Raw genomic sequence first — 115,343 nt, forward strand, 5'->3', positions numbered from 1 at the left:
CAATGCATTTTCTATAGATAGTTCAAACATGAACCTGTACACAAAATAGGTTTTTAAACCAAATAGAAAAGAGGCAATAACGAATAACGGTATTCGCGGCTTGTTCCATTGCATCAAAAGTTCCTCCTCCATCCAGTGCATTCATAAATATTACATATGATTTACTTGGGCATTATTTCTCTTTAATAAATTCCACGTATCATAGTTATTAAACTGGTTCCTTGTATATGACGAAAAAACCCCCAAAAAAGTTTCATGTTTTTTCTCAATAGATTTACTCATCTATTTTACTTGAAGCCTTTCAAAAATGAAACCCACATGAAAAGGAAAAGAAGCCCAATTATGGCTTCTTTTCCTTAAAGGTTTTCTTTAACTAAATACGCACCGCCAATTACTCCAGCATCATTCCCCAGTTCAGCAATTTCAAAGGTGCAAGCTTTAATTGTACGAGGTAACGCATACAATTGAAATGTTTCCTTAAGGGGAGTTAGCAATTGAGCTCCTGCTTTTGAAACTCCCCCGCCGATTATGATCTTATTTGGATTCACGGCAATCGCCAAATTAGCAATCGCTAATCCAAGTGTATCCGTAACAGAGTCAAGGACTTTATTGGCTGCAGAGTCATGAGCTGCTGCCGCCTGGAATACATCCTTTGCCGTCAGGTCTTTCGCTTTATTTAAGGAGGAGTCCGGGGAAGCTGCCAACACTTCTTTGGCCTTCCTAACGATCGCAGTAGCTGAAGCCTCTGTCTCAAGACATCCAGATTTCCCACAGTTACAAGGAGCACCTCCATGAGGGATGACAGTCATATGCCCAATTTCAGCAGCCATGCCATTAGCTCCGCTTATAATTTGACCATTAGCAATGATACCTCCTCCAACACCAGTCCCGAGTGTTACAGCGATCACATTCTCAGCTCCATTACCTGCGCCGAGCCAGTTTTCACCAAGGGCAGCTAAATTAGCATCGTTGTCTACCCATACAGAGTATCCCGAAAGCTCGGACAACTCGTTTCCGAAATCATAATCTTCCCAGCCAATATTCACAGCGACATAGATAAAGCCCGTTTTTGTATTTATGAATCCTGGAGCCCCGACTCCAATCCCCAGAATGTTCGACTTATGTATGTTCAACTCAGAACGAGCTGCTTCTATTGCTTCATTTATATCGCTTGCAATATATTTTCCTCGTTCATTTTTATTAGTGGGTATTTCCCACTTTTTAATAATTTCACCTTCAGTTGAAAGCACAGCAAGTTTTATCGTTGTGCCCCCAATGTCAACCCCAAAACAATACTTGTCATTGCTCATTTACTTGCCTCTCCTTTATGGTCATCCTGCATTTTAGCGATTTCAGTCCGAAGTAACAAAATCGCCATTTTATAATCTTCCCCTGTAATACACTGCGATTGATTTAACTCCTTTATTTCTTGTTCCATTAGCTGGAGTTCCGCCAAGCGGTCCCCTACATAAATAATTGTCCCGAACTGTTTTAAAAATTGCTGAATATTATAAATTGTTCTCATTATTATCACCTATTTCATTATATCAGTGAAGTATAGGAATGAAAATGCAAAACCACCTCTTATGTGCTGAAACGAGTCTTTTGCCTGAAGACTTTCATGGTGCCTTACGGTCTCCTCCACTACTGTAGGATCCAAGGCTGACCCTTTACTTAATTCATATAGTTTCTATTTTCCTGCATGTAAATTCCTTCATTCACATAAGTTTTATACAACCCATTATTAACTCACTAATGGTCCAAGGTAGACTGATTGAGCTATCCGGGAGACTTTCTAAATGATTATCCGATAGCAGTTATTGGACAAGTCATGCTTATAACCATGTGAATACTAACTTATTTTTTCAATAAAGGAGATGCTTGATATGAAACACATATGGATGTTTGCCTTTATAGGATTTTTAGCCATTGTATTCTCTTATTTATTCATGAGCTCTGAAGACATGGCAGTTATTCAATACTTTCCCATTGATGAATCCCATTACTTCACTGAGGCTCAGACCACTATTACGACTTCCAATGATGAAAAAAACGATCAAATTAGCTGGAATATATCTTCCTCCAGTAATGAACCGATGTATTTACGCCAGGATGTTTCACTATTATATGTAAATGGACGATTGAAAGGCGTGGTGAATAAATGGAAAGAAAACGCTCAGCACCTTGAAAAAGAATCAACTCTTCAAAGTGAAGATAGTAAAAAGTATGAAGCGATTTCCTTTCACCATGGCGAAATTCATGAAGATAACGGGGAGATAAAAAGCATACAAGCCACCTCAAACGATACTTTATACCTTATTGATTCCCCACATTCTAAAGAAGAATCTTTTCAAGAGCCGCAAACAAACGAAGAAAAAGAATGGGCAAAAAACTTGGACCATGCGATTCAACAGCAGTTAGAAGCTCAATGGGACGAGCTTCTAAGTTATTATCAAATTCCGCGAGATAAATATATACACGTTCCTTTAACAGGCCTTACTGACTATAGTGAGGAACATCCCTTCCCAGGTACGACGGCAGCAAACTTTGACCGAATCCTTGGTCAACTTTGGGAAGGGTTATACAAGAACTATGTGATCGGGATTGAGGATTCTGAAACAAAGCATCCCATCCAAAGCTATATCCCCCTTCTTCTACTAGATAAAAACGGCAAGCATTTAATCGTTCTTTACGAGGATGATGCGGGGAACAAGCATCAACTCATCCAATACTATTGATCAAAACTTTCTTTCAAATTTTGAAACTGTTCCTGCTCAGGCTTTAGTCGTGCTGCTTTGTCTGCATGTGTTTCAGCCTTTTCTGGCTTCCCTGCCTGTCGATACAGCAGAGCTAAATTAAAATGTGCTTCAGCAAACTCAGGGTCTAGCTCAGTGACTAGGACTAGATCTTCGATCGCTTTGGCGTACTGTTCGGTTTTTGTGTAGGCATAGGACCTATTAAAGAGTAATTCAGCCTGATAATCACCCGGGTTACTAAGGGCATCTGTTGTCATCCTTATCACTTCTCGATAATTTTGCTCCTCAATTAAGTTTTGCGAGAGTTGAACTTGAATGAGGGCATAAGATCGATCATCCACCTTTTGAATCCCAAAAAAGAGCATCAGTCCAATCGAGACCGTATAAATTGTAGCGGACACAGTTTGAAGGAACCATTGTTTCTTTTTAGGAAGATTGCATATAGCAGAAGCGATAAACCCGCCTATGAAACCTCCCATGTGGGCACCGTTATCAACTTGAGGGACGAGCAGGCCAAAAGCAAGGTTTATTCCGATCACAATAAATAAGTTATAACCCATTGTTCGAAGAAACAACTTTTTGTAATGTACACCGAAATATAACAAGGCGCCGAACAAGCCAAAAATAGCTCCGGAAGCGCCTGCAGCAACCTGTGGATTTAGCATAAAGCTGGCTATTCCGCCGAAAATACCAGCCATAAAATAGATCCATGTAAACCGAAGAGTTCCATAAATTCGTTCTACAGCTGTACCCAGGTAGTATAACGCCAACATATTCATGAGCAGATGAAGAGTCCCAATATGAAGAAACATCGAACTGAGAATACGCCACCATTCGCCGCTGACAATTGCCGGATTATACTTGGCTCCATATTCAATCAGCGTGACAATGGATGTAGAGCTGCCTTTAAACTCTATAAATAAGTACATCAATACGTTTAAAACCAGTAACACGTAAGTCAGCAAAGGTTTTCCAAAAGTGAAGATGTCCTGTGTTTCACGCTTTCTTTTGCGTTGTCTTCCTTCCATAAAGTGTTTCAAGTAATGTACTTGAGTCTCTGCTTCATGTTCACTTAATTCTAGTGACCAATTAGGAGGAGTCATTCCTAACCCATCGTATAAATTATGAATGCCTTCTCGTTTATGATCATCATCTAAATAAACAATATTGGTGTTAGAATTAAGAGAAAGTTGGTCTTTGTTAATATTCTCCCATTCGTCAACCGGAGGGTATTGAGATATGTAGAGACAATGAACCACAATCTTCTTATTGCGGAACAAACGCCGGTTTTGCTTGATTTGTAAATGAATGTTTTCCAAGTCGCGAACTAATTGGTTACGCCAATCAAATTGAGCATGGTAAAGCCGGAAAACATGTGTTTTTCCCTTTATATCTTTTTCAAGCCATATTTCACTATTATTATTTACATGTAATACATCGAAATCTTGATTATCGATAAGATCCTGTGCGATCTTCCATAAAAAGTATTCCTGTTTAATATACAAATTTTCTCCCCTCCTTGCTAACTCTTATCATAGCACGTAGTATTAGTATGAAGCGAAGCACTTGTTCCATGAATGATATTATAAACAAAAAATCGGACTGTCAGTTGATCTGACAGTCCGATTTATTTAAACATGTTAGAAAGAACTTTCCTTCTTACGTACGGCATACTCATAGTTTGCTGAATAAGCCAGTGTCTTAAATAAGGCACAGTTGACAACACATCAAATGCCTTATAACGGTAACGATAAAGCAATGTTCCCAAAGAGAACACAATAACTATCCATGTCAATACGCGAGTCATTTCCACTCACCTCATTTTCATTTACAATTATTGTGCTCCATATGAGGTGGCATTATTCCTGAGTAATACTGAAATTCTCACTAAATCGTCAACCATTGCTCTTCAGTTATAATATGTTGAACTGGAATATCAAATCCCTCGGAAGGCAGTTCTCTTGTTACTTGTTTCTCAGATACAAGCGATACCGTCACACCGTTATAATCAGCAAGGAATCGGTCGTAGAACCCACCTCCAAAGCCAATTCGATAACCTTTCCGATCAAAGATTAATCCCGGTACGACCAACAGGTCAATCTCTTTCTTCCTAACAGCTTCTGTTTTAGCAGGAGATGGTTCCTGTAAACCGTAATAAACAACTTCCAATTGTTCATAACTCTGTAAATCATAAAATGTTAGAATATTTAATTCTGGATTACATTTAGGCACGACGACTCTCTTGCCTTGCTCCCACGCCTTCTCAATGATCGGCTGCGTGGACCATTCATGAGAAAGTGAAACCGTCACGGCTATAACTTCAGCCGATTTCCACAATAACGATTGAAACAATTGATTATGTATCACATTTTCTATATTCGTTTTTTCAGCTTCGGAATAAGACCTCAGCAGGGACTTTCCTTTAGTTCGCCATTTACTTTTATCCATTTGTTCCCCTTTCTATGGTACAAAAAAACAGCAGGAAGAATTCCTGCTGTTTATTTTGTTTCACGATGAAGCGTATATTTACCTAGTCGCGGGCTGTATTTATTTAGCTCCAGACGCTCAGGATTGGTACGCTTATTTTTTGTAGTAATATAATTACGGTCACCAGTTTCAGTGCAAGCAAGTGTAATGTTTACACGCATGATTTATCCCTCCAAACATGATTCAATTCAATTCTATGCTAATAATCAGACCTTATAATAATATCAAATGTTTATACAGCTTTCAAGTGCATATTTCTTGTTAATCTATGATACATCATAGATATCCTTGTCATTCTATGGTATAAATAAAAGAGTTAGGAGTGAAGAGAATGATCCCAAGTATCATTACACTTGCTTCTGTGGCCCTAATATTATTTATTGTGTCATTTTTCATGAATGACCGGCTTCGGGACGTTGAAGATCAAGTGGAACAACTGTCTTTACAGTACATGCAAGAGAGTTATCAAATGAAGAAAAAGCTGAATGTTCTGGAGGAAGAGTTACTTTCCAGTGATTTAACGGAAGAGATTCTGAAGCAGTCTTACTCTAATAAACAGAGTCCTCCCTTAATTGCTAACATTCAAAATTTGCACCAATCAGGATATTCTACAGCAGAGATTGCTAAAAAAACTAATCTGAACGAATATGACGTACATTCCATTATCCTCCAATTCAAAAATGAGGGTCTCTCCAAATGAAACAGTCCGTGCGATCATTTTCAATTGGATTAATGGCTGCAACTCTTATTTTAAGTATTTTTTATTGGATGGAACCTAAGGAAATGACAGGAAAGGCACAACAGCTTTCCGAAGATGATATGATCACCGAACTTGAGAGCGATGGATACCATATTCTCACTGACTCACAGCTCGAAGATGAAAAAAAACAGCCTGGAGCAGTGCCGAAAACCACTGTAGAAACAGAAACTTCGGAAGAACCACCTGCAAAAGTTACTTTTGCGATAGAGTCTGGCATGAGTTCAACTGAAATAAGTCACATGCTTGCTGATGCAGAATTAATTGATGATGTGGAAGGCTTTGACGAATATATGCGCCAGCAAGAACTCAGTCGATACATACAAATTGGTGAATATGAAGTTCCAAGGGGAATGACAATAGAACAAACTGCTGATATTATTACCTCAAAATAAAAGGCTGTCTCCGAGGAGACAGCCTTTAGTTCTATCATTGGTTACAGGCCCTTTCTAATTTAAGCCGTATGTTCTTCCTTTTACTAAATAGAAAACACTTTCGCCAATATTAGTAATATGATCCGCAAATCTCTCAATATAACGAGCCGTGTATGCCATTTGCATAATGTGCTGGATTTGTTCTGGATTAACTGCTGTAAGTTCAAGCAGCTCCCGAACAATTTTTCCATAAAGGGCATCGACCTCATCATCCATTTCAGCAAGCTTCTGTGCGAGTGAAATGTCTTCGTGCTCGAACGCTTTGATAGCCAAGTCCACCATATCCATTGCCAGAACAGCCATCTCTCGCAGGTCAGGATTGATCTCGATCCCGTGATTACTCCCTAAATGTATTGTAGCTTTAGCCACATTTGTAGAATGATCAGCCATTCTTTCCAGATCAGATGAAATTTTGATAGCGACAATTAATCGTCGCAAGTCTGTCGCTACAGGTTGTTGCTTAGCAATGGTTAAGATGGCTTCTTCGTTAATTTGCTCCTCTTTAGCATCTATAAAGGCATCGTCTTCCATAATCTGTCTAGCTTTATCGACATCCCCCTGATAAAGCACATGGATAGCTGTATCCAGCGATTCCTTAACATCAAGGGAAAGCTGTTTAAGTTGGTCTTTTATGCTTAATAATTCCTCGTCAAATTGAGCACGAATCGGCATTCAAACCCCTGCCTTTCTTGTAGTTTTTTAACCAAAACGACCTGTAATATAGTCTTCCGTCCGCTTATCACTTGGATTCTGAAACAATTCATCCGTTTCAGCAAATTCGATTAACTCACCGTTTAGGAAAAAGGCTGTTTTATCTGAAATACGTGCTGCTTGCTGCATATTGTGGGTTACAATAACAATACTGTACTTTTTCTTAAGTTCTTGTACTAGCTCTTCTACTTTTAAAGTCGAAATCGGATCCAGCGCTGAAGTTGGCTCATCCATTAAAATCACATCGGGCTCTACTGCTAAAGCACGAGCAATACAAACACGCTGTTGCTGCCCGCCTGACAAGCCATAGGCATTTTCGTCCAAACGATCTTTCAGCTCATCCCAGATCGCAGCATCTCTTAAGCTCTTCTCCACAATTTCATCAAGTATTGCTTTTTTCTTAATCCCATGCACTCGTGGTCCATAGGCCACGTTGTCATAAACGGATTTCGGAAATGGGTTAGGTTTTTGAAAGACCATCCCAACCTTTGCACGTAACTCTTCTACATGAAATTTATCCTCATAGATATTCTTATCACGATATTTAATCGTTCCTGAAGTTTTGACAATAGGAATCATTTCCACCATTCGATTCAAGGCCTTTAAATATGTCGATTTACCACAGCCGGAAGGGCCAATAATAGCTGTAACCCTTTTTTCCGGAATTGCCATATTGATCTTATATAACGCCTGATCAGACCCGTACCACAAGTTTAAGTCTGATACTTGAAAGACTTCGCTCTCTTCCACAGCTGTTTTCTTTTGATGGTCCTCCTTCGTTCGGCTTTCGATGTTTGTAGTAGTTTTCATGTCTTTTCTTTCATCCAATTTAACTGTCATTTGAAACCCTCCACATCAAAATTTATAGGCGTTTCTGAAATTTATTTCTAATACCTACTGCAATAGCGTTCATCATCAATAACACAACGAGCAAAACGATAATCCCAGCTGCTGCCACATACTGCCACTCTTCCTGTGGTCTGCCTGTCCAGTTGTATATTTGAATCGGCATGACCGTGTACTTTGAAAGTAAGGAATCTGGTAACGTATAAATAGCCGTGGCAGCGCCAACGATAATTAAAGGAGCTGTTTCCCCTATTGCTCTGGAAAGTGCGATAATCGTACCTGTTAGCATACCGGGAAGAGCAGCAGGAAGAATAATCCGCGCAATGGTTTGCCACTTCGATGCTCCCATACCATAAGATGCTTCTCTCAATTCGTTTGGTACTGAACGGACAGCCTCTTGTGAAGCCACTACGATAACGGGTAAGATCAATAAGGCCATCGTCAACCCGCCTGCCAATAATCGGTAACCAATACTGAACATATAAACGAAAAATGTTAAGCCTAACAAACCAAATACAATGGAAGGAACCCCAGCTAAATTTTGAATATTTGCCCTTATAAATTCGGTGAATTTATTTTTAGGCGCATATTCTTCTAGATAAATCGCTGTAGCCACTCCAATGGTGACGGCAATAGCAGCTACAATTACCATTAACATAATTGATCCAACTAGTCCTGCCCATATCCCTGCCTCTTCAGGGAACGGAGCTGGGAAACTAGTAATGTAATCCCAGCTCAAGTATCCAATCCCTTGATTCAAGACTCTATAGAGAAGTAAGGCTAGAAAAATCAGTCCAATTAATGTAGCTGCGAAGAATCCCGTTTTCATTATGGCATTAAGCCACAATCTTCTCTTTACCTTTCGATTTATCGGCCGCTCCTTGTGCTCAAGCATTAGTATTCCTCCCTATACTTACGTGAAATATATTGTGATAACAAGTTCATTAATAGAGTGAAAACAAACAGTGTTATCCCGACAGCATATAAACTGTAGTAAATCGTTGATCCGTAAGTTGTATCCCCAGTAGCTGCCTGTACAATAAAAGCTGTCATGGACTGGATCGACTCTGTCGGATTAAACGTAAGGTTAGGTGTTGCTCCAGCGGCAATCGTAACAATCATCGTTTCACCAATTGCACGGGAAACAGCTAAAACTATCGAGGAAATAATGCCGGAAAGCGCTGCAGGAAGAACGACCTTTGTGACTACCTCAAACCTAGTAGAACCTACACCATAGGCTCCTTCCCGTAAACTATTTGGCACAGAGTTCATAGCATCTTCTGATAAAGACGCTACCATTGGAACGATCATGATTCCGACAACAATTCCTGCACTTAGAGCGTTAAAGATACCCAAGCCCGGAATGAATGATTGAAGAATAGGTGTTACGAAAGTCAGAGCGAAAAAACCATAAACGACTGTAGGAATTCCCGCTAACACTTCTAAAATCGGTTTAATGGTTCTTCTAACACGATCACTGGCATATTCACTCAAGAAAATAGCCGCCATCAAGCCTATTGGCACGGCCACAATTGTAGCAATAACTGTGATCAATAAGGTGCCTCCAATTAAAGGTGCCACCCCAAACTCGCCTGTCCATGGAGACCAGTTGGTACCCGTATAGAACTGAACGATATTGACCTCAGAAAAAAAACCAATTGATTCTCTTACTAACGTAAACAGAATCCCGACCGTTGTTAGGATACTTACACATGCACATAAGAATAAAAAGACGGGAATGACTTTCTCAAACCTGCTTGCAAAACTTTTTCTCTGTCTTTTCTGTTCAATTAATTGCTGAACATTTAGCTCTGTTCCCTCAGACTGCAAAAGTTTATCCATCGGTAAACTCCTTTCATCCATAACCGGAGGTGAGACGATTATGTTTCGCCTCACCTCAACTGAAAATTTTCTGTTCTATCTACTTTTCAGAAGCCCACTTCTTCACTTGTTCAAGCTGTTCCTTGTAACGTTCCTCTGGAAGAGCAACATATCCTACCTGTTTAGCTGCTTCACCCGCATTCTTAAGGGTGAATGTAACGAAATCAAGTACCTGTGGCTTCGTCTTAAGAGACTCTACATTTACGTACGTGTAAAGAGGACGAGACAGTGGGGTGTACTTTCCACTCTGAATGGTTTCATTCGTTGGTTTAACAGGGTCTCCTTCTCCATTATCAATACCTAAAGCTTTAAGTTTGTCTTTATTTTCTGCATAGTATGCGTAACCGAAAAATCCAATCGCATACGGATCATTAGCGATTCCGCGAACGAGCACATTATCATCTTCGGATAATGTCGTATTCTCGCCTTCCTTCAACGGCTGTTCTTCTAGGATAACTTCGTTAAAATAATCAAATGTACCTGAATCATGCCCAGGGCTAAAGATTTTAATTGTTTTATCAGGCCATTCCGGATTAATATCTGACCACTTTGTAGCCTCGGAAGACTCTAAGAAAATTTTCCTTAATTGCTCTAGTGTAAGGTTTTTCACAAAATCATTCTGTTGACTAACAACTACCGTAATACCATCTTTAGCTATCTCAAGAGGTTCTAGTTTGATACCATTTTCCTCCGCTATTGCTTGTTCTTCTGGTTTAATCTCTCGTGAAGCATTAGTTAAATCAACTTCACCCCGAGTAGCCTTTTTGAATCCTCCACCGGTTCCTGAAGCGTTAACGGTTGGTGACGTTTCAGGATGCTCCTTTTGGTATTGATACGTTAATGCTTCCATAATAGGAAAGACTGTAGAAGACCCGTCGATTGTAATCGGTCCAGATACTGATGATCCCTCACCGGAACTACTTTCACCATTTGCACTTTCCTCAGATCCACATGCTGCCAGCACGCCGATGACTAAAACAAATGCTGCTAACAATGCTGCTTGTTTAATTCTTTTCATTTCTTCTCCCCCTAGTAGTTCTGAAATGATACGGAGCCAGCTTAGCCAGCTCTCACTTTGTATACTAGAACTAAAAATTTAAGAAGAGATGAAATAGATGTTAAGGTTTTGTAAATAAGTGAAGAAAATTGTATAAAAAAATGATGCACAAAATGTGCATCATTCTTCATTCTTTTCTTGTGAAAGAAGGTTTTTATCTATTCCCTCTTCAGCCCGCTGTTCTTTTATTTCAAAATAGGCATCTAAAATCCTTCGTCCAATTTTATAGTTGATCGGAGTGTTCGCTTCATTACCAACATATGGAACTATAACAGAAAACGCTACTTCCGGGTCATTGTAAGGAGCATAACCTACCAGAGCTAAGTTTTCTGTATTTACAACCTTCGTATCTTCTCCCCCATTAATGGGAATATATTTTGCCGTTTCGGCAGTTCCGGATTTACCGGCTGCATTGTAATCAACGTTGCGAAAATGATTATAAGCTGTTCCACCAGGAAGAAATACTTCTCTAAACCCCCGCTGGACCCGTTCAATATTTTCCTCGTTCATTTCGAGCGTATTTAATACTGTAGGATCGTATTCTTTATAAATTTCCCCTAAACCTTCTCCGACACGGCTAGGGTTGTGTATTTCACTGACTAATCTTGGCTTTAAGCGTTTGCCGCCATTTGCGATCGTTGACACGTACTGGTTAAGCTGCATAGCTGTATAGGTGCTATACTGTCCGATTGCAAAGTCAAGAATGTTACCAGGACCGGGATTATCACCTTTAAATCCTGTCGCTTCAAACGGAAGGTCTATTCCTGTTTCTACACCCAATCCAAATTGCTGGAAATTATACAAGAATCGCTGAAACGTATCGTCCTGCAAGTCTAATGGGGCATTTCTCTCATAGTGAGCGCCACCCATCCAAATCGCAATGAAAAACATATATACGTTGGAAGACTCTTTTAAAGCAGATAAATAGTTTACTGGTCCAAGTGTAGAATATGAGCTCTTCTCGTCTGTTCCCTTAATTTTTAATGGACGGTCATAAACGGTTGTGGAAGGTGAAATAACACCTTCGTTAAAACCAGTCAGCACCGTCGCTCCTTTGACGGTTGATCCGGGAGCGTAAGCATTATAGACAGCCATATGTGACCAATCCGATACCAATTCTTCACCAGCTTCACGGTCATGGTTGTAATGCTGGCCGGAAATGGCGAGAACTTCTCCTGTCATCGGGTCAGACATGACAACAATGGCATTTTCTAAGTATCGATTTTCGTATGGAGCCTGTTGAACAGCTGAAATCAGCTCTTCTTTTACGATCTGATCTACTTTACGCTGCAGCTCCATATCAATAGTCAACACAAGATCTTTCCCGCGGGATCCCTGTCTGACTACTTTGGAATCAACAATATTATTACTGCTGTCAGTGGTATATTGTACCTTTTCTTTTACGCCGCGAAGCACTTCTTCATATTGTTGTTCAAGACCACTGACTCCTACTCGGTCATTTCGACTATAATCCAGTGACATGTAGTATTCTAACCGTTCGCGAGGGACTCCTTGTTCACGACTGGTGATGTCCCCTACATAATTTTTAAATGTATTGCCAAAAGGGTATTCTCTTTCCCAATCAGAAGTCACATTAATGCCCGGTAATTCTGACAGGTGCTCTGCCACTGTCGAATATTCTTTTTGAGAAATATTTTCATTTTTTATAACATGAGGAGCTAAAGCATAAGCCTTATCCAATTCCTTTTTGATTGCAATGATTTCTTTCGTTTGATCATCGTAAGAGTTCACTTCTTCTTCTTTTATACTATCTAACTGAAGTTGATACACTTCTCCGTTATCAAGACCTTTTGCCTCTTCTTCCGTTACTCGCTTTCGCACCTCTTCTTCATTTTCCAGAAAAAAGTACTCTTTTAAATCGCGCGTAGTCAATACGTCCTCAAATTCCATATCCATGTATTTTGCCAGCTTTTTCGCAAGCTTTAGCTTGTCTTCAGGTTGAACGCCTTTCGGTGGTGTATATGTAATCGAATAGAGCGGTTCATTTACAACAATTGGCCGTCCAAAACGGTCATACATTTCTCCCCTGGGTACTGGAATCGTAGTCGTTGTGTTTTCCGTGCGGTTAACTTTTTCTTGTGCTGCTTCTCCCGTTAGTATTTGAACAACTCCAAGCTGCAGTATTAAAGTAGCAAATAATAAGAAAACAACAAAAAAGATAATATTTAAACGGAAAGGGACGTGTGATTTTTTCTTTTTCTTCCCCATATTTCTTTTCCTCTCCCCTTACTAACAAAGTTCCATATTATAGTATATCACTTATACCTGCACCAGAATAGTCGAAGCACGGAAGAAAAAGTTTCATTCCTGGACAAATTTCATTTTTTTCAAGTTGATATCTTTAATAAAGAAATAGACGAGTAAATGGCCGGCACCTACAATTAACAGAATGTATGGTATTCCAGTTTCCGGGGGAATGATCATAATGGCCAGTAAAAAAGTAAGAATCGATAAAACCCGTCCTCCATCCAGGAATATTTCTCTTACCACGATGTATTCGATCCGCATTTCCCCTGCGTTCCAGGACTTCCCAATAACATCGTAAGTCAAAGAAACATACGGAACGTAAAAAAACGGAAAAAAAATACCAGCAATAGCGCCATAAAGAAGCAGGAGTCCGAGACTGTCACTAATGATTAGCAAAAACACAGAAAGCGACAAGGCTAACCCTGCATAAAATATTGCCTTTTTTCTGTATCTCGGCCTTACCCATTTACCTACTAAAAAGAAAAACAAAAATGAAAATCCCGAGTAAACCAAGTTAAAGACACCGAGCGAAAATTCACTTTTTGTCAAAAGGAAAATCCAAATGGATACAGCAAATAAGAACGTGCCTTCTCGAAAACCCTGGGATACATGTGCTTGTAAAATGCGGTTCCAACTATCATTATTTTTTCTTTCATCCATGATTCTTCTGAATGAAAAGTTTCCCTTCGCCTTTCGCCTCGATAATCCAAAACTTACCATAACCGCAACGATGAACAAGGTAAACGAAATACCAAAAATCACTGTGTATCCGGTAAAGTTATCTAACCTTGAGATAACAAATCCAGCAAAAAGCGGCCCTGTCATCCCTCCAAATGATTGAAGTATCCCTAGAAATCCATTAAAGAAATCTCTGGTGTCCGGCTCTGTGATTTCGAACGTCAATACGTTAAAGGCTAACCAATAAAATCCATAACCTACGCCAAGTAGTGAGCCCAGAAACAAATTATACGACGCGGCATGTTCCCCTATTATTAAAACCATTAGGAAAAATAAAGAGAGAACGGTTACTCCCGCTCTCAAAACGATGACTCGATCTATCCGTTTTGTCCATTTTCCAGCCACAATAAAAGTTAAAGGCTGCATAATATATATGCACAAATTATATAGCGCAATCTCAGAATAACTGTTCGATTGTTTCCACAAGTATATATTAACAAACGTACTCGATAGGAAAATCCCAAGAGAATACAGACCACCAATTAACAATAAAAGGATTAGATCCCTTGATACATTCTCTTGGTTCAGCCAAGTCTTCAGCATTCTCATCATAGTCGTATATCTCCTTTACATTCTGCTCTTAGTGTTGGCAGAACAGAAGCAGATATACAAAAAAAGAGCGTCACGGAAATTACCGTAACGCTCTTTTTTGAAGTTGAATTATTTAGCTGCTTCGTAACGCTTCGCTACTTCATCCCAGTTTACTACGTTCCAGAATGCTGCAACATAGTCAGGACGACGGTTTTGATAATTCAGGTAGTAAGCATGCTCCCAAACATCAAGACCAAGGATTGGAGTTTTACCTTCCATGATTGGAGAATCCTGGTTAAGTGTATCAATGACCTCAAGCTCGCCATTATTTACAACAAGCCAAGCCCAACCTGAACCAAAACGGCCTTTTGCGGTTGCTTCAAATTTCTCTTTAAACTCGTCAAAGCTACCGAAAGTATCGTTAATCTTCGTAGCAACTTCACCAGTTGGCTCACCGCCGCCATTTGGTGAAAGAACAGTCCAGAACAAGCTATGATTCGCGTGTCCACCACCATTGCGACGAACGGCAGTACGAATATCTTCTGGTACAGCAGAAAGATTATTCGCTAGAAGCTCATTCAATGATTTGTCTTGAAGAGATGTATTTCCTTCAAGCGCAGCATTTAGCTTAGTCACATAGGTGTTATGGTGTTTCGTATGGTGGATGTTCATTGTCTCCTTGTCGATTGTTGGTTCCAATGCATCGTATGCATACGGTAATTCTGGTAGTTCAAATTTAGCCATGATTAAACTCCTCCTTTTATAATATGTACAACTGATTAGTTCAAATGAACCTCTCTATTGTACAATACCAAACGGTTTTTTTTGTTGCAAATTTTTAGCATATTAAAATTTGCATCCGATACTACTAATACCCCGCACCAATCATTCGCAAACATACTAATACATTATTATGCTTAAATTTGCAGCTAACTTTAGAAAGAAGACACAAAAAAACAAGCAATTCGTATTGCTTGTTGAAAGTTCAAATGGTGGCTCGGGACGGAATCGAACCGCCGACACACGGATTTTCAGTCCGTTGCTCTACCGACTGAGCTACCGAGCCGCTATATCATACTTTTTGGTTGCGGGGGCAGGATTTGAACCTGCGACCTCCGGGTTATGAGCCCGACGAGCTACCAGACTGCTCTACCCCGCGACAATGTGGATGAACCGTTAATCCGGCTCCCATAATATTTTTAGTAAGACTGCTCCTCACGTTGCAAGTAACTCCGGTGAAGCTTACGCTCGTCGCAAGACCTACAAGGGATGTTTTAGCAAGAAGCTATTCGGTCTTGCTATACCCCGCGACAGTGTGGATGAACCTGTTATTAGATTCCCATTAAATCAATAGTAGAATGGCGGAGGAGGAGGGATTCGAACCCCCGCGGGCCGTGAAGCCCCTGTCGGTTTTCAAGACCGATCCCTTCAGCCAAACTTGGGTACTCCTCCGTGATTTTATGGTGGACCCTGCAGGACTCGAACCTGCGACCGATCGGTTATGAGCCGATAGCTCTAACCAGCTGAGCTAAGGGTCCAACATGGGGCGGTTGATGGGGATCGAACCCACGAGTGCCGGAACCACAATCCGGTGCGTTAACCACTTCGCCACAACCGCCATAATTAAAAGGAATTGTATGTATGAAATTAACTCAATGTTCACTGAATAATGATTAATATTCAGTATCATCTAAACGATCAGACCGAGTTATTAGTAGCGGCGGAGGGGATCGAACCCCCGACCTCACGGGTATGAACCGTACGCTCTAGCCAGCTGAGCTACACCGCCATATTGATCGCTACAATGAAGCGACGCATATTAATATACCATGTTTAAAAACAATCTGTCAACAAAAACTTCAGCATTTATGTACGAGTTAATTTCGCGACAAAAATAATATAGCATGCCCTGACCGAGCTTTCAATACCTTTTTACAAAATTATTATTAAAAAACAGAAGGACAGTGTTCAAAACATGCCCTTCTGTTTGGCTTGCATTATAAGCTTTCTTTCTCTCCTAGAACTTCTTCTGCAATATTTACCGCATGGTCCCCAATCCGTTCAAGGTTGCTCAGCATATCCACGAAAACAATTCCGGCTTGTCCAGAACATACCCCTTCATTCATACGAATAATGTGTTTTTTACGGAAGCTGCGTTCCATACGATCCAACTCATTTTCTTTCTGTACGACGGCCAAAGCTTCTTCCCTGTCCATATTTTCTAGTGACTTGGTCGCTTGTTGGACCGTCATTAGTGTTAAATCAAGCATATCATTCAAATCTTTTAATGCCTGTTCAGTTAAATCTATTTTATTTGAGTTCTTATAATCGATTAATTCGATAATGTTTTCGAAATGGTCCCCAATCCGTTCTATATCTCTTACGGAGTCCATCAAAGCCGAATGCTTATGACTATCCTCATCTGTTAATGAAGCTTGCGAAAGAGAAACCAAATAGTCGGTTATCTTCCTGTCTAAGTTATTGATTGCTTCCTCAATTTGCATAGCCATTTCTGAGTGCTTTTTCTGTTTATTATTTAAATACAAACTGGTTTCTTCTAAACCCTTGTAAGCATACTCCCCCATGCGGATGACTTCTTCCTTAGCTTGGTCTAAAGCCAGGGATGGAGATTGTTCAATAAAAATTGGGTCTAGGTGCTGCGGTTTAAATTCGATTGTTGAATCGTCACCTGGGATAAGGCGAGTAACAATCCATGCTAAAACAGCTATAAACGGGAATTGTACAATAGTATTTAAAATATTAAATGATCCGTGGGCGAATGCAATGGTCATTTCAGGTTCTAAGTTCAGCGCCCCCCTCAGCCAGTCGACATAGGCTGTATAAGGTACTAAGAGAATCAAGGCTACCGTGGTACCGACTACATTAAAAATAACATGGACAAATGCTGCTCTTCTGGCCGCTACACTGGCACCGATAGCAGCAAGTACTGCTGTTATGGTAGTTCCGATGTTATCTCCGAACAGTACAGGCAAAGCAGCTTGCAAGCTGATCAAACCTTCCCCAAACAGTCCTTGCAAAATACCGATGGTTGCACTGGAGCTTTGTACAATAACTGTGAATAATGTTCCAATAACTACTCCGAGGATCGGGTTGTGACTCATACTAACTGTAAGTTCCTGAAAGGCTTCTAGTGAACGAAGTGGTTTCATACCTCCACTCATTAGTTCAAGACCGAAGAAAAGTGAACCTAGTCCAAATATAGTTTGTCCAAGATAAGTAACTCGCTTATTTTTGAAGAAGAATATTAAAAATGCACCAACAGCTAGAATGGGCAAACCATATGCTTTAATGTCGACACCAATAATAAATGCTGTCATCGTAGTTCCGATGTTGGCCCCCATGATAACACCAATCGCTTGTCGCAACGACATAAACCCTGCGTTTACAAGCCCAACAGTCAGCACTGTTGTCGTGGAACTACTCTGGACTAATGCTGTTACTAAAGCACCCGAAAGAACTCCTAAAAAAGGGTTCCTTGTGAAACGGTCAAGCAGGTCACGCAAACGGTCGCCTGCTACCTTTTGCAGACCATCTCCCATATATTTAATACCAAAAAGGAATATACCTAGACCACCAATGAATTGAAATATCATTTGCTGAACATTGATATCCACTTTCCTCCACCCTTTCTCATCCAATAATTTTACATATTTTTATCTTTATAAACACCTTTCTCATTATTGCCGATCATGATTTAGTTTGTAAAGGCAATCTTGAAATCTTAACATTAAATTTACATTCCTTTTTTATAGTTTAGTTTTACTTGCATATATGGTGGATTGTCGATTACTATAGAAACGGAAAATAAAGGGGATATAATCATGAGTAAAACGCAACAGTTAATCAAAAGTTTCTACCATTTCAAAATGCTCGCAGCCTTCCGCATCCAGCCAGTAGGTAAAGCCATCAGCTACCTCTTTTATTTAAGTTTGGTTGTCCTTATTCCTGTACTTACCAGTTCAGTCTATACATATTTAAGTGGTCAAGATACATTAAACGGTACAATAAGCCGGGGAATTTCAAGCGGTATATTTGTGGTCATCTTCCTGCCGTTCATTTTTTTCTTAATTGCTCTCAGTCTATTTGTACTCGTATCGATCATCGCAGCGTTAGCAATTCCTTACATACAAATTAGAGGCTTACGCGCTGACTACAAACAGTTATGGAACATTTCCGCATTTGCCATTACCGCCCCCACTTTGGTCCTTGTTACTGTGGAATCTTTCATATGGTCTGGTTCCATGCTGATTTATTTATATTTACTTTTTTCACTGTCTTATGTTCTATACACACTTAGCTTTCTCCCTAAACGACCTAAATAACCCCTTTGCAATAATTTGCAAAGGGGTTTTAAATGTAAATCACTATTCATTATGTTTCTTCACGAGAATCTTCGTACCATCGACAGCCATTACCTTGACTTGTTCATTTTTATAAATCCATTTTCCATTTGATAAGGCACTGTATTCTTCTTCACCAATTTTTATCGTACCTGATGGTCTCATATCAGTTAATGCTTTGCCAGTAAGACCGACTAAGCCCGCATACGATTCTTTCATTGAATTATATCCCATTTCTGCAGATAATTGATCAACGAGCGTAATTTTCGTCCACATATCACGCCTTTTAAAGACTTTAAGAAATAACAGCGAAGCTGCTCCTCCAATTAGTACTCCAATCACACTATACATCCCGGCTATCCAATTGGGAGCCGTGAGACTTACAGCAATAATCATTGCTGCTACGCCTATTGTAGCGAGCGTGCCGTCATTCACGACTTTTCCATCTATTATAATTAAGACTAATCCAAACAAATAAACAACCATCATCAGCACAAACATGTCAAAGGTTAAATAAGAAGAAAAGTATATGGTTATAAAACCTAATCCAAGCAAACCCAATAGCCCGCGCATATTTACTAGCAATTCACCGATTAGAAACATTGTTCCAAATAACGTAATCAGTAACACAATCCAATTATAAGAAAGTAAGTCCATCTAGTTCACACCCTTTCGCCTTCACTTCAAGATAATATATATACGATTCATGTTTAGAAAATGTTTCATGTTTATCGATCGATTTTAAAACTATGTAAACCATGATATAATCTGTTAAGCTGTTCACACAAGAAAAGTACTGACACAAAATATTTACATTCAAATTGTCTTTATTCAAGGGGCATGACTTCTCATTTGCAAGAATACCCCTTATAATTAAGGATGGTTATAAAGTAAAACCTTGTTTCATATATAAAGGAGCGATTCTATATGGCAATAACTCACAGAAAAGATACCCGCCCTGTAAAGGTGGGCGATCTCACGATTGGTGGAGCAGATCAAGTTGTGATTCAATCCATGACGACAACTAAAACACATGATGTAGAAGCTACTGTGGCAGAAATTAAACGTCTCGAAGAAGCAGGCTGTCAAGTTGTCCGGGTAGCATGTCCTGATGATCGTGCAGCAGATGCCATTCCTGAAATAAAAAAACGTATTAACATTCCTCTTGTTGTAGATATTCATTTCGATTATAAAAAAGCGTTAAAGGCTATCGAAGGTGGAGCTGACAAGATTCGAATAAATCCGGGTAATATCGGTAAAAGAGAAAAAGTTGAAGCAGTCGTGGAAGCTGCCAAAGCTAAAGGAATTCCAATTCGTATTGGAGTGAACGCTGGGTCATTAGAACGACATATTTTAGAAAAATACGGTTACCCTACTGCTGAAGGCATGGTGGAAAGCGCCCTGCATCACATTAAAATCCTTGAAGACCTTGATTTCCATGATATTATCGTCTCACTTAAAGCTTCTGATGTTAAGTTAGCTATTGAAGCATACGAAAAAGCGGCCGAAGCTATTTCCTACCCTCTTCATTTGGGGATTACTGAATCTGGTACGCTGTTTGCCGGTACGGTCAAAAGTGCAGCAGGGCTTGGAGCTATTCTAAGTAAAGGGATTGGAAGCACACTAAGAATAAGCTTGAGCGCTGACCCAGTCGAGGAAGTAAAAGTAGCCCGTGAACTTCTTAAATCCTTTGGGCTCGCATCAAATGCGGCAACATTAATTTCTTGTCCTACATGCGGACGGATTGAGATCGACTTAATTGCGATTGCTAATGAAGTCGAAGAATATATTCAAACGATCAAAGCTCCAATTAAAGTAGCTGTTCTCGGCTGTGCTGTGAATGGTCCGGGCGAAGCTCGTGAAGCCGATATAGGTATAGCAGGTGCAAGAGGTGAAGGGCTTCTGTTCAGACACGGGGAAATTATTCGTAAAGTTCCAGAAGAAATCATGGTAGATGAACTGAAAAAAGAAGTGGATAAACTTGCTGAAGAACATTATGAAAAAGAACGCTTAGAAAAGGAAAAACAAAACGCATAACTGCAGAAAAAGGTGGACCGATAAACGGTCCACCTTTCAGGCTGTCGAGAAAGTCTCGACAGCCTGATTTTTTCTGATTTCTTTTATTTTTCACCGCTCTCATTTGTTATCCTATTGATAAGAATCTATTTAGGCGGTGATCTTTTGTTTCAGTCAAGAAAAGAACGACAAAATGAAATGGAAATCGTAACGATTGAAGAGCTTGTCCCGGAAAATCACTTACTCCGTAAGATTGACCAATACATAGATTTCTCCTTTATCCCCGAAAAAGTACGTCCCTTCTATTCTGAAGATAATGGTCGTCCATCTCTGGATCCCCTTGTATTATTCAAAATGATGTTCATCGGTTATTTTTATGGCATACGTTCCGAACGTGAGTTAGAACGACAAATTCAGACCAATGTGGCTTACCGGTGGTTCTTGGGGTTGAACCTAACGGACGCTGTCCCTCATCATTCGACGATCAGCTGGAATCGCAGAACACGTTTTAAAGAGACCGATATCTTTCAAGAGGTCTTTGATGAAATCGTGCTTCAGGCCATGAACCACCGCATGGTGGCAGGGCGTGTGCTTTTCACAGATTCGACTCATTTGAAAGCGAACGCCAATAAGAAAAAGTTCTCCAAACAAGAAGTTCACGTAGAAACAGCTGACTATATCGAAGAGTTGAATGAAGCTGTCCTTGAGGATCGGGTGGATCACGGAAAAAAGCCCCTCAAAGAAAACCAAAGAAGTTAAAATCAGTGATACCGATCCGGAAAGTGGATATTTGTATCGGGAAAATAAGCCGGAAGGGTTCTTTTATCTCGATCATCGTACGACGGACCTGAAGTACAACATCATCACGGATGTCCATGTCACACCAGGGAACATTCATGATTCCAAGCCTTATTTACAACGTTTAGACCGTCAAATCGAACGATTCGGATTTGATGTTGAAGCTGTTGGTTTAGATGCCGGATACTTGACCAATCCCATTTGCCACGGCCTCGCTCAAAGAGATGTATTTGGAGTTATTGCCCACCGTCGATTTCAAAAGAGGAAAGGATTTCTAGCTAAATGGAAATACAAATATGATGAAGATCGTGATATGTATGTTTGCCCACAAGGTGAAGAACTGACGTATGCCACCACAGATCGTGATGGATATCGCCATTACAAATCTGACCCTGCCCGGTGCAAGGAATGTCCTCTTCTCGCTCAGTGCACCCAAAATCAAAAGCATCAGAAAACGATCACACGCCATGTGTGGGAAGACGACAAAGAGCAGGTTCGGTTGAACCGCCTTTCCAATGAAGGAAAGTGGATCTACCGTATGAGAAAAGAGAAAGTCGAGCGTAGCTTCGCAGATTCAAAAGAACTGCATGGGCTGCGTTATTGCCGCTTGCGTGGAAAAGAGAAAGTGAAGGAACAGGCGCTGATGACGGCTGCCTGTCAGAACATGAAAAAGATTGTCCTCCATCTAGCCAGGGTGCGCTAGGCGAAGGAGAGTCTTTTTCTATCTTAAAGAAATTCCAAGGAGCGAGGCCCCTTCCACTCCTGCGGAAGAACGAGTGAGCCGAGATCGCCGAGCGTGGGTTTCGCGAGGAAGCTCGGGCGCTCGTCCGCGGAAAGGGAAGGGGCTTTCGCTCCTGGCGGCAAGAAAAAAAGCTTGTAGAAAAACACGGGGTTTCTCTACAAGCTGAAAGGTGGACCGATAAACGGTCCACCTTTTTTGCTATGCTAAAATATATTGGCTGCCGAGGCGAAGAATAAGGAGAACAATATTGATACAGCACTAATGATAAGTGCCATATTTCCAAGTGTATCTGCACCTTGACGTTTACCAATAATACCGAAGACGATCCCCACTATCCCTAATAAAAGGGGAGCAAAGAAAAAGGAAAGGATAGCTGCGGATAACCCTATCCATGCCATACCTGTATTCACTTCATCCTGCATTGTGGTCTCACGCTCATCAGAGTTCATTGCCTGATTCATCGGCATTGCTTCTTCAGCAAACTCTTCCTCGTAGCTGTCTCCGTATACTGGATCATTAGATCTTTCTTCAGCATCGCTTACTTGCTCTAATTGATCTTCAGTTTCCGGAGTTTCCTCCGTATTATGATTCCCTACCCTTTCTTTGGGTTCATTCATGAGATCACCCTCACTTTCTAATTGGAGAATCAAGTATAGTATGTGGAGGGATCTCCCTTTTTAATGAAGGAAGTTGATGGGAATTAATGATGTACATAAATCATTTAAAATGGACTGATTTTTGGAACAATTGCCTTCTCCTATCATACGTTGTATGGAATAAGGAAACGGAGGAGTATCGATATATGAAACATGTGGCACAACAGATTGTGATGCAGAAATTAAGGCAATTAACTGTTGAGGATATTCTTCACTACAGCCAAAAATATCATATTAAGGTAACTCAAAATGAAGCCAAACAGATTGTTGCCGCTCTTAAGAAAAACCAGGAAAACCCTTTCGATCCTGAGGGCAGAAAACGTATGCTGAAAAATTTAGCAGCCATCACTTCTACTGAAACTGCAAAATCAGTTCAACACATACTCATTAAACTTGCTAAGGAACACGGCGTTGAACATTGGCTTCAATAAAGAAGAGAGTGCCTTAATGCACTCTCCTTCAAATTATTACTGCATAATTTTATCCTTTAATTCTACATCATAATTTCCCGCTTTCAGCATATCAATTTCAAAACGATAAGGAGGCTTTTTATTTTTCTTATCCTCTCCTACATATGGTGTTTCCAAAATTTTCGGGACATCTTTAAAACTCGGATGATGGACGACATAATGCAGGGCTTCAAAACCGATATGCCCAAAACCAATATTCTCATGACGGTCTTTTCTTGCTCCTTGAATGTTTTTGCTATCGTTCACATGAACAACCTTGATACGATCCACTCCGATAATCCGGTCGAATTCATTGAGGACACCGTCAAAATCCTCTACAACATTATAGCCAGCATCATGAATATGACAAGTGTCCATGCAAACAGACAGCTTTTCATTTAACGTCACACCTTCGATAATTTCTGCAAGCTCTTCGAAGCTGCGTCCGCATTCTGATCCCTTTCCTGCCATTGTTTCTAAAGCGATCTGCACCTTCTGATCTTTGTGCAGTACTTCATTCAATCCTTCAATAATTTTGGGAATCCCTTTGTCGGCTCCCTGCCCTACATGTGATCCAGGATGCAATACAATTTGCTTAGCCCCTAATGCTTCTGTTCGGTCAATTTCATTCTTTAAAAAGTCTACCCCTAGTTGAAAGGTTTCAGGCTTTGTCGTATTACCAATATTTATAATGTATGGCGCGTGAACTACAAATTCATCGATACCATTTGCTTTCATATGTTCAGTTCCGGCCTCAATATTTAATTCTTCAATTGGACGCCTTCTCGTATTCTGGGGTGCTCCGGTATAGATCATAAATGTAGATGAACCATATGACTTAGCTTCCTCACTCGCACCTAACAGCATTTTCTTCCCTTTCATGGAAACATGTGAACCAATCTTTACCATATTTTCCCCTCCTCTAACTATTTCCGCTTCCCTCGATAACTGTCTCTTTTTAATTTTTTCGTATTTTGGTCTACTTTACGTTTCATTTTCTTTTTATATCCAGGCTTCACTTTTTTCGGTTTTCTAACCATCTGTTTGGCTTGTTTTTCAATATCTGATTCTCTGCGAGTTCGTTTTTGCCGTTCTTTATAGGAATGGGTTTCTTTCCATTCTCCGTTCGTCACTTCATAATAAGTAAACGTAAGACCGCGCTTCTCTAATTTCTCAATCAATGGAAAATCATCCTGTGAATAGAGGTTGATGGCTGTACCTTCCATTCCGGCTCTTGCTGTTCGGCCCACTCGGTGTATATAAAATTCTTCTTCCTTAGGCATTTGTGCGTTTATGACATGGCTGACTCCCTGAATATCAATTCCTCTTGAAGCAAGGTCAGTAGCTACAATATATTGGTATTTCAGCCCCTGGATATCTTTCAGCATACGCTTTCGCTCTCTTGGGGACAATCCACCGTGAATGATTCCAGTTTCCAACCCCCGATCTAATAATTTATTGGCCAGCTCATCAGCGTGAGCTTTCCCATTAGTAAAAATAATCGCTAAATACGGTTGAATGCTTTTCGTAATATTCATAATCACATCAGCAGGCTCTTTATGCCGCAATGCAACTAACCGATGCTCCATCGATTCAGGAGAAGGTTTATGATCTTTAATTTGAATATGAGTCGGATTTGTAAGGTACTTTTTCAAAAATGGCTGAAGGCGTTCTGGTATAGTAGCCGAAAACACTAACATCTGGAGATCTTCATTCATACGAACAAGAATTTGGTCTACCTCTTCGATGAATCCTAGATCAAGCATTAAGTCTGCCTCATCTAGTACAAAGGCATTGGCTTGGTACAAATCGAGAGCTTCCTCCTTGACCATATCTAAAATGCGGCCTGGTGTCCCTACAACAATGTGAGGCGGGTTGGATGCCAATTTTTCCATCATTTTTTGTTTGTCTGTACCGCCAATCACAAGCTTCGCTTTCCAAACTTCCTTTTTACCAGCAAACTGAATTGCTTTTCTTACTTCTTCATAAATCTGTGTAGCTAATTCTCTGGTTGGCGCCGTTACCACAAACTGCACATGGTTGACATCGTCGTTCAACTGATTGAACAATGGCAATAAGTAGGCATGGGTTTTTCCAGATCCTGTATGTGACTGCCCGATCAGACTTTCTCCACGTAACGCCGCCGGGACGACTTCTTTCTGTATGGGTGTCGGCTCGTTAAAGCCTAACTGTTCTATAATTTGATCTACATTATTATTAATTGCGTATTGTTTAAACGAATGATTGCGCATTCCTTAACTCCTTTTAAATAAATTGTTCCCTTACTATTATAACCTGAGACTAAAGAGAATTGCACGAGGATGTAAACATTCTTTGTCATCTGTGCCATTACCATTTATAATAAAGAGTGGAGACGAGAAATAGTTTGGCTTATAGAGGAGGACTTATCAAATGGAAGTCATAAAGATCGCACCTCGCGGTTATTGCTACGGAGTGGTAGATGCTATGGTCATTGCTCAAAATGCTGCCAAAGACCCCAATTTGCCACGTCCTATATATATTCTAGGTATGATTGTGCACAACTCACATGTAACAAATGCATTTGAAAATGAAGGAATTATAACAGTCGACGGGAAAGATCGTCTTGGGCTGCTGGAGGACATTAACGAAGGTACAGTCATCTTCACGGCTCATGGCGTTTCCCCGGAAGTAAAAGAGCGAGCGAAAGCAAAAGGACTGACAACTCTTGACGCCACGTGTCCAGATGTTACGAATACTCATAATTTAATTCGTGACAGAGTGGCAGAGGGCTACGAAATCGTGTATGTAGGTAAAAAAGGCCACCCTGAACCAGAAGGTGCGATGGGAGTTGCGCCAGGCAAAGTTCATCTCGTTCAAACAGAAGATGATGTGGAAGACCTGCACCTAGACCACGATAAGCTTCTCATTACTAACCAGACAACGATGAGTCAATGGGATGTTTATGACGTAATGGAAAAGGTCCGGGAGAAATATCCTCATGTCGAGAAACATCAAGAGATTTGTATGGCTACCCAGGTACGTCAGGAGGCTGTATCCGAGCAGGCTAAAGACGCTGATTTAACCCTTGTGGTCGGTGATCCAATTAGTAATAATTCAAATCGGCTGGCTCAGGTCTCTCAAGAAGTTGCTGGTACACCAGCCTACCGAATCGCTGATATATCCGATTTAAAATTGGAGTGGCTCGAAGGTGTACAAAAAGTAGCCGTAACTGCCGGTGCGTCTACTCCCACACCGATTACAAAAGAAGTCATTAAGTTCATTGAACAATACGACTCCACGAAAGAGGATGAATGGAACCTTGAATCAAAAGTAGAACAGAAAAAAATTCTTCCTCGGGTAAAAGCTAAAAAGAAGTAACACAAAATGCCACCGCGAACGGTGGCATTTTACCTTTAATATTGGCTCTTTTATTGGAGATTGATGTTCATCGAGCACAATAAGGTTAGTTATCCATTACATAAAGCGGAACGGTTCTGTAAGAGAACTTGATACCACAAATGTAACCTCAGATCCGCACTGCTCTTGCAAAAGCTGCTGCAGCCTTGGTGTTACCACTTTTTCTACATGATGACCTGGATCAATTAACGCGAGACCCATTTGCTCTGCATCCTGTGCTAAATGAAAGGAAAGATCCCCTGTAATATACACATCCGCACCTGCCTTCTTGGCGTCATCGATATACTTCTCTCCACTTCCTCCTAGGATAGCGACTGTCTTAACTAATCGATCAGGATCACCTACATACCGTAAAGCCGGGATATCGTACTGTCGTTTTACCTGATTACATAAGTCCTCCAGGGTAATCTCGTTTGAGAGATTTCCTACTCTCCCTACTCCCCTCTTCTCACCTTCATTAAGTACTGAATAAAGATCATATGCAGCTTCCTCATAAGGATGTGCATGGTTCATAGCGTCTAGCACAGAAGATAGTTTGGACTTTGGAATAATGGTCTCCATACGATATTCATCAACTTTTTCTAACTCTCCTCGCTGTCCGATAAAAGGGTTAGTACCATCAAGCGGCATAAACGTTCCTTGACCTGCTGACTGGAAAGTACAATGACTATATGCACCTATATGACCTGCACCAGCTTCACTTATGGCATTTCGGAGTGTATCTGCATAGTCTTTAGGTACAAACACAGCAAGCTTCACTAACTCATCCTGTCCAGTTTCTATCATTGGCACTAGATTCTCAAGCCCTAAAAGATCTGCCATCACATCATTTACTCCTCCAGCTGCCACATCTAAATTCGTGTGAGCTGCATAAACAGCTATATCATGCTGGATCAGCTTGCTAATGACCCTGCCTTTCGGTGTGTCCGTATTGATTTGCTTTAAAGAAACAAACAATAACGGATGATGAGCAATAATTAAATCTACATTCTTTTCAACGGCCTCATCTACCACACTTTCCAACACATCCAGCGTGATCATCACATTGCTTACGGGCTTATTTATCGACCCAACCTGAAGCCCTACATTGTCCCAGTCAAACGCATAGTGTTTCGGTGAGACCTTTTCCAGCTGCTGAACAACATCCTTTGCCTGAATTGTGTATGTCATGGTTCAAGCGCCTCCTTTATCCACTCCAATTCTTTTTGGAATTGTTTCATTTTCAATTGATCAGGTTGTTTAGAGCCGCTCATCTGCTGTAATATTTTTTCTTTCTTATTTTTTTCCTGCTGCCATTTCTTTTTAAACACTGAATTGTTTTCCTTTACTAGAAAAGGTCCAAGCCACATTTGTTTTTGCAGAATCTCATCGTCATAATTTTTTCCCGGCTCTCCTGTTTCAGCCACTAATACTTCGTAAATATGGCCATTCTCTTCAAGAATGGCTTCTTGAACTAAACAAAATTGATTATCGTAAAACCATTTACGGACCGTGCGTGCATCAATGTTTGGCTGGGCAATAATTCTGGATACTCGACCTAATTTATCTTTCCCTTGTTCTAAAATATCCCGGATAAGCGGCCCTCCCATACCTGCAATGACAATTTGCTGTACTTCATCTGCTTCTAAAACCTTTAAGCCATCTCCCAGCCTGACATCTATCCGATCAGTTAACTCATGTGAACAGACTTCTTGGACAGCGCTTTGATAAGGGCCTTTATTCACCTCTCCTGCTACAGCCCTGGCATTATCATCATGAAGACAAACAAAACAAGGAAGATAGGCGTGATCTGAGCCTATATCGGCGAACCACGCTCCTTCAGGCAAGTATTCTGCCACCTTTGCCAGACGGGCGGATAGTTGTGTTACCTTCATAAATCACTTTCCTTTCAAAAAAGAAAAGCTTTCTGGAAGGAACAGAAAGCTTTTCTCATCGGTTTATTTTTTTTCGGCCAACCATTGGGCTAGCTTCGCTGCTTGCTCTCCCGTATAAAGACCGGCAGGCATTTGGGAGCCCTTACCATTTATAATGATGTCCTGAATTTCTTCTGCAGAGTAACGGCTTCCAACTTGTTGCAGATTTGGTCCGATTCCTCCACTTAAGTCACCACCATGGCAGCTGGCACATTTAGCCTGAAACATTTCTTCCGGACTAGCATCCGCCGTCTGCTCTTGTCCCCCGCCTTCTTCTTCATTCTGAATTGCTTCTTTTTGGTTTACACCTATCCCTGAAATAACAATCATAGCCAAAATTCCTAAAACAGCAATAATTGCAAAAGGAATCACAGGGTTTCTTTTCATAACTTGCATCCTCCTTATGTATTCCTCTTTTAGTGTAACAACTATCTTACAGACTATACTTATTTTACTTGAAAACCTCCATTTAGAAAAGGGAAAACGTATGAAAACTTATAAAACAATGATAAAACTTTGAAAGAAATACTAATGACCTGCAGCTTTTATCTAATAGAGCAAAATAATTATATATAGGAATGAGCATCAAACAAATGTCGACAAAAGCCCTGTTTGCAATATGAAGCTCAATTCAGTAAAATAAATGACAAGATATGATTGGAGTTACAACCACTTTAGTGATGGACTCCATAGGATGATCTACTGTGTGCTCACCCTGTATGAAGTGTAAAAAAAGAGGGACCCACCTACTAAATGGTTTTTAGCAAGGGACCCTCGTGATATGGATCTCATTCTATTCCATAAAATCTTTCAAACGTTTGCTTCTGCTAGGATGTCTGAGCTTACGAAGAGCTTTCGCTTCAATTTGACGAATTCGCTCTCTTGTTACGCCAAATACTTTCCCAACTTCCTCAAGAGTACGAGTGCGTCCATCATCTAGGCCGAAACGAAGGCGAAGTACATTCTCTTCACGATCAGTCAGGGTATCCAATACATCTTCTAGCTGTTCTTTCAACAATTCATAAGCAGCATGGTCAGATGGGGAAGTAGCTTCCTGATCTTCAATGAAATCACCAAGATGTGAATCGTCCTCTTCTCCAATAGGAGTTTCAAGAGAGACTGGTTCTTGAGCAATTTTTAAGATTTCACGGACCTTATCAGGAGTAAGTTCCATGTCCTGAGCAATTTCTTCTGGAGTGGGTTCACGTCCTAGGTCCTGCAGTAATTGCCGCTGAACACGAATTAACTTATTAATCGTTTCAACCATGTGAACGGGAATTCGAATTGTACGCGCCTGATCTGCTATAGCACGGGTGATAGCTTGTCTTATCCACCATGTAGCATACGTACTAAATTTGTATCCCTTACGGTAATCAAACTTCTCTACCGCTTTAATTAGACCCATATTTCCTTCCTGGATCAAATCTAAAAAGAGCATTCCTCGACCAACATACCTTTTTGCGATGCTGACAACTAAACGTAAGTTCGCTTCTGCAAGATCGCGCTTCGCTTCTTCGTCATCGTTTTCGATGCGTTGAGCCAAACTTATTTCGTCCTTGGCCGATAAAAGGTTAACTCTTCCTATTTCTTTCAGGTACATCCGAACAGGATCGTTTATTTTAACACCTGGAGGCACGCTTAAATCGTTTAAATTAAATTCTTCTTCTTTATTCAGCTGCTGCATGCTAGGATCTTGTTCCGAATCACCGATTACCTCTACACCCTGCTCATTCAAGTGCTCGTAATACTCATCCATTTGATCTGAGTCTAATTCAAAGCTCGAAAGTTTCTCTGCCACTTCCTCATAGGCTAGAACCCCTCGTTTTTTACCCATTTCAAGCAATTGCTCCTTTGCTTGCTCCAGGGTCAATTCAGTTTCATTTTCTTTAGAACGTGATGGCTGTTGTTGCTTATCCGCCATAAGTCCCCCTCCTTCCAACTATCCAAAACCAGTTTAGTGAGTGTTTTTCAACTCTTGTTTTCGTCTCAAGATTTTCATGGCAATTTCTGCTGCTTTTATCGGCTCATTGTGCTGTTCAGCCCGTTTAAGCTCAGCCTCTAAGCTCTTAATATCGACCCGATCACTGTTTTCTAATCGAATCCGATGAATATAGTCATCAATTTCCTTATCCGACACTTCCTCCTCAGCCAATGGTGACATAGCTAAGTGTATAACAAGGTTCCTCAAAGATGGATCTTCAATCCGTTCAACAAAATGACTAATATCTGATTCATGACCGTCTTCATAATATGCGTAAAGATGCGTAACAATGACCTGATGCTCGGTAATATTAAACGAACCACCTAATTCTTCTTGAACTTTATCAGCAATAAAAGGGTTTTTCAACATATATGCTATCAGCTTTCTTTCAGCATTATGAAAGGCAGGAAGCAGTTTATGGTGCACGCTTTTTGAGCTTGTAGAATTAGTATGTCGCCTCTTATCCATGCTATCCAGTTTAGGATGCTGCAGTCTTAGCTGCTCCACTTCTTCCTTTAAGGTACTCATGGACATTTGAAATTCTTCAGCTATTTCGTTCAGATAATGTTCCCTTTCGATGGCCCGGTCCAGCTGTGCGACCTCTTGTAATACCCTTTCGATAAAAGTGATCCGATCTCCTTCTAATTGCAGATTAAAGCCCCGTCTTAAATAGTGGATCATAAAAGATGTATATGGATCACTAGCATCTAATATTTCACGCCTGAAACGCTCGCCGCCAAATTTTTTAATAAATTCATCCGGATCCATTCCATTCGGAACTCGCGCTACATTCGTTTCACAACCAGCTTTTTTAAGCAACTTTGCCGCTTTAACAGCGGCCTCTATTCCTGCATCATCACCGTCATAGCAAATAATAACCTTGTCGGCGTAACGCTTTATTAGCTGGGCTTGAGTATCTGAGACTGATGTTCCCATGGTGGCAATCCCATTTTGAATGCCTGCTTGATCGGCGGATATAACATCAGCATACCCCTCAAATAAAATGATTTGGTTTTGTTTTCTGATGGATCCCCGCGCCAAATCAAAATTATATAGAAGGCGGCCCTTTCTAAACAAGTCTGTTTCTGGACTATTTAAATACTTAGGCTCCTGAGATCCAGTCGCCCTTCCTGCGAAAGCTACGGTTTTCCCGAGATGATTGCGGAGAGGAAACATAATTCTACCTCTGAAGCGATCAAAATATCCGCCTTGTTCATTAGTATTCAATAAACCAGCCTTTACCATTTGCTGCGGATGAAAACCTTTCTTCTCTAAAAAGGTTACAACAAAATCATTCGAACTTGGAGAGTACCCTAGCTGATGTCGATTTATTGTGTCTTCCGTAAAGCCGCGCTGCAGTAAATACTCGTATGCTTCTTGTCCTTCTTTCGAATTTCGTAATAGATGATGATAGAGCTTAGTCAACCAGGCATGTGCATCTAAGCTGCTTTGAGATTCCGGGTCATGATCTGGCTGTTGAGTTTCAATGAATTGCTCTGGCAAGGGGTGGCCAGTCTGATCAGCTACCTTTTTTACTGCCTGAAGGAAAGTATATCCTTCCATTTCCATTAGAAAAGAATAGACGTTCCCACCCTTTCCACATCCAAAACAATGAAAGATTTGTTTATCAGCGGATACGGAAAAGGAAGGAGTATTCTCACCGTGAAAAGGGCATAATCCGAAGTAGTTTCTACCCTGCTTCTTTAATTGAACATGTTCGCCCACAACGTCCACAATATCTACAGCTTTCCGAATTTCATCTACTTTTTCCTCTGGAATGTGTCCGGCCATTTTTATCACCAAATTACAAAGATTATTACTACGTACCCCAATGCTTCATCGTTGCTGCCTGAATTATTGAGCCATGATCTCGTCTGCATTGCCCTCTCCTATTAGTGTACCTCTAGGAGTAATGACATAAACCTGAGCATCTACCCAAGCTTGTTGTCTTTGTTTTAGCATAATTCAATAATTCTACAATAAACCAAAGAATCCTTCCCATTTCTTAATGTTTTATTTTTCTGAAAGTAATTAAGACTTCTATCATTTTTTCACAAAAATCCATTATAATACATTGGAGCATAAAAATCTATAATTTTATTACTAATTTTTTCACAAAAATGAGCCTAGCTCTAGTTTTTTATGTTTTGTTCCCAACAAAAGCCGCGCTGCTAAAAGCGCGACCTCTTAATTCTGTTGCAATTATTTTAAATAATCTTCTCTTAGTTTATTGACAATAACATTAGCTGTTTCTTCAACCGCCTTGTGTGAAACATCAATTACATGACAGCCGATCTTTTCCACCACAGTATTAAAGTGCTCTATTTCCTGATGGATACGGTTCATATTCGCATAACTTGCCTGCTCACCTAATCCGAGTGATTTCAGTCGTTCTTTACGAATATCATTTAATTTCTCAGGGCTAATCTTAAGTCCAATACATTTATTTGGGTTCACTCTAAATAATTCATCTGGCGGATCTACCTCTGGGACAATTGGAACGTTCGCTACCTTCAGCCGTTTATGAGCTAGATACTGAGATAGGGGAGTCTTCGATGTCCTCGAGACTCCGATCAGAATTATATCCGCTTTTGAGATCCCTCTAGCATCCCTGCCGTCATCGTACTTAACAGCGAATTCAATCGCTTCCACACGCTTAAAGTAATCTTCATCCAATTTATGAACGAGTCCTGGTTCGAGTCTTGGTTCGGTATTAAGGAAACGCTGCATAGCATCCATCATGGGTCCCATTATGTCAATGCATTCAATATTCTCCTGTCTGGCTTTCGCTAAAAGATGCTGTCTGAATTCTGGTGCTACCAAAGTAAAGCCTATCAATGCCTCATGCTCTTTTGCCTGGGCTATTGTTTCATTGATGGTTCCTTTATCCTCTACGTAAGGTATTCTCTGGACATCAAAAGGACCATCATCAAATTGGCTGAGTGCGGCCTTTACAACTAACTCAGCCGTTTCTCCTACAGAATCAGATAGGATATAAATACATGGTTTCTTCATCAGTCATCCCTCATTTCATAGGAGTTGCTCATAGGTGTTGATCTCTTGCAAGCTCCACTAAAGCTTTAGTAATACTGGTTTTCGTTAAACGTCCTACTACCTCTAATCCCTGACCATTAGGTTTTACAACAGGTAATCCATCGATCTGCTTTTCAATTAGCTTTTGAGCGGCATCTAATAGCAAGTCGTCCTTTTCACAAATAGATATGTTAGGCATTCTCGTCATAATAATATGAACGGGAATAGATGTTAAATCCTGGTTTCCAATACTGGCCCGTAATAAGTCTTTCCTCGAAAGCACTCCTACGAGCAAGGATTGTTCCTTAGTAACGAATAATGTCCCTACGTCCTCCAGAAACATAGTGCAAATCGCATCGTAAACGGAAACATCCTCTTCCACCACGATGGGAAGCCCTTGATATTCATGTACTTTAAACTTTTTCAGCTTTTCAGTTAAAAGCTCTGAGCCGGTTTTCCCCGTAAAAAAGTAGCCTACCCGAGGACGAGCATCCAAAAACCCTGCCATTGTTAAAATGGCTAAGTCTGGCCGTAATGTGGCTCTAGTCAAGCTTAATTGATCCGCTATATTCTCACCTGTAATCGGTCCGTTTTCTTTTACAATTTGGATAATTTGTTCTTGTCGGTTGGATAGATCCATTCCTTCACCACCCTAATCACTAACTGTGACATACTAATTACCATTATAGCACATTATTAGCAACTTGAAGGCTGTTAAAACTGCTGTTTCCATTGGATCGCATTAAAATCTGCAAAGGACATAATGTCATTAGAAATTAAACTTAACAATCCCAATCGGTTTTGTTTCACCTTTTCATCCTCTGCCATTACCATCGTATTGTCGAAAAATGAGTGGATCGGTTCAGTAAGCTCAGTTAACTTATGCAACGCCTTGTCTGGTTTTTCGTCTGCAAGCAATTGCTGATAATCATCATGCACTTGCTGATAAGTCGCATAAAGATCGGTTTCTGATTTATTTTCAAATAAATTTGGATTTACTTCCATAGATACAGCTTTCTCCGCAAGGTTTAATACTCGGCCCAAGGCTTCCTGAGTGGGCTTAAACCCTGAGTCCTGTCGCTTTTCAGCAAGTATCTTAGCCTTTTCCACCATTACAGGATAAATGTGTATCCCGTGAGCTAGTACAGCTTCAACGACATCTGGTTCAATTCCTTCATCTTTCAACAAGTATGAGGCACGAACAGTAAAGAACTCCTGAACATCTTGCTTGACTTCTACTCTGTTTCGTTCAGAAAGTTGTTTTCTATCATAAAGTTCATAAACGATATCAAGCAATTGCTCTAAAGAGATCGACCAATTGTTTTGATTTAGAATCTGTAATATGCCAAGTGCCTGTCTTCTTAACCCATATGGATCTTGGGAACCAGTTGGAATATTCCCGATTGAAATAGAACCGATAATGGTATCCAGCTTATCAGCTACGCTGACTACTGAACCAATCATGGTTTCAGGAAGTTCTCCCCCTGCATGTATTGGCATGTAATGTTCTCTAATGGCTGCTGCAACGTCTTCATCCTCGCCAAACAGACGCGCATACTTCTCGCCCATAATACCTTGAAGTTCAGAAAATTCATCAACCATATGTGTAACCAAGTCAAACTTGCAAAGTTCCGCTGCTCGCATGGCTTTTGCCGTTTCTGATTCAGAGAATTCAAGCATAGCACTTATTTCAGCAGTTATTGCTTTGACGCGGTCCACTTTATCAGCAAGTGTTCCCAACTCCTCCTGATACACCATCTTTTGTAACTTTGCTGCTTTCTGTTCAAGCGACCCTTTTTGATCCTCTCTATAGAAAAACTGAGCATCAGCAAGTCTTGCTTTTAATACTTTTTCATTTCCACGTGACACTGTATCTAAATGTTCACCATTTCCATTTCGAACCGCTACAAAATATGGCTGAAGGCTACCATTATCAGCTCTGACAGGAAAGTAGCGCTGATGTTCCTTCATTGATGTGATGAGGACTTCCTCGGGTACTTCTAAAAATTCTTCACTAAACGCTCCACTGAATACGGTAGGGTATTCAACAAGGTGAGTTACTTCATTCAGCAGCTCCTCGTCCTTCATAATCAGCCAGTTTTCTGTTTCTTCCAGCTTAGATAACTGTTCCACAATAAGCTGCTTACGCTTATTTTGATCAGCAATTACGTACTCTCGTTCCATGACAGATTCATAGTCATCAGCTTTCGAAACGACTGCACTTTCGCTTCCTAAAAATCGATGACCATACGTATGTTTAGCAGTTGACACTTTACCAATTTGAAAAGGAATGACGGCATCCCCATATAAAGCAACGATCCAGCGAATAGGCCGGATGAAACGAAGGTCAGAGTTTCCCCATCTCATGTTTTTGGGAAAATTTAATCCTAACAGCACTTCTCTAAATTCTGCTAATAACTTGAAGGAAGACTCACCTTGAGTAAACTTATTAATATGAACATATTCCGTCCCATTAATTTCCTTGAAATAAATGTCATCAACTGTCTTTCCCTGACCTTTTGAAAACCCAATAGCAGCTTTTGACCAGTTGCCCTCCTCATCTTGAGCAATCTTTTTTGCAGGACCTTTCACTTCTTCATCCATATCAGTCTGCTGCTCAGCCACATCGGAAATTTTAACAGCAAGACGTCTTGGCGTCGCAAAACTTTGAATTGATCCGTAGGGTATGCGATTTTCGTTAAACCAGTCTTCTGTACGAGCAGTAAGCTGTTTTAGAGCGTCATCAATAAACCTGGCTGGCATTTCTTCGAGTCCGAGCTCAAATAACACTGTCTTATTCATGACTTTCCCCCTCCTTTAACATTGGAAATCCAAGCCTTTCTCTTTCTTCGACATAGGTTTTAGCAATTTTCCGAGCCAAGTTCCTTACCCGTGAAATATATCCTGTTCGCTCAGTAACTGATATAACACCCTTCGCATCTAACAAGTTAAAGGTGTGAGAGCATTTTAAAACATAGTCGTACGCTGGAAACACGAGACCTGCTTCCATAATACGTTTAGCCTCTTTCTCATAAATAGAAAAGAGTTCAAACAACATTTCATCATTAGATTGCTCAAATGTATAAACTGAATGTTCATATTCAGGCTGAGTGTAGATGTCCCCCACAGTCACGCCATCTGTCCATTCTAATTCAAATACATTCTCTTTATCCTGAATATAGGAAGCTAAACGCTCAATTCCATATGTGATTTCAGCAGAGACGGGCCGTGCTTCTAAACCGCCAATTTGCTGGAAATATGTAAATTGAGTAATTTCCATTCCGTCTAACCATACCTCCCATCCAAGTCCTGCAGCCCCTAAAGTCGGGTTCTCCCAGTTATCCTCCACAAAACGTATATCATGTTTTGCTGGATCTATCCCCAATGCAATCAACGAATCTAAGTATAGCTCCTGAATGTGATCAGGTGAGGGCTTCATAATGACTTGAAATTGGTGATGCTGATAGAGACGATTAGGATTTTGGCCATATCTGCCATCCGCTGGTCTTCTAGACGGTTCAACATAGGCTACATTCCAAGGTTCCGGGCCCAGGCTTCTAAGTAATGTCATAGGCGACATTGTTCCAGCTCCTTTTTCAGTATCATATGCTTGCATTAGCAAACAACCCTGGCTGGACCAATGATTTTGCAAAGTTTGGATCATCGTTTGAATATTCAAATTCATTAACCTCCTCTTTCATAGTTCATAACTTTAGAAAACTTCTCGTTACCTAAAACTGAACATAAAAAACCCCGTCCCTATGCCTTACGACATAGGGACGGGGTTTCCGCGGTTCCACCCTACTTGCTTGCCGTTTCTTCAAAAACAGCAAGCCGCTTTGTAACGACCATGCTCCAGACTGCCTTCACCGAATTACACAACCTGACTTTCACCACCACAGGCTCGCTTATACTGTGTAAAGATCGATTACTACTTTCCTTCATAGCATCAATTTATTAGTAATGAAATCATACTGAATCTTGAATCGTTTGTCAATCATCATTCCTTAAAGAGATCCAACTGTTTAAGAAACTTTCGTGACTTTAGAAAGTAACCTCCATAGCGATCATAATATTCGTCTAAAAGCTGACGGAGTGTTTTCTTATTCTCTTCTTTCAGAGAAATTTCCCCTAACCTTTTTACGTCCATATGTAGAAATAAACGCAACAATCGTGATAGAGGCTCCGTTAAACGATAAGCCTCCGGATCAATGTGCCAGCAGCGGCCGCATAATAAGCCGCCTTCCATTATAGAAAACGCATAAGGGCTTTGCTCCTTTCCACAATTCATGCAACCGTCAACTCTTGGAGCAAAGCCTGCTTTTCTATACAATTTCATCTCATACATCATGGAAAGAATCTCCGGATCTTTCCCATCGGCCATCCACATCAGAGATTGTAATAACTGCTCAAATATAAAGGGATCAGGCCGTTTCTCTTCCATAAGCTTATCGGTTAGTTCAGCCATGTAGGAGGCATATCCTGTCAAGATAATATCTTCACGTATTGATCGAAGTGAAGCCATAACTTCCCCTTGACTTAATGAGCCTAACCCAGAACCAACGTAGAGTAAATATTGACCGTGAATAAACGGTTGTGTGACCGAGGCCATTCGGCTTTTGGGCTTTTTAGCTCCTCGAGCCATGACCCCGATCTTTCCCTTTTCTCTCGTCAACAAGGTGACTATTTTGTGTGTTTCCCCATAATTCCTCGTTCGTATCACAATACCTTCCACATTTTCTAACAAAGCATTCACCTGCTTTAGTTACTGCCCGGATCTTCCTCACCCTGTTCTGTCATTGCTGAAACTAATGGCTCTTCTGACGATGCATTGTTTATTTCCAGTTCCTTCATCAACAAATAGGTTTCTATGTTTCCTGTCTGTCTAAATACATTCCAAGACATGTTATGCACAAGAAACACCGCCTTTCATAGTATCGTTAAAAAAGAAATGTCATGACATACTTAGGTTGCTTCATATGAGAAAAACGATAAGGCTTAATTTTTTCCATATTTAATATTCGTCTTCATTATAACCGAAATCACTTAGCTGCACTTGGCGGTTCCGCCAATCTTTTTGAACTTTCACCCAAAGTTCTAAATAAACGCGACTTCCTAATAAAGCCTCAATATCTTTCCGTGCCCGCTTACCAACTTCTTTCAGCATACTGCCTTGTTTACCAATGATAATCCCCTTTTGTGATTTACGCTCGACGATGATTGCTGCTTGTACGTACACAGCATTTGTATCCTTTCTTGGCTCTATGCCCTCGATGACTACAGCAATTGAATGCGGAATTTCCTCCCGCGTCAAGTGCAATACCTTTTCTCTTATAAACTCACTGATAATAAAACGCTCCGGATGATCGGTTATTTGATCTTCTGGATAGAACTGGGGTCCTTCCGGCAAGTGGGCTTTAACCACTTGCAGTAAATGGTTAACATTATTACCTTCTAAGGCAGAAATTGGCACAATTTCTTCAAACTCAAATTTCTCTCGATATTGGTCAATGAGTGGCAGAAGCTGGTCAGGATGAACCTGATCAATTTTATTAATGACCAGAAAGACAGGCTTGTCTACCCGTTCAAGACGATCCAGGATAAACTGATCGCCACGTCCATATCCCTCTTCAGCATTGATCATAAACATAACGGCGTCCACTTCATTTAACGTATTTTCCGCTACATTGACCATGTAATCTCCCAGTTTGTGTTTCGGCTTATGGATACCAGGTGTATCAATGAAAATCACCTGAGCATCTTTCTCCGTCAAAACACCGGAAATTTTATTTCTTGTTGTTTGCGGCTTATCGCTCATGATAGCAATTTTTTCGCCAATAACATGATTCATAAAGGTTGACTTTCCGACATTCGGGCGGCCCACAATGGCTACAAAGCCGGATTTAAATTGTTCTTCCATAAACTTTCCTCCATCAAACATTGCTTGATTTATAAGATCATCATGAGTTTAGGCAAAAATATACATATTCCCACGAGTACTGATCCTACAGCTGTTATCAACACCGCAGCAGCGGCCATATCTTTAATAATTCCTGCTAATGGATGCTGTTCTGGCGCCAAATAATCCAATACACGTTCAATACTCGAATTAATAACTTCCATAGTTAATACTAAAACAACTATAGTTATTAGAACAGCCCATTCAGTCCATGAGATCCCAAGGTAAACGGCTAGGAAACAAGCAAGGCTGGCAACTAGAAGATGAATACGGAAATTCCTCTCCGTTAAAAAGACTTCTTTAAGCCCATTTAATGCAAACCGCAGCCCGATCAACTTGCTTCGTTTACGATCTCTTGAGTCCATACTCATGTAGAATTTCCTCTTGACGGGAGAACATTGTCTTTTCATCTTCGTTCTCCATGTGATCATACCCAAGGAGGTGCAAAAATCCATGAAGAGCCAGAAAACCTAACTCTCTTTCAAATGAATGGCCAAATTCCTCGGACTGTTCTTTTGCTTTATCCACCGAAATAACAATGTCACCTAGAATAGCAGGTATTTCACTCGACTGGACTTCCACTTCCCCTTCACCTAATTCTTGCATAGCAAAAGAAATAACATCTGTAGACTGGTCCTTTTGTCTGTAATTCCGATTTAATTCCCGAATGTAGTTGTTATCCACGAATGAAATGGATACTTCAGATTGAGGTGTAACCTGTTCTTTTGCCGCAGCGAACTCAATCAATCTTTGAATTAAATCTACAAATGCTTCATCAACTGAATCGGTCTCATCTTGAAAATCAATCTGTATCATTATTTAGCCTCCTTTATGATTGAATGCTGATCAGGATACTGAATCCTGGAATGAAATATCCCCTGCAACGTTTCACAAATTGCATTTTCTATTGTTTTTAACTCTTTGAACGACAAACTGCATTCATCAAATTGTCCATCCAGTAAGCGATCCTCCACTATGGCATGAACAATTCTTTTGATTTCTTCTGTAGTCGGGTGGTCCAGGGATCGGACCGCCGCTTCTACAGAGTCACAAATACAGACAATAGCGGCTTCTTTAGTTTGTGGTTTAGGACCAGGATACCTGAAACTCATTTCACTTGCGAATTCGTCCTCTTCTTTCGCCTGAAAATAGAAATACTTCAGTAAAGTTGTTCCGTGATGCTGTTTAGCAATATCAATAATTTCTTTCGGAAGTTTTTCTTTTTTTAATAGTTCTGCCCCATCATAAGGATGGTTAATGATAATCGTAGCACTTTGTTCTGGTTTTAGAAAATCGTGCGGGTTTTTCATGCCCATTTGATTTTCGATAAAATAGTGCGGATTTAGCGTTTTTCCGAGATCATGATAATAAGCACCGACTCGTGCCAGCAACCCACGCGCTCCGATCGCCTCACAAGCTGACTCACTTAAATTAGCTACCATTATACTGTGATGATAAGTCCCAGGCGCTTCCGTCAAAATTTTGCGTAACAATTTGTGGTTAGGGTTTGACAAGGTCAACAGTTTGCTATCAGTTAAGATCCCTAAACCAGAATCAATAAAGGGCAGCAGGCCATACGTTAATATTACGGATAATAGAGCTCCAGCTACACCATAGCCAGCATATAAAAATAAATCGTACCATGAATACTTTTCAAAAGAAATGAATACAACAAATAATACGGTTAAACTATTCATGACAGCTGCCCCCGCACCCGCTTTTACGATCGACTGCCTTTTCTTAGTATGGACGAGCAGAAAAATAGCTGCAAATTGAGACAGCACAACATATATCGCCACATGAGCATTTAACACACCAGCTACATCACCGTTGAAAAGCAGACTCGCCATCATACCATAAACGATGGACATAGCAATAGCAACACGTTCATTACATAGAAGTTTTAACAATATTGACCCTGTTGCTGCAGGAAGTATGTAATAGAAAGGCTGATTTATCATAGTAAACGAACTAAAAACCTTCATGAGACCAATCATAAGAACAGAAACAAACAGCATCACCACTATATGTCGCATCGAATAGCGTTTTGTTTGCAGCAATTGGATAGCCTGATGAAAGAAAATCGTTACGATCAATAAAGAAAAAATTGCCAGCCCTATCCTCACCCCTTTTACATTTTATGTAAACCACACATATGAAATAAGACCCGCATGACGGGCCTTATGACTGATTGTGCTCGTAGGCATCAATGATTCTTTGAACTAGAGGATGCCTCACCACATCTGTTTGATCCAAGTGGATAAACTCAGATCCTTTCACACTTCCGAGTTTCTGCTCAGCAACCTTTAATCCAGACGTAACCCCTTTCGGAAGGTCTACCTGGGTAATATCACCGGTTATAATCATTTTTGACCCAAAACCAAGACGAGTCAGAAACATTTTCATTTGTTCAGGTGTTGTATTTTGGGCTTCATCTAAGATAGCAAAAGCATCGTCGAGAGTCCGCCCCCTCATGTATGCCAGAGGAGCAATCTCTATCGTTCCTCTGTCGATTAATCTTGCGGTATGCTCTGCGCCAAATACATCATGCAAAGAATCATAAAGCGGCCGTAAATAGGGGTCAACTTTTTCCTTTAAATCGCCTGGAAGGAATCCCAGGCTTTCTCCCGCTTCAACCGCCGGCCGGGTGAGAATAATTCGTTTTACATCACCATTTTTCAGTGCATTGACTGCCATCACAACAGCGAGGTAGGTTTTACCCGTACCTGCGGGCCCAATCCCGAAGACAAGATCATGATTTTTAATCGCTGACACATATTTTCGTTGTCCGAGGGTTTTTACTCGCACAGACTTTCCTTTTGAATTCTTCGTAATTTCGTCCTCAAAAAGGGCTTCAAACTGATTGATCTTTCCTTTTTTCGCAAGCTCTACCGCGTATACAATATCGCGTTCTGTTATGGATAACCCTTTGCGGATAATGGCTAGTACAGCCAGTAAAATATCTTCTACCAATCGAACATGCTCGGCTTCCCCTGAAACATTAACTCGTTCACCTCGAGATATGATCGAGACGTTCAATTGTTCTTCAATTTGCTTTAAATGTCTATCTTCTGTACCGAATAGAGCCAAAGCTTCTGTTGGATTATTCAGTTGAATATCGATCGTTTTTAAGTTTCCTTGCATACTCAATCTCCTTGGGTTACATACTTGGTCACTGCAATGTTCTCGTGTACTTTGAATAAAAGGATTAATTTTACTTTACCATTCTCCTCACGCTCGTGCAAAACTTTTTCGCCGATGACCTTTGCCTCTTCATCGAGCTTCTGCTTTAAGTCTCTTTTGGCTGCCACGATTCCCTGTTTAACACGATCATTTTCTGGTTGAACATCTTCTTGGGCATACATATCTTTGACTTCCAAACGGATTGGCAACTCCCAACCAAACAAGTCCCACTTCTTTTGAGAGGTTTCCACTCTTACATTTTCCTCATCCGTATTCCACCATCCCCATATTGGAATATTTATTGAGCCTATCCCAACGGAATACGCTGAAGACTTTTCTCCATCTGTAAGTTGCAATTGCTGATCTTCAGGAACTTGAATTTCCGCTCGGTACCATGTTTCAGCGATGACTTCCCCTTCAGCCTCAATATACTTGCCGCTATCTTCTTCAGATTCATCCTTGGCCGCTTCACTTGTTCCCTCTTTTAATTTACCTGTAGCCAGCACTGTCCCCTTTTTAACAAACTGATTAACGGAGACTAAGGGTCTGCCTTTGGTGATAAACATTTTTTTTATTATGCCCTTTTTTGATGCTACTAAATCAGCTGGTCTTGTCGTTTCATCAGGATCCTGCCTCGTTTTCATAACCCCATAAAGCTGGTAGCTCGTCCCTTTCTTCTTCACACCAATCCAAAGCAAATCAGGAACATCTTCCAGGAGAAGTCGTTGTACCTCATTAGGATCTTTCATCCCGATAGTCAATTTCCCTTCTGTTACCCCATAGGATTCAAGCTGACTTTCGACGGTCGCTTCAAGCTCAGGCGGCAAACCTTTAATCTGGACAGACCATAATGTATTGGCAAGTAAAAACAAGGCACCGATCCCACAAAGAAAGGCAGCGAGTACTGCTTTTTTAGCAAGGAGCCGATGGATGAGAAATGGAATACCATGACGAGCAATGATATGAATTTTACAGCGGTATTTTTTACGAAGCCTGCGATAAATCACCCAGTCTTTAAGTCGTATAGTCATGTGTACTTCTTTGTCGGACACCTGCTTAACGTTTGTAATATAAGCTCCTTCTCTAGTACATGCTTGAAGGAATGCTTCAATTAATACCCCCTTAACCCTTACCGTAACTAGTCCATATAAAAAGTCTAATTGGTTCCTCGCCATTACTTCCCTCCTTTCTTCGGATCTGGATAAAATTCTATGGAATCAAGCGTACCTTCGAGGAGTAACTCCTCTTTCAACATCATTTTAATTCGTAAGCTTTTCCCTTTTATGGAGAGGTGTCCATCACGATACTTTAAGCGCACTTCACGGTCTGAGAAAAGCAGTAGTCCCGTATGATTTTCTATGTAGGCATGGATCGACCCAATCGTAGTTATGCGAGGAAGATCAAGCATAACGTCAGAAGGTAAATCGAAATAACGGCCGACCCATGTACGAATTTGCTGCTGCCATTTCACCATTCGATTTCCTCCTTTCTCTTATACATACGAAAAACGCACGAATTGTATCACTACAATTCGTGCGTTTTTTTATCTTTTTCTGGGATTTGAACGATGTGGCTTGTAAGCTCTGGGCGCACCAAGTATTTCTGACATTATGATACCATCAGCCAATTTTTGTTTATTCCATTGCCTGGAATAACGAATTGCGTTTTTTCTTTCCTTACCATATTCGACTTGTATCCCATTTGGTTCATAGATTGACCCAGATTCAGTTTGAGTAGAAGAAATTGAACCCTGGCCCCGATTCTTCTGATATTCCAGTAATTCTTCTTGACGTTTTTGTTTTTCATCGTAGTAGTCTCTGGTACGTTCCTGGCTGTTCGGCAGATGTCCACCTGTTCCCTCAAGTGTCTTCGCCGCTGGCTTAGGTGATGCTGAAGGTTCGCTTGGCGTAGTGGGTGAAGACACAGGAGAACCCTGGCCTTCCTTGTTTTTATTTAAACCAGTGAAAAAGCTTATGATCCCCCCAACCACAGCCGCCACGACGAGAAAATTACTAAATATTAATTCAAGAATATTTTCCATATCCATTCTCCTTTATAAGATTAGGAAAATTATTGTTCCTCATTATCCTGATCAGACATGTCACCTAAGGTTTGTCTCATATCTGTATCAGCATTTATGTTTTGATAATTCATGTAATCCATAACTCCCATTTTACCTGAACGCAGGGCTTCTGCCAGCGCCTGAGGTACTTCTGCTTCTGATTCAACCACCTTAGCCTGCATCTCCTGCACACGTGCCCGCATCTCTTGTTCTTGGGCAATAGCCATTGCACGACGCTCTTCAGCTTTCGCCTGAGCAATATTTTTGTCTGCTTCAGCTTGATCTGTCTGCAAAATGGCGCCAATGTTTTTACCAATATCGATATCAGCGATATCAATTGATAAAATTTCAAATGCTGTTCCCGCGTCCAATCCCTTTCCTAATACATTTTGTGAAATCCTGTCCGGGTTTTCCAGAACTTTATTATGGTTTTCACTCGAACCTATGGTAGACACGATCCCTTCACCAACTCGAGCGATAACGGTATCCTCTCCAGCACCACCTACTAGACGATCGATATTAGCACGAACCGTAATACGCGCTTTGGCTTTGACTTCAATCCCATCAATAGCTACCCCGGCGATAAATGGAGTTTCAATCACTTTTGGATTAACGCTCATTTGAACAGCTTCCAGCACATCTCGGCCTGCAAGGTCTATGGCTGCGCAGCGCTCGAAGCTGAGTTCTATATTCGCACGTTGAGCAGCAATCAAAGCATTTACCACTCTGTCAACATTACCACCTGCTAGATAGTGACTTTCTAATTGGTTCGTGTCTACATTAACCCCTGCTTTGTGCGCTTTAATCATCGGATTAATGACTCGGGATGGAATAACTCTCCTTAACCGCATACCCACTAATGTAAAAATACTAACCTTTACTCCTGCAGCCAGTGCACTGATCCATAACATCACGGGTATGAATGTGAATAGCACGGCTATAACAATAATGATAATTCCAATGATAATGATTGGCATAAGTTCTTGTAAGCTCATTTATTACTCCCCTTTTACAATTTTAATTTTCTTGACGAACAACAATTCTGGCACCTTCTATTTTCACAATTTTAACCTGCTGATTAGCAGCAATGAAACTTCCTTCTGACACCACATCCATACGCTCCTCATCAATGATAGCGGTGCCGGAAGGCCTTAAAGGAGTAATTGTCTCTCCCTTCAGCCCAATCAGTTCAAGACGGTTCACAGTTGAAACATACCCTTTTTCAGCCGAGGTGGAATCATTAAGAATAACGTGCCGGAAAAAACCTCGCTCAAAGCCGATCGTTTTAATAAGTATGATCGATACTCCGATTGTTAAAAGCAGTGCAATTCCGATGCTCATCGCCATATGACCTAAATCTGCAGATGACATCATAAGCGACGCTACAACAGCTGCTATCCCTGCTATTCCAGCTATGCCTCCAGGCAGAAATAGTTCAGCTACAATCAAGCCGACTCCTAAGATCAGCAAGACAATAGCTTCATACCCTGCTAGCCCGGCAACGACATGCCCATAAAAGAAAAGCACTAAGGACAATGCTCCCATGATCCCAGGAATGCCAAAACCAGGAGAGTATAACTCAACAACAAGACCAATACTGGCAATTGATAATAAAATAGGTATAACAACCGGATGAGTAAGAAAGCGCGCAAAATTTTCAGCCAGGGTCGGGCTCGTTTCAACTACCTTGGCATCGCTCATGCCGATTTCATGAAGGAGCTGAGTCCGATCCTTCACAATCCCTTCTGCATAACCGACTTCCACGGCATCCTCAGGGCCTAGTGTCAAAAATTCTCCTTTAGCTGCTCCATACTCAGGAAGATTCACACTGCTATCTGCCATAGCCCTAGCATATAAAGGGTCACGACCGTTTGCCTCGGCAGCCGAAACCATTGCAGAAATCCACGCTGACTGTGCTTTCTTATCAGCTGCCGTTCCATCTGAATTAATGACACCTGAGGCACCTACCGTAGCTTGGGGCTTCATATAAATTTGATCAGCACTAAGGGCAATATACGATCCTGCCGAATATGCCCGACTGGCCACAAAGGCCGTATTTGAAATATCTAAGCCGGCAAGCAGCTCGCCAATGTCTCCAGCAGCGTCCACCCTTCCTCCAGGTGTATCAATTTCAAATATGATATGATCTGCTCCTTTTTCAATGGCTTCATTTGTTGTACGTTCTAGGAAAGAAACCATGCCGCTTTCAACTGTATTTTCGACTGGGATCACATAAACCAGCTGGCCTTCTCCTTCAGCTTTCACATGATCACTAATAAAACACAGGATAAGGAGCATGCTCACCATCACTAGAGATCGATTAACCCACTTCAAACAATTCACCTCCTTGCGCTGGCACACTGCTTATTAATTATACGGGATACCTATGTAATAAGTTTCAAAAAATACAAAAGGTCCCTCTTTTTATTAAGAGAGACCTTTATCTTTTAAGATAATTGCTTTAGTACGAGTTTATTCACCTTTGAGCCTTCTGTTTTACCTTTTACCTTTGGCATCACAGCACTCATGACTTTCCCCATGTCGCTCTTAGATGAAGCCCCTACTTCTTCAATTGTTTCTTGAACGATTTGTTCAAGTTCTTCTTCTGTAAGCTGTTTCGGCATGTATACTTGTAAAATCTCAATTTCTTCATTAAGTCCTTCTACAAGATCTTCGCGTCCAGCTTCTTTAAACTCTTGGAGGGAATCTTTCCTCTGTTTCACCTCGCGAGATAAAACAGTCAGTTCTTCTTCTTCTGATAGATCTTCACCCAGTTTAATAGCCTCGTTTTGCATCGAAGCTTTAACCATACGAATGACTCCAAGGGTCTTCTTATCCCTTGCTTTCATCGCGGCCTTCATGTCCTGGTTTAGACGTTCTAGAATTGACATCTACTTAACACCCTCTTTTAATCACTTGCGCTTTCTAGCGGCCTCAGACTTTTTCTTACGGCGTACGCTAGGCTTATCGTAATATTCACGCTTACGATATTCTGATAATGCACCGCTTTTCGATACATCGCGCTTGAAGCGACGAAGAGCATCTTCAAGAGACTCGTTTTTACGGACGCGAGTTGTTTTTGACATGCTATTTCCCTCCCTCCAAAGCAAAAAAACTGTTTCTATAAAGTGTAGAGAACTCCCACACCTTCGACAATTATATTATATAGGTCATGTATGGTCAACTTTTTTATTGATCATATGTGTTGAAATCTCTTGGAACTTAGGTAATCCGTCGATTTCAAATCGTCGATTTCTCAAAGCAGAGCGGAATTTTTAACTTGTTACAACCTAAAAGTAATTTTTTTATATTTCCTGACTCATAATAGCAGGTCCTGTCTTTTCATGAAGTATTTCGCCTTCAGCTTTTAATAAAAAAAGCTGGTTGCTTGATCGCAACCAGCTTTCCCACTCTAATAATCAGATGTTCCTGTACCTCCGTTGACGATGGCGATGCCTGCGCTTGCTCCAATACGAGTTGCTCCTGCTTCAATGACAGCTCGTGCTCCTTCGTAATCACGTACTCCGCCAGAAGCTTTTACACCTAAGTCTGGACCGACAGTTTTACGCATTAGGCTAACATCTTCAACCGTTGCGCCACCGCCTGAGAATCCTGTTGAAGTTTTAACAAAATCCGCTCCGCCATCTTTAGTTAACTGTGAAGCTGTGACTTTTTCCTCATCATTCAGCAGGGAAGTCTCAATAATAACCTTTACTAAGGCCTTACCTTTGGCTTCATTTACAACGGCTTCAATATCAGCCTGTACAGCTTTCGTATTTCCTGATTTTAGTTCGCCAACATTGATCACCATATCCACTTCTGTAGCACCATTCTTAATAGCCTGGCGTGTTTCAAACACTTTTGTCTCTGTCGTTGTCGCCCCTAAAGGGAAACCAATAACTGTACATACTCTTACGTCTGTACCCTCTAGTAATTGTGAACTATATTCCACCCAGCAAGGATTTACACAAACCGACATAAAACCATGTTCTTTTGCTTCATGGCAAATCTCGGTAATCTTATCTTTGGAAGTATCTGGTTTAAGTTGTGTATGATCAATCATTTTTGCTAAATTTTGTCCCATAGAAAATCATCCCTTCTTTTAGTTGTCCGTACATCTACCTTATAATAGCATGTCACTTTGAAAAAAGCGAGCAGCATGAAAGGGCTTTTATAAAATGTCCATTATTGTTCTTCTAGTTGATAGGATAAACTGGATAGAAAATATAGCGGAGCGGTTTCCATTCGCAGTATTCTCGGTCCTAATCGTACCGGATAGAAGTCTGCTGACAAGAGTTGATCTGCTTCTTCAGATGTAAATCCACCCTCTGGGCCAAATACAACAATCACACTTTGTCCACTGGTTACTCGCTGTAACTGTTCTGCCAATGAGTGATGGTCTCCAGATCGTGCCTCTTTTTCATAAGCGATCAGTTTTATGTCGTACTTATGGCTCTTTTTGATCAACTCTGTTATAGTCATAACACTTAATATTTCAGGAATCCTGGACCGTTCAGACTGTTCGCTCGCTTCTTTGGCTATTTTTTCAAGCCTGGAAATCTTCTTCTTCGCTTTTTTTTCATCCCACTTTGCAACCGATCGCTCTGCTTCAAATGGAATAAAATCGTAAGCACCGAGTTCCGTGCCTTTTTGAACGACCTGTTCAAGTTTATCCCCTTTTCCAAGACTTTGAACGATTGTAACTTTCACAGGTAGTTCTTTATGTTCCGCAAGCCACTCCCTGACAATGCCGGTCACTTTCTCGCCTGCTTTGATCATATCGATCTCACACAGAGCCGGGCCATGATCAGGATGAACACAGATAAAAGTATCTCCTTCCTGCATTCTCATGACTCTTGTCATATGGTGGACATCATTACCTGTAATGGCAACGCCGTCACCTTCCCAATTGGTTCGATCTATAAAATAACGCTGCATCGTCCATCACCTTATATTCGGCTTTTTAGCAATAATAGAAATCCAATCTTCCATTCTGTTTGTCTCAACTACCTCAAACCCTGCCTCCTGAAGCCGATTCTTTACCATGTCCTTCTTTCCCTCAATAATTCCTGAAGTGATAAAATAACCATTTGGCTGCAGCAGACGGTAGGCCTCATCTACAAATTGGACAATAATTTCCGCGAGTATATTCGATACAATTAAGGCTGGTTCAATAGTAACACCTTGTAAAAGATTATTTTTAGTCGACGTTACCTGATGTGCCACTTGATTTAATTCAGCGTTATTCATTGTACTTTTCACGGCCACTTCATCGAGATCGAATGCATGGACATGGTCAGCACCTAGCAATACAGAAGCTACGCTCAGCACCCCTGAGCCTGACCCTACATCGAGAACAATATCACCTTTCTCTAGATACTGTTCAAGAGCTTGCAAGCTCAAGACTGTGGTAGGATGCGTCCCTGTTCCGAATGCCATCCCAGGATCCATTTCGATAATCAACTCATCACTTTGTACAGGTGTATAGTCTTCCCATGTCGGGATAATTGTAATCCTTTCAGAGATCTTTACTGGTTTATAATATTTCTTCCAGGCTGTAGCCCAGTCTTCTTCATGAATTTCGGTATGGGTCACATCGTTAAGTCCCACGTCAATGTCAAACATCTTTAAATTATTTACCGTTTGTTTAATCGCATCAACCGTTTCGGATAAAAAGCTATTGACTGGCAGATAGGCCTTAACATAGACTCCTTCCTCAGGATAATCTTCTGGATTCAGTTCATAGACTTCACCAAGTCCCGTCTCCTGTTGATTCATGTCCTGGGGGTCTTCTATCACCACACCGCTTGCGCCTGATTCATGCAAGATATTCGAAACGGGTTCAATTGCTTCGTTGGTGGTATGAATACAAACTTCCGACCATTTCATATTGATCAACTCACTTTTTTTGGATTATGTACAAAAAGAGTGCCAGGAACTTTGGCACAGGTAGTATTCACAAGCTACCGATTTATCCACGTCCAGACACTCTTTCATTAACATTCTCATTCACCTTTAAATGCACGTTTCATTCGTTCGAAAAAGTTGCCATGCTGTTCTTCCGTTACTTCATTACCACTAATTTCACTAAATTCTCTAATCAGCTCACGCTGACGTTCTGTCAGATTCTTTGGTGTAATGACACGCATCTTGACATGCTGGTCCCCATGTCCGCGGCCATGGACATTTGGAGAACCTTTATCTTTCAAACGGAAGGTCTTTCCTGTTTGAGTTCCAGCCGGTACCTTAAGTTTAACTTTCCCATGAACAGTCGGCACTTCTATTTCATCACCTAGGGCAGCTTGGGCAAACGTTAACGGGATTTCACAAAAGATATGGTCCTGTTCGCGCTCAAAAAATTCATGCTGCTGCACACGAATCACGACAAACAGATCTCCAGCAGGCCCGCCGTTCACCCCGGCTTCCCCTTTGCCAGGCACACGAATTTGCTGTCCCTCATCAATACCTGCAGGAATATCGATGTGTATTTTGTTTCGTTTCGTTACACGGCCATCTCCACCACAAGTATTACATTTATCTTTAACAATTTGTCCGCTGCCTTGACAATGATGACACACTCTCCGGTTTACAACGCGGCCAAATGGCGTGTTTTGCTCTTGATTAATTTGTCCGCTTCCCTGACAATGAGAACAAGTTTCAGGAGAAGTACCAGGCTTAGCACCCGACCCCTCACATGTGTCACACGTTTCCTCGACAGGAATCTCAACATCTGTACTCTTTCCAAAGATGGCTTCCTCGAACTGAAGCGTCATAGAATATTGGAGGTCGGCCCCTTTGCGTGGAGCGTTAGGGTCACGACGACGTCCCCCTCCGCCGAAGAACATATCGAAAATATCGCCGAAGCCGCCGAAGTCTTCACCGCCGCCTCCGAAACCGCCAAAACCTTGACCTTGCGGACCAGCATGACCAAATTGATCATATTGTGTACGTTTTTGTTGGTCACTCAAAGTTTCATATGCCTCTTTGGCTTCTTTAAATTTATCAGATGCATTTTCTTCCTCACTGACATCTGGGTGATATTTACGTGCTAGTTTACGATAGGCCTTCTTAATTTCCTGTTGAGAAGCATCCTTCGATACACCTAGCACTTCATAATAATCACGTTTACTCACTTGTTGATCACTCTCCCAGGCGCTATTACATAAGATTTATATTAACATTCTCGTTCAGTTTTAAGCAAATCGCTCATTATTAAGTCATACGTGAAAAAAGTCAAAGTCAAGAAGATCCTGACTTTGACTTTTTCTTTCAAGCTGCTTACTTTTTATTTTCGTCTTCGTTTACTTCTTCGTAGTCAGCGTCAACTACATCTTCTTCAGCATCTGACTGTTCACCCTGAGCAGCTTCTGCTTGCTGCTGTGCTTGTTCATAAAGCTTAACAGATAAGTTTTGAACCTGCTCTTGCAGTGCTTCTTTTTTCTCTTTAATTTGATCAAGATCTTCGCCTTCGAGAGCTGTTTGAAGCTCTTCTTTAGCTGTTTCGGCATTTTGCTTTTCTTCATCGCTTACTTTATCTTCAAGATCCTTGATCGTTTTGTCTGTCGTGAAAATAAGCTGATCTGCTTCGTTACGAAGTTCAATCGCTTCACGTTTCTTCTTATCTTCCTCCGCATTTTCTTCAGCCTGACGTACCATCTCTTCTACTTCTTCATCAGAGAGACCAGAAGAAGATTTGATTGTGATGGATTGTTCTTTGTTCGTACCCATATCTTTGGCACGTACATTAACAATACCGTTTGCATCAATATCGAAGCTTACTTCGATTTGAGGAACACCACGCGGCGCTGGCGGAATATCAGTCAGCTGGAAGCGTCCAAGTGTTTTGTTGTCCTGAGCCATTTCGCGTTCACCTTGCAGGACATGGATATCAACAGCTGTTTGATTGTCAGCCGCAGTTGAGAATACCTGAGAATGACTAGTAGGAATAGTTGTGTTACGTTCAATTAGTTTTGTTGTAACAGATCCCATTGTTTCAATACCTAGTGACAGTGGTGTTACATCAAGAAGAACTACATCTTTAACGTCTCCTTGCAGTACTCCACCTTGAATAGATGCACCAAGTGCTACAACTTCATCCGGGTTAACCCCTTTGGAAGGTTCTTTACCTACTTCTTTCTTAATCGCCTCTTGTACAGCTGGGATACGAGTGGAACCACCGACAAGAATTACTTTATGAATATCGCTTGAGCTCATGCCAGCATCTTTCATTGCCTGGCGAGTTGGCTTCATGGAACGTTCAATTAGACCAGAAGCAAGTTCTTCGAATTTTGCACGAGTTAAGTTCATTTCTAAGTGTAGCGGTCCAGCTTCGCCAGCTGTGATAAATGGCAGTGAAATTTGTGTTTGAGCTACACCGGAAAGATCTTTTTTAGCTTTTTCAGCAGCATCTTTCAGGCGCTGTTTAGCCATTTTGTCTTGTGAAAGGTCAATTCCATTCTCTTTCTTGAACTCTGCTACCATGTGGTCCATAATCACTTCGTCAAAGTCATCCCCACCAAGGCGGTTGTCACCGGCTGTAGCTACAACTTCAAATGTACCTTCACCAATGTCAAGGATAGATACGTCAAACGTACCGCCGCCAAGGTCATAAACTAAAATTGTTTGATCCTGGTCTTCTTTATCAATTCCGTACGCAAGTGCAGCTGCTGTAGGCTCATTGATAATACGTTCTACTTCAAGACCGGCAATTGTACCAGCATCTTTCGTGGCTTGACGCTCTGCGTCATTGAAATATGCAGGAACAGTTACTACAGCTTTCTCTACTGTTTCACCAAGGTAGTCTTCAGCATAACCTTTAATGTACTGAAGAATAGCAGCAGAGATTTCTTGTGGAGTGTATTCTTTACCTTCCACTTCAACTTTGTAATCAGTACCCATATGACGTTTAACAGAAAGAATTGTATTTGGGTTGGTGATTGCCTGACGCTTAGCTACTTCACCTACCTGACGTTCACCATTTTTAAATGCAACAGCAGATGGCGTTGTGCGGTTTCCTTCCGGGTTAGGGATTACTTTCGCTTCCCCACCTTCCATTACTGCCACACAAGAGTTTGTAGTACCTAAGTCAATACCAATAATTTTACCCATAGTAGTGTATCCTCCTCTAACAAATTATCTTAACAATTTATTGATTTACTTTTACCATAGCCGGGCGGATAACCCGATCGTTTAAACGATAGCCTTTTTGCAGTTGCTCTACAACCACATTGGACTCAAAGTTGTCGTCCTCAACTTGCATCACTGCTTGATGTAAATTTGGGTCAAACTCTTCCCCTTGAGCCGGTATTTCTTCCACACCTTCTTTTTCAAGAGCTGCTTGAAATTGGTCGTACACCATTTTCATGCCACTCGCAAAGTTCTGGGCTGCATCCCCAGTCACTTCAACTTGCAAAGCTCTTTCAAAGTTATCGAGGACCGGGATTAGCTCTTCAACGATTGATTGAGATCTATACTTTCTGTCCGCTTCCCTTTCTTTTAAAGTTCGGCGGCGAAAATTATCATAATCAGCCTGAAGCCTGAGCAAACGGTTCTGAGCTTCCTCTTTCTCTTGCTTAATCTGAGCCAGCTCATCAGAAGATTCCTCAGTCTCTGACTGTTCCCCATCAAATTTAACTGCTTCTTCATCAGTTTCTGGTTCAATAATTTCTTGTTCTTGCTGATCTTTCTCTTCCACGACTTCCACCTCCTTGGTTCTTATTCACCGTTATTGACTATAACATGAAAAAATATCCGAGGAAAAGCAAAGGCGGCTATATTTTATCCTTTGTGCTGTCAGACAAATGACCGCCATTGCCAGTCCTAAAAAAGCAACAGACAAAAAGAAGCGATGGGAGACTTTCATCCCATCATCCATACATAACATAAAGGTAGATCAGTACCACCCTTTAAAAGTTTCTGTCATATGCTTGGATAAAACACTTAACAATGAAATCACCCGATTGTACTCCATACGTGTTGGACCAAGCAAAGCAATCGTCCCTACCTGCTCATTTCCAAGAGTATAGCTTGCCGTGATCAGGCTGCAGTTTTGCATAGCATCAAAAGGATTCTCATGCCCAATGCGTACATGAAGACCCTGGTCGCCTGATCTCAACAAATCTGCCATTTCATTTTCCTGCTCGATTGTAGCAAAGAGCGAACGTACTTTCTCAAGGTCCTTAAACTCAGGCTGTGTGAGTATATTGGTTTTTCCTCCAATATAAAGCTTAGCTGGCTGTTCATCCATCAATGCAGCTTGCATATACCTGAATGCCTGCTCATCCATATGCTCCTTGACTAACTCTCGAACTTCAAGTTGGAGTTTCTCATGCAAATGAACTAATGGAACATCGCGCAAACGATCATTTAAGATATTGACCATTTTCTCAAGCTGAGCTGGTTTCATTTCAACAGGAACATTGAAAGCTCTGTGTTCCACATGACCTGTATTCGTCACTAAAATTGCAATCGCAGACTGTTCATTTAGCGGTACAATCTGCAGCTGCTTCAACTTTGTTTCGAATACTTCGGGACCGAGAATGATCGACGTATAATTAGTCATATCCGATAAGATCCCGGCAGATTTCTGCACGACTCGTTCGAATTCCATCATACGGTCCTTAAATGCTTCTCTGATCGTTTTTACCTCTCTATTAGACAATCGCAATGGAGATAAAAGGTGATCGACATAAAAGCGATAACCTTTCTCTGATGGAACCCGTCCCGATGAGGAATGGGTTTTTTCAAGGTAACCCATTTCCTCAAGGTCTGCCATTTCATTACGTATGGTGGCTGAACTATAGGTTACAGCATCTTTTTTTGAAATTGACCGCGAGCCAACCGGCTGAGCAGTCAGGATGAAATCATCAATAATCACTTGCAAGATTAATAATTGTCTATCAGTTAACATCGATGATCACCTCTGTTAGCACTCGAATTAAGTGAGTGCTAAATCTAATAATAAATTATCAAAAGGGTGTTGAGATGTCAACGAATTTCCTTTGATTTTTCACGAATCCAGCAAAAATTCTTGAAATACCTCATTTCCTAGAATTTTCCCTTTATCTGTTAACCAAAGGAAGCCATCACCCTCTGCCAAGAGTCCGCGCTGTTTTAATGCAGGTACGGCACCTTTAAATACGTCATCAACAGTGCGTGAGTATTTAGCCTCAAAACGTTCTAAAGAAACACCGCTTACTTTACGTAAACCTAGGAACATCTCTTCTTCCATTTGCTCTTTCAGTCCTACCGGCTCTTCATGAAGAATAGGGCGGCCATTTGCCATCGCTTGTTTCACGTATGCCGGTAAAGGACGGATGTTTATTGTACGTTTGCCAGGGATATAGCCATGAGATCCGGCTCCAATGCCGTAGTAATGCTCATTATTCCAGTATGTCAAATTATGCTTACTCTCAAAACCGGGCTTAGCAAAATTACTGATTTCATACTGCTCAATCCCTTGATTCGCAAGCTTCCTTTGCAGCAACTCATACATTTCTGCCTCATCATCTTCAGGAGGTTTTACGAGTGTTCCTTTCTTATACCTTTGATAAAAAACTGTCTTAGGTTCAATTTGAAGCGAATAAGAAGAATAATGCGGAAGTCCGAATTGGAGAGCCTCGTCAATTGTTTCTTCAAATGCCCCCACTGTTTGTCCCGGTAAGGCATACATCAAATCAATACTAATATTCGTAAGGCCTGCTTGTATGAGACGGTCAACATTTGTGTACACATCTTTGACTCGATGTACCCTGCCGATTTTTTCAAGCATGTCATCATCAAAAACCTGAACGCCTAACGAAATTCGGTTAACGCCGAAAGCTTTAAGAAGCTTCACTTTCTCGAGGTCCAAATCTCCAGGATTAGCTTCGAACGTGTATTCTTCACACGCTGGAATGTCAAAGTGCTCATCAATCATTCTCAACAGCTTTTCCAACTGATTGAGAGTAACCACGGTTGGTGTTCCTCCACCAACAAAAATTGTCCTCACTTTGGCTTTCTCTTCAGGGATGTATGTGTGTATCTCCTGGTAAAGGGCGTCTAAGTACTCATCTGCTAATCGTTCATTATAGAAGAACTTCGTAAAATCACAATAATGACAGATCTGTTGGCAAAAAGGAATGTGAATATATGCTGAGGAGATTGTCATGGTGTTCCACCTTTCATAAGGAAAACCGCAAGAAGTGGTCTCCTGCGGTCTTTACCTGCTCTTATTAATCATCATTAATTTCTAATACAGACATAAATGCTTCCTGCGGTACTTCTACAGAACCGACCATCTTCATACGTTTTTTCCCTTCTTTTTGTTTTTCAAGAAGTTTACGTTTACGAGAGATGTCACCGCCATAACATTTGGATAATACATTTTTTCTCATCGCTTTAATTGTAGTACGGGCAACAATTTTATTGCCGATAGCTGCCTGAACAGGCACTTCAAATTGTTGACGCGGAATGAGTTTTTTTAACTTTTCAGCAATAATTTTACCACGTTCATAGGCAAAGTCACGGTGAACGATGAAAGAAAGAGCATCGATGGTATCACCATTTAGCAAGATATCCATTTTTACAAGGTTGGACGTTCGGTAACCAATCAACTCATAATCAAATGAAGCATAACCTTTCGTCTGTGATTTTAACGAATCAAAGAAATCATACACAATTTCAGACAATGGTATTTCGTAGACCACATTCACCCGATTATCATCCAGATATTGCATGTCCATAAAATTCCCGCGTTTACGCTGGCAAATTTCCATTACAGGCCCTACATAATCATTGGGCACCATTATGGTTGCTTTAACATACGGTTCCTGAACATCTTCAAGCTTTTGATTATCGGGCATCATAGACGGATTATCTACTTCGGTTTCTTCTCCATCCGTTAAGGTGACTTTGTAGATTACACTTGGAGCTGTCGTAATCAGGTCAATTTTGTATTCACGCTCAATCCGTTCCTGAATAATCTCCATGTGAAGCATTCCCAAAAACCCACAACGGAAGCCGAATCCCAGGGCTTGGGAGGTTTCTGCTTCATATTGAAGTGATGAATCGTTTAACTCCAAGCGCTCAAGCGCGTCTCTTAAATCATTATAATTGTTAGCATCCACAGGGTACAGCCCGCAGAACACCATCGGGTTCATTTTCTTATAACCCGGCAGTGGAGATTCTGCTGGTCGATCAGCTAAAGTAATCGTATCCCCTACTCGGGAATCACCAATATTTTTTATAGATGCTGTTAAATAGCCTACATCACCTACGTGAAGTTCATTTAAGGATGTTGGTGTCGGTCTGAAAACACCGACTTCATTTACTTCAAATTCTTTCCCTGTTGCCATCATCCTGATTTTATCTCCAACTTTCACAGAACCCTCACGTACACAAGTGTAGGCCACCACTCCGCGATACGAGTCGTACAGCGAGTCAAAAATAAGGGCTTTAAGAGGATCTTTTCCATTTCCTTCGGGGGCAGGAATATCCGTCACAATTCGCTCTAGAATTTCATCTATCCCTACTCCTTCTTTAGCAGATGCTAATATGGCATCTGAAGCATCGATACCGATCACGTCTTCGATTTCCTGCTTAATTCTTTCTGGATCAGCACCTGGGAGATCGATTTTATTAATAACCGGGATAATCTCCAAGTCATTCTCCAAAGCCAAATATACGTTTGCTAATGTCTGGGCTTCAATTCCCTGAGCAGCATCAACAACTAATATGGCTCCTTCACATGCAGCGAGGCTGCGGGACACTTCGTATGTAAAATCGACATGTCCAGGGGTATCTATTAAATGAAACGTATAATCCTGCTGATCATTGGATGTATAGTTCAATTGAACAGCATTAAGCTTTATAGTTATGCCCCGTTCACGTTCAAGATCCATTGCATCTAAAAATTGTTCTTTCATTTCTCTTTGTGTTAAAGCTCTTGTTTTTTCAAGAATCCGGTCAGCCAATGTCGATTTCCCATGGTCAATATGGGCAATAATCGAGAAGTTACGGACTCTTTCCTGTCTAGATTGACTTGTCAACTTCATCACTCCTACTAATTTCACACGCAGTCAACTAGCCTGATTATAGCAATAGGCGAACGAATATTCAATCCAAATCAGGTGGTTCGTCGTTCATCTGTGTATAATGATTACTTCTAGTTAGACACTTTCTAATATTGATTTCTCTAATGTAATGATAAAGAACCGCCCGGAGAGGCGGCTCTTTGTCAGGTTTTCACAAAATCTGCCATAAACATGAGAACAAGCTCAACTCCCGCTCCGACCCCTTCTCCTATCCCTAACGCTACATTCACTATAAATGGAGCCTCTTCCTGATCCATTTCAGGGGTGCATGATTTTTCATGCTGTAAAGTTGTTTCTGAATGAGAAGCTGGATTAGAAACTGATTGACTCGTTCCAAACAGAGCGCCGGCTGCGAATAATAACATACAAAGCAGTAAAATCGTTAGCCACTTCATATAGTTCCTCCCCTGATTATGAATCTGATGATACTTTTTCTGCTTGCTGCCAGTAGTAGTCACTAAACACTTCTGCCATTGCATCTGCTGTCCGGTAAGCCTCATCCAAACTGTTATGTTTCCCTCCAAATTCAATTAACAATGCTTTATCTGATAAATCCTGGTTATATACACCGTTTACGCCGCTTCCTTTCTTAGTAATAACACCACGGCTAAGTGTTGGATACTGCTTTTTAATTTTTTTGTGAAGTTCTGTTGCGACCTTTAAATTATCCTCGTAATCTGGGTGTTCTGCTCCGACTACGAAAATGACCTTAGCATAAGTTTCTCCATCAATTGTAGTTGTCGTTACATCTCTCGGCATACTATCCCGGTGAAGATCAAATGTGTATTTGATCTCCTTAGTTGAAGCCAAAGCTGCTTCTACAATGTTTCTTGAAGCACTATAATAGCCAATTCCTTGCTCACCCGCCGCTTTCATAATGTCTGTTTGGTTCACTTTTGTACCAATTCCATTAGCTTCAAGCCCCTTTGCGAGCCGCTCTCCTACTTTCGTAATGTTAACTTCGTCGTGGTAAGCCTCTTTCGTACCTTCAGGCAAATGTGGTAAAAAGGATTCTCGATTGTGGGAGGAGTAAATATACACGACATTGCGCTCTCCCGTACTTGGTTTATTCTCTTTTTTCGGAGGTGGGTCAGCCTTCTCTTCTTGTTCAGGTTCCACAGCATCTCTATCCCGTAGAACGACATCGGGCGGTGGTGTTGATTCGACCGGCAAGTTTGTGTAATTCGTTCCTTCCCCAGCAATAACAATTTCACTATTGTAGGACGACAATCCTGGTATTTCACGCCCCAGCAGACTTCGCGGATCTTTCGGGGTTACGCTCGTCAACATTTGAAACGATAAATGCGAAAGACTTGGCAAGTCTGCCCCCTGCGGATGAGCATTGGCATAAATTTTATTTTCCATTTCAAATAAGTACAAGAAGGCACTGCCTTCTAACTGTGTAGTAAAGTTTTGAATGGTTTCTGAATAAAGCCGATACGTCGTCTTGGCTCCAGTAAGAATACCGATCCCGATAAATAATAGCAACAAAATGGCTAACGATAGAACAAGCCACTTAGACCAGCGTTTTATGTAGTTTCGACCTATTTTTGGATATTTTTTGATCGGTGACATCGCTCTGATCCTCTCCCTATTTTAAACTCTAGTAAATGGTATGTTAGAGAGAGGAATCATAGAACGAAATCTCTAATGAATATTAAAATTTAGTATAAGATTGGGCATCGCCGTCTTCTATTACCGGATGTAAAGCACCATTTATCCCAGCAGAGACCACATGGGCCATATCTTCAACAAATGAATCGACTTCTTTTGGAGTGACCATTAAATTGTGCCCGAGCGGCGTTAAAACTTCTTTAATAAGCTGTCTTTTTTCCGATTCTTTCAAGGTTCCAAGCATTCCTAGGACTACCTGACTCTGCTCTTCACTTGGAAGATCATCTTCTGTCAGCTGTTTTCTTTTTTCAAAAGGATTGAGGGCAGGAGATAAAGCGTTAGATGGACGATCCTTCTCTCTCCATTCTCTGCCAAAGTGTTTAAGCACATAATCTATTGCATCGTTCGTAATCGTAACAGCATCGACGACAGTTGGAACCCCAATGGAAAAAACCGGGATACCATATGTTTCCTTACTGATTTCCTTGCGTTTATTACCTACCCCAGACCCTGGATGGATCCCTGTATCAGATAACTGAATCGTTGCATTAAGCCGATTGATAGAGCGAGAAGCGAGCGCATCGATCGCAATAACAAAATCAGGATTCGTTTCATGTATAATTCCATGAATCATATCACTCGTCTCAATGCCTGTTATTCCCATGACTCCAGGGGTTACTGCCGATACATTGCGGTATCCTTCTGCCACTGTTTCAGGCTGCAGTTCAAACAAATGACTGGTCACGACCAATTCATCTATTGCGAAAGGACCAATGGCATCAGGTGTTACTCGGTGATTGCCTAAACCGACAACCAAGCAGCGGTCTGTATCTTTAATATCATTGTCAGCTAACAGTTTTTTTATTTGTTTAGATAAACAAGTGGATACTTCCACCTGCATCTTTGTGTCCTGCTTACGAATAGCCTGTGATTCGATCGTAATATAATTCCCTGCCTTTTTGCCGATCCTTTCTGCACCTTCGGGATCTACTTGGACAAGCGTCAGCTTAATATCATCAAGTTGTTCTTCTGTAACATCTACACCATCATGACCTTTTTGTGCAGGGTCAGATTCCACATTCATTTCATGGGCCTCTAAAGCCAGGTCAGTTCGTACTGAAAATCGTTCTTCTATAGCCATTTTCACGACCTCCTTTTGCCCATTTTCCCCTATATAAATGGATACTATGCAAATCATCCGTTAGAAATCTATTGAAAACAAGGACTTGCTTTGGTAAAATGTCTCTTGTTCGATATGAATGAGTTTTATGTTTTTACCTGGGAGGTGAAACCATGCCTAATATTAAATCAGCTAAAAAACGCGTACGTGTAAATGATGATGCCCGTTCATTAAATGCAGCATTCAAATCTGACATGCGTACAGCGATTAAACGTGTTGAGAAGCTTGTAGAAAGCAATGATACGGATAATGCTAAACAAGCTCTTACGACAGCCGTTAAGAAAATTGACAAGGCGGTCCAACGCGGTGCCCTTCATAAAAACAATGGTAACCGTAAAAAATCTCGTCTGTCCAAATTAGTTAACGCTAGCTAATCGTCTAAACGTTTTTTATGACCAACATGCGATCCTGGATTCAGGATCGTTTTTATTTTTGAGATTTGACCGAATAAAAGCCTTCAGGTTTTCTCCTGAAGGCTTTCCTTATACCATTTCGTGGTTTTTAATATTTATGAGTTGATATAATAACATTTCAAACGCCAGCTCTTTATCCATTTGCCCCTGTTTCATGATGTAATCTGTCTCTGCAAGCTGCTGAATTATTTCATTCAGCTCCTCGTTGGTAAAAGCTCTCTCCCTTTTTAAAGCCATTTTTATCACAAATGGATGGGCCTTCACATAGCCTTTCATTTGATTTTGGGCATAACCCTTTTGCTTCAGCGTTTTCACTTGACTAATAATTCTAAATTGAGAAGCCAATAATGCGATCAAAGCAATCGGTTCTTCATTAGCTTTTACTAAATCTTTATAAAGTCTGATGGCCCTTCCCAAATTTTTCTCCATTACTGCATCAACTAATTTAAGACCTGATGCTTCTGCACTGTGAGACAGTAAATTCTCCGCAAGTTCCCGACTGACTACCCCGCCTTTTTCTACATGCAATGCCAGCTTTTCAATCTCCTTGCGCAGGGCCATCAGGTTTGTCCCTATTTCCTGCGCGAAAAGTTCAAAAACTGATTCGGGGATTGTAATTTGCAAGTCCTTTGCTATTTGTTGTATCCACTTGTCCATATCCCATTCTCTTATGGGCTGGCATGAGAGTACCTCACCATTTTTTTTAAACTGTTTGAATATTTTTTTACGCTCATCCAATTTTTCGTAAGGAGCGATTAATATCAGAACTGAATAATCTGCAGGGTTGTTTATGTACTGTAGCAATGCTTCTACATTATGATCAAAAGGAAGTTTGTCTGGCTTCGCTTTAAGAAAAGTTGGATGGAAGGCGATGACCACCTTATTATCCCCTAAAAAAGGAAATGTTTCAGCATCCGTGACTACATCTTCTACTGGGGTTTCTTCTAAATCATATTGTGAAATATTAAAGTCGCGGTCTTTTTGACTTAATGTCTGCTCGATAATTTTTTGTTTATGTTCTTGTATCAGGTAGCTTTCCGTTCCATATAATAAGTAAATCTGTTTAGGCATGATCTCTAATCCCTTCCCACCTAGAAAAGGGGTGCAGCGGCGACCCCAATTGGGTATATTCGTGTATTAATTTTATTGCTCATTTTCAATTCTGTCAAAAACACCGCCGCACCATCTATATGAACGTCACCACCACAGCCCCGGATGCTGTGACAGTAAACGATATTGTTCCCCTCATGTGTATAGTGTGACCGCTAAGGGCAGAATTATCGGTGACAAGTCTTGCTAGAAGAGGCAGAGGATTGTTAGAAAAGGGATATTTATTTTCCTTTTCTAAGAATGTGGATTTTTTAGAGACTTTCGCTTATAATAAAAAATGATATAGGAGGGGTAACAATGAACGAATTTAGAAAGGATATTCAGTCTAAGACGAATGACGTAATTGATTCTGGTTTAGGATTCGTATTCTCATTTGTTTTCTTTTTCGTCATCTTCTTCATAGGTGTACTTTTCGAATTTATTGGACGATAACTTAAAAACTGAAAGCTAAAAGGCTGCCTGCTAAGGCAGTCTTTTCTTATTTTCTTCATTATACGGAAGAAACGTGGAAAACGTTCCTGATTGTTTACTGAATTTATACTGTACTGCTCCGTGCAGATCTGTTCTAAGAAGGAACACGCCTTTTTCCAAGAGACGGTCCACGACTTCTTCATGTGGGTGTCCATAACGATTGTCTATTCCTGAGGATATTAGCGCTATATTTGGAGCAAGGCTATTTATCCAATTGGCAGAGGTTGACGAATCACTGCCATGGTGACCCACTTTGAGTACGTTTGTCATTAACGATGGGTAAACACTGAGAATCTTTTCTTCGATTGTGTCCGTAATATCACCGGTAAACAACCATGATTTACCCCCTAATTTAGTATAAATGACAACGGAGTTCTCATTTGTATCTTGCTCATCTACACTTGGATGAAGCACATTAAACTTATGGCCGCCAATTACAATGGTGTCTCCCTGACGAACTACTGTTACACTTTTCTGATCAATTTGATGATAAGGACTTACATAAATCTTGTCGACTTCAAATGAACTTTGTAAGCGGTCAGCGCTGCCACTGTGATCAAGGTCCATATGTGAAAGCAATAGGGCGTCAATTTTCTTAATTCCTCTGGATTTTAAAAATGGCTCGATTACTTGATCTGCAACTCTGTTAGCGTTACTGCTGAAAGCCGGTGACCCAGCTGCATCAATTAAAATTACTCCTTTCCTAAACGGCAGCTCCACGACGAACGAATCGCCTTGTCCTACATCTAACATCGTTACAGTGCCTTGATTTGAAATATAAGGTTTTATCGAATAACTCATAAGAATAATGACCGTCCCTAATCCAAATAGAAATGCTTTGTTCAACCGCTTCTGCACCCAATTGATCATCATTAACGTTAGGACTGCATAATAAGCAAGAATCCATTCTAACGGAATTTCCCCGACAACCCATTGAATATTAAACGGCTCACTAACACCTTTAACCCAGGTTAAAAATCCTTCATGCAAAGTCACCATTAATGTAGACAGTGTAAAGGTCCATGTTGGCATAAAAAACGATACAAACACAAGAAGAAATAGAAGCGGAATGATAATAAATGAAAAATAAGGGACAAGCAATACATTGGCTGCTAGCGAGAGCGGGTTAAATTCATAAAAGTGGTGCAGTTGGAGGGGCAGAATTACAGCTTGGCTGATGAAGCTGATCAATGTGGAGGTAGTCCATATATTGTTATTGCTTAAAAGCGGATATGATAAAAATAAGCTAAATGTAACAATGAATGAAAACTGAAATCCCAGATTATAGAAATAGGCTGGATTCCATATTAATAACAACATAGCGACTAATGCAAGAACATCAGTGGCAGCTACTTTAACCTTCCATTTCGTTATGAGCAGAAGGAATAAAGCCATAAGACAGGCTCTTAGAACTGGAGGTGCCGCCCCTGAAATAAAACAGTATGCAGGAAGAATAAATAAAACAACTCCCCTGGCTTGTTCCAACGTTGTAAACCCAGAACGGTATAAAACCAAGAATACCGCGCCTAAGAAAAGTCCTACATGAAGCCCGGAAATTGCTAATATATGCGATAAGCTGAAGTCCCGAAACCATTCTATAGTTTCTTCTGAAAGATATTGAGTATCTCCAAAAACGAGTGCAGATGTCCAAGCAAAAGCTTGTGGGCTCATGGCTTTCTCTACCTTAGAGACCAAGGCTTTTCTGGCTTCGAATGCACTATGGATGATTGATTGGCTCTTGCAGGATATTTGGGACGGCGAGTCCAAAGTTATTTGATAGCCAATGTGCTGATTTCTCAGGTATTCCTGGTAATCAAATTGACCAGGGTTTCGTGCTCCCTCCGGCCAGTCAACCACTCCATTTACGATACAATACGCTCCATATTTGAGTTGTTTACGAACATAGGTTATTTCTTCTGGCAGAGCTGCTATTTTAAAATAGACGATCACCGCCTTATCTTCTCTTTCCGCTAACTTGAATGTAGTACGAATCGTGCTTTCCGTTTCAGATAAAGGAGAAATAATTTTTCCTTCTAAAGGAGGAGTCAGAGTCGAAGGATGAGGGGGAACTTGTGGAGTAAAGTAAAGGAAGCCAAAGATAAAGCAAACGGTAAGGGTGACTATCCAGGTCAAGGACTTTCTCAATGTTACTATCCACGCGATAAACATTCCTAACATGAGATAGGCCACCGGTTGAGCCGTTTGTGATAAAATCCCTCCCCCGACTATTGCTAACACAAGGAGATGGATGTTTCCCTTCATGAACGTTGATTATGATTCACTTTAAAGAGGTCTCCGGCCTTTTGCTTAAGCTCACCCAATTCTTCTGGGTTATGGCCGCCTTGTTCAAGCTTATGTATAAGCTGCGCTACTAGCTGTTCTTTTTCCATTTTTTGTGGATCAATCAATTTTTCATCTCGATCCACCTTATGGATCTCCACACCTGCCTGCGTAAGTAATTCGATTGCATATGGATGATTACGATAATCTTCGCTGTAATAAACGGCCTTGATACCAGCTTGAATAATAGCCTTCGTACAATGGAGACAAGGAAAATGCGACACATATATTTCAGCTTGTTCGGTAGCAACGCCAAATTTCGCACACTGAAGGAGTGCATTCATTTCCGCATGAATGGTTCGTACACAATGCCCATCAATCACATAACAACCGTCATCCACACAGTGGACACCCCCGGAGACACTTCCATTATAGCCTCCCGCAATCATACGTTTATCTCTTACAATTACTGCTCCTACTGCTAATCGTTCACAAGTACTTCTTGATTTTAAAAGGTAACTTTGGGCAATAAAATATTGATTCCAAGAGATGCGCTCCATGTTTTCAAACTCCCCTTACTAACATTTTCAATAAATTAAGTTTACCGCTATATTCAGCAATCAGTCAAACCCAGCAGGTCACGGTACTAGGATCATATCCAGCATATTTTCTAGTGTTTTTTCTCCAATTCCCGACACATCTAATAAATCTTCTGGTTTTTTAAATAAACCATTTTCTTCTCGATGTTTAATGATCGCTTCTGCTTTAGAGGGTCCTATTCCTGGCAGAGCCTGTATTTCTTCCACACTTGCTTGATTAATTCTTACTTTCCCAGTACTCCCACTCCCAGAAGAAACCAGGGAAGAATTAGTATCCCCCGGAGCAGTTCTTGACACTAGTATGACCATTTCGTCTACAATTTTTTGAGCTAAATTAACACTCGTCTGATCAGCTTCTTTTGTCATACCTCCAGCCATTGTAATAGCATCGTTAACACGAAGACCAGTTTCTAACTTATAAATGCCAGGACGAGCAACTTCTCCTTTAACATCAACGACCATTTTTTGTTCAGCGGTGGTGGTATCAGTACGGTCTTCTCCAATTGGCGGTACCTCACTTTCCTGAATAACCATTTGCTCCTCATCTTTCTGCACGTAAAACACGAGAATGAATAATACAGGAATTAACAATAACCATGCATATCTTTTTATGAATATCACAGAAACAAAGTCCCCTTTCATAATTCAATTTTTGAAGAATAAAGTTATTAAGTAAACGAAAAAGGAGGGGTTCTCCATGCGCTACGGAATCATCGGGACGGGAAATATGGGGAGTATGCTAATTAACGCCTTTATTTCGAGTGGAGCAGTCGACGCAAATGATGTAACCATTTACAATCGTACTCGCAAAAAAGCGGAATGGATTAAAAATCAATTTAAGGAAATTACAATTGCGGAGTCTGTTCAAGATATCGTCAGGAATAGCGAAGTGGTTTTTATATGTGTAAAACCTCATGATTATAAAGATATCTTAACTCAATGCTCACTTAATGCCACACAGTGTTTAGTTTCAATCACTAGTCCAGTATCTGTAAAAGACCTGCAAAATATTACGTCCTGTCAAGTAGCAAGAATTGTTCCATCTATTACCAATAGGGCGTATTCAGGAGTCAGCTTATTTACGTACGGAGATCGTGTTTCTGACTTTTATAAGGATGAATTACATTCAATCTTTTCACATATTTCAACACCTGTAGAGATCGAGGAAAAGTCCATACGTTCAGCATCAGATATAGTCTCATGCGGACCAGCATTTATAAGTTTTCTGTTGGAAAATATGATATCGGCAGCTTCAGAGGTAGGTGGAATGTCGAAGGACCAAGCAACGCAGCTAACAGAGGAAATGATGATAGGATTAGGCACCTTGCTGGAAAAAAGGACTTACACATTACCGGAATTAATGGAGAAAGTTACTGTTAAAGGAGGAGTCACCGGGGAAGGAATTCAAGCACTTGAGAACCATGTAGGAGATCTCTTTCTTGAAATGTTTAAGGCAACACATCGTAAACATAAAAACGATAAACAAACGATACACTTATAACATTCGACATTCCTCTCAATTTTCCTGCAAGAAAAAAAAGGACCTTCGAAAAAAATCGAAGAGTCCTATCTACTTTTGACAAACAAAAAACAGTCGATCGCCACGCTCAGCAGGGTTTACCGAGAAATCAGCAGTGACACGCTGCAAGGTAAAACCTGCTTTTTCTATGGCCTTCTGCAATGTTTCCAAATGATATCCCTGTTGTAAGTGCTGTTCATCAAAACGTTGGTAATCCTTGTGATAACGAACAAAAAAAGTTAAGTCATGGATCATGGAATATTCTTCCTCACCAGGATCACAAAACCAAACGTACGAAAGGTCATCGTATACTTCTGCGAAGGTTTGTCCACACAAATCATTGACAATATGATCGACAGAATGCACGTCAAAGAGAAATAGCCCCTGCTCACTTAGAGCCTGATAAGCATGTTTGAAAACAGCATCAAGGGATGATTCATCTGTAATATAGTTCATCACGTCACAATAGCTGACAATACAATCATAACCATGCAGACCTTTTAAATCAGTTATGTCCTGCCTCAACCACTGTATAGTCTGATCTTTGCTGGCTGCCATAGTCAACATGTCTTCTGACAAATCAACTCCGGTTAGCTGCCAGCCGTGATCAGCTAACCGTGACGTTATCTCACCTGTACCGCATCCTAAATCTAATATACGTTGTGCACCAGGGTGATAATGCTGCACTATCTGCTTCGTCCACGTCACCCATTGATCATAAGGAGCATCTTTCATAAGCACATCATACACTTGTGCCATTTGCTGATAGCTCATCTATCCTTCAATTCCTTCAACGGCTACCGTCTCTGCGTCACCCCATAGACGTTCAAGGTTGTAATAATTCCGCTCATCTTTATGGAAGATATGACACACCACATCTGTAAGATCTACCAGAATCCAGCGTGCTTTATCAAACCCTTCCATTCGCTTAACTTCAATTCCGTTTTCCTCTGCCTGCGCTTTAACTTCTCTGGCAATCGCCTGCACCTGACGTTCATTTGACCCTTCACAAATCAAAAAGTAGTCGGCAATCAATGATACATCCGTCATGTCAAGGACGACAATGTCATTTGCGCGTTTTTCATCACAAGCTTTGGCAGTTAATGTAACTAACTCTTTACTTCCCATCGTTTTCCTCCCTTAAATTTTCTTTATTTCTAATAAATCATTATATGCATGGATAGTGTCAGGGTAAACGGATCTGCTTTTATTAGTTAAAAATTGTATGGTATTCGACAATGCTTGCAAACAAGCTTGATCTAAATTAGCTTCCGCTGTCTCTCGCACTTCTTCCACACCTGAAAACCCTCTTCCAGGTTCAATATAATCAGCTAAAAAAACAACCTTATCCATAACACTCATATTTTTCTTGCCAGAAGTATGGCAAGAAATAGCAGATTTGATATCCGGATCCACCAAACCAATTTCTTTTTCCAGCATAACGGCACCCACTGGTCCATGCCAGAGTTCATGATGATGGTTCAACAAATCTTTCGGTAAACGCTGATCGCTTATTATCCAGCGCTCCATATCCTCTTTAGGTTTATACTTTGCATAATCATGTAAAATAGCCGCTTTTTCAGTAAGTTCTGGATTTGAACCAAACCGATCAGCTAAAATGAGTGCAGTTTCAGTTACCCGAACGGTATGTTCATACCTCGTTTTAGTGAGGTGCGGCTGAACAAATTCAAGTAAATCTTCACAACTTAAGTGCATACAGCGAATTCTCCTTTATATAGTGGTGGACAGCTTCGGGAATTAAGTAGCGTACCGTTAAGCCTTGTATTAACCGCTCCCGAATAAGAGATGATGACAGATCAAAACGAGGGACATCGATCATGACCACATCCTTCGCTGCCCTGCCTCCAGACCCTTCTCTTTGAACGCCAACAAAAGTGACAAGCTTCTTCAATTCTTCAATCCTGTGCCAATCCTGTAAACTGGCCACCATATCTCCGCCAATAATAAAATAAAATTTATCGTATGGATAGTCTTCCGTCAATTGCTCCATTGTATCGAAGGTATATGATTTACCTTGCCGGATCATCTCTAGATCAAGACAATAGAATCGTTCATTCCCTTGAATAGCTTTCTTGACCATATCCAGCCTCTCGTCTGATGAAACAGCCGCCTTTTTTTTATGTGGAGGAAGATACGAAGGAACAAACCAAATCTCATCTAATTTCATCGCTTCACATACTTGCTCTGCAATTATCAAATGTCCCTGGTGCGGAGGATCAAATGTCCCGCCAAAGATTCCTATCCGTTTCATAACAGGCTCTCCTTACGGTAAATCAATTTGTTTATTGTTTTTTGACTCTTTGTACAAAATAATTGTATTCCCGATAAGTTGAACAAGCTCTGCGTCTGTTTCACCAACAATCGCGTGGGCAACTTCAGAATTGTCTTCAAAGCAATTTTGCAAAATGCTTACCTTTATTAATTCTCTTTTCTCCAATGCTTCAGATATTTGAGTGGTCATATTTTCATTAACGCCGGCTTTGCCCACTTGAAAGATGGGCTGAAGCTTGTGAGAGAGACCACGTAAATATTTCTTCTGTTTACTTGTTATCATACTATTCTCCTTTCAATTTCTCTTCGAATGCTTTCAACATCTCAGAGGCATTAGTTGATTTCCCAGTCCAAATTTCAAAAGCAAGAATCGCCTGGTTTAATAACATTCCATGACCGTAATGCAGTCGTGCCCCCTGTCGTTCAGCTTCTTTTAACAAGGAAGTCTTCATCGGGCGGTAAACGATATCACTGACGATTGTATTAGGACCGATATCTGTAAGGGAAATCAGCTTTCGGTTTATCTCCGGGGCCATGCCAACTGAAGTGGTTTGGATGATGTGATCATATTGAGACAAATTTTCTTCGGCTTTCTGCAGGGAAAGGGCTTCTGAAGTTGATTGTACTTGTAAGTCTTCAATGACCTGCTGTGCTTTTTCAACTGTCCTGTTCGCCACGTCCACCTTCTTAATCCCCTGATTAAGTAAAGCATAAAAAATACCCCTCGCGGCTCCGCCACTGCCGAGAATGAGTACTTTGTCACATGATTTCAAAGCATCTTCGTATCGATTAAGCAATGATGCCACATAACCTTGTCCGTCTGTATTGTATCCTATTAAACGCCCATCATCTACTTTCACAGTATTAACAGCACCTAGAAACTTAGCTGCTTCATCTAACTCGTCCAGATAGGGAATAACTTTCTCTTTATACGGAACAGTGACATTGAAACCATTTATTTTGCTGGATTTTAGCTTTTCCATCTGATAAGGGAACTGCTCAGCGTTACATTCATACAACCTGTATTCTCCCTTCAACCCATGCTGGTCAAGCAGACGGTTGTGAATCCATGGAGAAAGAGAATGAGCGATCGGATAGCCTATCAACCCTAATTGCATGTTATCTACCTCCTATATTAATGAACTTCTCAGGGACACCCGAACGCCTTCAGGAGCATAAGCCGTTACAGTTACATCCCCATCCGGGATCGTGATCCATCCCAATCCAGAAAATACAATATCCATTTTCGGTCGATCAACTTTAAACGTTGTTCCTTTTAAAGGCGGAAGCAGTTTGATCGTTTCCTGATCAGGTGGTGACAATAACTCACCCAAATGATTCTTATATAATTCATCGGCGTTCTCAAGCTTAGTTCGATGGATTAGCATGTCATTAGCAAGGTAGCAAATAAAAGAACTGCGATCACCTGATTCAAAGTCTAATCGTGCTAAGCCACCGAAGTATAAAGTTTGTTGTGCATTTAATTGGTAAACTTTGGGCTTCACCTCTTTAGTTGGTGTAATTACCTTTAAGTCTTGATCAGATACATAATGGGCCATTTGATGCCGATGAATGACTCCAGGAGTATCAAATAAGGAGCTCTGTGCATCCAAGGGAATATCAATAAATCCAAGAGTAGTCCCTGGAAAATAAGAAGTAGTAATCGCATTTTTCACACCGGATGTTCGATTAATCAATGCATTAATAAAGGTTGACTTTCCAACATTCGTTGTCCCAACTACATACACATCACCGTGTTCCCTATAACGGTCGATCGCTTTAGAGAGGTCTTCAATTCCCTGTTGCTTTTCAGCTGATATTAAGTATATAGCCTCTACATCCAGGCCGTTCTCTTTTGCTTCGTTCCGAAGCCATTGCTTTACTTTATTGTGATTTACGGATTTAGGCAGAACGTCCATTTTATTACCAACTAGTATGATCGGATTCTGCCCCGTTAGTCGTTTCAGACCGGGGATGAAACTCCCATTAAAGTCGAAAATATCCACTAATTGTACGATGAGACCTTTAGTTTTACTAATCTGATTTAACATCTCTAAGAAGTCGTCATCCTGATACGGAACATCCTGTACTTCATTATAATGTTTAAGTCGAAAACACCGTTTACAAATAATATCGTCTTTTTCAAGGGCAGACTGCGGGGCAAAACCAGCCTGTTTTGGATTCGTAGTTTGGATCTCTGCCCCACACCCCTGACAAATTATTTCGCTCATCGTCCGTTTCCCTCCTCCCAGGTAATTTTACCTTTTCGCTTCATCCAGTTTAAAATCCGACGTTCAATTTTCCTATTGAAGCGAGTCCAAAAACCATCTGTTTCAACAATGGGAACAACTAAAATGGTATATAGGCCTGCTACATTTCCTCCAAGAACATCTGTCATAAGTTGATCTCCAACTACGACAATTTCGTTTGTCTGGATATTCATATCCTTCCTGGCTCGTTTAAATGCTCTAGATAATGGCTTTCTTGCACTATGAATAAATGATGTGTTCAATGGTTCTGAAAATAACTTCACTCGATTTTCATTATTATTTGACGCAATCGTAACTTGAATACCATGATGATTCATGAGTCGAAACCAACTTACGATTTCCTCTGTCGCATCAGGCTCATCCCATGCAACCAGCGTATTATCTAAGTCGGTAATAATTCCTTTAATCCCTTTTTCCTTTAAACTCTCTGGGTCTATATCTTGAATGCTTTGCACATGCTCATTAGGTAAAAAATGTTTTAACATCACCAATCACTCCATCCTTCACGACAAAATCTCCTTACCCATCATATACAAAATTTCTACAGGATTCAAAACAATAGTGAAACTTTCCCCTTCATGCTAAAAATCGTTCGACAATTCGCGACAACATCGCCCTGTGGATAAGTTTATGCACATATTCCACACCCTAAATCCTTTGTCTTTACTATCGTGCTAAAAATTATCGTTACACTTATCTACAATTACCTGTAGATAAATGGTGTATTGTAGGCCAACTTTGAACATGGTAAGGTAAACTTGCATTACTTAAATATACTATTTAATAAACAGGAGGTGGCTGTCACAAAAGTGACAGAGAGATGAAGCAATTATCTGATACCCTGTTACTACAATCTTACCACAAAGCTATTGAACTAAATCTATCACAAGATTTTATTAAACAAATTGAAGAAGAAATACACGAACGTTCTATTGCACATTTAATTAACAAGAAATTAAATCATGTAGGATAAAAATGGAACCACCTACAAATACTGAGAGTTATCCGCTCGTTTCCGGAGAAGGAAACGAGTTTTTTTATTTAATTTTTCTTAACTTATTTTGTCGTGTCTCTTCTTATTTAAAATAATTGTCAAAAATACTCCAGGATTCGTCATCCGAAAGTAGTATTCAGTTGAATATTCCTTTACTTTTTGATTACAATTGAGTGAGCAACATTTACCTAAACTATTTCACTATCGGACTTAGCCAGAGGGAGGAACAACTAGATGCTATTGGCTGTACTATTGCCTTTTATTATTGCCATTTTTATCCCATTCCTAAGCAAATGGAAAGATAAAATTCATCCAGGTTTCATTGTAACCGCTGTACCTGCTGTGATTTTTATTTATTTTGCACGATTCTTAGGGTCGGGATTTGAACCGGTGTCCAGAGAGTACACTTGGATACCATCTTTAAATATGAATATCGCCTTTTATTTAGACGGTTTGAGCTTATTATTTGTTCTGCTAATCAGCGGAATCGGTGCCCTGGTTGCTTTTTATTCGATTTATTACTTACATAAAACAGAGCAGCTAGGACATTTTTACGTTTATTTTCTATTATTTATGGGATCGATGTTAGGTGTAGTCCTTTCTGATAACGTGTTTGTTCTATACACTTTCTGGGAATTTACCTCGTTGTCATCCTTCTTGCTTATTGGTTACTGGCACTATAAAGAACGTTCTAGATATGGTGCTTTAAAGTCAATGCTAATCACAATATTCGGCGGACTTAGCTTATTGGGCGCTTTAATTTTCATGAGTGTGATTACAGGGTCCACGAGCATCCAACAAATTATTCGTCAGCAAGAACTTATTCTGAATCACGAATTCTTCCCTCTCATCCTTGTTTTCATTTTATTAGGTGCCTTTACAAAGTCAGCACAGTTCCCATTCCATATTTGGCTGCCTGACGCAATGGAAGCTCCAACTCCTGTCAGTGCGTACTTGCACTCAGCAACAATGGTTAAAGCAGGGATCTTTTTAGTAGCGAGATTTTCACCTATGTTATCCTCCTCTGATTGGTTCTTTATCATTGTCTCAAGTGTTGGAATTGTTACGTTATGCTGGGGATCATATATGGCAGTACGTCAAACCGACCTCAAAGCCATCCTGGCCTTCTCTACTATCAGTCAGCTTGGCATGATTATGGCCATGCTTGGGTTTGGTACAGAAGTTGCCGTATTTGCAGCTGTTTTCCATATTCTGAATCATGCAACCTTTAAAGGAAGCTTGTTTATGGTGGCGGGGATTGTTGACCATGAGACAGGGTCACGTGATATCCGTAAGCTTGGTGGTTTAATGACATTTCTTCCGATCACCGCAACGTTAGCTCTATTCGCTTCCTTTTCAATGGCCGGTGTCCCATTACCATTCTTAAACGGGTTCTACAGTAAAGAATTATTCTTTGATGCAGCTATTCATTTTGAACAGACTACGACGGGGTTCATCGCTTTTCTTAAAACAGCCTTCCCGTACTTGGCCGTTCTCGGAAGTATCTTTACGTTCGTCTATTCTATGTACTTCTTTTTCGGAACTTTTAGAGGAAATGCAAACGTGGATGAGCTCCCAAAGAAACCACATGAAGCCCCGATGGGAATGCTCGTATCACCGATGATTTTAGTGGCTGGGGTTATTATTATTGGACTCTTTCCCCAATTGATAAATGAACCATTTATCCATCATGCAGCTTCAGCTGTAAAAGGTTTTGAACTTCGTGTTCATCATATAAAGTTCTGGCATGGAATTAAGCTTCCGCTCATTATGTCACTGACTGTTATTGCCTTTGGTACGGTTCTTGTTCTGTCAATGACTAAATGGAAGGGTATTTACCGGTTTATTCCTGGAGTTCTCAGCCTTAATACATTCTATGATGGACTCGTTGATCGAACAGTAAGTTACTCTTCTGCTTTAACTAAAGGCTATATGAACGGTTCGGTCGGCCGGTATGTCCGATTAATTGTAGGTGCCATTATTATTGGCAGCTTCGGAATCATGGCAGCAACAAATGGATTTCATCTGGAGACTGGAAACCTAGCCGAAGTCAAGCTAACTGAGGTGTTTGTGGCAATAATGATGGTCATTGCTGCCATTGGAACGATTATAGTTAGAAACCGAATAGCTGCTATTCTTATTTTAGGTGTAGTAGGTTATGGGCTCTCTCTCTTGTTCGTCATCTATCGAGCTCCTGACCTCGCCTTGACTCAATTTATTATCGAGACAGTTACCTTGGCTCTGTTTTTGCTAGTGTTTTATCACTTGCCTAAGTTTGAGAACCATACTCATTCTGCGAAAACTAAAACTTTTAATTTGATCATCTCTATTGGCTTCGGGGCTCTCATGACGATGGTTGCCATCTCTGCCCATAGCAGTAAGATGTTCGACTCGATCGCCAGTTACTTTATTGAAAATTCATATAAACTAGGCGGTGGAGATAATATTGTCAATGTAATTTTGGTCGACATGCGTGGACTGGATACACTATTTGAAATTACTGTTCTTGGAATAGCAGCAATGGCTATTTATGGGCTGATTCGATTACGTGGAAACAGGAAGGGGGATTAAATCATGGAAATCATCATGGCCGTTCTTGCTGGTATCTTATTTACCACAGCCGTTTATAACCTCCTCCAAAAGCAGATGCTTCGTATCATCATAGGTACGGCACTGCTTTCTCACGGTGCACATTTATTTATCCTGACAATGGGAGAATTAAAAAGAGGTGCACCTCCGATTCTTTCGGAAGGGGTTGAACAATATACAGATCCGCTTCCACAAGCATTGATTCTCACTTCCATTGTAATCAGCTTTGGAATCACGAGTTTATTACTTGTCCTGGCTTATCGAACTTCTAAGATCAATGGTACAGATAATATGGAGCAATTGAGAGGTAACGATTATGAGTAATTTAATATCACTTCCCATTATCCTGCCGCTTCTGGCAGGAATTATAGTCGCATTTTTTGCAAATAAGCTGCCGCTGGCACGAACCATGTCAAAAGTATTTGCCTTGATTAACCTGGCTGTTACCGGTTTTATTCTGTATCAAATCTACCAAAATGGACCCATTGTCCTTGAGACCGGTGATTGGGCAGCTCCCTATGGCATCATTCTCGTTGGGGATATGTTATCCATCACACTCGCTTTTACTACGAACATTGTTGCAGTTGCCTGCGTCTTTTACGCATCAAGATCTTTGACGGAACAACAAGAATCCTATTATTTTTACAGCTTTTTCTTCCTGTTGATTACAGGAGTCAGTGGCGCATTTATTACAGGGGATATTTTCAACCTGTTTGTGTTTTTTGAAGTGCTGCTGATGGCTTCTTATGGTCTGATTGTCCTTGGAAATGGGCGAGCACAGCTTCGGGAGTCCATGAAATATGTGTTGATTAACTTGTTTTCTTCCATGATTTTTGTCACAACCGTATCATTCCTGTACTCAGTGGTAGGTACGTTGAACATGGCTCATATTGCTGAGCGTGTTCAGGAAGTAGATCAACAGGGAATTCTTACAACAATTGGTATTTTATTGTTCTTCGTGTTTGCTACGAAGGCCGCCATCTTCCCATTGTATTACTGGCTCCCCCATTCCTACAGTGTCCCTAATCCTGTTGTCTCAGCTTTATTTGGCGCATTATTGACGAAAGTAGGAATTTACTCGATCCTTAGGGTATTCACTTTGATCTTTGCCTGGGAAGCAGATTTAACTCATACACTCTTTATTTATTTGGCTGCCTTCACCATGCTTTTTGGTGTGATCGGTGCTTTATCTACAAATAATATTAAGCTGATCATCGCTTACAATATTATTCCGGCAGTTGGATTTATGATGATGGGAATCGGTGTTTTTACAGAAACGTCGATCAGTGGGACGGTTTACTACTTAATTCATGATATGGTAATTAAGGGCGCACTCTTTTTATTAGTAGGAGTAATCGCATATGCAGCTGGAACATCGGATTTAAGAAAAATAAACGGTTTGATTCATCATTACCCCGTTCTTGGCTGGTTTTTCTTTATTGCAACGCTCGTTTTGGCTGGTATTCCCCCGTTTAGCGGATTCATTGGAAAACTTCTGCTCATTCAGGGAGCATTAGGACAAGAAGAGATTATGATCGTCATTATTGCCTTAATCACCAGCCTGCTTATCCTGTTCTCCATGATCCGCATTTTTATTCAAGGGTTTTGGGGAGAGAAAAAAGAGCTTGCTCACCCTGAAAGAAGACAGGCTGCCAATAGGATGACCTGGCCAATTGGATTGTTGTTATCCATTTCTGTACTGCTCGGTGTAGGGGCCGAGTGGTTTTACCCCTCTGTTGAATGGATAGGCGAATATTTAATGAACCCGCAAATTTATATCGATTCTGTCCTAAAGGAGTAGAAAGCTTATGCCATTTCAAATCGTCATCAATTTGATCTTAGCTGTCATGTGGATGTTTTTAAGTGAAACTTACAATTTCAAAACATTCCTTGTCGGCTATCTACTAGGAATCGCCCTGCTCTTTCTATTGCAACGATTCATTCCAGATGCTTTTTATTTGAGGAAAGTTGGTAAAGTATTTAATTTAATTTTATTATTTATTCGTGAGCTTGTACTCTCAAACATTGATATTGTCAAACATGTTTACCGACCTAAGCTTGATATTCAGCCTGGAATTTTCGCACTTCCCACCGAGTTAAAAAGCAATTGGGAGATTACCCTGCTTGCTAATTTGATCACTTTGACTCCAGGGACCTTATCCTTGGTCATTAGTGATGATTATTCTGTTATTTATGTCCATGCTATGGATATTACTGATGTAGAAGAATCGATTACAGAAATTAAGGAAACTTTTGAGAAAGCTATCATGGAGGTGACACGCTAATGGATGATCTATTATCTTTTACTCAATCACTTATTGATATCTCAGTCGTTATCTCAGTCATTGGTGTGTCCATTTCCTTGCTTTTACTGTTGTATCGAACGGTGAAGGGGCCAACCAACCCGGATCGCGCTGTGGCTCTTGACACAATAGGAGTTAACATTATGGCACTGGCAGGACTCATCGCCATCCACCTCGTAACAACAAAAGTGAATGATGTCATTTTGCTTATCGGAATCCTGTTGTTCATTGGAAATGTAGGATTGGCGAAATTTCTAGAAAAGGGTGTTATCATTGAGCGGGATATGGATTAATGCTGTACTTGATATTCTAATTTCTCTTTCACTGCTCCTGGGGACATTTTTTATAGTGTCCACGGCTTTAGGTGTGTTAAGATTTCCTGATGTCTATACACGGCTTCACGCAGCGACAAAAAGCTCAACACTAGGGATCACAGGTATCCTCACGGGTGCTTTCCTCTTTATGTATGTTGAGCATGGCATTGTCAGCGGAAAACTCCTGTTAGGCATCCTGTTCATCCTGTTATCTGCTCCTGTAACTGGACACGTTCTCGGGAGGTCAGCCTACTATAGCCGAGTTCCTTTAAGCGATAAAAGTGTTGAAGATGAGTATAAAGCGCATGTAAATAAAGTTAAAGAGCATTAAACCGCATGTTATTCTAAGAAGCCGAATGTCCCGGCTTCTTTTTTTATCTTACTTTTTATTGCTGTACAAGCACAGGGACATGCTTCCGCACATACACTTGTGATAGGCACGAGCCTAATACTTACGGAGGTGTTGTGCATTGTGAGCAGTCTAATCGCTTCCATTCTTTATTTTTTCAAAGAATCGCTTCTATTTATGTCTTATGTCAAGAATCAGGCATTCCCCAATCCATTGTCAAAAGAGGAAGAAGCAAGGCAGCTGAAACTCATGGAGGAAGGCAGCCGCGAAGCAAGAGACACTCTAATCGAGCATAATTTAAGACTCGTGGCTCATATCGTCAAAAAGTTCGAAAATACAAAGGAGGATTTCGAGGATTTAATATCAATTGGAACAATAGGTTTGATTAAAGGCATAGAAAGCTACTCTACAGGCAAGGGAACCAAGTTGGCTACTTATGCTGCTAGATGTATCGAAAATGAAATATTGATGCATTTACGTTCCACAAAGAAGATGAATAAAGACATCTCATTGCAAGATCCAATCGGCCATGACAAAGAAGGAAATGAGTTAAATTTGCTCGATATTTTGCAAGCAGATGTCGAGGATATTGTGGAAGAAATCCAGCTTCATATGGAACTGGAACAAATCAAGCAATTTATTACTGTATTAGATGAGCGGGAAAAAGAAGTGATTGTTTTCCGTTACGGGCTTGGAGACACTGATGAGCGAACACAGCGGGAGATCGCGAAAGAGCTCGGCATCTCAAGAAGCTATGTTTCACGGATCGAGAAGAGAGCTTTAATGAAAATCTTTCATGAATTTTATAAGCAGAGCAAACAAGGCAAATCTTCTTAACTGCAGGATCTAATAGGAAATATAAATAAAGATGCTAGGACATAAGTAAAGCAATAATGCCAAAAAACGAACGATGAAAAAATGAATACTTTAAATGCAGTTCATTAGCGTAGTCAAAATACGTAGACTCCTGTGGGAACAGCGCGAGCCAAAGATCCCGCAGGAAAGCGCCCTTTGCTTTCCGAGGAAGCTGCGGCCGTGCCCACGGAAAGCGAAGTGTTTTGACGAAGCGATGTAGAATTCTTTTTTGTCACACAAATAATCCGAACTGATTTCAATAGAAATGTTCGGATTATTTTATGCTTTGTTCAGTTTTGTCCCAACCTCTTCTATTCTTCAAGTAAACGCTGGCGCAGTTTCTTTAACTTTAGAACTAGCATAAATGCGGTTCCTAATAACCCAGCAATCATGACTAGCAAATAAAGATAAGCCGAAGAGTGATATTCATAGATACTGATCAGTACGCCAATATATAAATAGCTGCTTAATATGAGTAACGTTAACGTAAAACGTTTGTAATCTGTAATTTTATTTTCTATCCATTCGGATGACTTCATGATGCCACCTCCTGCACGTACACTATAGTAACATATCTATAGCCAAACAAGAGTGGTAATTTCTTCTAGTCTAGTGATGAGAGCATTGTCATGATCATTGTTGCTGCATTCGTTGACGCTTTTGGAAGGAATTGGTCAAATGAAATGGAGGATTCTTTTCCGGCGATGTCTGATAGAGCCCGAATCACAACGAATGGCGTACTATATTTATAGCATACTTGGGCGATCGCTGCGGCTTCCATTTCTGCAGCAATCATCTCAGGGAATTTACCGCGTACAAAGTTGACACGAGCTTCTTCTTGCATAAAGGAATCACCTGTGGCAATGATCCCTTTTTTTGCCTTCGCATCCGTTGACTCCACAGCCTCCATAGCTTTTTCCATCAAAACAGAGTCTGCAGGATACATGGCAGGGAGTCCCGGTACTTGACCGTATTCATATTGAAAAGCTGTCACATCCACATCGTGGTGAGTAACGAGCGTGGAAATCACTACGTCACCAACTTCCAGGTCCTTAGCAAATCCTCCGGCTGAACCTGTGTTAATAACGCGGTCAATAGTAAAACGCTCATGCAAAATCGTTGTTGCAATCGCAGCATTTACTTTTCCGATCCCTGATTTTAGCAAGACAACAGTCTGGTTACATAGAACACCTTTAATAAACACACTGTCTGCTGCTTCGATCGTTTCATCGATAGTCATTTCGCTTTTTAGTAATTCTATTTCTTCGTCCATTGCTCCAATTATTCCGATGGCCATACTATTGCTCTCCTTCTTTTATTTCCAAAGTCTTATTGATAGGGGTTACTTGCTAATTCTTCCACTTTAATTGGTTTATAACCTTCACCTTCTACCCAATGAATATAAACACGATACGTCTGCTGCTGCGCTTTATCTGAGACTGTGGCCTCTACTTTCTGCGGTCCGCCCCCATTTTCTACTCGCCAGGCAATCATATTGCTCGTTTCAATGGAAGTAGCCTTACTTGCAGCTTGTAAGATTTCCTGCCAATCTTGGGTGGATTTTTCGTAGGTTACGGTATGACTGCCATTGGTTTGCTGCTCTGTCGCAACCGGTTCCCACTCTTTAGTGATCACACGTTCTACATTTTCCTTATCACTTTCTTTAACAACTGCATCTTCTTCTTTTTTATCTTTCTCTTCTTCTTTATTTTTTTGTTTTGAAGACTCACTATTCTGTTCTTCTTGTTCATCCGTTATCACGTTTAATTCTTGATCATTAGAAGAATTGCCATTCCCCGATTGCTTATTACCAGCTGCCTGATCACTTTCTCCTCCTATAATAAAGGAAGCTATAAATACAACGACCAACAAGGCCCCTGCACCTGCGAGCCATGTGACTAGTTTAGTACCTCTTCTTTTTTTCTCAAATCTATTTGCTCTTGAAAAAGAAGACTCTTTTTCACTCATAGTTTCTCCTCCTCCTCTGACACACCTATTATACATGAAAAACTTAGAGTCCGGAATTACACCTAAGTTACAGTATTTAGTCATTACATTAGAGAAAAAGACAGGGAAGCCCCTGCCTTTCTGAGTTACTTAGTTGTGACCGAGACAATCTTAACGTCAAGTTCTCCACCTGGAGTCACTACGGTTACTTGATCTCCAACTTCATGGCCAATTAAACTTTGAGCCATTGGTGAATCGTTACTTATTTTCCCTTCGAAAGGATCAGCTTCTGCGCTTCCTACGATCGTATAAGTCTCTTCATCGCCATCTGGAAGCTCTTGAAAGGTAACCGATTTACCCATGGACACCATGTCGGGATTGTCATTGTCATTTTCAATGATAACCGCATGGCGGATCATATTTTCGACAGTCTGGATTCTCGCTTCTACAAAAGCTTGTTCATCCTTCGCAGCATCATACTCCGAGTTCTCTGATAAATCTCCGAATCCTCTCGCTTCTTTAATTCGTTCAACTACTTCTTTTCGGCGTTCATTTTTTAAATGCTCAAGTTCTTCTTGGAGCTTTACTTTACCTTCTGCAGTCATATAAAAGCTTTTCTCTTGTGCCATTTCCACTACACTCCTCTTTCCGACAAAAAATGACCGTTATCCCGGCATATAGCGAAATGAGCAGTACAACATGTACGCTCATTTGATAACTAATATAGTGTATCTGGGACATAGGTTTTCTAGAACTTCTATCATGAACTATGCCAGATATCTTATCTTTTTTCAACTATTTTCTTTACTAAGCTTTTGTCCTTTTTCATAAAGAACTGTCTGGATCTTCGTAGCCATTAAGTCAATGGCCACATGATTCTGACCACCCTCTGGAATGATCAAGTCAGCATATCGCTTAGTAGGCTCCACAAACTGGAGGTGCATAGGACGCACTACATTGATGTATTGCTCAATGACCGAGTCTAAAGTCCTTCCCCGTTCATTAATATCACGCATCATTCTTCGTATAATTCGAACGTCAGCATCTGTATCCACAAACACTTTAATATCCATTAAATCACGCAGCCGAGCGTCCTCTAACACTAATATGCCCTCAACTATAATGACTTCCTTAGGTTCAATTTGTATCGTTTCGTCTGACCTTGTGTGCATCTTATAATCATAAACGGGTTTTGAAACCGGCTTTTCCTGAATCAGATCTTTTAGATGATCAATGAGTAAATCATTATCAAAAGCCAAAGGATGGTCATAGTTTGTTTTCAATCTTTCTTCGAGGGGAAGATGACTCTGATCCTTATAATAATAATCTTGTTCAACCATAAGTATTGTCTTATCAGCAAAACGCTGAATAATAGAACGGGTTACACTTGTTTTGCCAGAGCCTGTCCCTCCAGCTACACCAATCACAACAGGTTTATCACTCATGCTTATGGGTTCTCCTTTCATCCCAAAAAAGTCGGTTTAGTTTGTTTAATTATGGTTCTTAACTGTAATAGCTACCCCATCACCAATCGGGACAATCGACGTATGGTAATGTTCATGGGTGGTCAACCACTGATTGAAGTTCCGAATCTTCTTAGCCAGCTTCTTCATTCGTTTAGTGGCCTCGCGGTCATCTGCTACATATCCTTTAAACAGGACGTTATCGGTAACAATCATCCCATTATCCGATAACAGCGGGGCATATAAGTGGAAAAACTCCTCATATTTACCTTTGGCAGCATCTATAAAAATAAAATCAAAGGGAGCGGATTGACTCACTTTATCTTTTAAGTCGAGCGCATCGCCGTGAAGAATCTCAATCCGGTCTTCCGCCTTAAATTTTTGAACATTATTAACAGCTTGATGAAAACGTTCCTCGTCTCTTTCTATCGTCGTAATCGAGCTGGTTGGAGCAGCCTCGAGCATTCTAAGTGCAGAATAACCGATCGCTGTTCCAATCTCAAGCAGTTTATTAGGTTTATGCAAACGGATCAGCTGCATCAAGAATTGAATGCCGAGAGGTTCCATAATCGGTACCCCTTGCTTACGTGCCTCACGTTCTAATTGTCTTACTTCCTCAGATGATTCCGGCAGTAAAGATTGCAAGTACGTATGTTGTTCCATTACTATGCTGTCCCCTTTCATCTTGGACAAATCCATTTACAACCCTATTATTTTAACATAAACAAAGAGAGGAATGCGAGTATTTCTCGGCATTCCTCTCTTTTACGCTTATGAAATATGTTCTTCTTTTAATTTGTTGTGTTCTTCAAGTGTCTTAGAGTAATAAATATTGCCTTCATCGTCTGCAAGGAAGTACAGGTAATCTGACTCAATCGGGTTAGCTGCTGCTTCAATAGCATTTTTATGGAAGCTTGAAATGGGTCCTACCGGTAATTTTTTCACGTGATAGGTGTTATAAGGTGATTCTACTTCAAGATCTTCATAAAGCACGCGATCCTTATGTTCACCAAGTGCATAAAGAACTGTCGGATCTGTTTGCAGCTTCATATTTTCCTCAATTCGATTATAGAAAACACCTGCAATTTTCTTTCTATTTTCCGCTGTTCGAGCCTCATTTTCAAGTAACGAAGCCATCGTAATTCCTTCATGAAGTGTCATATCTCGCTTAGCAAATGCATCGCGATAAGGCAGGACAACTTTCTCTGTACGTTTGATCATTTTTTCAACAATTTGTTCGATACTTGGGTCCTCCACATAAAAGGCATAAGTTGAAGCAAACAAATAACCTTCTAGCGGATACCGGATTTCCTGTTTTAAAATGACATCATCCAACAGAGCCGGATGTTGTTCAATAAGTTGATTCACATACTCACGGTCGTTCACTTTCGCCATAAACTCTTCTTTTGTGAAGCCCAGCTCTTTAGCATAGGATTCGGCAATTTGCTCCAATGTATAACCTTCTGGAATCGTCACACTAAATACAGGGTCTTTCCTGACTTTCCCTGTTTTTAATGATTCAATAATTTGATCAATCGTCATCGCAGAAGTAAATTGATATGTTCCTGCTTGAAAGCCTGTCTCATTTTTAAACTTCGTGTAAAGCCTAAAAATGAGGGCATTATTAATCACATTATTTTCTTCCAATATTTGAGCAATTTGTGAAGTTGAAGACCCCAATGGTATTTTAATATTCTTCTGAGTTTCATCATCTGGATCTACAGGCTGGAGTGCATTGTTGATATAAAAATATCCTGATACGCCCCCAACTAGAAGGACGATAATTATAGTTGTTAAAACAATCGCAACAATTTTACGAACCGTGCTTGCTTCTTCACTTCTTTTCTTTATGCGGTCTTTATATTTCTTTTTAAAATTTGAATCAGACAACAACGTTCCTCCTTCCGTCCGCTACATTATACTACAAATAACGCGCTATTTTCCATATCTTCACACAATATACATGATAACCTGAGAATTGTGCAAGCCATCAGAATGGATCCATTAAAAACAGCCTATAGCTCTATGGCTATAGGCTGTTTTTAATGAATGAAAAATAACTTACGTTAAATCCTCATCAGTGAGTGTGTTAAGCATTTCCTCTACCATTTCCCACTCTTCGTCCGATTCGATTTGGTAAAGAGCTAAATCGTCCTCTTCATTTCCTTTCTCTTCATATCGGAAAGCAAAAACTTCGACTTCGTCTCCTTCTTTCTGCTCTGCCGGTACAACGGCAATATAAGATTGTTCTGTTTGCTCTACGTCAAACGTAAACAAAACTTCAAATAAATGTTCTTCTCCATTTTCATCCGGGATGATAATCCGCTCTTCTTTTTCTAGTGCCATTAATATGAGCCTCCTTTATTGTTGTGCATCTAAATAACTTTGCAGAATGATCACTGCAGCCATCTTATCAATGACTTTTTTCCTTTTTGCCCGGCTGACATCTGCTTGGAGTAAAACGCGCTCTGCAGCCATGGTAGTCAACCGTTCATCCCATAGATGAACGGTTAGTTTATAATGTTTCTCCAGCCACTTTGCAAATTGCTGGCTGGCTTCGCCTCGGGGGCCGATCGTGCCATCCATATTTTTAGGAAGGCCTACAACAGCTTCTGTAATAGTATGCTCATCTATTAACTTTTTTAGAGGCTCCTTAGCTGTTGTATAATTTCGCTCATCCCATTTTAATGTAGTAAGGCCTTGTGCTGTCCATCCCAGTGCATCTGAAATAGCCACACCGATCGTTTTCTCCCCTACATCTAATCCAATTTTTTTCATTAAGCATCTCCGTTATTCTTTTCCAGATAAAATTTGACTAATTCTTCGATAAGCTCGTCCCGCTCCATTTTGCGTATTAAATTTCTTGCATCCTGATGGCGTGGAATGTAGGCCGGATCGCCCGAAAGTAAATAACCTACAATTTGATTGATTGGGTTATAGCCTTTCTCCTGCAAGGAATTGTGTACAGATAATAGTACAGAACGGACATCCTCTTCAAATGGCTCCTCCGAGAAATTAAAACGCATCGTTTTGTCCATTGAACTCATTTACAGTCACCTCGCACTTCATAGTATTTAACCCCATTATATACCTATTTATAAGAATGTAAAAACTAGTTGTTGTTGCTTGCGTATTCTTTGGCATATTGCAAGGCTTCAGGTATCTTAGCAGCATGCTTTCCACCGGCTTGCGCCATGTCAGGACGGCCGCCTCCTCCGCCACCGCAAATGGTGGCAGCTTGTTTAATTAGATGACCTGCATGATATCCTTTTTCGACTAAATCCTTGGAAACTCCTGCAATTAGCTGAACTTTTTCTCCATTAGGTGTTGCCAGCAGAATTATACCTGAACCAATGTTTTGTTTTAAATCATCGACCATCGCACGGAGAGCATTCATATCCTTAACGTCTACTTGTTTAGCCAAAACATTCACACCTTGCACTTCTTCGACCTCATCAAGAATAGAAGTAGCTTCTATATTAGAAATCTTAGTAGATAGTGATTCATTTTCTCGTTGAAGCTGCTTAATTTCCTGGTGTAAATTCTGAATGCGATCAGGAACCGTCTCTACCTTCGTCTTCAGTAGAGAACCTGCCTCTTTGAGAAGGGATTCTTTGCTATTCATATATTGATAGGCCCCTTTAGCTGTTACGGCCTCCATTCTTCTCGTTCCTGCACCAATACCTGATTCACTAACAATTTTAAATAATCCGATCTCAGCTGTGTTATTAACATGACAGCCGCCGCAAAGTTCAAGGCTGTATTCGCCGATCTCAACCACCCGAACTTCTGAGCCGTATTTTTCCCCAAATAAAGCCATTGCTCCTTTTTCCTTCGCTTCTTGTAAAGAAGTATAAGCAACAGAGACAGGAATTGATTGCCATATTCTTTCGTTAACAATGGCTTCAATTTGCTCTATCTCTTCATTCGTTACAGACCCAAAATGGGAGAAATCAAAACGAAGGCGATCTGTTGCAACAAGGGACCCTGCCTGGTTGACGTGCTCGCCTAATACATCTTTAAGTGCCTGATGAAGAAGGTGTGTAGCCGTATGATTCTTCACGATAAAGGTTCTTTGTTCTTGATCCACCTCTGCTGCAACGAGCTCCCCCTTGGTGAGCGTTCCGTGTTTAACAATAGCCTCATGCATATTTTGTCCGTTTGGAGCTTTTTGAACAGACGTTACTTCGAGCACGGCTTCGTCTGTTTTTATCGTGCCTGCATCCGCAATTTGACCGCCGCTCTCAGCGTAAAAAGGTGTCTTCTCAAGGAAGAAATAGACTCTGTCACCCTCACTTGCTTCTGAAGCAAAGTCTTCTTCTTTAATTAGCTCAACCACCTTTGTTTCAGCCGAAAGCCGGTCGTAGCCTATAAATTCACTCGCCACATGAACATCTCCAAGTACACCTGCCTGAACTTGCATACTATCAGACTTCTGACGTGCATTACGAGCCCGTTCTCTCTGCTTTGCCATTTCCGTTTGGTACCCTTCTTCGTCTATCGTGAAACCAGCTTCGGCAATGTATTCCTCGGTAAGCTCCTTCGGAAATCCATATGTGTCATAAAGACGAAAAACTTCTGAACCAGGGAATATGTTACTTCCTTTCTCTGTTTCCTGTTTCATAATTGTAGAAAGAATGGCCAGGCCATCGTTCAATGTTTCATGGAACCGTTCCTCTTCCGTACGAATAACATTCTGGATAAATTCTTGTTTTTGTTGCACTTCTGGATAAAAGTCATGCATGATGTTTGCTACTTCAGGAACAAGTCTGTACATGAATGGGTGATCAATTCCAATCTGTTTTGCAAATCGTACGGCTCTCCGTAATAGACGGCGTAGTACATATCCTCGTCCTTCGTTTGAAGGCAAGGCTCCATCGCTAACAGCAAATGTAACCGTACGCATATGATCCGCAATGACTTTAAAAGCCGAATCCAGGGCTATATCTTTTCCATATTTATATCCTGATATCTCTTCAGTCGCTTCTATGATCGGCATGAACAAATCGGTTTCGAAGTTTGTTGGCGTGTCCTGAATAACACTAACCATCCGCTCTAGCCCCATTCCTGTATCAATATTCTTTTTCGGAAGCGGTGTGTACGTATCATCAGGATTGTGATTGAATTGAGAAAAAACAAGGTTCCATATTTCCAAATAGCGTTCGTTCTCTCCGCCCGGATACAATTCAGGGTCTTCTGGATCTTGACCGTATGCTTCACCACGGTCATAGAAGACTTCTGTGTTGGGACCGCTTGGACCTTCACCAATATCCCAGAAGTTCTCTTCTAATCGGATAATCCGTTCCTCATTTACCCCAATCTTATCTTTCCATAATGAGTAGGCCTCATCATCTTCCGGGTGAACCGTGACCGATAGTTTTTCAGCATCAAATCCAATCCAATCCGGACTTGTAAGAAACTCCCATCCCCAGGCCATAGCTTCTTCTTTAAAATAATCTCCAATTGAGAAGTTACCGAGCATTTCAAAAAACGTATGATGGCGGGCTGTGAAACCTACATTTTCAATGTCATTTGTGCGGATCGATTTCTGCGCATTTACAATTCGCGGGTTCTCCGGAATCACGCGGCCATCAAAGTATTTCTTCAAGGTAGCTACACCACTATTAATCCATAATAGAGATGGATCTTCATGTGGAACAAGTGATGCACTCGGTTCGACACTGTGGCCTTTTTCTTTAAAAAAGTCTAAAAACATCTGTCGTACTTCAGCCGAAGTCAATGATTTCATTTTTCATCCTCCAATATTAATATCTCCATACAAACGAAAAACTCCCGTTCCTGCACTATGGCAGGGACGGGAGCTTATTCCGCGGTACCACCCTGATTATAGACACTGGTATTCTGTCTATCACCTCAACACGCACATAACGGGGCGCTTGCCGGCGGGTATTAGCCGCACTCAGGAATAGCGTTCAACAGAGCTTCTTTTATACTTCTTTCAGCCTATGGAAGTATCTCTCTTCTAAAGGGGCTGCTGCCTACTGATTTCCTTCAATGTGTTCATCGTTCGTATAGTATTGATATGCGCTATTATAGATAACATCTGACTATCTGTCAACGCGCAGACGTGAATGGCCAATTTCCTCCACCACCACTTTTAAACAAGTAAGAACCGGGACAGCAGCGATCATGCCTGCCACACCAGCAAGCTCACCACCAGCCAGTAGTGCTAATATAATTAACAGTGGGTGAATGTGAATACTTCTCCCCATAATGTATGGAGATAACAAGTTCCCTTCCATAATCTGAATCACAAAAATAGCAATAAGTGCTATAATAAGCGTTTTTACTGAAATCGTAACTGCAACAATTAAAGCTGGAACTGCCCCAAGCAGTGGTCCAAAATAAGGGATAATATTAGTAATCCCCGCCACCACTCCTAACAAGAGTGGATAAGGTAGTCCGGCCAGCCAAAAACCTACCGTCGCAAAAAAGCCGACAAATAAACTGATCAATAATTGTCCTCTAATGTAGCCTCCTAGTGAATGACTAAGTTTGCCGCTGACATGTTTGGCTTCACCATGCCATTTTTCCGGAAGGAGGCGTAACAAAGAATGAAAAATTAGCGAATGGTCTTTTAAAAAGTAGAACGTCATAACTGGAATTACAGCCAGTAATACAATCACGTTAAATACACCACTTAATGCAGCTACTGCTGACATCAACCATTCGCTCAGCCACGCCTCAAAGTCAGAAAAACGCTCATCAAGCTGCTCATGAATTCCATCTGGAAAACGTTCTGTTTGGGCATAAAATTCGCTTGTCCAGTTTTGATAGGATTCCATTAGATGCGGAAGCTGCACACTCAATGCTTTCAACTGTTCTAATAGATGGGGATAACCACGATAAAGGGAAAATCCAGTAACTGAAAAAAAGACAGCAAAGATAAGCAAGATCGATAATCCTCTTGATAAGCCAAGCTCCTCCAAAAATTGAACAACAGGATGAAGTAATAGAGATAACACGATCGCGAGTATAAAGGGTAAAAGAATTCGCAGGATCATAAGCACTACATGGTCATAATAAGGATACAGCCAAGCTAAAATAAGCATAAAGAGTAACACTGTAAAGCATATGACACTGCGGCTGATCCATTTATTGGCTTTCTCCTTCATTTATGATCCCGACTGATAGAAAATGTCATTTAAGGAACTTAAACTTCCATCCTCTTCTATTTGGTTAATATTCACCTTTCCATCCTCAATTGACAATTCGATAAAACATGTCCAGCAATAATATTGGTCATTGCCTATACGTCCAAGGTTTCGTCCCTGGCAATTTGGACATTTCATAGAACATACTCCTTTTTTTACCAAGTAGTATGTCCCTAGTTATCTCTCTTCATACATGATAGAACGCTATCGATCCAGCTAATCGATTCATTTACAAACTGATCGGAAGGCCTGGAATGGGGGGTATGTTCGAATATGAAATATTTAGCCTGCCCATGGGCCAGATATTCAATGATCGGCTTAATGCTGAAATACTCTTGTGATTCCTCGTATGCAGGGTGTGGCGGCACCCAAATGTACTTTTTTCCATCTATTAAAATATTATGTAAGTGGACTACTCTAATAAACGGCTCCAACTTCTTGAGGTAAACGGGCCATTCATCCCCAACCGCCAGCAAATAGTCGCCTATATCAATACAAAGAGACAAGTTGTATGTTTCCCATAGATATTTAGGGAAATCATGGACAACTTTAATATTATGAGGAGACATAGAAGGGCCAAGTTTAGGCTCACAAACAATGGGGATATTGTAGCTTTCCTGTAATCTGTTAAGAAAACTCAATCCTTCCTCTACTTTCACATTTATGTCCTGAATGCTGCTTTCTTTTATGAATGGGAAATGAACGAGTACATAAGCAGCACCTAACATTGATAATGTTCGTACTTCATTTTCAAACTGCTGTCTTGCCTGTTCAGGTTCAAACGAAATAAAGTCGAGCAGGTCATATTTGCTCTCTCCGCGTATAAGCGGCGAATGAACCCCATAACGATATCCATTCTTTTTGGCCAGCTTAAGGAAGGATTCAAAATCTGAATAGCTCGGAAACTCCCCGATTTCTACATGCTTAAATCTTGAATTAAATAGTTGCTGAAATCGATTGGGATTAGACATAATGGTACTGCCTGAGAAACCTAATTCATGGACCATATGGCCACCCTGCCTTTACATAAAGTCATATGGGGAAAGTTCTTCTTCGTCCGTCTCCCCTTTATCCATCTCTCCGGCCGATTCCTGTTGTAGTTTATCCACTAAATGAGTATATCTTAAGTTTGTATCAGTCGTTTGTACGCCTTCTAGAAAGGCATTTGTATCTCCGCATATAATCAGTGAATGCTTCGATCTCGTGATGGCTGTGTACAGCAAATTTTTTCTTAGCATCCTGCGATAACTGCGGACAACAGGCAGGATCACAATCGAAAATTCGCTTCCCTGCGATTTGTGAATGGATGTGCAATAGGCATGCATAATGTTATTAAGATTTTTTTTAGGATAGACGACTTCCTTACCATCATAATCGACGACAACCTGTTCTACTTGATCCACATTTTCTTCGGCTCGAAAAATAGCCACTATTTCTCCGATATCACCATTATAAACACCATCTTCCGGCTGATTAACAAGCTGAATCACCTTGTCGCCTTTCCGGTAAATCACATCTTTAAACATCAGATCTCTTTTTTGCTTGCTTTTCGGATTCACGACTCGCTGAATCTCTTCATTCAATTTATGAATACCCACATCCGTTCGATACATCGGAGCGAGAACTTGCACTTCACGTGACTCTATTCCTTTATCTAACGCCTTTTTAACGATGTTCGTTACTAAATCTTTCAGCTGATGCTCCCGCGCATTGATAAAATTAAAATCATGCTCCTTCGTCAGTGACTGCCTGTTGCATTGATCATTTTTAATCTCGTGGGCCAGCTGAATAATTTTTGACCCTTCTTTTTGCCTGTACACCTCTGATAGTTGTACAGAAGGCAGCTGATTCGAAGCTAACATATCTGCTAGCACTTGACCTGGACCGACGGATGGTAATTGATCCTCATCCCCGACGATCAATACTTGCATATCAGAGGGAATCGCTCGAAACAATTGATTGGCAAGCCACATATCAACCATAGAGAATTCGTCAATAATTAATAGTTTGCCTTCAAGTTGGTTGTTTTGATTTTTGTCAAAACTGTCATGGCCATCCCAGACGAGCAAGCGATGAATCGTACTGGCTGGCAGGCCGGTTGACTCAGTCATACGCTTAGCGGCACGGCCAGTCGGGGCAGCAAGTATAAAAGGGAAAGGTTCACCTTGATCGTAATCTGTTTTATCAGTAGATAGGTCATAAAGCGTCGAATGCGCCTTAATAATGCCTTTAATCACAGTGGTTTTCCCTGTACCTGGACCTCCAGTCAGGATCATTACTTTCGATTGTAATGCCTTCTCGATCGCCGAAAACTGATCTTCACCATAACTAATAGACTCTTCTTCCTCCATATCTCCAACGATCTTCAACAGCTCCGCCTGTGTATGTTCCGTTTCGAGTTCTTGCTCCATGATTCTTTCCAGCTGGTGGCAGAATCCATTCTCTGCATGAAAGAGTGATGGTAAGTAAACACGATCCTCTTCGATAAAAACATAGCGGTCTTCAGCAAGGCGCATAACTTGTTCTGATAATTGCTCAAAGGTAATTGATTTCTCACCACTGCTGCTATTTAGGAGAGTTTCCACTTGCGATAAACAGGATGCAGTCGGTAGATAAACATGTCCAGCTGACAAGCTCTGCTGTAAGATATATAAACAGGCTGCTCGCAGTCTTGTAGGATGATCAAACGGCAGTTTTTGTACTTTTGCCATTTCATCTGCACGGTGGAAGCCAAAACCTTCTACTTTGAACACCAGTTGATAAGGATCCTCCTCTATAATCGCTAGAGTTTGATCTTTAAATGCTTCATAAATCTTCTGCGAAAGCTTGAGACCGAAACCGTATTGATTCAGGTGAATCATGACATGCTCAAATCCCTGATGTTCCTTTAACGTATTGTATAGCGTTTCACGTTTTTCTTTCGGAAGTTTCGGAACTTTTTTCAAAACGTCTGGATCTTCTAAAATAGCTGAAAGAGCCTGCTCACCTAGCTGCTCTACCACTCGTTCGGCCGTTTTCTTGCCAATCCCGTGAAATAGATCACTCGATAAATAGACAACTAACCCATCCTTAGTCTCAGGGAGTACCCGTTTATAAAATTCAACTTGATATTGGCGTCCGAACTTTTTATGCTCCTGAAAAACACCATGAAAAACATACGTCTCTCCGATTTCGAGTGGAGGAAAATGGCCTTTAATCACTACGCTTTTTTCATCGAAGTCTTCGTTCGTATCCGTCACTATGATAGAAGCTATGGAAAAATGCTCCGACTCCTTATGAAAAATCATCCGACCCAGTTCCCCTTTAATATAAGGGCGTTCTTCACTTGTCTCCGAAAATAGCGTTCGTTCAGCCATGTTGTTTCTCCTTTTACTTAATCTTCTTCCAGTGCTTGTTCAACTTGTGCCTTAGCATGTGAAGCCAGCGTGTGCTCCTTATTAATGTCGAGCGCTTTATTGAAGTAGTCAAGTGCTGTTTCAGCATCTTCCTTATGTAAGGCAGCGACTCCTAAATTATAGTACGCATCACTGTGTTGATGGTCTAATTGTAGCACACGATTCATCGTCTGTTCAGCGGACTCAATTTGTCCATTTTGGGCTAAACAGAGACCATATTGAAACTGAATATCTACATCCTCAGGATTCAACTCTGCCGCCCGCAATAAGTAGGGCAGTGCCAGTTTGACATACTCCTGATGAACGAACGTCATTCCCATCATAAAATGAACATCAGCTTCGTCTAAACCTTTTTCTATCGCCACTAAATATTGCTTCTGTGCTTTCGTATAGGATTCTTGTTCATAATACACATTCCCTAAACCATAATAGGCAGTACCTGCCTCGCTATCAAGCTCAATGGCTCGGTTAAAAAAGCGTTCCGCCCGTTTGAATTCATTCAAATGAACAAGCAAATTACCAAAATTAATATACCCGATCGGATCTTCCGGGTTTTCATCAATGGCTTCCGTAAATAATTTAGCCGCTTCTTCTAACTTATGATTCTGCATGAGTTCAATCGCTTTCGTCATTTTATCCATCGTGATTCCCCTTTTATAAAAAATAGCCATGTCCGTTTAACATTCGGACATGGCCGTATCATTAACCGACATAAGACAATGTTTTGTTCTCTTTCAAAATTTCATCAATCGTCGCCCCGCCGAGGCATACTTCACCCTCGTAAAAAACAACGGCCTGCCCCGGTGTGACTGCCCGCTCAGGGTCATGGAAATCAACCTTCCATTTTCCATCTCCAAGCGGAGTAACTGTCACTTTACTGTCGCCCTGTCTATAACGGAATTTAGCAGTACATTCAAATCCATCTGCTGGTGCTTCACCACTTGTCCAATTGGCATCGGTGGCAATCAGACCGTCTGAATATAATGCTTCATGGTGATAACCTTGCCCGACATATAAAACGTTATCTTTCACGTTTTTACCGACTACAAACCAAGGCTCTCCCGGCCCGCCGATTCCGAGTCCTTGTCTTTGACCTAACGTGTAATACATGAGCCCATCATGTTTACCTTTCACGTCACCTTCAAGTGTTTGCATAGTCCCTGGCTGGGCAGGTAAATATTCGCTTAGAAAGTCTTTAAAATTACGCTCCCCGATAAAACATATCCCTGTAGAATCTTTCTTCTTAGCAGTCGCCAGATCATTTTCTTCAGCGATTTGGCGCACTTGTTTTTTCTCCATATGACCAAGCGGGAACATGACTTTAGCGAGCACGTCCTGGGAGAGCTGATTCAGGAAGTACGTTTGATCTTTATTATCGTCTATGCCCCTCAGCATTTCGTAAGACCCATTAACTTCACGTACTTGAGCATAATGTCCTGTCGCTAAATAATCGGCCCCAAGCGCTAAGGCATGATCTAGAAATGCCTTGAATTTAATTTCTTTATTACACATCACATCAGGGTTAGGAGTTCGTCCTACTTTATATTCATCGAGAAAGTACGTGAACACTTTATCCCAATATTGTTTCTCAAAATTCACCGCATAATATGGGATATCTAATTGGTTACAAACTCGAATCACATCGTCATAGTCCTCTGTTGCTGTGCATACTCCGTTCTCATCAGTGTCATCCCAATTTTTCATAAATATACCAACCACATCATAACCTTGCTGCTTAAGCAGCAGGGCCGCTACAGAAGAATCGACTCCCCCACTCATCCCAACGACTACACGAGTATCTTTTGCTTCTTTCATCTTTATTCACCTTCCTATTTCAGCCTGTTAATAATTTGGCTGATCCGCTGCGCTGCTTCTTTGACATCTTCCCTATTATTAGCAATCCCAAAGCTAAACCGAACAGAGTTCACCGTTCTTGCATCACCATTACCGTACATCGCTGTTAAAACATGAGAAGGTTCAACTGACCCCGCTGTACAAGCACTTCCGCTCGAAGCTGCTATGCCTGATAAATCAAAATTGGTCAGCAATGCTTCAACATTCATGTTTGGAAAACTAATGTTAACGATCGTTTCAATGGTTTGACTTTCTATCCCATTTATTTGAAAGTCAACGGATTCCCTCGATAATTCCGCTAAAAATAGTTGCTTATAATGACCGTACCGTTCTTTTCTTTCGGTACGGTCTGTTTCAGTCAGTTCCATTGCTTTTTGAAAACCGACGATTCCTGGCACATTTTCTGTACCCGCCCGCCGTTTTCGCTCCTGTTCTCCGCCATGAGCAAGTGACTGCATAGGTGTTCCTTCTCGTATATAAAGAAATCCTACACCTTTTGGACCGTTAATTTTGTGACTGGAAACAGCTAATAAATCAATAGACAGCTCAGCCACATTGATGTCCATTAATCCATAAGCTTGTACGATATCGGAATGGCAATAAGCCTGGTGTGAAGCGAGCAATTCCGAAATTGCCTTCATCGGCTGCACTGCTCCAGTCTCGTTGTTTACCATCATGATCGAGACTAAGATCGTGTCTTCTCTTAGTGAAGCTTCCAGATCTTCTATACGAATACACCCATCTTCATATACAGGTAAATAAGTGATTTCAAAACCATTTTGTTCCAGATATTGTACAGCATGAAGGGCAGCATGATGTTCAACCTGTGTGGTTATCACATGCTTGCCTTTCCCTTGGTTAGCCAAGGCCGTTCCGATAATAGCTAAATTATCAGCCTCCGTCCCGCCACTCGTAAACACAATCTCTTTTTCTTTAGCACCTATGCTGCGAGCAGCCGTCCTTCGAGCTTGATCCAATACATTTCTGGCTTTACGGCCAAATTGATGCACACTTGATGGATTTCCATAAATCGTTTGGTACACAGGGACCATTGCCTTGATGACCTCGTCATGAACAGGGGTTGTGGCAGCATGATCTAAATAAATAGGCTTCAAAACTGAGCACCTCCCTATCTAAATGTAAAACATATAGGCATCTTGTGTTTGATCATCTACATGATCTTTAAGATCCTCTAATGTTGTTGTATCTAAAACGTCCTTCACCGCATCGCGAACTCTTTTCCATAGAGCCTGCTTCGCTGGCTCTTCGTCCTCAATCCCTTCAACGGGAGTGATTGGACCTTCCAGTATCCTGATGACATCCCCCGCTGTAATTTCGTGAGGAGACTTTGTTAACATATAACCGCCGTATGCACCTCTGACGCTCTTCACAAGCCCTGCGTTCCGAAGCGGCGCGATTAATTGTTCTAAATAATGTTCGGACAAATTATTATCCCTCGCTATTTGTTTTAAGGAGATCGGACCTTCACCAAACTTTCTGGCCAACTCAATCATAATCGTTAGTCCGTAACGTCCCTTCGTAGAGATCTTCATATTATTCACCCTTCTTCCTTCAATAAGCGAACCTCATCGCTTATTGCTCGCCAAACTTTATTATATAAACACATTTAGGTTTTAATAATATAGTATATTTTGTTGATCTTTAACCCTTGAAATTGATAAACTCTCGTCCTTAACGGCGAGATTGATTTACACCTCAGGCAGTCGCGTTCCTCGGCCCACAGTGAGCGTTCTTTACCGCGCAAGGAGCCTCAGCGCGAGCTAGCGGAAAGCGTAGTGTATTTCCGAAGCCGTATGTTAAGCCTCAGTTTATATCTCATGCCTCAAAAACAGCTCAACAGAAAGAGTAAACTCAGCCTTTTTAGAATTCCAAGCACGATGAAACAATTTTAGTAACACGATTGATACCAAACGCTATTATAGCATGAATAGCAAGTCTCTTGCATTTTGTTAAGATTAGTCCTACGCTAAAAATTATCAATATAATAGGAAAATGCAAGCAGTTGCAGCAACTCGTGAGCGAATGTCTGCTGCACCCTCCTTATCTCCTACCGTCAATCGTGGATACACGGAGGAATATAAAGAACGTTCATGATATAGCTGCTTGGACTATTCCGTTAAAGGAGCATAAACTTATGAGCACGAAACCATTAGCTTTTCGCATGCGCCCTTCTGACATTAACGAGATTATCGGCCAGAAACACTTAGTCGAAAAAGGTAAAACCATTCATCGCATGATTACAGCAAATCGCCTGGCATCTATGATTCTTTTTGGACCTCCCGGGACAGGAAAAACGTCCATGGCACAAGCACTGGCAAAAAGTTTACATCTGCCATATAAAACTCTTAATGCAGTCACAGATAAGAAAAAAGATATGGAAGTTGCCGTTGAAGAGGCCAAAATGCATGGACAAATGGTATTAATTCTTGATGAGGTCCATCGGTTAGATAAAGCTAAACAAGATTTCCTTCTCCCTCACCTTGAAAGTAATATCCTGACAATGATTGGCTGCACAACGAGCAACCCTTATCATTCTATTAACCCCGCAATTCGAAGCCGATGTCATTTATTTGAATTATATCGGTTGGAACAAGAGGATATTATAGAGGCGATCCACCGAGCCCTTGAAGATGATGAAAACGGACTTGGAGACATGCATATTGAACTGACAGACGAAGCTCTTACCCATTTTGCCTCTGCCGCTAACGGTGATTTACGTGCGGCTCTTAATGGATTAGAGCTTGCGGCCTTCTCAACTCCCGAAGATAAATCCGGGGTAGTTTACATTGATTTATCAACAGCTGAAGAGTGTATGCAAAAGAAAAGCTTTTCCCACGATAAAGACGGAGATGCACATTATGACGTTCTTTCAGCATTTCAAAAGTCTATTCGCGGCAGCGATGTCAATGCCTCTCTCCATTATTTAGCCCGCTTGATTGAAGCGGGTGATTTAGACAGTATTAGCAGAAGGTTGGTGGTTATAGCTTATGAGGACATAGGCCTTGCCAGTCCTCAGGCTGGACCACGCACCTTATCTGCCGTAGAAGCCGCTGAGCGGATAGGCTTCCCAGAAGCCCGAATACCACTTGCAGCCGCGGTGACCGAACTTGCCCTTTCGCCTAAGTCGAATAGTTCTTACCTGGCATTGGATGCTGCCCTGGCAGATATCCGCAAAGGAAAAAGCGGTGATGTTCCTATTCATCTGAAAGATTCTCATTATAAAGGTGCTGCCCATTTAGGACGAGGGGTGGAATATCAATATCCGCACAGCTTTGATCATGCCTGGGTTGACCAGCAGTATCTCCCGGACGCCATTAAGGAACGTACTTATTATGAACCGAAGGCTACCGGGAAGTTCGAGCAGGCACTGAAACAAGTTTACGATAAAATAAATAAACAAAAATCATAGAGAAGTATAATTCTTCCTCCTGTTGGAAACACTACAAATAAATCTGAGAAACTACTTTTCTAATAGAAAAACAGGAGTGATGAATATGCCTAAGGTTAGACAAGATGCCTGGTCTCATGAAGATGATCTATTATTAGCTGAAACCGTACTAAGACACATACGTGAAGGCAGTACCCAATTAAGAGCTTTCGATGAAGTTGGAGATTTGCTTAATCGTACATCTGCCGCTTGTGGCTTTCGTTGGAATGCTGAAGTAAGGCAAAAATATGAACAAGCAGTAGAACTGGCTAAGAAACAACGTAAAGAGAAGAAACGCAGTGAAGCGAACATGCCAAACCCGATTGTAGTTAACACAATAGAAGAAGACGAGCATGAAGTGGATGAAGTAAGGCAGGAGGTTCCTGTGTTGACAGATAAAGAAATATCTCCTCAACCTGAAAAGACCTTATCATTATCTCAAATTATTAAGCAGTTAAAAGCCTATCAAAAAGAGTCTTCCAACCAGCAAAATTTAAGTCAGAAATATCAGACACTTGAAAGTGAGAATAAAAAACTTGCATCTATGAATCAACAATTAACCAATCAATTGAACTCCATGACGGAGGATTATCAAGCCTTGATTCAAATCATGGATCGTGCTAGAAAAATGGTCATGTTCGATGACCAGGACTATTCTCAAAAACCTCAATTCAGGATGGAGAAAAACGGAAATCTCGAACACGTTGTACGATGATCTAAACTTAAAGAGGTTGTGACAAAAGTATTTTTATCAATTGAAAAATCCGAACTAGTAGAAACTATGATCAGTGCATATAACCGCTCCGAAAATATACTTCGCTTTCCACGGGCGGCTGGTGAGCCTCCTTGTGCTGGCGCACAGCGGGGTCTCACCCGGGCCTTTCCTCCCACAGGGGTCTACGTATATTTTCTCCGCTAGAACTGCACATCATTCGTCTTCTTACTTAGGAAGTTTAATTATGTTCCAGCCTCTATATTGTAATAAAATAGAATAAAAAAAAGACCAATCCCAATTGTGCCGTTGTATCATGAGTTTTGAACCCGCTCCAGGCAGGTGGGTGCCCTGCTCCGCACTTCTTGCGTCCTCTCATTATAGTAATGAGGCTTGCATTCCATGCGGAAACTCCAGGCTCCCGTCTCAAAAATGTTCGGTCAAAACGTACATTCGAACAACGTACACATCAGGATTGGTTTCTTTAATTGTATTCAAATCATAGCACAAATATTTCTGCTAATCAAGGTGATATGCTTGAAGTTTTCACCTGCTTTAGTCCTGTTTTTTCTGTTTAAGCTGCAAGTGCAACTCGTCTAATTGAGCCTCACTTACGCTCCCTGGCGCTTCTGTAAGAGGATCCTGTGCTGAAGCTGTTTTAGGGAACAAAATCGTGTCACGCAAATTAGTACGGCCGGCAAGCAGCATAATAAATCGGTCGAAACCGAGCGCGATCCCGCCATGTGGCGGCGTCCCATAATCCAAAGCTTCTAATAAGAACCCAAATTGCTCGGAAGCTTCTTCCTTAGAGAAGCCAAGCACTTCAAACATACGCTCCTGCATCTCTTTTTGATAAATCCGTAACGAACCGCCGCCTAACTCATATCCGTTCAATACAATATCGTACGCTTCAGCCATAGCTTCTTCTGGATTATTATTTAATTCTTCTATATTACCAGCAGCAGGCATCGTGAACGGGTGGTGGGCCGCGAAGTATCTTCCTTCCTCATCGTCATATTCAAATAACGGCCAATCTGTCACCCAGAGGAAATTAAACTTCGTGTGGTCAATTAAATTAAGCTTTTTTCCAAGCTTCAACCTTAGTGCACCTAAGCTGTCTAATACTACAGATGTTTTGTCGGCTACAAATAGCAGCAAGTCTCCGTCCTCTGCAGTTAACGCTTCCCTCAGTTGGGAAGTATCTTGATCAGAAAAGAATTTGGAAATCGGCCCATTGAATTCCCCGGCCTTCACTTTCAGCCAAGCAAGGCCCTTAGCACCATATACCTTTACATCCTCTGTCAGTTTATCAATATCCTTTCTAGAGAACGTGTCGGCATGGCCTTTTACATTAATCGCACTGACACGGCCTCCTGAGGAGACAGCTCCGCTGAATACTTTAAAGTCAGAGTCTTTCACGACTTCAGAAACGTTAACAAGTTCCATGTCGAAACGTGTATCCGGTTTATCAGAACCAAAACGATCCATCGCTTCATGATATGGCATTTTCTCAAACGGTGTTGGAATATCAATCCCCTTGACATCTTTTAAAACTTTGGCCATCATTCTCTCCGTCATATTCATGATCTCCTCTTTGTTCATAAAAGAGGTTTCGATATCGACTTGAGTGAATTCAGGCTGACGATCCGCACGTAAATCCTCATCACGGAAACAACGGGCAATTTGATAATATTTTTCAAACCCTGACATCATCAGCATTTGCTTAAACAACTGCGGTGATTGCGGAAGTGCATAAAATTCTCCCTCATGTACCCGGCTTGGCACTAAATAATCACGCGCTCCTTCGGGGGTACTTTTTGTCAAAAGCGGTGTTTCCATTTCGAGATAACCTTCGTCATTTAAAAACGTACGAATAGATTGGGTGGCCTGATGCCTCAGCTTAAATGTTTCCTGCATTTCTTTTCTGCGAAGATCCAGATAACGATACTTTAAACGAAGGTCCTCAGAAACTTCTGAATGGTCTTCAAGCATGAATGGCGGTGTCTTCGCTTTGTTAAGCACGCTAACTTGCAGAGCGAGTACTTCGATATCACCCGTTGCCATATTTTTATTAACTGTTGCTGCTTCACGCTCAACAACTTGCCCAGTAACTTCTAGTACATATTCAGTACGAACTTGTTCAGCAAGCTGCAGAGCCTCTTTTGATACTTCTGGGTTAAAAACAACCTGGACAATACCTGATCGATCCCGTAAATCGATGAAAATCAGTCCTCCGAGATCACGGCGTTTTTGCACCCAGCCTTTTAAGGTTACTTGTTCTTCTATATTTGAAGTTCGTATCGTTCCACATTCTGTACGATGCATATTACTCTCTCCCGCCTAGTTCTTGTTTTACATACTTTGTGATCTCTTCTAATGGAAGTTCAATCTGATCACCGCTTGCCATGTTTTTAACAGTAGCTGCGTTTTGTTCGAGCTCCCGCTCACCAAGTACAATGACATATTCAGCGTTTAATCTGTCAGCAGCCTTGAACTGACCTTTCATCTTTTTGCCTGTGTAGTCTTTGTCCGTCTGTATACCTGCATTACGCAGATTATACGTTAAGCGAACAGCTTCTTGCTCAGCTTTTTCGCCTAATGCTACGACATAACAATCAAGTGAATCCTCAATCGGGAGTTCTATGCCTTCCGCCTCAAGCGCCATCAGCAAACGTTCAAGGCTCATTGCAAAGCCGATTCCTGATGTCTCTGGACCTCCCACTTCTTCGACAAGTCCATTATAGCGTCCACCGCCGCTTAACGTAGTAATCGCTCCAAACCCTTCTGCATCACTCATAATTTCAAATGCTGTATGGTTATAGTAATCCAGTCCGCGTACTAAATTAGCATCAATAACGTAGTCGATATCCATCGCTTGCAAGTGCTTTTGTACATCTTCAAAGTATTTGCCGGACTCATCATTTAAATAGTCCAAGATTGATGGGGCCGATTCCATGGCAGGGTGATCTTTATCTTTTTTACAGTCAAGCACCCGCAAAGGATTTTGTTCCAGTCGCAATTGACAATCCGAGCAAAGTTCATTTTTGTAAGGATTAAAGTGTTCGACAAGTGCATTTTTGTGCGCTTCTCTGCTCTCCCGGTCTCCCAGACTATTCAGAACTAGTTTTAATGAGGTCAAACCAAGTCCCCGATAAGCATTCATAGCCAATGCCATCACCTCAGCGTCCACCGCAGGATCATTGCTCCCAAGCGCTTCTACCCCAAATTGTACAAACTGCCTCATTCTTCCCTGCTGAGGCCTTTCATAGCGAAACATCGGACCAATATAAAATAATTTTGTCGGCTGGCTGGGCTGACCAAATAGTTTATTTTGGACAAAAGAACGGACAACGGAAGCGGTGCCCTCTGGACGAAGTGTTATACTCCGATCACCGCGGTCAGTAAATGTGTACATTTCTTTCTGTACAATATCTGTGCTGTCCCCCACACTCCGCTGAAATAATTCTGTATGTTCGAAAATAGGTGTTCTAATTTCTTTATAATTGTAGCAGCGGCTCAATTCAATAAGCTTCTGTTCAACATATTGCCATTTTTCTGAAATACCAGGTAAAATATCCTGGGTCCCACGAGGCGCTCTCATATTCATTATTTTTTCCTCCTAGATCGTTATTTCATAATCAAATTTTGTTACCATACAAAAAACTCCCGTCCCTTTCTATACAAATAGAAAAGGGACGGGAGTTAAATGCCCGCGTTGCCACCCTGGTTGAGGTAAAATACACCCCCACTCGATAAACAGTTAACGCCTGTATAAACGTTCACACCTACTATTGTTCGATGTGAAACCTAAGAAATGTCTTTCATCTAACCATAATAGAGAAATGTTTTCAGCCGGATGACATTTCTTCTCTGTCTACATAGAATTAGATTACTCTTTTCCTCAATGGTTGTATTCGATTCATTTAGAATTGATTACTATCATATAGTTTTATGTATTCTTCTGTCAAGTTAATTAGTCAAGAAAACTTATACAGCCATTTTACCCAGCTGTACACTCTTCCGTAGCTTGAAAATTTTTATGAAAATCATGCAGGTTATGGTAAACTTTTCTTGAATATGTGTAAAATCAGCGAAGTATGGAGGTGGATACAAAATTATGAAGCAATGGCTATCATTTATATTTATTATGACCAGTTTGATCTGGTTAACGCCTAATTTAGTTCATGCTAACAAAGCCGTAATACAGGTAGATCATCTGAATATTAGATCTGGCCCAAGTCTGTCACATTCCATTATCGGGAAAGCTCACAATCAAGAAACTTATCATGTTGTTGATCAAAAAAGTGATTGGGTACAAATCCAGGGAAACGAGAAAAAAGGCTGGGTCGCAGGATATTTAGTGAAAATGAAGCAGGATCAATCCGTGACCTCAAAAGTAGATCACTTACGCGTCCGGTCTGAACCGGGAGTAAACAGTACAGTACGTGGATACCTGATGAAAAATGAACAGGCAGCAAAGCAGGATGAACAAGGAGAATGGGTGTTAATTAAGAGTGCTAAAGCATCCGGATGGGTCCATAGTGACTATTTACGTACATATGATTCTCAGGTAAGCCCAACTGAGAGCCAGACCAAAACTGCATCATCCCTCGGTGAAATAACCGTCACCGCTGCAGTTTTAAACGTAAGAAGCCAAAAGTCTACAAACAGTTCTATCGTCGCTCAAGTGAGCAAAGGGAAAACATTCACCTATATTGCAGAAAGCAATGGCTGGTATCAAATTAAACTTAATGACACTAAAACAGGCTGGGTTGCGGGGTGGCTCGTAACAAGTGATGCTGAAGACAGCACCGGACCTAGTACAGACGTGACAAAGATAACCCTTCAATTTAATGGGACCAATATTAGAACAGGTCCATCTTCGAACACAACAGTACTAGCAAGTGGCCATAAGGGAGAACAATTTAACGTGTTGGGTAAGGAAAACCAGTGGTATAAAATCCAATACCAAGGAAAAGAAGCCTATGTAGCTGGATGGATTGTAAAAGAAGAAACCTCTTCTTCTGACGCCCCTCCTACTGTCCCTTCACAACCATCCAAGCCGGGCTCCGGAGGGTTGAAAGGTAGAACTATTGTGATCGACGCGGGTCATGGGGGATTTGACCCCGGAGCTATTGGTGTAAGTGGGAGTTACGAAAAAACGCTGACCTTACAAACGGCCCAACAGTTGAAGCGTACACTGGAACAAAATGGAGCCCAAGTCATCATGACCCGCTCCAATGATTCATATGTATCGCTATCAGCGAGAACCATCGTTTCAAATGCTTCGAAAGCAGACCTGTTTATAAGTGTTCACTATAATAGTTATCCACAATCAGCGAGTGCAACCGGATTTAGCACGTACTATTATCATAGCAATGCCAAATCCCTTGCGAGCACCATTCAATCTGGCATGAGTCGTGCTACTGAATTAAGAGACCGCGGCATTAGGCATGGGGACTTTCATGTTCTGAGGAATAATAATAAACCGGCGGTTCTGCTTGAACTAGGGTTCCTATCTAACTCCAAGGAAGAACAAACTGTCAGCAGCACAAATTATCAGAAAAAAGTAAGCCAGGGAATTAAAAACGGACTCGAAAACTACTTTAACTAACCTAACTAGATTCTTTCATTATTTATGGTAAACAAAGAAGCCCGCAGCTAAGCTGCGGGCTTCTTTTTATCTATTCTTACTATCCAATATAAGGGTTACAGGTCCAGAATTCGTTAACTGTACATTCATCATAGCCCCAAATGCACCAGTTTCAACCTTTATCCCCTCACCTTTCACCATTTCATTGAAGCGTTCGTATAATTGATTAGCGATATCAGGTTTCGCTGCTTCCATAAAATTAGGACGTCTCCCTTTACGAGTATCTCCGTATAGGGTGAACTGAGATATGGAAAGTAACCCACCTTTAACATCATGTAAAGAGTGGTTCATTTTTCCATCCTCATCTTCAAAAATTCTCAAGTGAGGAATTTTATTTGCCAAATAGCGAGCATCTTCTTCCGTATCTTCATGCGTGACCCCCAGCATAACAACAAGTCCTTCATGGATCGCTCCCGTTTGCTGCTCTTCAACTTCAACAGAGGCGTTTACCGCTCTTTGTATTACAGCTCTCATGCTACATCTTCTCCCTCTACACTTATTGCATGACACGACGAACTGTATACACGTCGTGAATTTGTTTGATCCGCTCAACAATCTTACGTAAGTGATCTGTATTTTGGATTAGAATGGTAATATGGATCGTTGCCATCTTGTTACGATCAGACTTCCCAGATACAGCCGTAATGTTCGTCTTCGTTTCATTGACGGCCTGCAGCACCTCATTTAGCAACCCGCGGCGATCATAGCCCCATATTTCCAAATCAACATGATATTGTTTGGTATCCTGTGGACCTTTCTCCCAGTGAACAGGTAGTAATCTAGCTCTAGCTTCCTCTGTATGGACATTTGGGCAATCCGCCCGGTGAACGGATACCCCTCTGCCCTTCGTTATATAACCGACGATCTCGTCGCCAGGTACAGGGTTGCAGCATTTGGACAAACGAACAAGAAGGTTGTCCACTCCCTCTACTCGAACGCCTGAGTCTCTTTTGCCATTCTTTGAGGAACTCTTAATTTCGGTGGTGGTGACATCAGCCAAGGTCTCCTCCAAATTCTGCTCTTTTTGCTTTTGTTTCCTGATTTTCTCAGTTAACCGTGTTGCAATTTGGGCAGCTGTAATCCCTTGATAGCCGACAGCCGCAAACATGTCTTCTTCATTAGTAAAATTAAACTTTTCAGCCACACGGTTAAGATTATCCACCGTGAAAACTTCTTTCGGCTGAATATCAAAGTTCCGTATTTCCCGTTCCACCATTTCGCGGCCTTTTGTAACGTTTTCCTCTTTTCGCTGCCGTTTGAAAAACTGTTTAATTTTATTTTTAGCTTGAGATGTTTGGGTAAGCTTAATCCAGTCCTTGGAAGGCCCATATGAGTGCTTGGAGGTCATCATTTCAACGATGTCGCCCGTCTTCAATTGATAATCAAGCGGCTCCATTTTCCCATTCACCTTTGCCCCAATGGTCTGGTTTCCTACCTCCGTATGAATTCGATAGGCAAAATCAATCGGCACAGACCCTGACGGCAGTTCAATCACATCCCCTTTAGGTGTGAAAACATAGACCATATCTGAAAACAGATCAACTTTTAATGATTCCATAAATTCTTCTGCATCATGTGTTTCATTTTGCCAATCCAAAATTTCTCGGAACCAGGTGAGTTTTTCTTCAAAAGATTGAACCGCTGGCGTCTGTTTACCTTCTTTGTATGCCCAATGAGCAGCAATTCCGTATTCGGCGATCTCATGCATATCGTGAGTTCGAATCTGAACTTCCAGAGGATCACCTTTTGGACCGATAACGGTAGTATGCAACGATTGATATAAGTTGGGCTTAGGCATGGCAATATAGTCTTTAAATCGTCCAGGCATTGGTTTCCAGCATGTATGGATAATACCTAACACGGCATAACAGTCTTTTATGCTGTCAACTTGTATTCTGACAGCCAGTAAATCATAAATTTCGTTAAATTGTTTGTTTTGCAAGACCATCTTGCGATAAATACTATATAAATGTTTGGGACGACCATTCAAATCTGCTTCAATATTTACATCTTTCAACTGCTCACGAATTTCATCAATGACTTCATCTATATAAGACTCTCTTTCGTTACGCTTCTGCTTCATTAAATGAACAATCCTATAATACTGTTGTGGATTTAAATAACGTAACGCAGTATCTTCCAGTTCCCACTTAATGGTAGAAATTCCAAGACGGTGAGCCAACGGTGCGAAGATTTCTAAAGTTTCATTTGAAATTCTCCGCTGTTTCTCTGGAGGAAGATGCTTTAATGTTCGCATATTGTGCAATCGATCAGCCAGTTTTATTAAAATTACCCGCATATCTTTAGCCATCGCTACAAACATTTTACGATGGTTCTCAGCTTGCTGTGCTTCTTTTGATTTATATTTAATTTTCCCTAATTTAGTTACACCATCAACTAGCATGGAAACTTCAGTATTAAATGTTTCCTCAATCTCTTCTAATTTTATCTCCGTATCTTCTACCACATCGTGAAGAAAACCGCCTGCAATCGTTTCAGGATCCATCTCAAGGTTAACCAGAATTCCAGCAACTTGAATCGGGTGGATAATGTACGGCTCTCCAGACTTTCGGAATTGCTCGCTGTGAGCCTCATTGGCAAACTCAAAAGCCTTGCGAATAAATGCAAGGTCATCTTTATTCATATAGCGTCCCGCCTGCTCTATTACTTCTTCAGCTGTAAGTATGTTATCTTTAGCCATATCATCACCCTGATTTCTGTATGCTTCTTCACAAAATTTGTGGTTTGCTTACCATTATCAAAAAAAGCTTGTCAATTGTAAAGGAAAAACGTCTAAAAAACGTGATTTACTTATTCATCCTTTACACATTTCGTATTTGCACGTACAGAGATTAAGAAGCTCGGTTAGGGGCAGCAACTCAGCACAACCATTAACCGAACTCCCTCACGTGTAAAACAAAGAGCGCCCTGAAAAGGACACTCTCGTTCTTTTAATATTGCATTAATGTAAGTACATCATACCCGTTAAGCTTTTCACGACCGTCTAAGTAAGTCAGTTCAACGAGAAAGGCACAGCCTGCTACTACTCCTCCGAGTTGTTCTACTAATGCAATTGTTGCTTCAATTGTTCCTCCTGTTGCTAATAAATCGTCTACAATCAGGACTCTTTGACCCGGTTTAATCGCATCTTTATGAATGGTAAGTACATCCTTACCGTATTCAAGACCATAATCCACTTTAATGGTTTCCCTCGGAAGCTTCCCTTCTTTTCTTACTGGAGCGAAACCGACCTCCAGAGCATAGGACACTGGGCATCCTACGATAAAACCGCGAGCTTCCGGGCCGACTACTAAATCAATTTCTTTATCCTTTGAGTAGTCTACAATTTCGTCAACTGCAGATTTAAAAACTTTTCCATTATCCATAAGTGGGGTTATATCTTTAAATGTAATTCCTTCTTTTGGCCAGTCCTGTACAATTGCGATGTGTTCTTTATAATCCATTTACTACTTCCTCCCTGAGGCTGTTTCTCTGCTCATCAAACCAACTCTTCAACTCTTTATAAGTCGAATAATATAAGGATTGTTCTACATATAATTGATTTTTTCTTTCCTGATATAGAATAGACTCCGTTAAATCTCTATGTGAAGGGGTTGAATTAATCGTTAAAAATTCATCTTCCATTTTAACAAAACCTAGCTCAGAAAACACCTGAGAAATAAAATCAACCATGGAACGGTCCCACCCTTTTCGGGCAGCTAATTTGTCGCGGTCTTGTTTCAAATGGAACGATTCACGCTTTACTAGCATACCATAAAACCATTTAAAATGGTCGCGGCTAGGCCATGTTTTTAAAAAAGCACTGTCTTCAACTTGATAACATGCGTACACTTTACCCGGCTTAATTTCCCGTATCAAATCAGATAAATCGGTGAGCCTTTCAGGTAAATCAATAAGCAATAGACTATCAACCTCCGAAAGGGCAGCCAAATCTGACGGGGTATAGACGGGAAGTTGAAATGGAATAGAGGTGGACGAAGATTGCCGAAAACTTACAGCAGCATACGTTTCCTGTTCAGAAAGAGTGATTTGTTTGTCAAGATGTTTTGAACCTCTCAAGTCAAACAGCTGCCACGACTGGATCTGTAAATCTTTCACCATAATTTGAGGATTTTTCTTTCCATTCCATTCATTAATTCCTAATTCGCCAACTACTTCAAGCTCGGCATGTGGAGAAATGTGCGGATACATATCCCCCATACCAAAAGCAATCCCGTCTAACTTTGCAGCCTCCTCCTGAAAGAGCACTTTAAGGTGGTTTTTACGGCTTCCGATTAGTCTAAGTTCTTTCGGGGAGTGCTTTAAGTGAAATAATGGTTTCGGATTCCCCATGCCAAATGGCCGGAGTTTATTCACTTCCTCAATCTGCTGCAAAGAAACGTCCCCTATTTCAATAGACATTTCGATATCAAGAACCTGCTGGTAATCATCTGCCGCAAGTTTCTGTTGTGCTAAGTGGCTTAACTGTTGTCTTAGTTCATCAATATTCTCCACACTAAGCGTCATCCCGGCAGCCTGGGCGTGGCCGCCAAAATGAAGGAACGTCTCCCTTACTTCCATACAATTCGCAAAAAGGTCAAAAGCTTCAATACTGCGCGCTGAACCTTTTGCTTGTTGTGTTTCCGGGTCAATCGCCAATACAATGGCCGGTCGCTCAAACGTCCGAACTAGCTTTGAAGCGACAATCCCTAGAACCCCCGGATTCCAGCCTTCCTTAGCTACTACGATCACTTCACTAAGCTCCTGCTCCCCGCTCGTGAGCATTCGTTCTGCTTCCTTTGCTGTGTCAGCAACAATTTTTTGACGTTCCTGATTGAGTTGATTAATAAATACAGCTAAACGGTCTGCTTCCTCGGGATCCTCTGTTAAAAACAACTCCACAGCGGGATTCGCATCCTGCAAGCGTCCAACAGCGTTTACGCGTGGACCAATGGTAAATCCAATCGTTTCTTCATCCACTTCACCCTCTATACCCGCTACCTTTATTAACGCTCTAATTCCCAACCTATTCGATCGGGCAATTGCTTTTAAACCGTATGTAACAAGCACACGATTTTCATCTTGCAAGGGAACGAGATCAGCCACCGTTCCAATGGCCACCATATCTAGCAAATGATTTGGTAACCTGCCTAACAATGCGGCAGCAAACTTGAAAGCTACTCCAACACCAGCGAGTTCATTAAATGGATAGCTTTCAGAAGTTTTGGGATGAATGATCGCAAAAGCTTCCGGCAGCACCTCTTGCACTTCATGGTGATCTGTAATAATCAAGTCTATGCCAAGCTCTTTGGCTATATCAGCTTCTGGGATAGCTGCAATCCCTGTATCCACCGTAATGATTAGAGAAAAGCCATTTTCCGCAGCTTGTCTAAAAGCCGCCTCGTTCGGACCATAGCCCTCTGTAAACCGGTTCGGGATGTAGAACTCGCAATCCGCCCCCGCTTCAGTCAACGCTTCCATCATAACTGTTGTCGAGCTTACTCCATCAGCATCGTAATCCCCAAAAACGAGAATTGGTTCACCGTTTCTGATCGCTGTCTGGACTCTTTCGATGGCTCGTTCCATATCTTCCATCAAAAAAGGACCATGGAGATCATCCAACGAAGGATGAAGAAAACGGTCAATAGCTTCTGGTTCAGTCAAGTTCCTTTTTTCAAGGAGACGTCTCTTCATATCTGACATTCCCTTGATAGAAACAGCATCGGAAGAGTGTTGTTGGTCATTATATGTAAACTTCCATTTCATTTTACTTTGTAACATGAATTCACCCCTGACCCATTTATTATACAAGAGGGAATCAGGGGGAGCAAACTACACTTATTTTTCTTTCGAATCTGAATCCTCAGACTGAACCTCTTTACCAAGACTTGCATCTGTATGGGATTGATCAAATTCTTCTGTCTGCATATCAATACTTGTAGACTTCTTAAGCTGATGCTTGAGTGAACGGTTTTCACGCTGCAGCTTAAACAATCGGACCGCTCCTGCTAATGCTGTTACAAGCACCCCCATTAGAACAGAGATGATAATGATTAATATCAATGGTGCTTCCCCTGTCCCAAATAAATAATTAACTTGAACAGGGTCTACATTAATAACAGCGAACACAGCAATTACTAAAGCAAATATGAGCGCAAGAATGATATAGGTCTGTCCTTTCATTTTCCCCCTCTTCCATCCTATCTATCCATCATTTCATATACCTTTATACCCTGATCAGCGAAGAAATAATCCGATCATACTCATCTAAAGAGTAGAAAAAACGACTGCCCTTTGAAAGGACAATCGCTTTTTTGGTTCGAATTATACTTGGGGACCACCCGTATTTTTCTTCTTACTAAATTCAATTGGTTTTTCTTTGATGTTCTTACCTCGCCATACGAGCCACAGCTGGGCTGCGATGAAAAGAGATGAATACGTACCGGCAATTAATCCGACTACAAGAGCAAATGCAAAGTTCGTAATCGAAGAAGCACCGAACACAAACAACATAACCGCTGCAAAGACTACAGTAAGAACTGTATTAAGACTTCGAGCCATCGTCTGAAGTAAACTATCGTTTACGATTTTAGCCAGCTCTTTAAATGATTTGACTTTCTTCTTCATCCTGACATTTTCCCGGATACGGTCAAATGTCACAATCGTATCATTTATCGAATACCCGACTATCGTCAAAATGGCTGCGATGATGGTCACATCAAATTCTAATTGAGTGACACTAAATAACACAATCATGAAAAAGGCATCGTGCAGCAGGGCTAAAATAGCCGTCACGGCAAAGAATAATTCAAACCTTATCGCCACATAAATAATGATTCCTATAGCGGCATATAAGACGGATAGAGCTGCATTTTTTGCTAATTGCTGTCCGACTATAGGCGAAACAGTACTAATATTAGGCGTGCTTCCATACTCTTCTTTGAAATAATTTTGTACTTCAGCTACCTTTGCCTTACTTAATTCTGTTTCGAAACGTGCTACAGCGATTCGGCTTTGGTCACCAGAGATGACAACTTGTTTCGGATCTAATCCAAATTCGCTTTCAAAGGTTTCTTCGACTTGTTCCGCTTCAATCTTTTCGTTGGATAGAATTGAAACGCGTGAACCACTTGTAAAGTCAATACCCAAATTTAGCCCGAATACACCTAACACGATTCCCCCTACTACAATTAATAAGATAGATAAGGAAAAGAAACGTTTTCGTGCCCCAACTAAATCAAACTTACGATTAAGGAATGTGGCTTCAGGCTCCTCACCATCCTTAAGGGAATGAACTTCATCCGGTTTAACTCCGAACCATCTCGGGCGCTTGTTTAAGAACCGGCTATTCACCCATAGACCCAAGAAGAGGCGGCTGGCATAAACGGATGTAATGAAACTGACCAAAATGCTTATAATCAGCATGGTAGCAAACCCTTTGACAGAACTTGTACCAAAAGTAAAAAGAACAGCAGCTGCGATTAAGGTTGTAATGTTCGCATCTAAAATGGTCGTCAATGATCGTTTATTACCGGCTTTAAATGCAGACTTCACAGACTTGCCGGCCTTCAGTTCTTCCTTAATCCGCTCGTAGGTAATAATATTGGCATCAACCGCCATACCTACACCTAAAATAATCGCGGCAATTCCTGGTAATGTAAGAATCCCTTGCAACAGTTCAAATACGAGAAGTACTAAATAAATATAGGCAGAAAGGGTAACAACAGATATGACACCAGGGAATCGATAGTAAACAATCATATAAATGAAAATTAACGCGATCCCAATCAAACCGGCTATGACTGTTTTGTTCATCGCCTGTTCACCAAATTGAGCTCCAACAGATGTAGAATAGGTTTCCTCCAGTTCGACAGGAAGGGAACCTGCATTAATAAGATCCGCCAGCTGCTTGGCCGACTCTACTGTAAAGTCACCGGTTATTTGAACCGTATCACTTCTAACTGGTCCATCTGAAAAAGCAGGTGCAGATAAATATGCTGGATCCTCAGATCCATATTCTTCTGCAAAGGAAGTATCTTCATCATAATCCAGCCAGATGACCAATAAATCATCACGATAAGGCGTGCTTGGATCCTGTTCCTTATTTACAATATCTTTAGATACTTCATAGAATTGAGATGCACTCTTCACTTCTAAGGAGACAGCTGGATTATTCATCTGGTCATACGTCTGCTGAGCGCTTCCCTCTACTATGTCCGAGCCATCCATATATTCTTTTCCTTCTACACCTCTGAACGATAATTCAGCCGTAGTGGATAAAAGCTCCCTTGCTTCTTCTTGATTCTCAACTCCAGCTAATTGAACACGAATTTTTGATTCATCTTCGATAGAAATGTTCGCTTCACTAATTCCTAAAGTGTTCACACGTCGAGTTAATGACTCAACGGTCGCTTCCAGGGCTGTTCGATTTATTTCCTGACCTTCATTCAACGGCTCAACATCGTAAAGAATTTCAAAACCGCCTTGCAGGTCCAACCCTAAATTAATATCTTTTGTCACACCAGTTATGGTTGTGCCAATTGTAGCAGCTACTAAGATCACTACTAGAAAAAAGGCAACAATTCGACCCCGTTTGACCATAACGCTTTTGCCCCCTTCATTTCACGCTTCTAGCTTATGTAATAGAAAAAGCATCAAGATGCCATTTATATCCTTCTATAAGCCTCTCACATTCCGTTATTACCATCATTCAACAGCTAACAACAATAGACTCATTATAATACTTAGCCAAAAGATGTCAATCTGAGTTACTTTCATTAGACAGTGCTTGAATAGACGCCGCCAAGTCATCTTCCTGATAAGCTTCGACTGTAAGGTAGCTGACATATTTGTTGGTACTTAAATGAAAGATGTCCTGAACAACTTCATGTAACCTTTTCTCGACATCCTTCTTCCATATTTTTTTCTCCAAGCATTTCCATATATCTTCTGTTGTTGCTTCAGCGTAACCCATACTTATAAATTCTTCTTTTTTACTAATTAGAACTGGCTTTACTTCATCTTTCCATTCACGAATATGTTTTGTCTCTTCCATTTTTAGATACCACCACCTATAAGTTATCTAGACAAAATCTATTGTCATGCCTTGTCCATCTTATCGCATATACTTCATTGTAGCTGAATTTCAATTCTTTGAGAAGGCGGATCTATTATGTCTAAACAAACCTTTCTACACGGAGCACTGATTCTAGTAGTTGCAGGACTTGTCACTCGTTTGCTCGGGTTTATCAATCGTATCGTTCTCGCCCGTGTAATGGGAGAAGAAGGCGTTGGGCTTTACATGATGGCTCTTCCTACATTATTTTTAGCCTATACGATCACACAATTTGGTCTTCCCGTGGCCATAGCTAAAAGGGTTTCTGAAGCAGAGGCTGTTGGAAACGAACGTCAGATTAAACGTATTTTAGCGGTGTCTCTTACAATAACTGGAACA

118 protein-coding genes, 6 tRNA genes, 1 other RNA gene and 2 other annotated features (2 of these 127 running past the window's edge) are annotated in these 115,343 nt (G+C 40.9%); of the genes, 23 read left to right on the forward strand and 102 right to left on the reverse strand.

What is annotated here, in order from left to right; translation table 11 throughout:
- The 3 genes from B5354_RS18540 to B5354_RS18550 form a co-directional block, all read right to left on the reverse strand.
- Window positions 1-114, reverse strand: partial view of an LTA synthase family protein gene (locus B5354_RS18540; protein ID WP_079530273.1) — the beginning only. It extends 1,767 nt beyond the left edge of the window; the window shows 114 of its 1,881 coding nt (coding positions 1-114); it begins with the start codon at window positions 112-114; its stop codon lies beyond the left edge, outside the window.
- Between the two features lie 242 nt (window positions 115-356).
- Window positions 357-1,310, reverse strand: coding sequence for an ROK family glucokinase (locus B5354_RS18545; RefSeq protein ID WP_079530274.1), 954 nt, complete (start codon window positions 1,308-1,310; stop codon window positions 357-359).
- Window positions 1,307-1,525 carry a YqgQ family protein gene (locus tag B5354_RS18550; protein WP_079530275.1) on the reverse strand — a complete coding sequence of 73 codons (219 nt, stop codon included), beginning with the start codon at window positions 1,523-1,525 and terminating at the stop codon, window positions 1,307-1,309. Before B5354_RS18550 ends, B5354_RS18545 begins: the two co-directional genes overlap by 4 nt.
- Before the next feature lie 361 nt (window positions 1,526-1,886).
- Here B5354_RS18550 and B5354_RS18555 point away from each other — a divergent pair, with 361 nt between their 5' ends.
- On the forward strand, window positions 1,887-2,738 hold the full coding sequence (locus B5354_RS18555) for a hypothetical protein (RefSeq protein ID WP_079530276.1): 852 nt from the start codon (window positions 1,887-1,889) through the stop codon (window positions 2,736-2,738).
- On the opposite strand, the gene B5354_RS18560 is transcribed toward B5354_RS18555, so the two are convergent.
- From B5354_RS18560 to rpmG, 4 genes are all read right to left on the reverse strand, one after another.
- The gene (locus B5354_RS18560) at window positions 2,732-4,261 is read right to left on the reverse strand and encodes a rhomboid family intramembrane serine protease (RefSeq protein WP_079530277.1); all 1,530 of its coding nucleotides are present in this window, start codon (window positions 4,259-4,261) and stop codon (window positions 2,732-2,734) included. The genes B5354_RS18555 and B5354_RS18560 overlap by 7 nt on opposite strands.
- A 122-nt stretch (window positions 4,262-4,383) precedes the next feature.
- Window positions 4,384-4,563, reverse strand: coding sequence for a hypothetical protein (locus tag B5354_RS20320; RefSeq protein WP_139377170.1), 180 nt, complete (start codon window positions 4,561-4,563; stop codon window positions 4,384-4,386).
- 80 nt (window positions 4,564-4,643) lie between these two features.
- Window positions 4,644-5,204 carry a 5-formyltetrahydrofolate cyclo-ligase gene (locus tag B5354_RS18565; RefSeq protein ID WP_079530278.1) on the reverse strand — a complete coding sequence of 187 codons (561 nt, stop codon included), beginning with the start codon at window positions 5,202-5,204 and terminating at the stop codon, window positions 4,644-4,646.
- Between the two features lie 50 nt (window positions 5,205-5,254).
- Window positions 5,255-5,404 carry a 50S ribosomal protein L33 gene (gene rpmG, locus B5354_RS18570; RefSeq protein ID WP_079530279.1) on the reverse strand — a complete coding sequence of 50 codons (150 nt, stop codon included), beginning with the start codon at window positions 5,402-5,404 and terminating at the stop codon, window positions 5,255-5,257.
- Window positions 5,405-5,574: 170 nt separating this feature from the next.
- On the opposite strand from rpmG, the gene B5354_RS20580 reads away from it, so the two are divergent.
- Together B5354_RS20580 and B5354_RS18580 are read left to right on the forward strand one after the other, a co-directional pair.
- The gene (locus B5354_RS20580) at window positions 5,575-5,943 is read left to right on the forward strand and encodes a hypothetical protein (protein WP_176142535.1); all 369 of its coding nucleotides are present in this window, start codon (window positions 5,575-5,577) and stop codon (window positions 5,941-5,943) included.
- Window positions 5,940-6,395 carry an MltG/YceG/YrrL family protein gene (locus B5354_RS18580; protein WP_079530280.1) on the forward strand — a complete coding sequence of 152 codons (456 nt, stop codon included), beginning with the start codon at window positions 5,940-5,942 and terminating at the stop codon, window positions 6,393-6,395. The genes B5354_RS20580 and B5354_RS18580 overlap by 4 nt, the downstream gene beginning before the upstream one ends.
- A 54-nt stretch (window positions 6,396-6,449) precedes the next feature.
- Here the strand turns inward: B5354_RS18580 and phoU are convergent, their stop codons facing one another.
- The 15 genes from phoU to B5354_RS18655 all read right to left on the reverse strand — a co-directional run bounded on the left by phoU (window position 6,450) and on the right by B5354_RS18655 (window position 18,101).
- Complete coding sequence (gene phoU / locus B5354_RS18585) at window positions 6,450-7,106, reverse strand: phosphate signaling complex protein PhoU (RefSeq protein ID WP_079530281.1); 657 nt, start codon at window positions 7,104-7,106, stop codon at window positions 6,450-6,452.
- 27 nt (window positions 7,107-7,133) lie between these two features.
- The gene (gene pstB, locus B5354_RS18590) at window positions 7,134-7,985 is read right to left on the reverse strand and encodes a phosphate ABC transporter ATP-binding protein PstB (protein ID WP_079530282.1); all 852 of its coding nucleotides are present in this window, start codon (window positions 7,983-7,985) and stop codon (window positions 7,134-7,136) included.
- A 22-nt stretch (window positions 7,986-8,007) separates the two neighbouring features.
- On the reverse strand, window positions 8,008-8,886 hold the full coding sequence (gene pstA, locus B5354_RS18595; RefSeq protein WP_079530283.1) for a phosphate ABC transporter permease PstA: 879 nt from the start codon (window positions 8,884-8,886) through the stop codon (window positions 8,008-8,010).
- Complete coding sequence (pstC, locus tag B5354_RS18600) at window positions 8,886-9,833, reverse strand: phosphate ABC transporter permease subunit PstC (RefSeq protein WP_079530284.1); 948 nt, start codon at window positions 9,831-9,833, stop codon at window positions 8,886-8,888. Before pstC ends, pstA begins: the two co-directional genes overlap by 1 nt.
- Window positions 9,834-9,912: 79 nt before the next feature.
- Window positions 9,913-10,890 (reverse strand): PstS family phosphate ABC transporter substrate-binding protein, encoded by a 978-nt coding sequence (locus B5354_RS18605; protein ID WP_079530285.1) that lies wholly within the window; start codon window positions 10,888-10,890, stop codon window positions 9,913-9,915.
- A 159-nt stretch (window positions 10,891-11,049) separates the two neighbouring features.
- On the reverse strand, window positions 11,050-13,158 hold the full coding sequence (locus B5354_RS18610) for a peptidoglycan D,D-transpeptidase FtsI family protein (RefSeq protein ID WP_079530286.1): 2,109 nt from the start codon (window positions 13,156-13,158) through the stop codon (window positions 11,050-11,052).
- A 93-nt stretch (window positions 13,159-13,251) separates the two neighbouring features.
- The gene (locus B5354_RS18615; protein WP_079530287.1) at window positions 13,252-14,487 is read right to left on the reverse strand and encodes an MFS transporter; all 1,236 of its coding nucleotides are present in this window, start codon (window positions 14,485-14,487) and stop codon (window positions 13,252-13,254) included.
- A 108-nt stretch (window positions 14,488-14,595) separates the two neighbouring features.
- On the reverse strand, window positions 14,596-15,210 hold the full coding sequence (locus tag B5354_RS18620) for a superoxide dismutase (RefSeq protein WP_079530288.1): 615 nt from the start codon (window positions 15,208-15,210) through the stop codon (window positions 14,596-14,598).
- 246 nt (window positions 15,211-15,456) lie between these two features.
- Window positions 15,457-15,532 (reverse strand) — tRNA-Phe (locus B5354_RS18625).
- 16 nt (window positions 15,533-15,548) lie between these two features.
- A tRNA-Met gene (locus B5354_RS18630) sits at window positions 15,549-15,625 on the reverse strand.
- A gap of 200 nt (window positions 15,626-15,825) precedes the next feature.
- Window positions 15,826-15,918 (reverse strand) — tRNA-Ser (locus B5354_RS18635).
- Window positions 15,919-15,927: 9 nt separating this feature from the next.
- A tRNA-Ile gene (locus B5354_RS18640) sits at window positions 15,928-16,004 on the reverse strand.
- Window positions 16,005-16,008: 4 nt separating this feature from the next.
- Window positions 16,009-16,084, reverse strand: a tRNA-His gene (locus tag B5354_RS18645).
- A gap of 97 nt (window positions 16,085-16,181) precedes the next feature.
- Window positions 16,182-16,255 (reverse strand) — tRNA-Met (locus B5354_RS18650).
- 208 nt (window positions 16,256-16,463) lie between these two features.
- Complete coding sequence (locus B5354_RS18655; protein WP_079530289.1) at window positions 16,464-18,101, reverse strand: Na/Pi cotransporter family protein; 1,638 nt, start codon at window positions 18,099-18,101, stop codon at window positions 16,464-16,466.
- Between the two features lie 207 nt (window positions 18,102-18,308).
- Here B5354_RS18655 and B5354_RS18660 point away from each other — a divergent pair, with 207 nt between their 5' ends.
- Window positions 18,309-18,809, forward strand: a complete 501-nt coding sequence (locus B5354_RS18660) for a DUF1189 family protein (RefSeq protein WP_079530290.1) — start codon at window positions 18,309-18,311, stop codon at window positions 18,807-18,809.
- A gap of 42 nt (window positions 18,810-18,851) precedes the next feature.
- Here the strand turns inward: B5354_RS18660 and B5354_RS18665 are convergent, their stop codons facing one another.
- Window positions 18,852-19,484, reverse strand: a complete 633-nt coding sequence (locus tag B5354_RS18665) for an NfeD family protein (RefSeq protein WP_079530291.1) — start codon at window positions 19,482-19,484, stop codon at window positions 18,852-18,854.
- Between the two features lie 276 nt (window positions 19,485-19,760).
- Between B5354_RS18665 and ispG the strand changes: the two genes are divergently transcribed.
- Window positions 19,761-20,864 (forward strand): flavodoxin-dependent (E)-4-hydroxy-3-methylbut-2-enyl-diphosphate synthase, encoded by a 1,104-nt coding sequence (ispG, locus tag B5354_RS18670; RefSeq protein WP_176142551.1) that lies wholly within the window; start codon window positions 19,761-19,763, stop codon window positions 20,862-20,864.
- A 144-nt stretch (window positions 20,865-21,008) separates the two neighbouring features.
- A protein-coding gene (locus tag B5354_RS18675) for an IS1182 family transposase (protein WP_425432148.1) occupies window positions 21,009-22,344 on the forward strand; the annotation gives its coding sequence in 2 pieces (ribosomal slippage) (window positions 21,009-21,583 and window positions 21,582-22,344; 1,338 coding nt in all).
- 242 nt (window positions 22,345-22,586) lie between these two features.
- Here the strand turns inward: B5354_RS18675 and B5354_RS18680 are convergent.
- On the reverse strand, window positions 22,587-23,000 hold the full coding sequence (locus tag B5354_RS18680; RefSeq protein ID WP_079530293.1) for a CD225/dispanin family protein: 414 nt from the start codon (window positions 22,998-23,000) through the stop codon (window positions 22,587-22,589).
- Between the two features lie 185 nt (window positions 23,001-23,185).
- On the opposite strand from B5354_RS18680, the gene B5354_RS18685 reads away from it, so the two are divergent.
- Window positions 23,186-23,470 (forward strand): DUF2624 domain-containing protein, encoded by a 285-nt coding sequence (locus B5354_RS18685; protein ID WP_079530294.1) that lies wholly within the window; start codon window positions 23,186-23,188, stop codon window positions 23,468-23,470.
- A gap of 36 nt (window positions 23,471-23,506) precedes the next feature.
- Here the strand turns inward: B5354_RS18685 and B5354_RS18690 are convergent, their stop codons facing one another.
- A complete protein-coding gene (locus B5354_RS18690) occupies window positions 23,507-24,397 on the reverse strand; it encodes a deoxyribonuclease IV (RefSeq protein ID WP_079530295.1) in 891 nt (296 codons plus the stop codon).
- Window positions 24,398-24,414: 17 nt separating this feature from the next.
- Window positions 24,415-25,740, reverse strand: a complete 1,326-nt coding sequence (locus tag B5354_RS18695) for a DEAD/DEAH box helicase (RefSeq protein WP_079530296.1) — start codon at window positions 25,738-25,740, stop codon at window positions 24,415-24,417.
- A 160-nt stretch (window positions 25,741-25,900) separates the two neighbouring features.
- Here B5354_RS18695 and B5354_RS18700 point away from each other — a divergent pair, with 160 nt between their 5' ends.
- A complete protein-coding gene (locus B5354_RS18700; protein WP_079530297.1) occupies window positions 25,901-26,848 on the forward strand; it encodes a 4-hydroxy-3-methylbut-2-enyl diphosphate reductase in 948 nt (315 codons plus the stop codon).
- A gap of 96 nt (window positions 26,849-26,944) precedes the next feature.
- Here the strand turns inward: B5354_RS18700 and B5354_RS18705 are convergent, their stop codons facing one another.
- The 35 genes from B5354_RS18705 to gpr form a co-directional block, all read right to left on the reverse strand.
- Window positions 26,945-28,057: a Nif3-like dinuclear metal center hexameric protein gene (locus B5354_RS18705; RefSeq protein ID WP_079530298.1), complete on the reverse strand. Its 1,113-nt coding sequence runs from the start codon at window positions 28,055-28,057 to the stop codon at window positions 26,945-26,947.
- A complete protein-coding gene (locus B5354_RS18710) occupies window positions 28,054-28,761 on the reverse strand; it encodes a tRNA (adenine(22)-N(1))-methyltransferase (protein ID WP_079530299.1) in 708 nt (235 codons plus the stop codon). Before B5354_RS18710 ends, B5354_RS18705 begins: the two co-directional genes overlap by 4 nt.
- 63 nt (window positions 28,762-28,824) lie before the next feature.
- Window positions 28,825-29,187, reverse strand: coding sequence for a cytochrome c550 (cccA, locus tag B5354_RS18715; RefSeq protein ID WP_079530300.1), 363 nt, complete (start codon window positions 29,185-29,187; stop codon window positions 28,825-28,827).
- A gap of 406 nt (window positions 29,188-29,593) precedes the next feature.
- Window positions 29,594-30,721, reverse strand: a complete 1,128-nt coding sequence (gene rpoD / locus B5354_RS18720; protein WP_079530301.1) for an RNA polymerase sigma factor RpoD — start codon at window positions 30,719-30,721, stop codon at window positions 29,594-29,596.
- 33 nt (window positions 30,722-30,754) lie between these two features.
- Window positions 30,755-32,572 carry a DNA primase gene (gene dnaG / locus B5354_RS18725; protein ID WP_079530302.1) on the reverse strand — a complete coding sequence of 606 codons (1,818 nt, stop codon included), beginning with the start codon at window positions 32,570-32,572 and terminating at the stop codon, window positions 30,755-30,757.
- Between the two features lie 411 nt (window positions 32,573-32,983).
- On the reverse strand, window positions 32,984-33,796 hold the full coding sequence (locus B5354_RS18730; RefSeq protein WP_079530303.1) for a pyruvate, water dikinase regulatory protein: 813 nt from the start codon (window positions 33,794-33,796) through the stop codon (window positions 32,984-32,986).
- 28 nt (window positions 33,797-33,824) lie between these two features.
- On the reverse strand, window positions 33,825-34,454 hold the full coding sequence (gene ccpN, locus B5354_RS18735; protein ID WP_079530304.1) for a transcriptional regulator CcpN: 630 nt from the start codon (window positions 34,452-34,454) through the stop codon (window positions 33,825-33,827).
- 74 nt (window positions 34,455-34,528) lie between these two features.
- Window positions 34,529-36,616, reverse strand: a complete 2,088-nt coding sequence (gene glyS, locus B5354_RS18740) for a glycine--tRNA ligase subunit beta (RefSeq protein WP_079530305.1) — start codon at window positions 36,614-36,616, stop codon at window positions 34,529-34,531.
- A complete protein-coding gene (gene glyQ, locus B5354_RS18745) occupies window positions 36,609-37,493 on the reverse strand; it encodes a glycine--tRNA ligase subunit alpha (protein ID WP_079530306.1) in 885 nt (294 codons plus the stop codon). Before glyQ ends, glyS begins: the two co-directional genes overlap by 8 nt.
- A 321-nt stretch (window positions 37,494-37,814) precedes the next feature.
- Entirely contained in the window at window positions 37,815-38,561 is a 747-nt protein-coding gene (recO, locus tag B5354_RS18750; RefSeq protein ID WP_079530307.1) for a DNA repair protein RecO, read from the reverse strand.
- 14 nt (window positions 38,562-38,575) lie between these two features.
- On the reverse strand, window positions 38,576-38,719 hold the full coding sequence (locus B5354_RS20945; protein WP_079530642.1) for a YqzL family protein: 144 nt from the start codon (window positions 38,717-38,719) through the stop codon (window positions 38,576-38,578).
- 109 nt (window positions 38,720-38,828) lie between these two features.
- Window positions 38,829-39,734, reverse strand: a complete 906-nt coding sequence (gene era, locus B5354_RS18760) for a GTPase Era (RefSeq protein ID WP_079530308.1) — start codon at window positions 39,732-39,734, stop codon at window positions 38,829-38,831.
- Between the two features lie 29 nt (window positions 39,735-39,763).
- Window positions 39,764-40,144: a diacylglycerol kinase family protein gene (locus tag B5354_RS18765; protein WP_079530309.1), complete on the reverse strand. Its 381-nt coding sequence runs from the start codon at window positions 40,142-40,144 to the stop codon at window positions 39,764-39,766.
- Window positions 40,119-40,592, reverse strand: a complete 474-nt coding sequence (ybeY, locus tag B5354_RS18770; protein WP_176142552.1) for an rRNA maturation RNase YbeY — start codon at window positions 40,590-40,592, stop codon at window positions 40,119-40,121. Before ybeY ends, B5354_RS18765 begins: the two co-directional genes overlap by 26 nt.
- Entirely contained in the window at window positions 40,589-41,899 is a 1,311-nt protein-coding gene (locus B5354_RS18775) for an HD family phosphohydrolase (RefSeq protein ID WP_079530311.1), read from the reverse strand. Before B5354_RS18775 ends, ybeY begins: the two co-directional genes overlap by 4 nt.
- A 55-nt stretch (window positions 41,900-41,954) precedes the next feature.
- On the reverse strand, window positions 41,955-42,917 hold the full coding sequence (locus B5354_RS18780; RefSeq protein WP_079530312.1) for a PhoH family protein: 963 nt from the start codon (window positions 42,915-42,917) through the stop codon (window positions 41,955-41,957).
- Window positions 42,918-42,919: 2 nt separating this feature from the next.
- Entirely contained in the window at window positions 42,920-44,131 is a 1,212-nt protein-coding gene (yqfD, locus tag B5354_RS18785) for a sporulation protein YqfD (protein WP_079530313.1), read from the reverse strand.
- On the reverse strand, window positions 44,131-44,430 hold the full coding sequence (yqfC, locus tag B5354_RS18790) for a sporulation protein YqfC (protein ID WP_079530314.1): 300 nt from the start codon (window positions 44,428-44,430) through the stop codon (window positions 44,131-44,133). The genes yqfD and yqfC overlap by 1 nt, the downstream gene beginning before the upstream one ends.
- Before the next feature lie 69 nt (window positions 44,431-44,499).
- Entirely contained in the window at window positions 44,500-44,997 is a 498-nt protein-coding gene (locus tag B5354_RS18795) for a hypothetical protein (RefSeq protein ID WP_079530315.1), read from the reverse strand.
- A 29-nt stretch (window positions 44,998-45,026) separates the two neighbouring features.
- A complete protein-coding gene (gene floA / locus B5354_RS18800; RefSeq protein WP_079530316.1) occupies window positions 45,027-46,013 on the reverse strand; it encodes a flotillin-like protein FloA in 987 nt (328 codons plus the stop codon).
- Between the two features lie 22 nt (window positions 46,014-46,035).
- Window positions 46,036-47,325: an NfeD family protein gene (locus B5354_RS18805; protein WP_079530643.1), complete on the reverse strand. Its 1,290-nt coding sequence runs from the start codon at window positions 47,323-47,325 to the stop codon at window positions 46,036-46,038.
- 140 nt (window positions 47,326-47,465) lie between these two features.
- Window positions 47,466-47,909, reverse strand: coding sequence for a GatB/YqeY domain-containing protein (locus B5354_RS18810; RefSeq protein ID WP_079530317.1), 444 nt, complete (start codon window positions 47,907-47,909; stop codon window positions 47,466-47,468).
- Window positions 47,910-47,930: 21 nt separating this feature from the next.
- Window positions 47,931-48,104 carry a 30S ribosomal protein S21 gene (rpsU, locus tag B5354_RS18815; RefSeq protein ID WP_079530318.1) on the reverse strand — a complete coding sequence of 58 codons (174 nt, stop codon included), beginning with the start codon at window positions 48,102-48,104 and terminating at the stop codon, window positions 47,931-47,933.
- Window positions 48,105-48,430: 326 nt separating this feature from the next.
- On the reverse strand, window positions 48,431-49,102 hold the full coding sequence (gene deoC, locus B5354_RS18820; protein ID WP_079530319.1) for a deoxyribose-phosphate aldolase: 672 nt from the start codon (window positions 49,100-49,102) through the stop codon (window positions 48,431-48,433).
- Between the two features lie 101 nt (window positions 49,103-49,203).
- Window positions 49,204-49,956 (reverse strand): 16S rRNA (uracil(1498)-N(3))-methyltransferase, encoded by a 753-nt coding sequence (locus tag B5354_RS18825; RefSeq protein WP_079530320.1) that lies wholly within the window; start codon window positions 49,954-49,956, stop codon window positions 49,204-49,206.
- 6 nt (window positions 49,957-49,962) lie between these two features.
- On the reverse strand, window positions 49,963-50,907 hold the full coding sequence (prmA, locus tag B5354_RS18830) for a 50S ribosomal protein L11 methyltransferase (RefSeq protein WP_079530321.1): 945 nt from the start codon (window positions 50,905-50,907) through the stop codon (window positions 49,963-49,965).
- A 116-nt stretch (window positions 50,908-51,023) separates the two neighbouring features.
- The gene (gene dnaJ, locus B5354_RS18835) at window positions 51,024-52,151 is read right to left on the reverse strand and encodes a molecular chaperone DnaJ (RefSeq protein ID WP_079530322.1); all 1,128 of its coding nucleotides are present in this window, start codon (window positions 52,149-52,151) and stop codon (window positions 51,024-51,026) included.
- 145 nt (window positions 52,152-52,296) lie between these two features.
- A complete protein-coding gene (gene dnaK / locus B5354_RS18840; RefSeq protein WP_079530323.1) occupies window positions 52,297-54,126 on the reverse strand; it encodes a molecular chaperone DnaK in 1,830 nt (609 codons plus the stop codon).
- A 37-nt stretch (window positions 54,127-54,163) separates the two neighbouring features.
- Window positions 54,164-54,712: a nucleotide exchange factor GrpE gene (grpE, locus tag B5354_RS18845; RefSeq protein ID WP_079530324.1), complete on the reverse strand. Its 549-nt coding sequence runs from the start codon at window positions 54,710-54,712 to the stop codon at window positions 54,164-54,166.
- 198 nt (window positions 54,713-54,910) lie between these two features.
- A complete protein-coding gene (hrcA, locus tag B5354_RS18850) occupies window positions 54,911-55,927 on the reverse strand; it encodes a heat-inducible transcriptional repressor HrcA (RefSeq protein ID WP_079530325.1) in 1,017 nt (338 codons plus the stop codon).
- A 99-nt stretch (window positions 55,928-56,026) separates the two neighbouring features.
- A complete protein-coding gene (gene hemW, locus B5354_RS18855; RefSeq protein ID WP_079530326.1) occupies window positions 56,027-57,166 on the reverse strand; it encodes a radical SAM family heme chaperone HemW in 1,140 nt (379 codons plus the stop codon).
- Between the two features lie 64 nt (window positions 57,167-57,230).
- Window positions 57,231-59,045 carry a translation elongation factor 4 gene (gene lepA / locus B5354_RS18860; RefSeq protein WP_079530327.1) on the reverse strand — a complete coding sequence of 605 codons (1,815 nt, stop codon included), beginning with the start codon at window positions 59,043-59,045 and terminating at the stop codon, window positions 57,231-57,233.
- Between the two features lie 188 nt (window positions 59,046-59,233).
- Window positions 59,234-59,485: a hypothetical protein gene (locus tag B5354_RS18865; protein ID WP_079530328.1), complete on the reverse strand. Its 252-nt coding sequence runs from the start codon at window positions 59,483-59,485 to the stop codon at window positions 59,234-59,236.
- A 16-nt stretch (window positions 59,486-59,501) separates the two neighbouring features.
- The gene (gene spoIIP, locus B5354_RS18870) at window positions 59,502-60,665 is read right to left on the reverse strand and encodes a stage II sporulation protein P (RefSeq protein ID WP_079530329.1); all 1,164 of its coding nucleotides are present in this window, start codon (window positions 60,663-60,665) and stop codon (window positions 59,502-59,504) included.
- An 82-nt stretch (window positions 60,666-60,747) separates the two neighbouring features.
- Window positions 60,748-61,845, reverse strand: coding sequence for a GPR endopeptidase (gene gpr, locus B5354_RS18875; RefSeq protein ID WP_079530330.1), 1,098 nt, complete (start codon window positions 61,843-61,845; stop codon window positions 60,748-60,750).
- Between the two features lie 152 nt (window positions 61,846-61,997).
- On the opposite strand from gpr, the gene rpsT reads away from it, so the two are divergent.
- Window positions 61,998-62,258, forward strand: coding sequence for a 30S ribosomal protein S20 (rpsT, locus tag B5354_RS18880; protein ID WP_079530331.1), 261 nt, complete (start codon window positions 61,998-62,000; stop codon window positions 62,256-62,258).
- 108 nt (window positions 62,259-62,366) lie between these two features.
- Here the strand turns inward: rpsT and holA are convergent, their stop codons facing one another.
- A complete protein-coding gene (holA, locus tag B5354_RS18885; protein ID WP_079530332.1) occupies window positions 62,367-63,368 on the reverse strand; it encodes a DNA polymerase III subunit delta in 1,002 nt (333 codons plus the stop codon).
- Between the two features lie 336 nt (window positions 63,369-63,704).
- Between holA and B5354_RS18890 the strand changes: the two genes are divergently transcribed.
- Window positions 63,705-63,839 (forward strand): YqzM family protein, encoded by a 135-nt coding sequence (locus B5354_RS18890; protein WP_079530333.1) that lies wholly within the window; start codon window positions 63,705-63,707, stop codon window positions 63,837-63,839.
- A gap of 30 nt (window positions 63,840-63,869) precedes the next feature.
- Here the strand turns inward: B5354_RS18890 and B5354_RS18895 are convergent, their stop codons facing one another.
- The 3 genes from B5354_RS18895 to B5354_RS18905 all read right to left on the reverse strand — a co-directional run bounded on the left by B5354_RS18895 (window position 63,870) and on the right by B5354_RS18905 (window position 67,378).
- Window positions 63,870-66,056 carry a DNA internalization-related competence protein ComEC/Rec2 gene (locus B5354_RS18895; protein ID WP_176142536.1) on the reverse strand — a complete coding sequence of 729 codons (2,187 nt, stop codon included), beginning with the start codon at window positions 66,054-66,056 and terminating at the stop codon, window positions 63,870-63,872.
- A gap of 80 nt (window positions 66,057-66,136) precedes the next feature.
- Window positions 66,137-66,718: a ComE operon protein 2 gene (locus B5354_RS18900; protein ID WP_079530335.1), complete on the reverse strand. Its 582-nt coding sequence runs from the start codon at window positions 66,716-66,718 to the stop codon at window positions 66,137-66,139.
- A 78-nt stretch (window positions 66,719-66,796) separates the two neighbouring features.
- A complete protein-coding gene (locus B5354_RS18905) occupies window positions 66,797-67,378 on the reverse strand; it encodes a helix-hairpin-helix domain-containing protein (protein WP_245804825.1) in 582 nt (193 codons plus the stop codon).
- Window positions 67,379-67,454: 76 nt separating this feature from the next.
- Between B5354_RS18905 and comER the strand changes: the two genes are divergently transcribed.
- The gene (gene comER / locus B5354_RS18910; protein ID WP_079530337.1) at window positions 67,455-68,258 is read left to right on the forward strand and encodes a late competence protein ComER; all 804 of its coding nucleotides are present in this window, start codon (window positions 67,455-67,457) and stop codon (window positions 68,256-68,258) included.
- Window positions 68,259-68,327: 69 nt separating this feature from the next.
- Here comER and B5354_RS18915 read toward each other — a convergent pair whose 3' ends face one another.
- Genes B5354_RS18915 through B5354_RS18950 form a run of 8 tightly spaced genes read right to left on the reverse strand, consistent with a single transcriptional unit; the run spans window position 68,328 to window position 73,323 of the window.
- The gene (locus tag B5354_RS18915) at window positions 68,328-69,050 is read right to left on the reverse strand and encodes a class I SAM-dependent methyltransferase (protein ID WP_079530338.1); all 723 of its coding nucleotides are present in this window, start codon (window positions 69,048-69,050) and stop codon (window positions 68,328-68,330) included.
- Window positions 69,051-69,404 (reverse strand): ribosome silencing factor, encoded by a 354-nt coding sequence (rsfS, locus tag B5354_RS18920; protein WP_079530339.1) that lies wholly within the window; start codon window positions 69,402-69,404, stop codon window positions 69,051-69,053.
- A 12-nt stretch (window positions 69,405-69,416) separates the two neighbouring features.
- Window positions 69,417-69,992 carry a bis(5'-nucleosyl)-tetraphosphatase (symmetrical) YqeK gene (gene yqeK / locus B5354_RS18925; RefSeq protein WP_079530340.1) on the reverse strand — a complete coding sequence of 192 codons (576 nt, stop codon included), beginning with the start codon at window positions 69,990-69,992 and terminating at the stop codon, window positions 69,417-69,419.
- A complete protein-coding gene (locus B5354_RS18930) occupies window positions 69,976-70,548 on the reverse strand; it encodes a nicotinate-nucleotide adenylyltransferase (RefSeq protein WP_079530341.1) in 573 nt (190 codons plus the stop codon). The genes yqeK and B5354_RS18930 overlap by 17 nt, the downstream gene beginning before the upstream one ends.
- Before the next feature lie 12 nt (window positions 70,549-70,560).
- On the reverse strand, window positions 70,561-70,851 hold the full coding sequence (gene yhbY, locus B5354_RS18935; protein WP_079530342.1) for a ribosome assembly RNA-binding protein YhbY: 291 nt from the start codon (window positions 70,849-70,851) through the stop codon (window positions 70,561-70,563).
- Window position 70,852: 1 nt separating this feature from the next.
- Window positions 70,853-71,686, reverse strand: coding sequence for a shikimate dehydrogenase (gene aroE / locus B5354_RS18940; protein WP_079530343.1), 834 nt, complete (start codon window positions 71,684-71,686; stop codon window positions 70,853-70,855).
- Between the two features lie 12 nt (window positions 71,687-71,698).
- Window positions 71,699-72,799, reverse strand: coding sequence for a ribosome biogenesis GTPase YqeH (gene yqeH, locus B5354_RS18945; protein WP_079530344.1), 1,101 nt, complete (start codon window positions 72,797-72,799; stop codon window positions 71,699-71,701).
- Window positions 72,796-73,323: a YqeG family HAD IIIA-type phosphatase gene (locus B5354_RS18950; protein WP_079530345.1), complete on the reverse strand. Its 528-nt coding sequence runs from the start codon at window positions 73,321-73,323 to the stop codon at window positions 72,796-72,798. Before B5354_RS18950 ends, yqeH begins: the two co-directional genes overlap by 4 nt.
- A gap of 335 nt (window positions 73,324-73,658) precedes the next feature.
- On the opposite strand from B5354_RS18950, the gene B5354_RS18955 reads away from it, so the two are divergent.
- From B5354_RS18955 to sigK, 8 genes are all read left to right on the forward strand, one after another.
- Window positions 73,659-73,811, forward strand: coding sequence for a sporulation histidine kinase inhibitor Sda (locus tag B5354_RS18955; RefSeq protein ID WP_079530346.1), 153 nt, complete (start codon window positions 73,659-73,661; stop codon window positions 73,809-73,811).
- 255 nt (window positions 73,812-74,066) lie between these two features.
- Complete coding sequence (locus B5354_RS18960; protein ID WP_079530347.1) at window positions 74,067-76,403, forward strand: Na+/H+ antiporter subunit A; 2,337 nt, start codon at window positions 74,067-74,069, stop codon at window positions 76,401-76,403.
- Window positions 76,404-76,406: 3 nt separating this feature from the next.
- Window positions 76,407-76,745, forward strand: a complete 339-nt coding sequence (locus B5354_RS18965) for a Na(+)/H(+) antiporter subunit C (RefSeq protein WP_079530348.1) — start codon at window positions 76,407-76,409, stop codon at window positions 76,743-76,745.
- Window positions 76,738-78,222, forward strand: coding sequence for a Na+/H+ antiporter subunit D (locus tag B5354_RS18970; RefSeq protein ID WP_079530349.1), 1,485 nt, complete (start codon window positions 76,738-76,740; stop codon window positions 78,220-78,222). Before B5354_RS18965 ends, B5354_RS18970 begins: the two co-directional genes overlap by 8 nt.
- A gap of 7 nt (window positions 78,223-78,229) precedes the next feature.
- On the forward strand, window positions 78,230-78,706 hold the full coding sequence (locus B5354_RS18975; RefSeq protein WP_079530350.1) for a Na+/H+ antiporter subunit E: 477 nt from the start codon (window positions 78,230-78,232) through the stop codon (window positions 78,704-78,706).
- Complete coding sequence (locus B5354_RS18980; protein WP_079530351.1) at window positions 78,706-79,017, forward strand: monovalent cation/H+ antiporter complex subunit F; 312 nt, start codon at window positions 78,706-78,708, stop codon at window positions 79,015-79,017. The genes B5354_RS18975 and B5354_RS18980 overlap by 1 nt, the downstream gene beginning before the upstream one ends.
- A complete protein-coding gene (gene mnhG, locus B5354_RS18985; RefSeq protein WP_342743031.1) occupies window positions 78,989-79,369 on the forward strand; it encodes a monovalent cation/H(+) antiporter subunit G in 381 nt (126 codons plus the stop codon). Before B5354_RS18980 ends, mnhG begins: the two co-directional genes overlap by 29 nt.
- Before the next feature lie 141 nt (window positions 79,370-79,510).
- Window positions 79,511-80,224: an RNA polymerase sporulation sigma factor SigK gene (sigK, locus tag B5354_RS18990; RefSeq protein ID WP_079530353.1), complete on the forward strand. Its 714-nt coding sequence runs from the start codon at window positions 79,511-79,513 to the stop codon at window positions 80,222-80,224.
- 329 nt (window positions 80,225-80,553) lie between these two features.
- On the opposite strand, the gene B5354_RS18995 is transcribed toward sigK, so the two are convergent.
- From B5354_RS18995 to cymR, 19 genes are all read right to left on the reverse strand, one after another.
- Window positions 80,554-80,781: a YrhC family protein gene (locus tag B5354_RS18995; protein WP_079530354.1), complete on the reverse strand. Its 228-nt coding sequence runs from the start codon at window positions 80,779-80,781 to the stop codon at window positions 80,554-80,556.
- 65 nt (window positions 80,782-80,846) lie between these two features.
- Window positions 80,847-81,539, reverse strand: coding sequence for a 5'-methylthioadenosine/S-adenosylhomocysteine nucleosidase (gene mtnN, locus B5354_RS19000; RefSeq protein WP_079530355.1), 693 nt, complete (start codon window positions 81,537-81,539; stop codon window positions 80,847-80,849).
- Window positions 81,540-81,571: 32 nt separating this feature from the next.
- A complete protein-coding gene (locus tag B5354_RS19005; protein ID WP_176142537.1) occupies window positions 81,572-82,210 on the reverse strand; it encodes a YrrS family protein in 639 nt (212 codons plus the stop codon).
- 125 nt (window positions 82,211-82,335) lie between these two features.
- A complete protein-coding gene (gene greA, locus B5354_RS19010; RefSeq protein WP_079530357.1) occupies window positions 82,336-82,818 on the reverse strand; it encodes a transcription elongation factor GreA in 483 nt (160 codons plus the stop codon).
- 162 nt (window positions 82,819-82,980) lie between these two features.
- On the reverse strand, window positions 82,981-83,634 hold the full coding sequence (gene udk, locus B5354_RS19015) for a uridine kinase (protein WP_079530358.1): 654 nt from the start codon (window positions 83,632-83,634) through the stop codon (window positions 82,981-82,983).
- Between the two features lie 45 nt (window positions 83,635-83,679).
- The gene (locus tag B5354_RS19020; RefSeq protein ID WP_079530359.1) at window positions 83,680-84,315 is read right to left on the reverse strand and encodes an O-methyltransferase; all 636 of its coding nucleotides are present in this window, start codon (window positions 84,313-84,315) and stop codon (window positions 83,680-83,682) included.
- Between the two features lie 108 nt (window positions 84,316-84,423).
- Window positions 84,424-85,542 (reverse strand): endolytic transglycosylase MltG, encoded by a 1,119-nt coding sequence (gene mltG / locus B5354_RS19025; protein WP_079530360.1) that lies wholly within the window; start codon window positions 85,540-85,542, stop codon window positions 84,424-84,426.
- Between the two features lie 171 nt (window positions 85,543-85,713).
- Complete coding sequence (locus tag B5354_RS19030; RefSeq protein WP_079530361.1) at window positions 85,714-85,998, reverse strand: DUF1292 domain-containing protein; 285 nt, start codon at window positions 85,996-85,998, stop codon at window positions 85,714-85,716.
- A gap of 15 nt (window positions 85,999-86,013) precedes the next feature.
- Window positions 86,014-86,430: a Holliday junction resolvase RuvX gene (gene ruvX / locus B5354_RS19035; protein ID WP_079530362.1), complete on the reverse strand. Its 417-nt coding sequence runs from the start codon at window positions 86,428-86,430 to the stop codon at window positions 86,014-86,016.
- Window positions 86,430-86,699: an IreB family regulatory phosphoprotein gene (locus B5354_RS19040; RefSeq protein WP_079530363.1), complete on the reverse strand. Its 270-nt coding sequence runs from the start codon at window positions 86,697-86,699 to the stop codon at window positions 86,430-86,432. The genes ruvX and B5354_RS19040 overlap by 1 nt, the downstream gene beginning before the upstream one ends.
- Window positions 86,700-86,764: 65 nt before the next feature.
- A complete protein-coding gene (alaS, locus tag B5354_RS19045; RefSeq protein WP_079530364.1) occupies window positions 86,765-89,401 on the reverse strand; it encodes an alanine--tRNA ligase in 2,637 nt (878 codons plus the stop codon).
- Window positions 89,402-89,460: 59 nt separating this feature from the next.
- Window positions 89,461-89,677, reverse strand: a binding site (T-box leader).
- A gap of 43 nt (window positions 89,678-89,720) precedes the next feature.
- The gene (locus B5354_RS19050; protein WP_079530365.1) at window positions 89,721-90,788 is read right to left on the reverse strand and encodes an AI-2E family transporter; all 1,068 of its coding nucleotides are present in this window, start codon (window positions 90,786-90,788) and stop codon (window positions 89,721-89,723) included.
- Window positions 90,789-90,965 (reverse strand): hypothetical protein, encoded by a 177-nt coding sequence (locus B5354_RS20585; protein WP_176142538.1) that lies wholly within the window; start codon window positions 90,963-90,965, stop codon window positions 90,789-90,791.
- A 35-nt stretch (window positions 90,966-91,000) separates the two neighbouring features.
- Window positions 91,001-91,834 (reverse strand): TIM barrel protein, encoded by an 834-nt coding sequence (locus tag B5354_RS19055; RefSeq protein ID WP_079530366.1) that lies wholly within the window; start codon window positions 91,832-91,834, stop codon window positions 91,001-91,003.
- A 15-nt stretch (window positions 91,835-91,849) separates the two neighbouring features.
- Window positions 91,850-94,183 carry an SF1B family DNA helicase RecD2 gene (gene recD2 / locus B5354_RS19060; RefSeq protein ID WP_079530367.1) on the reverse strand — a complete coding sequence of 778 codons (2,334 nt, stop codon included), beginning with the start codon at window positions 94,181-94,183 and terminating at the stop codon, window positions 91,850-91,852.
- 17 nt (window positions 94,184-94,200) lie between these two features.
- Complete coding sequence (locus tag B5354_RS19065) at window positions 94,201-94,863, reverse strand: tetratricopeptide repeat protein (protein ID WP_079530368.1); 663 nt, start codon at window positions 94,861-94,863, stop codon at window positions 94,201-94,203.
- A gap of 61 nt (window positions 94,864-94,924) precedes the next feature.
- Window positions 94,925-96,037, reverse strand: coding sequence for a tRNA 2-thiouridine(34) synthase MnmA (gene mnmA / locus B5354_RS19070; protein WP_079530369.1), 1,113 nt, complete (start codon window positions 96,035-96,037; stop codon window positions 94,925-94,927).
- Between the two features lie 14 nt (window positions 96,038-96,051).
- A complete protein-coding gene (locus B5354_RS19075; protein ID WP_079530370.1) occupies window positions 96,052-97,191 on the reverse strand; it encodes a cysteine desulfurase family protein in 1,140 nt (379 codons plus the stop codon).
- An 18-nt stretch (window positions 97,192-97,209) separates the two neighbouring features.
- On the reverse strand, window positions 97,210-97,629 hold the full coding sequence (cymR, locus tag B5354_RS19080; RefSeq protein WP_079530371.1) for a cysteine metabolism transcriptional regulator CymR: 420 nt from the start codon (window positions 97,627-97,629) through the stop codon (window positions 97,210-97,212).
- 602 nt (window positions 97,630-98,231) lie between these two features.
- Here cymR and B5354_RS19085 point away from each other — a divergent pair.
- Both B5354_RS19085 and B5354_RS19090 read left to right on the forward strand, forming a co-directional pair.
- Entirely contained in the window at window positions 98,232-99,506 is a 1,275-nt protein-coding gene (locus tag B5354_RS19085) for a replication-associated recombination protein A (RefSeq protein WP_079530372.1), read from the forward strand.
- A gap of 85 nt (window positions 99,507-99,591) precedes the next feature.
- Window positions 99,592-100,239 carry an RsfA family transcriptional regulator gene (locus B5354_RS19090; RefSeq protein WP_079530373.1) on the forward strand — a complete coding sequence of 216 codons (648 nt, stop codon included), beginning with the start codon at window positions 99,592-99,594 and terminating at the stop codon, window positions 100,237-100,239.
- Window positions 100,240-100,526: 287 nt separating this feature from the next.
- Here the strand turns inward: B5354_RS19090 and ssrS are convergent.
- From ssrS to hisS, 3 genes are all read right to left on the reverse strand, one after another.
- Window positions 100,527-100,715, reverse strand: a non-coding RNA gene (gene ssrS, locus B5354_RS19095) — 6S RNA.
- 76 nt (window positions 100,716-100,791) lie between these two features.
- Window positions 100,792-102,561, reverse strand: coding sequence for an aspartate--tRNA ligase (gene aspS / locus B5354_RS19100; protein ID WP_079530374.1), 1,770 nt, complete (start codon window positions 102,559-102,561; stop codon window positions 100,792-100,794).
- A gap of 1 nt (window position 102,562) precedes the next feature.
- Window positions 102,563-103,843: a histidine--tRNA ligase gene (hisS, locus tag B5354_RS19105; RefSeq protein WP_079530375.1), complete on the reverse strand. Its 1,281-nt coding sequence runs from the start codon at window positions 103,841-103,843 to the stop codon at window positions 102,563-102,565.
- Between the two features lie 81 nt (window positions 103,844-103,924).
- Window positions 103,925-104,150, reverse strand: a binding site (T-box leader).
- A gap of 203 nt (window positions 104,151-104,353) precedes the next feature.
- On the opposite strand from hisS, the gene B5354_RS19110 reads away from it, so the two are divergent.
- Complete coding sequence (locus B5354_RS19110) at window positions 104,354-105,850, forward strand: N-acetylmuramoyl-L-alanine amidase family protein (protein ID WP_079530376.1); 1,497 nt, start codon at window positions 104,354-104,356, stop codon at window positions 105,848-105,850.
- Between the two features lie 66 nt (window positions 105,851-105,916).
- On the opposite strand, the gene dtd is transcribed toward B5354_RS19110, so the two are convergent.
- The 7 genes from dtd to B5354_RS19145 form a co-directional block, all read right to left on the reverse strand.
- Window positions 105,917-106,363: a D-aminoacyl-tRNA deacylase gene (gene dtd, locus B5354_RS19115; protein ID WP_079530377.1), complete on the reverse strand. Its 447-nt coding sequence runs from the start codon at window positions 106,361-106,363 to the stop codon at window positions 105,917-105,919.
- Window positions 106,364-106,385: 22 nt separating this feature from the next.
- On the reverse strand, window positions 106,386-108,590 hold the full coding sequence (locus B5354_RS19120) for a RelA/SpoT family protein (protein ID WP_079530378.1): 2,205 nt from the start codon (window positions 108,588-108,590) through the stop codon (window positions 106,386-106,388).
- Between the two features lie 250 nt (window positions 108,591-108,840).
- Window positions 108,841-109,353, reverse strand: a complete 513-nt coding sequence (locus B5354_RS19125) for an adenine phosphoribosyltransferase (protein ID WP_079530379.1) — start codon at window positions 109,351-109,353, stop codon at window positions 108,841-108,843.
- On the reverse strand, window positions 109,343-111,670 hold the full coding sequence (recJ, locus tag B5354_RS19130; protein WP_079530380.1) for a single-stranded-DNA-specific exonuclease RecJ: 2,328 nt from the start codon (window positions 111,668-111,670) through the stop codon (window positions 109,343-109,345). Before recJ ends, B5354_RS19125 begins: the two co-directional genes overlap by 11 nt.
- A 57-nt stretch (window positions 111,671-111,727) precedes the next feature.
- Window positions 111,728-112,072 (reverse strand): LapA family protein, encoded by a 345-nt coding sequence (locus B5354_RS19135; RefSeq protein ID WP_079530381.1) that lies wholly within the window; start codon window positions 112,070-112,072, stop codon window positions 111,728-111,730.
- Window positions 112,073-112,213: 141 nt separating this feature from the next.
- Window positions 112,214-114,490 carry a protein translocase subunit SecDF gene (gene secDF / locus B5354_RS19140; RefSeq protein WP_079530382.1) on the reverse strand — a complete coding sequence of 759 codons (2,277 nt, stop codon included), beginning with the start codon at window positions 114,488-114,490 and terminating at the stop codon, window positions 112,214-112,216.
- 157 nt (window positions 114,491-114,647) lie between these two features.
- Window positions 114,648-114,944, reverse strand: coding sequence for a post-transcriptional regulator (locus B5354_RS19145; RefSeq protein WP_079530383.1), 297 nt, complete (start codon window positions 114,942-114,944; stop codon window positions 114,648-114,650).
- A gap of 117 nt (window positions 114,945-115,061) precedes the next feature.
- On the opposite strand from B5354_RS19145, the gene spoVB reads away from it, so the two are divergent.
- Window positions 115,062-115,343 carry the start of a stage V sporulation protein B gene (spoVB, locus tag B5354_RS19150; protein ID WP_079530384.1) on the forward strand. The gene runs 1,275 nt beyond the window's last position, so the window shows 282 of its 1,557 coding nt (coding positions 1-282); it begins with the start codon at window positions 115,062-115,064; its stop codon lies beyond the right edge, outside the window.

The organism is Halobacillus hunanensis (assembly GCF_900166655.1).
Taxonomy (GTDB): domain Bacteria; phylum Bacillota; class Bacilli; order Bacillales; family Halobacillaceae; genus Halobacillus_A; species Halobacillus_A hunanensis.

Coding starts and splice junctions, on each gene's coding strand:
- B5354_RS18545 (WP_079530274.1), bottom strand. CDS start 1,310: ATGAGCAATGACAAGTATTGTTTTGGGGTTGACATTGGGGGCACAACG.
- B5354_RS18550 (WP_079530275.1), bottom strand. CDS start 1,525: ATGAGAACAATTTATAATATTCAGCAATTTTTAAAACAGTTCGGGACA.
- B5354_RS18555 (WP_079530276.1), top strand. CDS start 1,887: ATGAAACACATATGGATGTTTGCCTTTATAGGATTTTTAGCCATTGTA.
- B5354_RS20320 (WP_139377170.1), bottom strand. CDS start 4,563: ATGACTCGCGTATTGACATGGATAGTTATTGTGTTCTCTTTGGGAACA.
- B5354_RS18565 (WP_079530278.1), bottom strand. CDS start 5,204: ATGGATAAAAGTAAATGGCGAACTAAAGGAAAGTCCCTGCTGAGGTCT.
- rpmG (WP_079530279.1), bottom strand. CDS start 5,404: ATGCGTGTAAACATTACACTTGCTTGCACTGAAACTGGTGACCGTAAT.
- B5354_RS20580 (WP_176142535.1), top strand. CDS start 5,575: ATGATCCCAAGTATCATTACACTTGCTTCTGTGGCCCTAATATTATTT.
- B5354_RS18580 (WP_079530280.1), top strand. CDS start 5,940: ATGAAACAGTCCGTGCGATCATTTTCAATTGGATTAATGGCTGCAACT.
- phoU (WP_079530281.1), bottom strand. CDS start 7,106: ATGCCGATTCGTGCTCAATTTGACGAGGAATTATTAAGCATAAAAGAC.
- pstB (WP_079530282.1), bottom strand. CDS start 7,985: ATGACAGTTAAATTGGATGAAAGAAAAGACATGAAAACTACTACAAAC.
- pstA (WP_079530283.1), bottom strand. CDS start 8,886: ATGCTTGAGCACAAGGAGCGGCCGATAAATCGAAAGGTAAAGAGAAGA.
- pstC (WP_079530284.1), bottom strand. CDS start 9,833: ATGGATAAACTTTTGCAGTCTGAGGGAACAGAGCTAAATGTTCAGCAA.
- B5354_RS18605 (WP_079530285.1), bottom strand. CDS start 10,890: ATGAAAAGAATTAAACAAGCAGCATTGTTAGCAGCATTTGTTTTAGTC.
- B5354_RS18610 (WP_079530286.1), bottom strand. CDS start 13,158: ATGGGGAAGAAAAAGAAAAAATCACACGTCCCTTTCCGTTTAAATATT.
- B5354_RS18615 (WP_079530287.1), bottom strand. CDS start 14,487: ATGATGAGAATGCTGAAGACTTGGCTGAACCAAGAGAATGTATCAAGG.
- B5354_RS18620 (WP_079530288.1), bottom strand. CDS start 15,210: ATGGCTAAATTTGAACTACCAGAATTACCGTATGCATACGATGCATTG.
- B5354_RS18660 (WP_079530290.1), top strand. CDS start 18,309: ATGAGTAAAACGCAACAGTTAATCAAAAGTTTCTACCATTTCAAAATG.
- B5354_RS18665 (WP_079530291.1), bottom strand. CDS start 19,484: ATGGACTTACTTTCTTATAATTGGATTGTGTTACTGATTACGTTATTT.
- B5354_RS18680 (WP_079530293.1), bottom strand. CDS start 23,000: ATGAATGAACCCAAAGAAAGGGTAGGGAATCATAATACGGAGGAAACT.
- B5354_RS18685 (WP_079530294.1), top strand. CDS start 23,186: ATGAAACATGTGGCACAACAGATTGTGATGCAGAAATTAAGGCAATTA.
- B5354_RS18690 (WP_079530295.1), bottom strand. CDS start 24,397: ATGGTAAAGATTGGTTCACATGTTTCCATGAAAGGGAAGAAAATGCTG.
- B5354_RS18695 (WP_079530296.1), bottom strand. CDS start 25,740: ATGCGCAATCATTCGTTTAAACAATACGCAATTAATAATAATGTAGAT.
- B5354_RS18700 (WP_079530297.1), top strand. CDS start 25,901: ATGGAAGTCATAAAGATCGCACCTCGCGGTTATTGCTACGGAGTGGTA.
- B5354_RS18705 (WP_079530298.1), bottom strand. CDS start 28,057: ATGACATACACAATTCAGGCAAAGGATGTTGTTCAGCAGCTGGAAAAG.
- B5354_RS18710 (WP_079530299.1), bottom strand. CDS start 28,761: ATGAAGGTAACACAACTATCCGCCCGTCTGGCAAAGGTGGCAGAATAC.
- cccA (WP_079530300.1), bottom strand. CDS start 29,187: ATGAAAAGAAACCCTGTGATTCCTTTTGCAATTATTGCTGTTTTAGGA.
- rpoD (WP_079530301.1), bottom strand. CDS start 30,721: ATGGCGGATAAGCAACAACAGCCATCACGTTCTAAAGAAAATGAAACT.
- dnaG (WP_079530302.1), bottom strand. CDS start 32,572: ATGGCCGGACACATTCCAGAGGAAAAAGTAGATGAAATTCGGAAAGCT.
- B5354_RS18730 (WP_079530303.1), bottom strand. CDS start 33,796: ATGAAGAAACCATGTATTTATATCCTATCTGATTCTGTAGGAGAAACG.
- ccpN (WP_079530304.1), bottom strand. CDS start 34,454: ATGGATCTATCCAACCGACAAGAACAAATTATCCAAATTGTAAAAGAA.
- glyS (WP_079530305.1), bottom strand. CDS start 36,616: ATGAATAAGACAGTGTTATTTGAGCTCGGACTCGAAGAAATGCCAGCC.
- B5354_RS20945 (WP_079530642.1), bottom strand. CDS start 38,719: ATGTCTTGGAATGTATTTAGACAGACAGGAAACATAGAAACCTATTTG.
- era (WP_079530308.1), bottom strand. CDS start 39,734: ATGGAAGAACAATTTAAATCCGGCTTTGTAGCCATTGTGGGCCGCCCG.
- B5354_RS18765 (WP_079530309.1), bottom strand. CDS start 40,144: ATGAGTATGGACTCAAGAGATCGTAAACGAAGCAAGTTGATCGGGCTG.
- B5354_RS18780 (WP_079530312.1), bottom strand. CDS start 42,917: ATGCAAGGAAACTTAAAAACGATCGATATTCAACTGAATAATCCAACA.
- yqfD (WP_079530313.1), bottom strand. CDS start 44,131: ATGGCGAGGAACCAATTAGACTTTTTATATGGACTAGTTACGGTAAGG.
- yqfC (WP_079530314.1), bottom strand. CDS start 44,430: ATGGTGAAATGGCAGCAGCAAATTCGTACATGGGTCGGCCGTTATTTC.
- B5354_RS18795 (WP_079530315.1), bottom strand. CDS start 44,997: ATGGAAAATATTCTTGAATTAATATTTAGTAATTTTCTCGTCGTGGCG.
- floA (WP_079530316.1), bottom strand. CDS start 46,013: ATGAGCTTACAAGAACTTATGCCAATCATTATCATTGGAATTATCATT.
- B5354_RS18805 (WP_079530643.1), bottom strand. CDS start 47,325: ATGGTGAGCATGCTCCTTATCCTGTGTTTTATTAGTGATCATGTGAAA.
- B5354_RS18810 (WP_079530317.1), bottom strand. CDS start 47,909: ATGTCAATTCTAGAACGTCTAAACCAGGACATGAAGGCCGCGATGAAA.
- rpsU (WP_079530318.1), bottom strand. CDS start 48,104: ATGTCAAAAACAACTCGCGTCCGTAAAAACGAGTCTCTTGAAGATGCT.
- deoC (WP_079530319.1), bottom strand. CDS start 49,102: ATGGGACAAAATTTAGCAAAAATGATTGATCATACACAACTTAAACCA.
- B5354_RS18825 (WP_079530320.1), bottom strand. CDS start 49,956: ATGCAGCGTTATTTTATAGATCGAACCAATTGGGAAGGTGACGGCGTT.
- prmA (WP_079530321.1), bottom strand. CDS start 50,907: ATGAAATGGTCGGAAGTTTGTATTCATACCACCAACGAAGCAATTGAA.
- dnaK (WP_079530323.1), bottom strand. CDS start 54,126: ATGGGTAAAATTATTGGTATTGACTTAGGTACTACAAACTCTTGTGTG.
- hrcA (WP_079530325.1), bottom strand. CDS start 55,927: ATGTTAACTGATAGACAATTATTAATCTTGCAAGTGATTATTGATGAT.
- hemW (WP_079530326.1), bottom strand. CDS start 57,166: ATGACAATCTCCTCAGCATATATTCACATTCCTTTTTGCCAACAGATC.
- B5354_RS18865 (WP_079530328.1), bottom strand. CDS start 59,485: ATGAAGTGGCTAACGATTTTACTGCTTTGTATGTTATTATTCGCAGCC.
- spoIIP (WP_079530329.1), bottom strand. CDS start 60,665: ATGTCACCGATCAAAAAATATCCAAAAATAGGTCGAAACTACATAAAA.
- gpr (WP_079530330.1), bottom strand. CDS start 61,845: ATGGCTATAGAAGAACGATTTTCAGTACGAACTGACCTGGCTTTAGAG.
- rpsT (WP_079530331.1), top strand. CDS start 61,998: ATGCCTAATATTAAATCAGCTAAAAAACGCGTACGTGTAAATGATGAT.
- holA (WP_079530332.1), bottom strand. CDS start 63,368: ATGCCTAAACAGATTTACTTATTATATGGAACGGAAAGCTACCTGATA.
- B5354_RS18890 (WP_079530333.1), top strand. CDS start 63,705: ATGAACGAATTTAGAAAGGATATTCAGTCTAAGACGAATGACGTAATT.
- B5354_RS18895 (WP_176142536.1), bottom strand. CDS start 66,056: ATGTTAGGAATGTTTATCGCGTGGATAGTAACATTGAGAAAGTCCTTG.
- B5354_RS18900 (WP_079530335.1), bottom strand. CDS start 66,718: ATGGAGCGCATCTCTTGGAATCAATATTTTATTGCCCAAAGTTACCTT.
- comER (WP_079530337.1), top strand. CDS start 67,455: ATGCGCTACGGAATCATCGGGACGGGAAATATGGGGAGTATGCTAATT.
- B5354_RS18915 (WP_079530338.1), bottom strand. CDS start 69,050: ATGAGCTATCAGCAAATGGCACAAGTGTATGATGTGCTTATGAAAGAT.
- rsfS (WP_079530339.1), bottom strand. CDS start 69,404: ATGGGAAGTAAAGAGTTAGTTACATTAACTGCCAAAGCTTGTGATGAA.
- yqeK (WP_079530340.1), bottom strand. CDS start 69,992: ATGCACTTAAGTTGTGAAGATTTACTTGAATTTGTTCAGCCGCACCTC.
- B5354_RS18930 (WP_079530341.1), bottom strand. CDS start 70,548: ATGAAACGGATAGGAATCTTTGGCGGGACATTTGATCCTCCGCACCAG.
- yhbY (WP_079530342.1), bottom strand. CDS start 70,851: ATGATAACAAGTAAACAGAAGAAATATTTACGTGGTCTCTCTCACAAG.
- aroE (WP_079530343.1), bottom strand. CDS start 71,686: ATGCAATTAGGGTTGATAGGCTATCCGATCGCTCATTCTCTTTCTCCA.
- yqeH (WP_079530344.1), bottom strand. CDS start 72,799: ATGAGCGAAATAATTTGTCAGGGGTGTGGGGCAGAGATCCAAACTACG.
- B5354_RS18950 (WP_079530345.1), bottom strand. CDS start 73,323: ATGTTAAAACATTTTTTACCTAATGAGCATGTGCAAAGCATTCAAGAT.
- B5354_RS18955 (WP_079530346.1), top strand. CDS start 73,659: ATGAAGCAATTATCTGATACCCTGTTACTACAATCTTACCACAAAGCT.
- B5354_RS18960 (WP_079530347.1), top strand. CDS start 74,067: ATGCTATTGGCTGTACTATTGCCTTTTATTATTGCCATTTTTATCCCA.
- B5354_RS18965 (WP_079530348.1), top strand. CDS start 76,407: ATGGAAATCATCATGGCCGTTCTTGCTGGTATCTTATTTACCACAGCC.
- B5354_RS18970 (WP_079530349.1), top strand. CDS start 76,738: ATGAGTAATTTAATATCACTTCCCATTATCCTGCCGCTTCTGGCAGGA.
- B5354_RS18975 (WP_079530350.1), top strand. CDS start 78,230: ATGCCATTTCAAATCGTCATCAATTTGATCTTAGCTGTCATGTGGATG.
- B5354_RS18980 (WP_079530351.1), top strand. CDS start 78,706: ATGGATGATCTATTATCTTTTACTCAATCACTTATTGATATCTCAGTC.
- B5354_RS18995 (WP_079530354.1), bottom strand. CDS start 80,781: ATGAAGTCATCCGAATGGATAGAAAATAAAATTACAGATTACAAACGT.
- mtnN (WP_079530355.1), bottom strand. CDS start 81,539: ATGGCCATCGGAATAATTGGAGCAATGGACGAAGAAATAGAATTACTA.
- B5354_RS19005 (WP_176142537.1), bottom strand. CDS start 82,210: ATGAGTGAAAAAGAGTCTTCTTTTTCAAGAGCAAATAGATTTGAGAAA.
- greA (WP_079530357.1), bottom strand. CDS start 82,818: ATGGCACAAGAGAAAAGCTTTTATATGACTGCAGAAGGTAAAGTAAAG.
- udk (WP_079530358.1), bottom strand. CDS start 83,634: ATGAGTGATAAACCTGTTGTGATTGGTGTAGCTGGAGGGACAGGCTCT.
- B5354_RS19020 (WP_079530359.1), bottom strand. CDS start 84,315: ATGGAACAACATACGTACTTGCAATCTTTACTGCCGGAATCATCTGAG.
- B5354_RS19030 (WP_079530361.1), bottom strand. CDS start 85,998: ATGGCACTAGAAAAAGAAGAGCGGATTATCATCCCGGATGAAAATGGA.
- ruvX (WP_079530362.1), bottom strand. CDS start 86,430: ATGAAAAAAATTGGATTAGATGTAGGGGAGAAAACGATCGGTGTGGCT.
- B5354_RS19040 (WP_079530363.1), bottom strand. CDS start 86,699: ATGAGTTCAATGGACAAAACGATGCGTTTTAATTTCTCGGAGGAGCCA.
- alaS (WP_079530364.1), bottom strand. CDS start 89,401: ATGAAATCATTGACTTCGGCTGAAGTACGACAGATGTTTTTAGACTTT.
- B5354_RS19050 (WP_079530365.1), bottom strand. CDS start 90,788: ATGAAGGAGAAAGCCAATAAATGGATCAGCCGCAGTGTCATATGCTTT.
- B5354_RS20585 (WP_176142538.1), bottom strand. CDS start 90,965: ATGAAATGTCCAAATTGCCAGGGACGAAACCTTGGACGTATAGGCAAT.
- B5354_RS19055 (WP_079530366.1), bottom strand. CDS start 91,834: ATGGTCCATGAATTAGGTTTCTCAGGCAGTACCATTATGTCTAATCCC.
- recD2 (WP_079530367.1), bottom strand. CDS start 94,183: ATGGCTGAACGAACGCTATTTTCGGAGACAAGTGAAGAACGCCCTTAT.
- B5354_RS19065 (WP_079530368.1), bottom strand. CDS start 94,863: ATGGATAAAATGACGAAAGCGATTGAACTCATGCAGAATCATAAGTTA.
- mnmA (WP_079530369.1), bottom strand. CDS start 96,037: ATGAAAGAAGCAAAAGATACTCGTGTAGTCGTTGGGATGAGTGGGGGA.
- cymR (WP_079530371.1), bottom strand. CDS start 97,629: ATGAAGATCTCTACGAAGGGACGTTACGGACTAACGATTATGATTGAG.
- B5354_RS19085 (WP_079530372.1), top strand. CDS start 98,232: ATGAGCACGAAACCATTAGCTTTTCGCATGCGCCCTTCTGACATTAAC.
- B5354_RS19090 (WP_079530373.1), top strand. CDS start 99,592: ATGCCTAAGGTTAGACAAGATGCCTGGTCTCATGAAGATGATCTATTA.
- aspS (WP_079530374.1), bottom strand. CDS start 102,561: ATGCATCGTACAGAATGTGGAACGATACGAACTTCAAATATAGAAGAA.
- hisS (WP_079530375.1), bottom strand. CDS start 103,843: ATGAATATGAGAGCGCCTCGTGGGACCCAGGATATTTTACCTGGTATT.
- B5354_RS19110 (WP_079530376.1), top strand. CDS start 104,354: ATGAAGCAATGGCTATCATTTATATTTATTATGACCAGTTTGATCTGG.
- dtd (WP_079530377.1), bottom strand. CDS start 106,363: ATGAGAGCTGTAATACAAAGAGCGGTAAACGCCTCTGTTGAAGTTGAA.
- B5354_RS19120 (WP_079530378.1), bottom strand. CDS start 108,590: ATGGCTAAAGATAACATACTTACAGCTGAAGAAGTAATAGAGCAGGCG.
- B5354_RS19125 (WP_079530379.1), bottom strand. CDS start 109,353: ATGGATTATAAAGAACACATCGCAATTGTACAGGACTGGCCAAAAGAA.
- recJ (WP_079530380.1), bottom strand. CDS start 111,670: ATGTTACAAAGTAAAATGAAATGGAAGTTTACATATAATGACCAACAA.
- B5354_RS19135 (WP_079530381.1), bottom strand. CDS start 112,072: ATGAAAGGACAGACCTATATCATTCTTGCGCTCATATTTGCTTTAGTA.
- secDF (WP_079530382.1), bottom strand. CDS start 114,490: ATGGTCAAACGGGGTCGAATTGTTGCCTTTTTTCTAGTAGTGATCTTA.
- B5354_RS19145 (WP_079530383.1), bottom strand. CDS start 114,944: ATGGAAGAGACAAAACATATTCGTGAATGGAAAGATGAAGTAAAGCCA.